Here is a 91,699-nt window from a genome sequence, read left to right as displayed (position 1 = left end):
CATCGATGTCGTCTGACCTATCGCCATCGCTGGCAAGCCAGCTCCCACAATGATTAGCAGTGTTCTCACCTCTTCCAATCAACCCCCAGCTCCCACAGGTTAATCAGTCATCCGAAGGATGGGGAGGCACAAAAAAAACCGGAGTCATGGCTCCGGTTTTTTTATTGTCAGTGGGTCCTCATCCCCGCTGCATACATCGCCAGTTTCAGTACACTCGCCACCACGGCGAGTGACACGACACTGCCGAACCAGATCAGCAACAACCAGCCCAGGCGCTTGTACCAGCGGCTGGATCTGACCTCACGCGAATCAATGGTAGCCATCGCCAATCCTCACTTTGCCGCGGAATACGTAGTAGCTCCAGAAGGTGTACATCAGGATCACCGGCAGGATGAACAGTGCGCCGATCAAGGCGAACAACTGGCTCGAAGGCGGAGACGCCGCCGCCCACAGGCTCACCGAGGGCGGGATGATGTTTGGCCAGATGCTCAGCGCCAGGCCGATGTAACCGAGCAGCATCAACACCAAAGTGAACACGAACGGCCAGTGGGTGTGACGCTGACGCAAGGTGCGCAGCAGCCCGAACAACGCCAGCAGCGCCAGCACCACCAACCCGGCGAACACCATCAGGTGTCCGCTGGTCGACCAGCGAGTGGCCAGTTCCGGCTGCAACTTAAGTGTCCACGCACCAATCACCACCACCATCGCCGTCAGCAACCACGCCAGCGGCCGGGTGAACAGACGCATCCGCGACTCGAGCATGCCTTCGGTCTTGACCAGCAACCAGGTGCTGCCCAGCAGCGCATACGCCACCACCAGACCGACGCCGCACACCAGCGGAAACGGCGCCAGCCAGTCCAGGCCGCCACCGGCAAACTGCCGATTCACCACGGGAATGCCCGACACGTAGGCGCCGATCGCCACACCCTGGGAGAACGTCGCCAGCAGCGAACCGCCGATGAACGCCTTGTCCCACCAGTGACGCTTTTGCGCTGACGACTTGAAGCGAAACTCGAACGCCACGCCACGGAAAATCAGCCCGCAGAGCATCAGGATCAGCGGCAGGTACAGCGCCTCCAGAATCACTCCGTAGGCCAGTGGAAAGGCGCCATACAACGCCGCACCACCGAGCACCAGCCAGGTTTCGTTGCCGTCCCACACCGGGGCGACAGTATTCATCATCACGTCGCGCTCCTGCTCATCCGGGATCAGCGGAAACAGGATCCCCAGGCCCAGATCGAAGCCGTCCATGATCACGTACATCATCACCCCGAAGGCGATGATCACACCCCAGATCAACGAGAGATCGATACCTTGAATACCCATGACTCAGTGCTCCTTCATCGGCGCGGTAGCCGCCGAAATAGGCCGGCGCGGGGTTTGCAACTGATCGCCCTCCGGCGGATGTTCGTGATGGGGCTGCGGGCCCTTGCGCACCAGTTTCATCATGTAGCCGATGCCCACGGTGAATACCGAGCAGTAGATCACCACGAACAGCAACAGCGAGGTGCTCATCTGCGCCACCGAGTGGTGCGACGCGGCGTCATGGGTGCGCATCAAGCCGTAAACCACCCACGGCTGACGCCCGACTTCGGTAGTGATCCAGCCGGCCAGCAACGCGATCAACCCGCTCGGCCCCATCAGCAATACCAGACGCTGGAAGCCGCGATGCTGATAGAGCTTGCCGCCACGGCGCAGCGCCAGACCGAGCACACCGACAAGGATCATCAACATGCCCAGCCCAGCCATGACGCGGAAGCTCCAGAAGATGATGGTCGAGTTCGGCCGGTCCTCTTTCGGGAAGCTCTTGAGCGCCGGGATCTGCTTGTCGAGGCTGTGAGTCAGGATCAGGCTGCCGAGGTACGGGATTTCCAGCGCATATTTGGTCTTCTCCGCCTGCATGTCGGGGATGCCGAACAGCACCAGCGGCGTCGGGCCGTTGTCGGCGTTTTCCCAGTGACCTTCGATGGCAGCGATTTTTGCCGGTTGATGCTCCAGGGTGTTCAAACCATGGGCGTCACCGACCACTGCCTGAATCGGCGCCACGATCAGCGCCATCCACAACGCCATGGAAAACATCCTGCGCACCGGCGCGGTATTGTTGCCGCGCAGCAAATGCCAGGCCGCCGACGCGCCCACGAAGAAGGCCGTGGCGACGAACGCGGCGATCGCCATGTGCGCCAGACGGAACGGAAACGACGGGTTGAACACGATCGCCAGCCAGTCCAGCGGCATCACCCGCCCATCGACGATTTCAAAGCCCTGCGGCGTCTGCATCCAGCTGTTGGAGGCGAGAATCCAGAACGTTGAAATCAGCGTGCCAATGGCAACCATCACCGTGGCAAAGAAGTGCAAGCCTCGGCCGACGCGGTTCCAGCCGAACAGCATGACCCCGAGGAAACCGGCCTCAAGGAAGAACGCCGTCAGCACCTCATAGGTCAGCAACGGCCCGGTGATGCTCCCGGCGAAGTCGGAAAAGCCGCTCCAGTTGGTGCCGAACTGGTACGCCATGACCAGCCCCGAGACCACGCCCATGCCGAAGTTGACGGCAAAGATCTTCGACCAGAAGTGGTAGAGATCGCGGTAGGTGTCGTCACGGGTTTTCAGCCACAGGCCTTCGAGTACCGCGAGGAAACTCGCCAGGCCGATGGTGATCGCCGGGAAGATAATGTGGAACGAAACCGTGAACGCGAATTGAATTCGCGCCAGGTCCAGTGCCTCCATGTTGAGCATGATGATGTCCTCATCCAGGCTGAAAAGCGGCAGCACGTCGCCGGGCCACCGCCAGGCGCGAACGCCTGCAGCCAGTCAAATTGCCAAGGTTTTTATAAGTAGCGGGTCAGGCCAGCGATGACGGGATCAGGTTGCTGACCTTGGCCGCTTCGAGGCGAATCGCGACGAATTTCGAGGTCGGCGTGTAGGTCCGGTCGCCGTAGCTTTCCAGCGGCACCAGCGGGTTGGTTTCCGGGTAGTACGCCGCCGCCTGACCGGGCGGAATGTCGTAGGCGATCAGGGTGAACCCGCTGACCCGGCGCTCGCGCTCGTCATCCCACAGCGCCACCAGATCGACCTTCTGCCCCGGTTCGAAACCGAGACGCTGGATATCCTGTTCGTTGGCGAAGATCACGTCGCGCATGCCATAGACCCCGCGATAACGGTCGTCGAGCCCGTACAGCGTGGTGTTGTACTGGTCGTGGGAGCGCATGGTCTGCAGGATCAGATCCGGCTTGACCGGCAGGTTGCGCACGCCTTCGCTGATCAGGTGTTCCGGCAGCACGCACGGGGTGAACTGGGCTTTGCCCGACTCGGTGTTCCAGACCCGATCCGAGGCGTCGTTGCCAAGGTGGAAGCCACCCGGGGTCAGCAGTTTTTCGTTGAAGTTTTCGAAGCCCGGAATCACGTCGCCGATCAGGTTGCGGATGCGTCCGTAATCGCCCACCGCCCACTCCCAGTCGATTGGATGCTTGCCCAAGGTCGCGGCGGCAATCCCGGCAATGATCGCCGGCTCGGACTTCAAGTGCGCCGACTTCGGTTTCAACTGACCGAACGACAAGTGCACCATGCTGAAGGTGTCTTCCACGGTCACGCCTTGCGGGCCTTCGGCCTGGATGTCGATGTCGGTGCGACCGAGGCACGGCAGGATCAATGCGTCGCGACCGGTGACCAGATGGCTGCGGTTGAGCTTGGTCGAAATGTGCACGGTCAGGTCGAGTTTGCGCATCGCTTCGTGGGTTCGCGGGGTGTCCGGCGTGGCTTGGGCAAAGTTGCCGCCCAGACCGATAAACACTTTGGCTTCGCCACGCTCCATCGCACCGATCGCCATCACCGTGTTGTGGCCGTGCATGCGCGGTACTTTGAAGTTGAAGCGTTTTTCCAGCGCGTCCATCAGCTCCTTCGGCGCCAGTTCGTTGATGCCCATGGTGCGGTCGCCCTGCACGTTACTGTGACCGCGCACCGGCGACAGGCCGGCGCCCGGACGGCCAACGTTGCCGCGCAGCAGTTGCAGGTTGATGACCTCCTGCAGGGTCGGCACCGAGTGCACGTGTTGGGTCAGGCCCATGGCCCAGCACATGATCACGCTCTTGGCGCGGCCATACATGCGCGCGGCCAGTTCGATGTCGTGCAACGGCACGCCGGACTGCTCGAGGATGTGCTCCCAGGTCGTGGCGTCGACTTCTGCCAGGTAGCTGTCCAGACCCGAGGTGTGCTCGGCGATAAACGCATGGTCGAACACCGGTTCGCCACCGCTGGCCTGGGCTTCACGTTCCCACTGCAGAAGGAATTTGACCATGCCGCGAATCATCGCCATGTCGCCACCCAGGGCCGGGCGGAAGTACGCGGTGTTGGTCGCTTCCCAGCCGTTGCTGAGCATCTCGATCGGGTTCTGCGGGTTCTGAAAACGCTCCAGGCCACGCTCTTTCAGCGGGTTGATGCACACCACCTGCGCGCCGCGTTTCACCGCTTCACGCAGTGGTTCGAGCATGCGTGGATGGTTGGTGCCGGGGTTCTGGCCGATGACGAAAATCGCGTCGGCGTGGTGCAGATCCTCATAGACCACGGTGCCCTTGCCCACGCCCAGCGTCTCGCCCATGCTCACCGCACTGGCTTCGTGGCACATGTTCGAGCAGTCGGGAAAATTGTTGGTGCCGAAGGCGCGGACGAACAACTGATAGAGAAACGCCGCTTCGTTGCTGGCCCGGCCCGAGGTGTAGAACTCGGCCTCGTGCGGCGATTTCAGACCCTTGAGGTGTTCGGCGATCAGCGCGAACGCGTCTTCCCAGGTGGTTTCCACATAGCGGTCGACCCGCGCGTCGTAACGCATCGGGTGGGTCAGACGGCCCTGATATTCCAGCCAGTAGTCGCTCTGCTCGGCCAGGCTCGATACCGTGTACTTGTTGAAGAACGCCGGATCGACCAAGCGCCCGGTGGCCTCCCAGTTCACCGCTTTGGCGCCGTTCTCGCAGAACTTGAGCATGCTCGCACCGGGTGCTTCACCCCAGGCACAGCCCGGGCAGTCGAAGCCGCCGTTCTGATTGGTCTTGAGCATGGCGCGGATGTTTTTCAGGGCGTTTTCACTGCCCAGCCAGCTTTTGGTCAGGCTGATCACAGCCCCCCAACCGGCAGCGGCACCCTTGTAAGGTTTGTAACGGTCGACTTGTGACATGGGACATCTCCATGACGATGCACACAGGTATGAACCTGATCTTGGTTAAACAGCGACGGCCGACTTTGCACAGCAATAAAGTGGTCGTTTCAGTTGCCGGAGCAAGGATATGAACCGTTACAAAACATTGTCTAATCGCTATTTATGACCACATTATCGAAACCCTCTATCACGGCGAAAAACCCTTTATTTACGGGGTGTTGCGAAACTAAAGCGGTAACTTTCGAGAAAAAATAATTGATCATCGACGCGCTCAATCAAGCGTTCACAAACAGTGATTGGACGCGGTCTGAAGTTGCCCATAACCTGCGGCAACCTGGTCCGTAAATGCGGACTTATCACTCCTGCGAGGCTGTCATGTCAGAGCGTGTCTTGATCGATGGTTACAACCGCCGCGTCGACTATCTGCGCATGTCGGTCACCGACCGCTGCGACTTCCGCTGCGTGTATTGCATGGCCGAGGACATGCAGTTTCTGCCGCGTCAGCAGGTGCTGACGCTGGAGGAGATTTATCAACTGGCGCAGAGCTTCGTGACGCTGGGCACGCGCAAGATTCGCCTGACCGGCGGCGAGCCGCTGATTCGTCCGGGCGTGGTCAAGCTGTGCGAGCAGATCGCCGCCCTGCCCGGCCTGCGTGAACTGTGCATGACCACCAATGGCTCGCAGCTGGGCAAACTCGCCGCGCCGTTGTTCGACGCCGGGGTCAAGCGGCTGAACATCAGCCTCGACAGCCTCGACCCGGATCGTTTCAAGCAAATGACCCGCACCGGTGATCTGGCACAGGTGATCAGCGGCATCGATGCGGCGCGCAAGGCCGGTTTCATCCGAACCAAACTCAACGTGGTGGTGATGCAGGGGCGCAACGATCAGGAGATCAACGATCTGGTGAGCTTTGCCATCGACCGCCAGCTCGACGTCTCCTTCATCGAGGAAATGCCGCTGGGGATCATCAGCGAACACAGCCGCGCCGAGTCGTTTTTCTCCAGCGCCCAGGTGCGCGAAAAAATCGCCGAGCGCTACACCCTGATCGACTCCGCCGAGTCGACCCAGGGCCCGTCGCGCTACTGGCGGCTGGCCGAGGCGCCAGACATTCGTCTGGGCTTTATCTCGCCGCACAGCCACAATTTCTGCGGTACTTGCAACCGGGTGCGGCTGACTGTCGAGGGGCGCCTGCTACTGTGTCTGGGTAACGAGCATTCGATGGATCTCAAAGCCGTGTTGCGCGCTCATCCGGGGCAACCAGAGCGGCTGGAGAAGGCCATCATCGAAGCGATGAAACTCAAGCCGTATCGGCACAATTTCGAAGTGAACGACGACGTTCAGGTCGTGCGCTTCATGAACATGACCGGCGGCTGAGCCGCCCTCACCCTGCGTAACCGGGATCACCCAGCATGATCATCAGACCCAAGGTCAACCAATTCGCCATCCTCTTCACCCTCAAGGGTTCGATCGCCAAACGTATCGCCCTGCGCACCCTGATGGTCACCCTGCTGGCTTCTGCCATCGTGCTGATTGAAATGCTCCATCCGAGCAACTTCACCAAGGTCAACGCCACGCCGTTCACCCTGCTCGGGCTGTCGCTGTCGATCTTCATGAATTTTCGCAACAACGCCTGCTACGACCGCTGGTATGAAGCGCGCAAGGCCTGGGGCGATGTGCTGGTGCACATCCGTTCGGTGATTCGCGAAACCCATGTCATCCGCGAATCGGCGCAGCGCAAGCCGTTGCTGCTCAACCTCTGCGGGTTTGCTCATGCGCTGAATGCGCGATTGCGCCGGGAAAGCGAAGCGGCGGCCAGCAGCAAGTGGATCACCCCGCAACACGATGCGCAGGTGCCGGACTACAGCGGACGGATTCTGCAGCAGGTCGGCCAGCAATGTTCGGATCTGCATCAAAGCGGTGAACTGAGCGAGTGGCGCTACATGCTGCTGGCCAATCACCTGACCAGCCTGACTCAGGCACAAGCGGTGTGCGAGCGGATCAAAAACACCCCGCTGCCCTTCCCCTACACCTTGCTGCTGCACCGCACGATCTACCTGTTCTGCGTCCTGCTGCCGTTCGCCATGGCCGAACCGCTGGGCTGGCTGACCCCGCTGTTCACGGCGATTGTCAGCTACACGTTCTTTGGTCTGGATGCGATTGCCGATGAACTGGAAGACCCGTTCGGCCGCGACGAAAACGATTTGGCGACTGACTCGCTGGTGCGCACCATCGAGCGTGACATTCTCAGCGAACTGGGCGAAACCGACCTGCCGCCGATGTTGCTGCCGGTGGACTATGTGCTGAGCTGAGCTCGCTCCCTCTGTAGGAGTGAGCCTGCTCGCGATAGCGGTCGCCCAGTCAGTAAAGATGTTGACTGTGCCGCCGTCATCGCGAGCAGGCTCACTCCTACAGGTTCCAGGTACACCCCGCAGAATGGCTGATCATCACACATCCAAATGTGGGAGCGAGCCTGCTCGCGAAGAGTGCCTGTCAGTCAACACTGATGTTGTATGACACGCCGCCTTCGCGAGCAGGCTCGCTCCCACAGTTCTGATTTGTGTTGGGGTCAGAACAGTTCGTTGAAGGGTATGAAACGCAGCGGATCGCCAATGCCGTGGGTGCTGTTTTCCGGCACTTCCACCAGCCCATCGGCCCAGGTCGCTCCGAGCAAAACGCCGGAACTCTGGTTCGGATACAACACCGCGCGCCCCGCCTCCAGCCGCACCCGCAAGTACTCTCGACGACTGCCAGCCTTGTTCCAGGCGAACCCGGCATTCACCGTGAAGCTCAACGGCATGACCTCTTCCACGCCCTGAATGCGCAGCAGGTACGGCCGCGCCAGCAGGCCGAAGGTCACCAGCGCCGAGGTCGGATTGCCCGGCAGGCCAATCACCGGCACCGTGCCGAAATGGCCCACGGTCAGCGGTTTGCCAGGCTTGATCGCCAGCTTCCACAGCAGCGGTTTGCCGTCCTCACGCAGCACCTGCCCGAGGCAATCGGCATCGCCGGCAGACACCCCGCCGGTGGTCAGGATCAGGTCAGCCGCCACTTGCAGTTGCTCAAGCTTGAGCCGCGTCTGCGCCGGGCGATCCGGGAGGATCCCGGCGTCGATCACCTCGCAGCCCAGTTCCTTCAGCCAGTGGCCGAGCAGCACACGATTGCTGTTGTAGATGCTGCCGGGACGCAGCGGCAGGCCCGGCTCGACCAGTTCGTCACCGGTGGACAGCAGCGCCACGCGCGGGCGCCGCACCACGTGCAACTGTGCCAGCCCTTGCCCGGCGGCGACCGCCAGTTCGAACGGCCCGAGGCGTTTGCCGGCACGCAGCAGGATGTCGCCGACGCGGTTTTCCTGACCCTGCGCGCGAATGTTCTGCCCCGCCTTCAAAGGCTGCAAAAAACGCACGCGACCGTCCTCCAGCACTTCGACGTTCTCCTGCATCTCGACGCAGGTAGCACCAGGTGGCAACGGTGCGCCGGTAAAGATCCGCGCGCAGGTGCCGGGCAATAGCGCGTCCGGTGCCAGACCGGCGTAGACCTTCTGCGACACCTTCAGCGGCTGACGATGCAGATCGGCCAGGTTCAAGGCATAACCGTCCATGGCGCTATTCGGCCATGGCGGCAAGTCGAGCGAGGCGACCAGATCACTGGCCAGCACCCGACCACGTGCCTCGTCGAGCGGCAGTATTTCGCTGTCGGCCAGACGTTGCTCATTGGCCATACCCAGCAATTGGTCGAGGGCGTCCTCGACCGGCATCAACCCTGCCTTGCTCATCCGCGCGGCCCACAGGCAGCGACTGATTTGAGGTGCGGCACAAAGTTGCACGGGCGGTGGCGGTTATCCAGTTGCTCGGCGAGGATACCTTCCCACGCTGTGCGACAGGCACCGGTCGAACCCGGCAGGCAGCACACCAGCGTGCCGTTGGACAGCCCGGCCAGCGCGCGGCTTTGCACGGTCGAGGTGCCGATGTCGAGAATCGAAATGGCGCGGAACAACTCGCCAAACCCGTCGATCTGCTTGTCGAGCAGACAGGCCACCGCTTCCGGCGTGCTGTCGCGCCCGGTGAAACCAGTGCCGCCGGTGATCAGCACCACCTGAATGCTGTCGTCGGCAATCCAGTGCGCGACCTGGGCGCGGATCTTGTACAGGTCATCCTTGAGCAGGTTGCGTTCGCTCAAGGTATGACCGGCCTCCAGCAAGCGGCTGACCAGCAATTGGCCGGACGTGTCGCTCGCATAATCGCGAGTATCGCTGACGGTCAGTACGGCTATGTTCAGGGGGACAAACAGGGCATCCGCTTTCGCACTCATGGGAATCTCCGGCAGTAGTCAATCAGATTGCCAAGCAGCCTAAGTGCCACTTATGAGTACTGTCTAATCACTCTGGCCAACCACATTATCGAGCTGCTCTATCGGCGCCGTTGACCTCGGCCGACGCCTTTGAAACCATGGGCGATAGAGCTAATCGATAGGCTTTTCAATTCTTCCGATTGGACGCAGATACAGGCAGGTGAGATCGTCACACCTCGCGTTTTTCGTGCGCTGCGCGCATCTGCGTCAATACTCAATCCAATTTCTCAACGAGCAGGTGCCTGCGTGGACATCAAACAACTCAAGTTCCTGATCGCACTGGACGAAACCCGACACTTCGGCCAGGCCGCCGCCCGCTGCCACATCACCCAGCCGACCCTGTCGATGCGTCTGCGCAATCTGGAAGATGAGCTGGATCTGGTGCTGGTCAATCGCGGTCAGCGCTTCGAGGGTTTCACCCAGGCCGGCGAACGGGTGCTGGCCTGGGCGCGCACGCTGCTGGCCGCGCATGACGGCCTGTTCGCCGAAGCGGCGGCGTGCCGCGGGCAACTGGTCGGTAGCTTGCGCCTGGGTCTGGTGCCGCTGAGCAATTTCAACCCGGTCAATTACATTCAGAGTTTGTCCGGGACCTATCCGGAGCTGAAATTCAGTCTGTCGTCGGGGAGTTCCGACGAGATCATCGCCGGCCTGGGCAACAACCAACTGGATCTGGGCGTGTGCTACCTCGACCACGTCAACCCGAACTATTTCGATTTTTTCGAGATCGGCGAAACTCGCGTCGGTCTGCTTTACGACAACCGTCACTACCATTTCGAAGGCTCGGAAATGAGCTGGGAAGACGCCGCCGAACTGCCGCTGGGGATGATCACCACCGGCATGCATTACCGCAAATCCATCGACCTGAGCTTCCGCAGTCGCGGGCTCAATCCGCAGCCGATCATGGAAAGTGATTCGACCTATCAACTGCTGCAGGCGATCCACCAAGGATTCTGCTGCTCGATCATGCCGCTGGACAGCGGGCTGGAAGAGCCGATCGAACACCTGTCGTTCATGCAACTGCCGGATGCCAGCGTGCTGGCGCCGCTGGGGCTGGTAATGCGCAAGACCGAGCCGCGTTCGGCGATAGCCGAGAAGTGTTTTGCCGAGGCGCGCAAGTTGTTCGGGGTTGAGTTGCCGGTTGCTTGAGTGATCTCTCCAGACATTGATGCTGGCTGTCAGACCGTCTTCGCGAGCAAGCCCGCTCCCACAGGTTGAATGCATTTCAATTGTGGGAGCGGGCTTGCTCGCGAAGAGGACCGCCCAGCGAATACACATTTCGGATATAACAGCGGTGATCGACCCACCCAATCACCAGATCAGAACAAGCGATTGGACGCACTTTCACCACCCCCGTAGCCTGAACCCACTTCAGCGCTTCGGGACTTTTCAAGATGCTCTGCCACGTCGAATCCAACACCGAACCCAACGCCCCCGCCCCGCAACCGTCACAGGTGGCGTTTCGCGAACACCTGCCGCACGCCCCGCTCTCGCACGCCGCCCTGGCTGCGGAAATTGCCTTGGCGATCACCTTCAATGGCCTGAGCCAGGCGGTGATGATGGTCTCGCCCGGCAACCTCGAAGACTTCATCCGGGGCTTCGCCCTGAGCAACGCGATCATCGAAAGCGTCGACGAGATTTACGACATTCGCCTGAGCCATTTCGATCAGGCCTGTCAGGCTGACGTGCAGATTTCCAGCCGGGCCTTCTGGGCGCTGAAAGATCATCGTCGGCAAATGGCCGGCACCAGCGGCTGCGGCATTTGTGGCGTCGAGGCGCTGGAGCAGGCGTTGCCGCAACTGCAGATTCTGCAACCCTGCGCCCTGCCGCCGGCCGCGCATCTCGACGGTATCCGCCAACGTATCGAACAGGCTCAGCAACTGGCCCGCAGCAGCGGCGCCCTGCACGCGGCGCTGTACTTCGATGCCAGCGGTGAAGCGCTGCTGTGCCGCGAAGACATCGGCCGGCACAACGCCCTCGACAAGCTGATCGGCGCGATGCAAATCGCTGACGTCGATGCGCGCCAGGGCTTCGTAGTGGTCACCAGCCGTTGCAGCCTGGAGCTGATCCACAAAGCCGTGCGCGCCCGACTTGGCACCCTTGTCAGCCTGTCCGCCCCCACCGCGTTGACGGTGCGTTGGGCGCTCAAGCATCGGCTCAATCTGATCCACGTACCGCACCGCAACGCCCCCCGAATCTACAGCCCGATCCAGGAGCTTTTGCCATGAGCAACACCCTCACCCACCTTGATGATCAGGGCCGCGCCAACATGGTCGACGTCAGCGACAAAGCCGCGACTCGCCGCGAAGCCACGGCGCAGGCCTGGGTGCAGATGCGCCCGGAAACGCTGCAGATGATCCAGGCCAACGGTCACCCCAAGGGCGACGTTTTCGCCGTGGCGCGCATCGCCGGAATCCAGGCGGCCAAACGCACCCACGAACTGATCCCGCTGTGCCATGCGCTGCTGCTCAGCTCGATTCACGTTGAACTCAAGGCCTGCGAACCGGACCGCGTGCAGATCACCAGCACCTGCCGCCTCACCGGCCAGACCGGCGTCGAACTTGAAGCCCTGACCGCCGCCAGCGTCGCGGCGCTGACCATTTACGACATGTGCAAAGCCGTGGACCGGGCCATGGTCATCGGCGACATCCGCCTGCTGAGCAAACAGGGCGGCCGCTCCGGACACTTTCAATGGGAGGACGCGCAATGATCCTGATCAACTACTTCGCCAGCTACCGTGATCGCCTCAATCTGGGCGGGGAAAAAATCCCCCTGAGCGACGATCTGACCTGTATCGAGGACGTGCGGCAGATGCTCATGGCCCGTGGTGAAGAATGGCGCGAAGTGCTTGGCGCCGGCAACCTGATGTGTGCGTTGAACCAAGAGCTGTGCCAACCGAGCGCGGCGATCGAAGACTTCGACGAGATCGCGTTTTTCCCACCGGTCACCGGGGGCTGAGCATGACGGTTCGAGTTCAGTACAAAAGCTTCGACGTCGGCCAGTTGACCGCCGACCTGCATGCGCGCAATCCACGGGTCGGCGCGGTGGTGAATTTCATCGGCTATGTGCGCGATCTGAACATTGGCCAGAGCGTGAACGAGCTGTTCCTCGAACACTATCCGGGCATGACCGAAAAAGCCCTCGAACGGATCGCCGACGAAGCGCGCGAGCGCTGGCCGCTGCTGGGTGTGGAGATTGTGCATCGGGTCGGCGCACTGGCGGTCAGCGAGCCGATCGTGTTTGTTGGCGTCAGCAGCAAGCACCGGCACATGGCGTTCGAAGCCTGCGCGTTTATCATGGACGTGCTCAAGACTCGTGCACCATTCTGGAAGCGTGAGAGCACGGCGCAGGGTTCGCACTGGGTCGAGGCGCGGGAGAGTGACCAGAATGCGGCGTTGCGCTGGAGTCTGGCGCATGCCTGAAGATCAAGAGCCCCTCACCCTAGCCCTCTCCCCGAGGGAGAGGGGACTGATTGGGGGATATTGAAGAAATTCACCGAACTGAAAGATTGGTTCTGAATCCATAATCGACTCGATCTCTCAGGTCGACGGATGACGCCAGACACCTCGGTCGGCCCCCTCTCCCTCTGGGAGAGGGCTGGGGTGAGGGTTGAAAGTCTGATTAGATAGCCACTCCGCCAGGATTAAACTCCGGAGTTTCGTTTGAGCACAGCGCCCAACAACCTGCCCCGCCCCGCTCCCGTCACCCTGCGCCAGGCCTGGCGCTTCTGGCTCAAGCTCGGCTGCATCGGTTTCGGCGGCCCGGCCGGGCAGATCGCGATCATGCATCAGGAACTGGTCGAGCGCCGGCGCTGGATCTCCGAGCAGCGCTTTCTGCATGCACTCAACTACTGCATGTTGCTGCCCGGCCCCGAGGCCCAGCAACTGGCAACCTACATTGGCTGGCTGTTGCATCGCACCTGGGGCGGGGTGATCGCCGGGGCGCTGTTCGTGCTGCCGTCGCTGTTCATCCTGATTGCGCTGTCGTGGCTGTACATCGCGTTCGGCGATGTACCGGTGGTGGCCGGAATTTTCTATGGAATCAAACCGGCGGTGACCGCGATCGTCTTGCACGCCGCGCACCGTATCGGTTCGCGGGCGCTGAAAAACAGTTGGTTGTGGGCGATCGCCGGGGCGTCATTCGTGGCGATTTTTGCCTTGAATATGCCGTTCCCGTTGATCGTCCTCGGTGCAGCGTTGCTCGGCTATTTTGGCGGACGCCTGGCGCCACAGCGCTTCAACAATGGCGGGCAGCGCAGCAGTGCCGAATCCTTCGGCCCGGCGCTGATCGATGACGACACACCGACACCTGAGCATGCGCGATTCAGCCTGCCGAAACTGTGGCGTCTGCTGCTGGTTGGCGCAGCGCTGTGGTGTTTACCGATGGGCCTGCTGACCGCGCTGTTCGGCTGGGACGGCACGTTCACGCAAATGGGCTGGTTCTTCACCAAGGCCGCATTGCTGACCTTCGGCGGCGCTTACGCGGTGTTGCCCTACGTCTATCAGGGCGCGGTCGGGCACTACGGCTGGCTGACGCCGACGCAGATGATCGACGGCCTCGCCCTCGGCGAAACCACGCCCGGGCCGTTGATCATGGTGGTGGCGTTTGTCGGTTTCATCGGCGGCTACGTGCAACCGGCGTTCGGCGCAGAACATGCGTTCGCCGCCGGTGCATTGGCGGCGACGCTGGTGACCTGGTTCACCTTCCTGCCCTCGTTTCTGTTCATCCTCGCTGGCGGGCCGTTGGTGGAATCAACGCACAACGAACTGAAGTTCACTGCACCGCTGACCGCGATCACTGCGGCAGTGGTCGGGGTGATTCTGAACCTGGCGTGTTTCTTCGCTTATCACGTGTTCTGGCCCAACGGATTTGCCGGGCACGCGGATCTGTTTTCGATCGGGCTGGCGCTGCTGGCCGCGTTGGCGCTGTTCATTTTCAAACGCGGGGTGATCGAAGTGTTGATCGTTTGCGCCCTTGCCGGGCTGGGCTTTCATCTGATGCGCTGAATCCTGGCCTGCGAATCTCCCGTTTACACGCCCGCGAATTCCCCCTTACTATCCGGGCACACCGGTCGGCGGGCCTGCCCCGCCACCGACGTTTTCCGCCAACGGAAACACGCGTTATGAGTACGTCACCACAACAACCAGAAAGGTTGAACGTCTCCGCTGTGTGCGCCCTCTGTCACAGGGGCCGCGCATGAATCGCATCGTCAATCTCCCCATGGCCCTGCGCCGTTCCAAGCTGCGTCACTCCGCACGCCCGCCGGATATCGCCTGCTGATTTCCATCAGTCAGAAAAGATCCATTGTGGTGAGGGGATTCATCCCCGATGGACTGCGCAGCAGTCCCTATCTTTTTGGCCCGCTACGCGCGCCGTCGGGGATAAATCCCCTCACCACAGGTTCAGTGTCACTTCCGACTGCCGGACATTAGCGAAATACTTTTTTCTTTTTGATATCCCTGCCAGGACACCACGCCTATTTACCGCGTCGTGTCCGGCCCGAATCTGCGCGCCCATGCGGCGCCATCGTGAGTGATTGACCATGAAATTCGCAGCCATCGAAGACGCACGCCTGTTCCTTGAACAGAACCCCGATATCGACATGATCGAGCTGTTCATCCTCGACGCCAACGGCGTGCCGCGTGGCAAGCTGTTGCACCGCGAGGAACTGCTCGCCGTATACGAAAGCGGTCGCCCGCTGCCCAGCACCATTCTCGGCCTGACCGTGCAGGGCGAGGACGTGGAAAACTCGGGTCTGGTGTGGGACGTCGGCGACATCGACTGCCGCGCCTACCCGCTCGAAGGCAGTCTGGTGCGCCTGCCGTGGCGGCAGATTCCGACGGCGGCGGTGCAGGTCAGCATGCACCCGAGCGAGGGAATGCCGGCGAGCATCGCCGACCCGCGTCATCTACTGATCAAGGTGATCGACGGCCTCAAGGCCGAGGGTTATCACCCGGTGATGGCGTGCGAGCTGGAGTTTTATCTGCTCGACGCCAAACGCGATCACAACGGCCGTCCGCAACCGGCGCTGGACGCCGACGGTGGCCGACCGCGACACACCCAGGTCTACGGCTTGCGTGAACTGGAGCAGATCGAACCGTTCCTCGCCGACCTCTACGGCGCCTGCAAACTGCACGGCATTCCGGCGCGCACGGCGATCTCGGAATATGCGCCAGGCCAGGTGGAAATCACCCTCGAACACGGCGACGCATTGCTCGCGATGGATCAGGCGGTGCGCTACAAACGTCTGGTCAAAGCGGTGGCGCACAAGCACGGCATGCAGGCGACGTTCATGGCCAAGCCGTTCGATGATCTGGCTGGCACCGGCATGCACATGCACGTCAGCCTTGCTGATGGCGAGGGGCGCAATCTGTTTGCCGCTGAGGATCCGGCCGGCACTCCGCTGCTGCGCACCGCGATTGGCGGCATGCTCGCCTCGCTGCTCGATACGCTGCTGCTGTTCTGCCCCAATGCCAACTCCTACCGCCGCTTTCAGGCCAACAGCTACGCGCCTTTGGCGCCGACCTGGGGCGTCGACAACCGCACCGTCAGCCTGCGCGTACCGGGCGGCCCGGCCAATACCCGGCACATCGAACACCGCATCTGCGGCGCCGACGCCAACCCGTATCTGGCGGCGGCAGCGATCCTCGCCGGTATCCATCGCGGAATTCGCGAAAATCTTGATCCGGGCGCGCCGGTCGAGGGCAACGGCTATGCGCAGGCCAAGGAATTGCTGCCGACCGACTGGCTGACGTCGCTGCAGGCGCTGGAAAATTCGGTGTGGGCACGGGATGCCCTGGGGCAGGAATTTCTCGGGGTGTACCTGGCGGTGAAGCGTGCCGAGTACCGGCAGTTCATGGCCGAGGTGGGTGAGCAGGATTGGCGTTGGTACCTGACCGAAGCCTGAAGCCTCACCACTAACCCCTGTAGGAGTGAGCCTGCTCGCGATAGCGGTGTGTCATTCAGCAATAATGTGTCTGACATGGCCTCATCGCGAGCAGGCTCACTCCTACAGGGGACCGCGTACAACCGAAGAATTTGTGTGGACACAGACATGACCCAACGCTGCAATTCCTACTACACCGTCACCCTCAACCAGGACACCGACTACCCGCCCCTGCAGGGCCGGCACCAGGTTGATGTGGTGATCATCGGCGGCGGTTTCACTGGCGTCGCCACCGCTGTCGAACTCGCCGAAAAAGGCCTGAAAGTCGCCATCGTCGAAAGCCACAAGATCGGCTGGGGTGCCACCGGGCGCAATGGCGGACAAGTCACCGGCAGCCTCTCCGGCGACGGTGCGATGCGCAAACAGATGCGCCCGAAACTCGGTGATGAAGTCGACGATTTCATCTGGCACCTGCGCTGGCGCGGGCATGAAATTATCCAGCAGCGGGTCGAGAAGTACGGCATCCAGTGCGACCTCAAACACGGCCATCTGCACGCCGCCTATAAGCCGAGCCACATGGACGGTTTGCGCAACGATTACGAGGAAGCCGTGCGTCGCGGCCTGGGCGATGAAGTCAGTCTGCTCGACCGCAGCCAGGTGCGCGACCTGCTGCAAAGCGACCTCTACCACGGCGCAATCAAGAACACCCGCAATATGCACCTGCACCCGCTCAACCTGTGCATCGGCGAAGCGCGGGCGGCGGAAAGTCTAGGTGCCTTGATCTTCGAGAACAGTGAGGTGCTGGAAATCATTCACGGCAAAACCCCAGGGGTGCGCACCGCCCATGGCCAGATCGACGCCAATCAGGTGATGCTCGCCGGCGACGTTTATCACAAGCTCGAACCGGGTCAGCTCAAGGGCAAGATTTTCCCGGCCATGGGCGGCATCGTCACCACCGCGCCGCTGGGTGATCTGGCGCGGCAGATCAATCCCGAAGACCTCGCGGTGTACGACTGCCGTTTCGTTCTCGACTACTACCGCCTCACGGCTGACGGTCGTCTGCTGTTCGGTGGCGGCGCCAACTACAGCGGCAAGGATTCACGGGACATCGCCGCCGAACTGCGCCCATGCATCGAGCAAACCTTCCCGGCCCTCAAAGGGGTGCAGATCGACTACCAGTGGAGCTGCGCGATGGGCATCGTGATCAACCGCATCCCGCAACTGGGCAAGCTCTCGGACAACGTCTGGTATTGCCAGGGTTATTCCGGACACGGCATCGCCACCACCCACATCATGGGCGAAATCATGAGCCGCGCGATCACCGGGCAGATGGAACAGTTCGAGACCTTTGCGCAGTGCCAACACATCCGGGTACCGATGGGGGATTGGCTGGGCAATCCGTTGCTGGCGGCGGGGATGTGGTATTACCAGATGCTCGAAAAGTTGCGTTGACCGCACCGGCCCCATCGCGAGCAGCCTCACTACAAATCTCAGTCCGGCAACTGCTCCACCACAATCCCTAATCGCCGATAATCCTCAACACTCCCCGACGCCAGGTGCCGCTCGGTAATCAGCGTATGCAGGCGCGTACACGCGGCCACCACAAACGGCTCCACCGCCCCCAGCTTGTCCGCGGTGGTCACCGCAATCACCCGCGCCGCGCTGTCGAGCAGCGCCTGTTTCACGGGTACTTCATCGAAATGCAGCGAGGTGATGCCCACCTCCGGGTGAATCGCACAGACCCCGGTAAACGCCAGATCCGCCTTGATCCCGGCCAGCATGCGCACCGCCTCGTGCCCGCTGGCCGACATCGTGCGCGGGTTCAGTTGCCCTCCGGCCAGAATCACCTTCACGCCCTTGTATTCGGACAAGGCAATCGCTGTCATCGGCGCGGCGGTCACCGCAGTGATCTGGATATCCGCGCGCAACGAGCGCGCCACCTGCAACGCGGTCGAACCGGAATCGAACAGCACAATCTGCCCGTCCTCGACCTTTTGCGCCGCCAACTGCGCCAGCCGCACTTTTACCTCATCGGTCTCTTCCAGCCGGGTGAAGTAATCCTTGCCGCTGTCCTTGGGCCTTGGCAGCGCCCCGCCATGCACGCGCTGCACCAGCCCGGCGTTGTCCAGTTCGGCGAGGTCGCGGCGGATAGTGTCTTCGGACACGGCGAAGTGCTGGCTCAACTCGGAGGCCATGACCTTGCCGTCGCGTTCGAGGATCAGGAGGATTTTCTGCCGGCGCAGGGATGGCAGTTCGGTGACCGAATGATCGTGCATGGTTTTGCCTGTTTATGCTTGTAGTTGCAGGTTTTGCCGAGACTAGCGAAAGCTTTGGGCAAACACAAACCGGCGGGTATCAATTGTTTCGATCATTGGAATCAACATGCCGAATTTTTTCTTTGCATTCAGCCTGTTCAGAATGGCCTCACTTTAAAAAGGCTCAGGATGAACAGCTGATGAATCTCAATTTTGCGTTTGCGTGCATGATCGTGGTGTCTTTTGCGATTGCGTTGGGCCACGCCTGATCCGTCACACCGACGCCGCCAGATGCTCACGCAACCATTTGTGTGCCGGGTCGCGATGCGCGCGCTCGCCCCAGAACATCGCCATTTCGTAGCCCGGCACCGGCAACGGCGCATCGACTACCTGCAACGCCGGGTTGTCGCGAACCAAGCGTGACGGCAGCATCGCCACCAGATCGGTACTCGCCAGCACCGACATCACCATCAGAAAATGCGGCACCGACAGCACCACTTTGCGCGCCAGGCCGACCTCGGCCAGCGCCTTGTCGGTCACCCCGAAAAAGCCCCCGCCCTCGCGCGACACCATCACGTGTTCCAGCGCGCAGAATTGTTCGCGAGTCGGCTTACGCTTCAACCCCGGATGCCCGACGCGACCGGCCAACACGTAATGCTCGGTGAACAGCACCCGTTGATGCAGATCCAGCGGCGCCTCTTCGGTGATGTGCAGCGCCAGGTCAAACACGCCCTGCTCCGCCTGCCTGGCCAACTGTGCCGGCATCAGATCGAGCACTGCCAACCGCGTGCCCGGCGCCTGAGTGCGCAAACCGCTGAGCGCTGGCAGCACCACCGTCGATTCGCCGTAATCCGTCGCCGCGACTTTCCAGATGTGGCGGGCCTGAGCCGGATCGAACGCGCTGGCCGGCGCCACCGCGCGTTCCAGTGCTTCCAGTGCCTCGCGCAACGGCTCGCGCAGTTCATCGGCCCGCGCCGTCGGCCGCATGCCCCGTGGCCCGGGCAGCAACAGCGGGTCGCCGAAGATCTCGCGCAGCTTGGCCAGGTGCACGCTCACTGACGGCTGCGACAGGCTCAACCGCTCTGCGGCGCGGGTTACGTTGTGTTCTGCCAACAACACGTCTAGGGTCAACAGCAAGTTGATATCCAGACGTCGTAAATTATTCATGACTATACCTGACATATCAGACATTCATTTCCAATATACCGATCAAGGATTGATCCTGCCTGCATTCAACCAAGGAGTTGCCACATGAATGTGCTACTGGTCTACGCCCACCCCGAACCCACTTCGCTCAACGGCTCGCTCAGGGACTTCACCGTCCAGCGCCTGCAAGCCGCCGGCCACACCGTGCAGGTCTCCGACCTGTATGCGATGAACTGGAAAACCACGATCGACGCCGATGATGCCCCCGGTCGCGATGAAAGCCGGCCATTCCATGCCTCGATTGATTCAAAACTGGCTTACCAACAGGGCCGGCAGTCGGCCGACATCGCCCGCGAGCAGGAAAAACTATTGTGGGCCGACGCGCTGATCCTGCAGTTCCCGCTGTGGTGGTTCACCATGCCGGCGATTCTCAAAGGCTGGGTCGAGCGCGTGTATGCCTACGGGTTTGCCTACGGTGTCGGCGAACACTCCGATGCGCGCTGGGGCGAGCGCTACGGCGAAGGCAAGATGAAAGGCAAACGTGCGATGCTGCTGGTCACCACCGGAGGCTGGGATTCGCACTACAGCCCACGCGGGATCAACGGGCCGATTGATGATTTGCTGTTTCCGATCCAGCACGGCGTGCTGTTCTACCCCGGTTTCGACGTGGTGCCGCCCTTCCTGGTGTACCGCGCCAGTCGCATGGATCAAGCGCGGTTTGCCGAGACCTGCGAGGCACTGGGCACGCGTCTGGATGAATTGTGGAGCACGCGGCCGATAGCGTATCGGCAGCAGAATGCCGGGGATTATGAGATCCCGGCGTTGACGCTCAAGGATGATATTGCCCCGGGTGAGGAAGGCTTCGCCGCCCACACTTTGTAAAGATCACTGAACCTTTGTGGCGAGGGAGCTTGCTCCCGCTCGGCGACGCAGTCGTCGCAAAACCTGCGATTTTGGTACACCTGAAACACCGCGGCATCGGGGTTTGGGGCCGCTGCGCAGCCCAGCGGGAGCAAGCTCCCTCGCCACAGGGGGATGTGCTTCAGACTTCCTCCCGCGCCCGCCGCACCTGCACCAACAACGCCGGCGCAAAGTGCAGCAGCACCATCCGCGCCAAGTGGTGAGTCAGGATAAACACCACATTCAGCCCGCCGGCAAACGCGACAATCGCAATCGTCTCGATCGCCCCCGGCATGTACGCCAGCCACAGCGACAGCGGATCACTGCCCACCCAGCGCGCCGCCACTTCGGCAAACGCCGCCGCGACCACGATCATCAAGCCGACCGACACCAGCGCCGTCCGCCCATGCCGGCCCAATTCCGCAAGACCGAGCCCCTGAAAACGCGAGCCGATCCGCACGCCGAGAATCAGCGCCGCCAGGTTCAGGCTCCAGTCCGGCATGTGAAAGCCGTGCAGCCATCCCGATTTCACAAACACGGCAGTGAGCAGAATCGCCGTCAACATGAATGGCGCAGGCACGCCGATCACCAGCAGCAAGCGCCCGAGCACCACGCTCAGGCCAATCAGAACGAATACGGTCAACGCCATACCCGTGCTCAACGGAGCGCTTTCAACCACTGTCAACGAGGCTTGCCCGGGAATCAAAAAGCTCACCAGCACCGTGATCAGCAACAAGCGCATCAGGTGCACGATGATGACCTTGCTCGAGGCCTTTTCCGACTCCAGCAAATCGAACACTGCCGCCAGTGCGCCGGGGTACACCGCGAGTAGCGCATCGGTGCGATTCCATCCCGCGCCGCGAGTCAGCCACCATCCGGCGAGGGCGATCTGTACAGTCAGGCATAGAAGCAGGACGCCGAGGCTTGGCAACATCGCCGAAGCCGTCGCACTGTCCCACGCTTCGAACATCAGCCCGGTGGCAATGCCCAGCGTGACCTGGATGTAGCCCAGACCATAAGGGGTGGCGGGGGCAAACCCGAACTTGGTGGCGACCAATGCGGTGACAAGAATCGCCCCCAGCAACAGGCCATGAGGAACACCGCTGACCTGCAACGCAGCGCCGACAGCGGCAGCGATCAACAAACACAGAATCGATTTCATATTCTTCGCCTTCCTGGCTATTCAACTGACCCGACATCAATCCCATGTAGGAGCTGCCGCAGGCTGCGATCTTTTGACTTTGATTTTTAGAAGCAAGATCAAAAGATCGCAGCCTTCGGCAGCTCCTACAGGGGGGTATTCCTTCTTACGTGCGCAACCGCCCAATCGCCCGCCGATACTTCTCGACCCGTTCCAGATCTTCCCAACTTGGCGAGGCAATCCGCGACAGGTCGCTGTTCTCTTCCAGATCCGCCAGCTTGACCACCCGACCGATCGGGTTCTGCGCCGCGCGGTCGACGAAATCCTCGTAGGACTCGCCCGGCACTTTGGTCACGGATTCAATAGCGCTCAGAATTTCTTCGCTGAAACCTTCCTTACGCAAATCATCGAGGCTGATGCCGCAATCCTCGACCACATCGTGCAGCACGGCGACGATGCGTTCTTCCAGCGTGGTCATGCGCAACATGACTTTCAGCGGATGCAAAATGTACGGCGCACCGCCCTTGTCGACCTGCCCGGTGTGGGCGGTGGCGGCGATGGCGATAGCGCGTTCGAGGGTTTGAGTCATGGAAGTCTCCGTGGTTTAAACGCCATAGCGGCCGCCAACGTGGATGTTGCGTTTGAGCCAATTGCGGATCGCTTCAAGCCGTCCGGTTGGCTTCGCTGGCCCGGAATGACGTTGAAGAATTAGCGAGACCACGGTTGACTGATCGGCTTTTGGATGGGCATCGATCAACTCGGCAACCCACGCACAATCAGCTTTTCTCAGGTGTTCACGCCACTCGCCCGGCCAAGCGTCCAGCTCATCCAGCGCCAACCACCGCGCACCGCCGTGTTCCATGTGTCCGCCAGACATCGACTGCTCGAAACAGAAAGGCGAATCTGGCTTTGCAGGGTCAATGTGAAACAGATAGATGTCGTGAAAGGGGTGTTGCGAGGGGAGCGCGTTATTGCGGCTGCCGATTTCGATCATGGGCAATGTTCCAATCCTTGGGCGCTTAATGTTTCCGATTGTTTCGCAGTGTACGCCACAGGAGCAAATCAAAAACCCGATGGAACCTCCCTCCTCCACGCCATCTCGAAACTATAAAGCGCCAAAAGCTTCGATCAGACCCGGCGCCCCTGAAGAGGAAACCCCGATGAACATTCGCTTCCTGCTTCTAATCGCCACGATCGCCGTCATCCCCACCTGCGTCATGGCCGAAGGCTGCGACGTTCAGACCCAATCCTCCAGCGCTTCGGTGCCAGCGGTGGAAACGCACAGCTGCTACGAATACGAAGGCATGCCCGTCAGCTCCATCGACTGGTCGTGCAGCAATGAAAGCAAAGACATGCTCAACAGTAAGAAAACCAAGGTCGAGCACTGTGCCGACCACTATCAGGCCACGTGTATCGCCACGATCACTCAGGAATCCCTGGCCAACCCTCACTCCACCAGCAAAGACAAAAATGCCAAGGCGCTGAATATCCCCGACAACGCCCAAGTGACCACGTATTACTATGACGTGGATCATTTGGCCCAGGCGCGAATTGATTGTGAGAATGGTGGTGGGCATTGGAAGGCGAAGTAAGCGTTTGATATCTGTGTTTGCGACAGGCAAAGAAAAGCCCGGCTCAAAAGACCGGGCTTTTTAATGCGCAATATCCGTTAACCACCGCCGTTACCCCCACTGCTGCTATCGGACGATTGACCCGCGGAGCTGGGCTTGGAGGCAGAAGGCACCGGCCCATTGTCGGTCTTGCCACCATCCCCACCTTCAGGCAGCGAATTGGCATCCGGATCGGCATGGGTGGCAGGGGACGCCGGGTCGCGAGTCTGGCTGTTGCCGTCGTTTGCCGTTGGGGTGGGCATATCGCCGGCCGCGATCGCATACAGCGAGCTGCCGGACAGCAACGCCGCGAGGGTAAACACCGCGATTTTATGGTTCAGCATGGTGGCTCTTCCTCTGCGTGGGGAGTTACAGCATTGGAAGAAGGTGTGTGGCGAAGGTGCGGTGTGTCGGACGAATGGTTGTCGCCCAGTCATTTCGCGCAGTTTTGATATCTGAAAACTTCGTAGGAAAACACTTCATGTGGCGAGGGAGCTTGCTCCCGCTGGGCTGCGAAGCGGCCCCAAAACCGGATGGTCCGTTTTGCTAGCGGTACCGTCGAGTCAGTAAACGTGAAGCGTTATAACTGATTAAAAGGCAGATTATTAGTTTTTCATTTAAAAACCTGTCAGTAATGACAGGTTAGAAAAAACGGCTACTGCGATAACCTATGTTTTCGGCAAGATCAATATTTATCGTTCAGGAGATTATCCATGAGTGCGTTATATGCCTACTACAATAAGTCCAACGAGTTTTCTGCCCATTGCATAATAAAAGTTGGACTCATGAGAGGGGCAGAGGCGATGCATTTTGAAGGTGAGAGCGTTTCATGCACGGAGGAAATAAAAGAGGGTTGGTATTACGATGAAAATAGTCAAAAGTTCATCACTGCGCAGGAATTTGAAATCAATCGCGAAAAATACCGGACTTCACCTGATCCCAAGACACTCCCCCCTATAAAAATAAAGTTGCCAGAATACCCCACTCCATCATGGTAACCTCCTGAAAGCAATATTAATGATCTTATCTGGAAAAAACCTAAGCACGAAAAGCAATAATTTCGAACTTACTGATCTATAAAAAACTGCTCTACACGCCTTAAAGAAGTACCGCTGTCTCTTTCGAGTTCAGCGGTACACTTTCAGCAAACATGCTCAAGCACAATTAATTAAATTGAATTTCAAAGTGAAACAAATCAAAAATTCGCCGGCGTATTAGCACTAATAATCTCCGCCTCATCCGCCCCGATATTCCGGAACTTATGCGGCAACGTCGTAGGAAAGTAATACCCATCCCCCGCATTCAAAACACTCACCTGCCCATCCACGGTCAACTCAACCGTTCCACGCGTCACCAGCCCACACTCCTCGCCTTCCGCATGCACGATCGGCTCTTCCCCGGAGCTCGCGCCCGGAGCGTACTGCTCACGCAGCAAGCGCATCTGGCGACTTGGCACCGAGGCGCCAATCAGCAGCAGGCGCAGGCCGTGGCGGCCGAGGTCGGGTTGTTCGTTGGCGCGGAACACGTATTGGTGTTCGCGCGGGGGCTGGTCGAAAGTGAAGAAGTCGGCCAGGGACATCGGGATGCCTTCGAGCAGCTTTTTCAGCGAGCTGACGGAAGGACTGACGCGATTCTGTTCGATCAGGGAGATGGTGGCATTGGTCACGCCGCTACGCCGGGCCAGCTCGCGCTGGGAGAGTTTGTAGCTTTCGCGTACTAGTTTGAGTCGAGAACCCGTATCCATGACAGCCTTATGTGAGTAGTACTTAAGGGTAATGGGGGTGGGTGGCGGGTGCCGCGCAAGGCGCGCGGATCACGTTGCTCCCGTGTCCCGGAACCGTGAAAGGCGGCTATTAAATCACGTTTGCCGGTGTTGCTCAGCAGGTTCGATGGACGGTGCGGTAAAAGTCCTTCTGGCCTTGGTAATACGGCAACTGTGGGAGCGGGCTTGCTCGCGAAAGCGGTGTGTCAGTCGACAACGATGTTGGTTGATTTGGCCTCTTCGCGAGCAGGCTCGCTCCCACAGTTGGATCACTTTTGTGTCAGTTGGCTTTGTGGCGGTTGTCAGGGAGTCATCGCTGGCAAGCCAGACTCCCACAGGGTTTGCAGTGTTTCTGTGGGAGTGATGGTGCCTGTACTGGCGCCATCGCGAGCAGGCTCACTCCTACAGTGGTCACCTTGGTGTTTCAGGTAAAAACCGGCGGGGTCCTGGGGGCCGCCGGGGAGGTAACTAGATGCCGAAACGGTCGCGCAGCGAGTAGTAGACGGCGCCGAGGGCGGTCAACGGGGCGGAGAAGGTGCGGCCGCCGATCATTGGCATGTGCGGGAGTGAGGCGAAGGCGTCGAAGCGTTCGGCATCGCCGCGGATCATTTCCGAGATCAGTTTGCCGGCCAGGTGCGAGCAGGTGACGCCGTGGCCGCTGTAGCCTTGCATGTAGTAGGCGTTTTTCTCGATGCGGCCGAATTGCGGCATGCGTGACATGGTCAGCAGGAAGTTGCCGGTCCAGCGGTAGTCGATTTTCACGTCCTTGAGCTGAGGGAAGGTCTTGAGGATCTTCGGCCGGATCAGTTGTTCGATGTCGTCCGGTTCCCGCGCGCCGTAGACCACACCGCCGCCGTACAGCAGACGGTTATCGGCCGTCAGGCGGTAGTAATCCAGCAGATAGTTGCAGTCTTCGACGCAGTAGTTGTTGGTGATCAGGCTGCGCGCCTGCTTCTCGGTCAGTGGCTCGGTGACGACGATCTGCGAGCCGCAGGGCATGCTTTTCGCGGTCACGCGATTGTCCAGACCTTGCGGCAGGTAGGCGTTGCCGGCGATCAGCAGATACTTGGCGCGCACCTGGCCTTTGGCGGTGCGCACGACGTTCGGCTCGCCGTATTTGATTTCCACGGCAGCCGACTGCTCGTAGATTTTGCCGCCCAGACGCACGATAGCCGCGGCTTCACCGAGAGCGAGGTTCAGCGGGTGAACGTGGCCGCCCTGCATGTCCAGCAGGCCGCCAACGTAGGCGTCGGAGCCGATTTCGCGACGGATGTCAGCGGCATCGAGCATCTTCAGGTTCTTGTTGCCGTAACGTTCCCAGCTGCGCTTCTGCTCGGCCAGGCCGTTGAGCTGTTTCTTGTTCATCGCTGCGAAAATGCCGCCCGGGCGGTAGTCGCATTGGATGTCGTATTCCTTGATGCGCGAACGGATGATGTCGGCGCCTTCGAAGATCATGCTGCCGAGGATTTCTGCGGTCTTGTCGCCGTAGCGTTCTTCGATCACATCGACGTCGCGGCTGTAGGAGTTGACCAGTTGCCCGCCGTTGCGACCGCTGGCGCCGTAGCCGACTTTCGCCGCTTCCAGCACCGTGACTTTATAACCGGCCTCGCTCAGAAACAGCGCCGAGGACAGGCCGGTGTAGCCGGCGCCGATGATGCAGACGTCGCACTCGACCGACTCTTCAAGGGTCGGGAAGTCGATGACTTCGTTGCGCGTGGCGGCGTAGTAGCTGTTGACGTGTTGTTGCTTCATTTTATTGTTCTCCGAGGATCGCTCATCAGAAGCGACCACCGCTGTAGAAAATCAGAGCTTGATCCAAGTCGCTTTCAGCTCGGTGTACTTGTCGAACGCGTGCAGCGATTTGTCGCGACCGTTGCCCGACTGTTTGAAACCACCGAACGGTGCGGTCATGTCGCCGCCGTCGTACTGGTTGACCCAGACGCTGCCGGCCCGCAGGCCACGGGCGAAGGTGTGCGCCTTGCTCAGGTTGCTGGTCCACACACCGGCGGCGAGGCCGAAGATACTGTCGTTGGCGATTTGCAGCGCTTCTTCAACGGTGTCGAAGGTGATCAGCGACAGCACCGGGCCAAAGATTTCTTCGCGGGCGATGGTCATCGCATTGGTCACGCCGTCGAAGATCGCCGGTTGCACATAGAGGCCACCGGTTTCTTCGAGGGTGCGCTGGCCGCCGGCAATCAGTTCGGCGCCCTGCTCGCGACCGATGCTGATGTAGCGCAGCACGTTTTCCAGTTGACGCTGATCCACAACGGCACCGACGGTGGTCGCCGGGTCGAGGGCGTGCCCCGATTTCCACGCTTGCAGCGCTTCCACCAGCAGCGGGATGAATTGCTCGCGGATCGAACGCTCGACCAACAGGCGCGAACCGGCAGTGCACACTTCGCCTTGGTTGAAGGCGATCGCACCGGCCGCAGCCTGGGCGGCCGCGCGCAAGTCCGGGGCGTCGGCGAACACCACGTTCGGGCTCTTGCCACCGGCTTCGAGCCAGACGCGTTTCATGTTGCTCTGGCCGGCATAAATCATCAGTTGTTTGGCAATCGCCGTGGAGCCGGTGAAGGCCAGCACATCGACGTCCATGTGCAGCGCCAGCGCCTTGCCGACGGTGTGGCCGAAGCCCGGCAGCACGTTGAACACGCCTTTCGGGATGCCGGCATCCAGTCCAAGCTGCGCGATGCGGATCGCGGTCAGTGGCGACTTTTCCGAAGGCTTGAGAATGAACGAGTTACCCGCCGCCAAAGCCGGGGCGAATTTCCAGCTGGCCATGATCAGCGGGAAGTTCCACGGCACGATCGCGGCGACTACGCCGGATGGCTCACGAGTCACCAGACCGAGTTGATCGTGTGGGGTGGCGGCGACTTCGTCGTAGATCTTGTCGATGGCTTCGGCGCTCCAGCGGATCGCATTGGCGGTCGCCGGGATGTCGATGCTCATCGAGTCGCTGATCGGTTTACCCATGTCGAGGGTTTCCAGCAGCGCCAGTTCTTCCTGGTGTTGCAGGATCAGATCAGCGAAGCGGATCAAAATGCGTTTGCGCTCGGCCGGGGCTTTGTTAGCCCACACGCCGCAGTTGAACGATTGGCGCGCGACTTCGACGGCGAGGTTGGCGTCGGCTTCATCGGTGCTGGCCACGGAGGCGAGAAAACGGCCGTCGACGGGGCTCAGGCATTCGAAGGTGGCGCCGCTGATCGCCGGGCGATATTCACCGTTGATGAACGCGCGGGATTCGATGGTCAGGGACTGGAAGCGTTGTTCCCAGTCGTTGCGTGTGGTGGTCATGGTTGTGGCTCGACAAGGGGGTGGATGACGGGCAAACACCCGTCAATCGAATTGGGTAACCGAATCCCCTGTGGGAGCGGGCTTGCTCGCGAAGACGTCGTGTCAGCCAACATTAACTTTGAATGACATACCGCATTCGCGAGCAAGCCCGCTCCCACATTGGATCGGTGTTGGTCTGCAAATCACACCGTATGCAGATACCAGTTGTACTCAAGGTCGGAGATCGAGTTCTCGAACTCGGCCAGTTCGCTTTCCTTGCACGCGACGAACACGTCGATGTACATCGGGTCGATGTACTTGGCCATGACTTCGCTGTCGTCCAGCTCGCGCAATGCGTCGCGCAGATTGTTCGGCAGGCTCTGTTCGTTCTGCTCGTAGCTGTTGCCTTCAACCGGCGCGCCCGGTTCGATCTGGTTGGTCAGGCCGTGGTGAATACCGGCCAGTACCGAAGCCATCAGCAAGTACGGGTTGGCGTCGGCGCCAGCCACGCGATGTTCGATGCGCACGGCGTCAGCCGAACCGGTCGGTACACGTACCGCAACGGTGCGGTTGTCGATGCCCCAGCTCGGCGAGTTCGGCACGTAGAACTGCGCGCCGAAGCGGCGGTACGAGTTGACGTTCGGGCACAGGAACGCCATTTGCGCAGGCAGGGTCTCCAGCACACCGCCGATCGCGTGGCGCAGCGCGGCGTTCTGCTCGGGATCCTCGCTGGCGAAGATGTTGTTGCCTTCTTTGTCCAGGATCGAAATGTGTACGTGCAGACCGTTGCCCGCCTGGCCCGGATACGGCTTGGCCATGAAGGTGGTGTCCATCTCGTGGTCATAGGCGATGTTCTTCACCAGACGCTTGAGCAACACCGCGTAGTCGCAGGCCTTGATCGGGTCGGAGACGTGATGCAGGTTGACTTCGAACTGCGCCGGGGCGCTTTCCTTGACGATCGCGTCAGCCGGAATGCCCTGCTCTTTCGCGCCTTCCAGAATGTCCTGGAGGCAGTCGACGTATTCGTCGAGATCGTCGATCAGATACACCTGAGTCGACACCGGACGCTTGCCGGAGACCGGCGACCGTGGCGACTGCGGACGGCCGTTCACGTTGTCCTGGTCGATCAGGTAGAACTCCAGTTCGAACGCGGCGCAGATGGTCAGGCCCAGTTCATCGAACTTGCGCACCACGTTGGCCAGCACTTCACGCGGATCGGCGAAGAACGGCTCGCCCTCGATCTCGTGCATGGTCATCAGCAACTGTGCGGTTGGGCGCTTCTGCCACGGCTCGATGCTCAGGGTGCCCGGGATCGGGTAGCAGATGCGGTCGGCGTCGCCGATGTCCAGGCCCAGGCCGGTGCTTTCCACCGTGGAGCCATTGATGTCGAGGGCGAAGAGCGAGGCCGGCAGGTTGATGCCTTTCTCGTAAACCTTGTGAAGACTGGTGCGCTCGATGCGCTTGCCGCGCACCACACCGTTCATGTCTGCAATCAGAAGGTCGACGTACAAAACCTCAGGATGTTTCTTAAGGAATGCGTTTGCTTCGTTGAGTTGAACGGCACGCAGAGGGACCGACATGATGCACCTATTTAGCTGTTAATTATTATGTTCACCGCTGTTTCGCCGAGCCAGTCAATCCGAAAGGCAAAGTGAAGTCAATAGCGAACACCTGGCCGCTCAGCGTTTATTTTTCGGGCTTTTTTTAACACTCACGTGCCAATGCAGGCGCCGCAAGGCCTGGAATCATGAAGATTGGATGAACGGCGTTTAGAATTTTTTACATGGCAGTTGTTAATTAAAATCAACGAGGCTAAGCTCCGGAAAAGCTCGTTCAAGTGTCAAACTTCGAGGTGAATAAAAATGGCATTCAAGCCATTGATCGGCGTTACTGCGTGCGTCAAACAGATTGGCCTGCACCCCTATCACATCAGCGGCGACAAATACGTTCGCGCTGTCAGCGTTGCGGCGCTGGGGTTGCCCGTCGTCATTCCTTCCCTTGGCAAACTGACTGAAATCGAAGACCTGCTCGGTCAACTCGACGGTCTGTTGCTGACCGGCTCACCCTCGAACGTGGAGCCCTTCCACTATCAAGGCCCGGCCAGCGAACCCGGCACGGATCACGATCCCGCGCGGGACGCCACCACCCTTCCTTTATTGCGTGCAGCCATTGCGGCGGGCGTTCCGGTGCTCGGCATTTGCCGTGGCTTCCAGGAAATGAACGTGGCCTTCGGCGGCAGCCTGCACCAGAAAGTGCATGAGCTGCCGGGCATGCTCGATCACCGTGAAGCCGACAGCCCGGACGTGGCCGTGCAATACGCACCGGCGCATGCCGTGAGCGTGCTGGCGGGCGGCGTGTTCGAAGCGCTGGCGTTGCCGGGCGAGTTCCAGGTCAACTCGATTCACAGTCAGGGCATCGACCGCCTCGCGCCCGGCCTGCGTGCCGAAGCGGTGGCGCCGGATGGCCTGATCGAGGCGATCTCGGTCGAGCACAGCCCGACCTTCGCCCTCGGCGTGCAATGGCACCCGGAATGGCAGGTGCTGGACAACCCGAACTACCTGAAGATTTTCCAGGCATTCGGCGCGGCCTGCCGGCAACGGGCAGCGCGACGCAACCAGCGCTGACTCAACCCAGGATTTCAAAACTGTTTACTGCCCCCACGGGGTCGGCGGTTGCGCGTGTGCGCATCCGTCATCCGTGAAAACAACAAACCGTAATAACAACAAGTACGACCCAGGCAGCCAGGACGGCGGCGCCGACCAAGCCCTCGGCAGCGCAAGGTCAGTCAGGCATGCGCAATTCCCCTGTAGGAGTGAGCCTGCTCGCGATAGCAGTAGACCAGTCAACAGAGATGTCGACTGAGATGGCCTCATCGCGAGCAGGCTCACTCCTACAGGGGGATATGTAATGACTGAAATTGCGCTTACAGGCTTGCAATCCACTTAAGCCCGGCCACGTTGGCCGAGCGAACGAAACCTGTTGGGAGTTTCACATGGCAAACGCCTCCAGCACTTACCGGAAGGCACTTGAAGGCCACCAGCAACCGAAAAAGGTTCTGGTGAAAGTCGATCGTGTCACCAAGAAGTTCGACGAAACCACGGCAGTGGACGATGTGTCCCTGGAGATCCATCAGGGCGAGATATTTGCCCTGCTCGGTGGCTCCGGCTCGGGCAAATCGACCCTGCTGCGCATGCTCGCCGGTTTCGAGCGCCCGACCGAAGGGCGGATTCTGCTCGACGGCGTGGACATCACCGACATGCCGCCCTACGAGCGGCCGATCAACATGATGTTCCAGTCCTACGCGCTGTTCCCGCACATGACTGTGGCGCAGAACATCGCCTTCGGCCTCAAGCAGGACCGTTTGCCGGCCGGCGAAATCGACGCCCGCGTCGAAGAGATGCTGCGCCTGGTGCACATGACCCAATACGCCAAACGCAAACCCCATCAGTTGTCCGGCGGTCAGCGCCAGCGCGTCGCCCTCGCCCGCTCGCTGGCGAAACGTCCGAAGCTGTTGCTGCTCGACGAACCGATGGGCGCGCTGGATAAAAAACTGCGTTCGCAGATGCAACTGGAACTGGTCGAGATCATCGAGCGCGTCGGCGTGACCTGCGTGATGGTGACCCACGACCAGGAAGAAGCCATGACCATGGCCGAGCGCATCGCGATCATGCACCTGGGCTGGATTGCCCAGATCGGCAGCCCGGTCGACATCTATGAAGCGCCGGTCAGCCGCATGGTCTGCGAATTCATCGGTAACGTGAACGCCTTCGACGGCACCGTGGTGGAAGACCTTGAAGGTCACGCGATCATCCACAGCCCGGACCTGCAGCAGAAGATCTACGTCGGCCACGGCGTCAGCACGTCGGTGCAGGACAAGTCGATCACCTACGCAATCCGCCCGGAAAAAATGCTCGTCAGCACCATCAAACCCGAAGTCCGCTACAACTGGTCCGAAGGCAAGGTGCATGACATCGCCTACCTCGGCGGCCACTCGGTGTTCTACGTCGAGCTGCCGGGCGGCAAAATCGTCCAGTCGTTCATGGCCAACGCCGAACGCCGTGGCGCGCGGCCGACCTGGGACGACAAGGTCTACGTCTGGTGGGAAGACGACAGCGGCGTGGTACTGCGCTCATGAGAACCTTCAATCAGCAATTCCTGCGCCTGGTGCCCAGCGGGCGAAAGTTCGTCATCGGCATCCCGTTCATCTGGCTGTTCCTGTTCTTCATGTTGCCGTTCTTCCTGGTGATGAAGATCAGCTTCTCGGAAGCCGCGCTGTCGATCCCGCCGTACTCGGAGATCTACACCTACGCCGAACAGAAATTCCAGCTGATGCTCAACATCGGCAACTACACCCTGCTCGGCGAAGACGAGCTGTACCTGTCGGCCTACCTCGGTTCGCTGAAGGTCGCGGCGCTGAGCACGCTGATGTGCCTGGTGATCGGTTTCCCGATGGCCTATGCGATCACCAAAGCGAGCAAGGAAGCGCAAAACGTCCTGCTGCTGTTGATCATGATGCCGACCTGGACCGCGATCCTGATCCGTGTTTACGCGTGGATGGGCATCCTCAGCAACAACGGTCTGCTCAACGCGTTTCTGATGTGGACCGGGCTGACCGATCACCCGATCGAGATCCTCAACACCAACACCGCGGTGTATATCGGCGTGGTGTATGCGTACCTGCCATTCATGGTGCTGCCGCTGTACGCCAACCTGGTGAAACACGATGGCAGCCTGTTGGAAGCCGCGTCAGATCTGGGTTCGAGCAACTTCAACAACTTCTGGAAAATCACCGTGCCGCTGGCCAAGAACGGCATCATTGCCGGCTGCATGCTGGTGTTCATTCCAGTGGTCGGCGAGTTCGTGATTCCGGAACTGTTGGGTGGCCCGGAGACGCTGATGATCGGTCGCGTGCTGTGGCAAGAGTTCTTCAATAACCGCGACTGGCCGGTGGCGTCTGCGCTGGCGGTGGTGATGCTGTTGATCCTGATTGTGCCGATTCTGCTGTTCAACCGCAGCCAGGCCAAAGAGATGGAGGCACGGGGATGAAACGCTTCGGTTTTTCCAAGTTCATGTTGATCTTCGGCCTGATGTTCATTTATCTGCCGATGCTGATTCTGGTGATCTACTCGTTCAACGCCTCAAAACTGGTGACAGTATGGGGAGGCTGGTCAGTGAAGTGGTACGTCGGCCTGCTCGACAACACGCAACTGATGGGCTCGGTGGTGCGCTCGCTGGAAATCGCCTGCTACACCGCGATTGCCGCCGTCGCACTGGGCACCCTCGCCGCCTTCGTCCTGACGCGAGTGACGCGCTTCAAGGGTCGCACGCTGTTTGGCGGTCTGGTGACGGCGCCACTGGTGATGCCTGAGGTGATCACCGGTCTGTCGCTGTTGCTGCTGTTCGTGGCGATGGCGCAGTTGATCGGCTGGCCGCAGGAGCGTGGCATCGTCACGATCTGGATCGCCCACACCACGTTTTGTGCCGCCTATGTGGCGGTGGTAGTCTCCGCCCGCCTGCGGGAGCTGGATCTGTCGATCGAAGAAGCCGCGATGGATCTGGGGGCCAAGCCGTTCAAGGTGTTTTTCCTGATCACCATTCCGATGATCGCGCCGTCGCTGGCAGCGGGCGGCATGATGTCGTTCGCCCTGTCGCTGGACGACCTGGTGCTGGCGAGCTTCGTCTCCGGCCCGGGTTCGACCACGCTGCCGATGGAAGTGTTCTCGGCAGTACGTCTGGGCGTGAAGCCTGAGATCAACGCCGTGGCCAGCCTGATTCTGCTGGCGGTGTCGCTGGTGACCTTCCTGGTCTGGTACTTCGGCCGCAAGGCAGAAGCCAACCGCAAGAAGGCGATTCAGGAAGCGATGGATCAGACGGCGAATGAGGCGTGGCAGCAGCCGCAACGCGCCGTCACTGCTTAAGCAACACCGATGAACAATTGTGGCGAGGGAGCTTGCTCCCGCTGGGCTGCGCAGCAGACCCAAAAGCTTATGAGCGCTGCGCACTCAAGCGGGAGCAAGCTCCCTCGCCACAGGTTTTATGTGCACCGATTTTTTATGTTGGGTTTTTGAATAAAAAAAATGGAGTTTCACCGATGAAAATGCTTGGCAGGACTCTGCTGACACTGTCCTTAATGGGCGCAATCGCCACGGGCGTCCAGGCCAACGACAAGGTGCTGCGTGTTTACAACTGGTCCGATTACATCGCGCCGGACACCGTCAAGAAGTTCGAAGACGAGACCGGCATCCAGGTGACCTACGACGTGTTCGACAGCAACGAGACCCTCGAGGCGCGTTTGCTGGCGGGCAAATCCGGTTACGACATTGTCGTGCCGTCCAACAGTTTCCTGGCCAAGCAGATCAAGGCCGGGGTCTATCAGCCGCTCGACAAATCCAAGCTGTCGAACTGGAAGAATCTCAACCCGGTGCTGCTGAAAAACGCCTCCGCCAGTGATCCGGACAACGCCCACGCGTTCCCGTACATGTGGGGCTCGATCGGCATCGGCTACAACCCGGACAAGGTCAAGGAAGTGCTCGGTGCCGAGGCTCCGACCAATTCCTGGGACTTGCTGTTCAAGCCGGAAAACGCTGAAAAGCTGAAAGCCTGCGGCATCAGCTTCCTCGATTCGCCGACCGAAATGATCCCGGCCGCCCTGCACTATCTGGGCTATCCGGTGAACGACAAGGACAAGGCGCACATTCTCGAAGCCGAAGCGCTGTTCATGAAGATCCGCCCGTACGTGGCGTACTTCCATTCCTCGAAGTACATCTCGGACCTGGCCAACGGCAATATCTGCGTGGCGGTCGGTTACTCCGGTGACGTGCTGCAGGCCAAGGCCCGCGCGGTGGAAGCCGGCAACAAAGTGCAGATCGACTACAGCATTCCGAAGGAAGGTGCCGGCAGTTTCTATGACATGGTCGCGATCCCGCGCGATGCGGCGAACGTCGAGAACGCCTACCTGTTCATGAACTTCCTGATGCGCCCGGACATCATCGCCGAGATCACCAACAGCAACGGCTACAGCAACGCCAACTCGGCGGCGACGCCACTGGTGGACGAAGCGATCCGCAACGATCCGGGTTCGTATCCGTCGCAGGCGGTAATGGCGACGTTGTATGCGGTGCCGGATCAGCCGATTGCCACGCAGCGGATCATGACCCGCGGCTGGACCCGGGTGAAGCTCGGTAAGTAATCCGGCTGATTGAAGATTGTGACAAGACTGGAAAACCTGTGGGAGCTGGCTTGCCAGCGATGGCGATGAGTCAGTCAACGACGATGTTGGATGTGCCGCCCCAATCGCTGGCAAGCCAGCTCCCACAGGGTTGAGCACTCACATTGAAGATTGTGCCGGACACCATTTTTCGTAAATGCAGAATTTACGGTTTCCCGTTCACGCAGCGCCTTACCACCGCTGCACCCTGTAATGAACGGCCTCACCTGGCTCCCTCGGCTCAGGTGAATTTCAGGCGCCCTCGGGCGCCTTTTTTTCTGCGCTCAATTCAGTGGCCAATCCTGAAGAATCCGGTAGCGACCCTTGTGCGATTCGAACAAGGCAAAGCGCTCGGCGCGCAGGAAAAACTCCGGCGGCGTAGTGGCCTCCGGCGCCTCTGTTCGATAGTCCCGAGCCAGGGTCAGGTGCGGGCGAAACTCGCGCGGTGATTCTTCGAAGCCGAACGGCAGCATCGCCTGCTCCAACGCATACACCAGACGCAACAACCCCGGCGGTGCCTGCTCCGGCGCCAAAGACAGAATCCCGGCCCGATGCCAGACCTGCAGCCGATCCAGCGCAATCCGCAACGGCTCACCCGGCGTGCGCACCTTGCCGGCGGCCTCGCAGACCTCATGGATTTGCGCCAGCGGCACGGCACCAAGGAACAGCAACGTCAGGTGAAAGTTATCCGCCGGCACCGCTTTGCCAGTGCGCAACCCCAACTCGCCGCGCCACTGAGCGATGGCCTTGCGTTGCGGTGGCGGGCAGTCGAGGGCAAAAAACAGTCGCTTGAACGGTTCATCCCTGCGCGCATCATCGGTCATGGGCCAACTCCTTCGCTCGTCGATCAGCCGATTCTACACAGGCTCCTCTGACGACTGGCGACGCCCGGCTATAGTTCAAGGATTGCCATCGAACCGGAGGTCGCCATGCGCGAGATCCTCAGCAAAGAACCGTGGTGGGCCCGGCCACCCAGCCCAGGGCAGGATGAAAGCGAGCTGGAATGGGGCTGGCTGGTGCATTACAGCGAAGGTGAACCGCGTTTCGAATTCGTCCGCGAACGGCCCACGGACGAGCAGATTCGCAACCGCAAAGGCTGCCGGACAACCCCCTCCCCAGAGTGATCACCCTCCCACACTGGATTTGTGGCGTGCCCATGATCGTCGCCATCCGCAAAACCCTGTGGGAGCGTGGCTTGCCCGCGAAGAGGCCGGCACATTTTGCAAACCCGCTGACTGACACACCGCCATCGCGAGCAGGCTCACTCCTACACGGAATCAGTTGAGTTTCAGGATTCAAGAATGTTCTTGAAGCCCCCAAAGATCATCCGCTGCCCATCAAACCCCATTGGGTTGACGTCCGGTTGCATGCGCGGGTCTTCCATCATTTTCGCCATGCCGGCATCGCGGGTGGCTTTGTCGGGCCAGATCAGCCAGCCGGACGACACCGTCTCGCCCTCCTTGAGTTTTACCGCCATCGGGAATGACGTGACTTTGCCTTCCGGCACGTCATCGCCCCAGCACTGAACCACCTCCTTCGCTCCGTATTCCTTGAACAGTTTCGCGGCGATCTCACAGTGTTTTTTGTACTGTTCGCGATTGGCATTCGGCACGGGTGCTACAAAAATATCGATGTAAGCCATGATCACTCTCCTTGCACGTTGGGTTCGATCTGCCGGGTAGTCGATTGCGGCGGCTGCCATTCGACACGATTCACGCCCTGCCCGACCGATGGTTGTTCGCCCCCGCCAAGGCTGCCCTCGACCTGCCCGGCGATATGCAGGGTTCCGGCCATGACCCCGGTGGTCGGGTTCTGCAGCAGTTTCGCCCAGGCCTTGTCGAACGTGCTGCCCAGGCTGCTGCGAATCAGCGCTTCGCTGTCGGGCCGGTCGTTGGCCTGGATGATCGCGCGGATGCCCGCCACGCCGATCGAGATCACCCCGCCGACCAACTTGCCCGCCGCAGCCGCCACCGCACTGGCCGCACCGCGCGGAGCCATTTCCGCCTCCATCCGCTGGCTGGCGCGTTTGGCCACGGGGGCCATGCCGGCGTCGGTCGAAGCGATGCCCTTGCTGCCGCCTTCGGTGTGGATCTTGTCGATCAACGCGGCATACGCCGGCAAGGTGTTCAGCGGCTCGGTGCTGATGACCTGATACAGCGAAGCATCCCGCGCCGGCGGCGGGCCGAGGGCAATCGCCGGGACCTTCTGCAGACGCCCGTTGAGCTGGGCCACCGGCACACCGTAACGCTGGGCGATGAGCGGCATCTGCCGGGCCATCAGTTGCGCGTAGAACGCCGTGGCCTGACCGAGGATCGCGTCCGGATCGATCTCCACCGCCACCGGTGCCAGCACCCTTTCCTGATATTGCTCAAGCAGATAGCTCGCCAGGCGCTTGGCTGACGCATCCTGTTCGCCGCCGGCACTGATGGTGTACCAACTGACTTTCATCGACAGCCATTCCTGGGTCCAGTAACTGCTGAACCACGGAATGAAATTTTCTTCAGTTTGCTGATAGACGCGAGTGCGCCAATGTTCCATCGAGCCACGGGCAAATACTTTGACTTGCTCGGTGGATTGCTGCGAGGCGCTGACGATGTCGCGATCGATCTGCTGCCAGGTCGCCGGCGATACCACCACCGCTCGCGGCGCCACCGGGGCCCGCGCCGAGGAGGCGCAGCCAGCCAGCAGACACAGTGCGGCGAGGCTCAGCGCACGCAGGTTCACGGTGGTGGAGTCCTTGAATGGAGGAAAACAGCATTGAGTATAGGTGTGTCAGTTTCCGAGGATGTTGGCTGTACCGACGCCATCGCTGGCAAGCCAGCTCCCACAGAGATCTTCAGTGGCCATGAATCCAATGAACATCCGAAAAACCTGTGGGAGCTGGCTTGCCAGCGATGAGGCCAGTAAATCCACCACACCTCTCAACCATCAACGCCATCGATATTCACCATCGCCACGATTGCCTTCCGCCCGCCGCCCGGCGAAGGCACGATTCACCCATCCGAGACGCAACGAGGAGTACCCATCATGATTCGCACCATCACCCTCTCCGTGAGCTTCCCGGTGTTCGGCAGCAACTACTACGACCAGCAGGTCGTCTCGCGCAAGACTCAAGCGCTGCTGTTCAACGAAGATTTCGATGATGTGCTGATGCCCGCCGCGAGCAATCATTTCAGCAATGAAGTGGTCGGCATCAACGATCAGTTCCGCTTTCTGAGCGACATACTCGCCACCCATTTGCTGGATCTCGAGGCCACCGCGCCTGCGCATTCCAGCGTCCGGGCGAGCGCTCATTTTTAATCGCCGAGGGCGTTCCCGTCGCGGGAACGCCCTTTTGATTTCTACTCAGTCATCGTCGCGATCACGATAGTAACGACGCCCGTCGCGACGACCATCGTCGCGGTCATCCCAACGCCGGTCATGGTCGTAATAGCGCCCGTGATCACGGTCGTAATGTCGTCCGTGGCGATGATCATCATCAAAGTCCGCCACACAGCCAGCCAGCAAAACAGCGGCGGATATCGTCAACAGCAAGGTTGTTGCACGCTTCATTCAAAACTTCCCTAACACCAAGGTCTTGACCACGGAACGGCTGTCACTGCCCGCGCCTTCAGGACGCAGTGCGCGCAGCCGCTGATACGACCGGACAAAAGGACTTTGATTCACTGCCCGACCACGACCGTTGATCGGCCCGCCGCCAGCATCCGGGCAGCGGCGAAATGCCACCTATACTGCTGCTTAGCGACTCCCACGCAACGGATCTGCGCCTCGATAACAACAAGCAGAGGTGGACCATGGTCTGGCAGCAAATTTACGATCCGTTCGGCAACCCGTTGATCTCCACGCTCATGGCTGCAGTGCCGGTGGTGGTGATGCTCGCGGCGCTGGCGTTCTTTCACGTCAAGGCGCATCTGGCCGCCCTGTTGGCGTTGGCGTCGGCCCTGCTCATCTCGATCTTCGCCTTCGGTATGCCGGCGAGCATGGCCGGCTCAGCCGCGCTGTTCGGCGCGGCCAATGGCTTGCTGCCGATCGGCTGGATCGTGCTCAACATCATCTTTCTGCACCGCCTGACCACCGAGAACGGCTCGTTCAAAGTGCTGCAGGATTCTCTGGCGCGAATCACCGATGACCGGCGTTTGCAGTTGCTGCTGATCGCCTTCTGCTTCGGCGCGTTTTTCGAAGGCGCGGCCGGGTTCGGCACGCCGGTTGCGGTGACCGGGGCGATTCTGATCGGCCTCGGTTTTTCGCCGTTGGCCGCCTCGGGGCTGGCGCTGATTGCCAACACCGCACCGGTGGCGTTCGGCGCCCTCGGCACGCCGATCATCACCTTGGCCAAGGTCACCGGGCTGGACGAGATGGAGCTGTCGATGATGGTCGGTCGGCAGCTGCCGTTTTTCTCGGTGCTGGTACCGTTCTGGCTGATCTGGGCGTTTGCCGGGTGGCGCAAGATGCTGGAGATCTGGCCGGCGATTCTGGTGGCCGGGGTCAGCTTCGCGGTGCCGCAATTCCTCGTGTCGAACTTCCACGGGCCGATGCTGGTGGACGTGATCGCCGCACTGATTTCCATGGCCTGCCTGACCCTGTTTCTGCGGGTCTGGAAACCGGCGACGGTGTACACCTCGGCCGCCCTGTCCGGGCGGGTCGACAACTCCCGGGTCGAGGAAGAAAAAGTCACCGCCAGCGCCGCCTTCCGCGATCAGGCGCGCCCGGCGGTGATGCGTGCGTGGATGCCGTGGATCATCCTCACGGTGTTCGTGTTTGCCTGGGGCACCCAGGGCTTCAAGAACATCTTCGACGTGCGCCCGGCGCTGGATCCGGTAACCCATTCGGTGAAACTTGATGCGCAAGGCAAACCGCTGAATGAGGCCAATCCGATTTTCTCGCCGGCGCTGACCTTTACCACCCTGCACCTGCAAGTGCAGAAAGTCCCGCCGGTGGTGCCGGCGCCGAAAGCCGAAGAGGCGATCTACAAGTTCACCTGGTTCACTGCCACCGGCAGCGGCATCCTGCTGGCGGCGATTGTCGGCGGGCTGCTGATGGGCTATTCGATCCCGCAACTGATCAAGCAATACCTGCGCACGTTGTGGGTGGTGCGCTTTTCGCTGATCACCATTGCGGCGATGCTGGCGCTGGGGTTCCTCACGCGTTATTCCGGACTGGACGCCACCATGGGTCTGGCGTTTGCCGCGACCGGGGTGTTCTACCCGATGTTCGGCACTCTGCTCGGCTGGCTCGGCGTCGCGTTGACCGGTTCGGATACGGCCTCGAACGTGCTGTTCGGCGGACTGCAACGGGTGACCTCGGAACAGCTCGGCATCAGCCCGGTGCTGATGGCAGCGGCCAACAGTTCCGGCGGGGTGATGGGCAAAATGGTCGATGCGCAATCGATCGTGGTCGCCTCCACCGCCACCCGCTGGTATGGGCACGAGGGCGAGATTCTGCGCTACGTGTTCTTCCACTCGATCGTGCTGGCCATCCTGGTGGGCGGGCTGGTGACATTGCAGGCGTATGTGGCGCCGTTTACGCACATGGTGGTTGGCGGGCATTGATCACAAACTCTGTGGGAGCGGGCTTGCCCGCGATGGCGGTGTGTCATTTAAGCGAAAGGCTGACTGACACGACCTCATCGCTGGCAAGCCAGCTCCCACAAGGTTAAGCATTGCCCAGCCAATTGATGAGCCATGCGCATAACTCTATAGCGTAAATCCGCAAAAACCTTTTCCCCTCCGCGCAGGTCATTCCAAGAACGAGACCGGTAAACATGCCGGCGCGCCCGTTTGGGCCCTTCAATCCCTGCCGTCCTGATTAAGCCAGAGAGGAATCGAAGCATGACGATTTCCCGACGAAGATTCCTGATCCTCGGCGCGGTGACCGCCACCGCGTTTGCAATGCCCCCCTTCATTAGCCTCAAGGCCTACGCGGCCAGTCTGGAGCAACCCGCCATGGCCAAACTGACGATCAACGTCAACGGTAAACCCCAAGCCCTTGAGGTGGACAACCGCACCACCCTGCTCGACGCCCTGCGCGAGCACCTGCACCTGACCGGCAGCAAAAAAGGCTGCGACCACGGCCAGTGCGGTGCCTGCACCGTCATCGCCGACGGCCGCCGGATCAACTCCTGCCTGACGCTTGCGGTGATGCATGTAGGCAGCGAGATCACCACCATCGAAGGCCTGGGCATGCCCGACAACCTGCACCCGATGCAGGCCGCGTTCATCAAGCACGATGGCTACCAGTGCGGCTATTGCACGCCGGGGCAGATCTGCTCGGCAGTGGCAGTGCTCAAGGAAATCCGCGAGGGCATTCCCAGCCACGTCAGCCCGAGCCTGACCGAAGCCCCGCAACTGATCGCCAGCGAATTCCAGGAACGCATGAGCGGCAACATCTGCCGCTGCGGCGCCTACTCGAACATCATCGAAGCCATCACTGAAGTCGCGCAGGTGCCAGCATGAGAGCGTTCAATTACAGCTGCGCCGACTCCCCCGCCGCAGCCGCAGCGCTGGCGGCACAGGTCGAAGGCGCGAAGTTCATCGCCGGTGGCACCAACCTGCTGGATCTGATGAAACTAGACATCGAAACCCCGCTGCACCTGATCGACATCAACCACTTGGGCCTCGATCAAATCGAAGACACGCCTGAAGGCGGATTGCGCATCGGCGCGCTGGTGCGCAACACCGATCTGGCCGCTGACAGCCGCGTGCGCAAGGATTACGCGTTGCTCTCCCGCGCCCTGCTCGCCGGGGCCTCGGGCCAGTTGCGCAACATGGCGAGCACCGCCGGCAACCTGCTGCAACGCACCCGCTGCCCGTACTTCTACGACGTCAATCAGGCCTGCAACAAACGCCAGCCCGGCAGCGGCTGCGCGGCGATTGGCGGGGTCAGTCGGCAATTGGGGCTGATCGGCGTCAGCGACGCCTGCATCGCGACCCACCCCAGTGACATGGCGATTGCCATGCGCGCCCTCGATGCGCAGGTTGAAACGGTGAAGCCGGACGGCAGCACACGCAGCATCGCCATCGCCGATTTCCATCAACTGCCAGGAAATACGCCGAACATCGAAACCAGCCTCACGCCCGGCGAATTCATCACTTCGGTAACCCTGCCGGCCCCGGTTGGCGGCACGCACATTTATCACAAGGTGCGCGATCGCTCGTCGTACGCCTTCGCGCTGGTGTCGGTCGGTCTGATCCTGCAAAAGGACGGCAGTGGCCGTGTGGCGGTCGGCGGTATTGCGCCGAAACCGTGGCGGGTGGAAGCCGCCGACGCGTTGCTGCCCAAAGGCGCAAAAGCCGTCAGCGAACGCTTGCTCGACGGTGCCACGCCAACCCACGACAACCAATTCAAACTGACCCTGGTCGAGCGCACGCTCGGCTCGGTGTTGGCGCAAGCGAGGGATGAAGCATGAAGTTCGACACGCCCGCCACCACCAACCCGATTGACCAGCTCAAGGTCGTCGGCAAACCCACCGACCGCATCGAAGGCCCGCTGAAAACCAGTGGCCAAGCGCCCTACGCTTACGAGCAACATCAGGCCGTGGCGAATCAGGCTTACGGTTTCATGGTCGGCTCGGCCATCGCCAAGGGCCGCATCAGCCACATCGATCTCGACGCTGCACAAGCCGCGCCCGGCGTGCTGGCGATCGTCACCGCCGCCAATGCCGGCAAGCTCGGCAAAGGCCAATACAACGCGGCGCCGCTGCTGGCCGGGCCCGAGGTGCAGCACTATCACCAGGCCGTGGCGCTGGTGGTCGCCGAGACCTTCGAACAGGCCCGCGCCGCAGCGCAACTGGTCAAGGTCGATTACGTCGCGGCCAAAGGCGAGTTCGAACTGGCCAACGTGCGCGACCAGGGTGTCGAAGACGACGAATTGCCCGACGTCACCCACGGCGATTTCGACAAGGCCTTCGCCGCCGCGCCGGTGCAGTTCGACCAGACCTACACCACTCCCGATCAGTCCCACGCGATGATGGAACCGCACGCGACCCTGGCCGCGTGGAAAGGTGATCATCTGACCTTGTGGACCTCCAACCAGATGATCGCCTGGAGCGTCGGCGACGTCGCCACGACCCTTGGCCTGCCCAAGGAAAACGTGCGCCTGATCTCGCCGTACATTGGCGGCGGCTTCGGCGGCAAACTGTTCATTCGTGCCGACGCAATCCTCGCCGCCCTCGGTGCGCGCCTGGCCAACCGCCCGGTGAAAGTCGCCCTCGCCCGCCCGCAAATGGCCAACAACACCACCCACCGCCCGGCCACGATCCAACGCATTCGGATGGGCGCGACGGCGGACGGCAAGCTCAGCGCCATCGCTCACGAAGGCTGGTCGGGCAACCTCAAGGACGGCAAAGTCGAGGTCGCCGCGCAACCGAGCCAGTTGCTTTATGCCGGGGAAAATCGCCGGGTGACCATGCGCCGGGCGCCGCTGGATCTGCCCGAAGGCAACTCCATGCGCGCGCCGGGTGAAGCGCCGGGGCTGATGGCGCTGGAGATCGCCATGGACGAAATGGCCGAGCAGCTCAAGCTCGACCCGGTGCAGTTCCGCATCCTCAATGACACCCAGGTCGACCCGGTGAAAACCGAGCGTCCGTTTTCCCAGCGACGCCTGATCGAATGCTTGCAGACCGGTGCCGAGAAATTCGGCTGGAACCAGCGCAATGCTACTCCCGGCAGCCGTCGCGAAGGACGCTGGCTGATCGGCATGGGCGTCGCCGCCGCGTTTCGCAACAACCTGCTGCTCAAATCCGGCGCGCGGGTGCGGCTGGAGCGCGACGGCAAGGTCACGGTGGAAACCGACATGACCGACATCGGCACCGGCAGCTACACCATCATCGCCCAGACCGCGGCCGAGATGATGGGCGTGGACCTGGCGGACGTCAGCGTGCATCTGGGGGATTCGACCTTCCCGGTGTCGTCCGGCTCCGGTGGCCAGTTCGGCGGCAACTGCTCGACTGCCGGGGTGTATGCCGCGTGCATGAAACTGCGCGAAGCGGTGGCGACGAAGCTGGGCATGAGCGGTAGTGACGTCGAGTTTGCTGACGGTCAGGTGCGCGCCGGGGGCAAGACCCTGCCGCTGCGTGATGCGGCAAAAGATGGCGTGGTCGAGGCCGAGGACAGCATCGAGTTCGCCGACCTCGCCAAGCAGTATCAGCAATCGACTTTCGGCGCGCATTTCGTGGAGGTTGCGGTGGATGCAGCGACCGGCGAAGTCCGCGTGCGGCGCATGCTCGCGGTGTGCGCGGCGGGACGGATTCTCAACCCGAAAGCCGCGCGCAGCCAGGTGATCGGCGCGATGACCATGGGCGTCGGAGCGGCGTTGATGGAAGAGCTGGCGGTGGACAAGCGGCTGGGCTTTTTCGTCAATCACGATCTTGCCGGATACGAGGTGCCGGTGCATGCCGACATCCCGCATCAGGAGGTGATTTTCCTCGATGAGACCGATCCGATTTCATCGCCGATGAAAGCCAAGGGTGTGGGGGAGCTGGGGATTTGCGGCGTGAGCGCAGCGGTAGCAAATGCGATCTACAACGCCACCGGGGCGCGGGTGCGTGAGTATCCGATTACGCTGGACAAGATTCTCTCTTCCTTGCCGCCGATGATCTAGTCATCTGCACATTCAAGCCCTCTCCCCAATCGATATGGGGTGAGGGCTTCGTTAGCGCACTAGCATGGGGTGCTAGGGATCGAGGATGCGGAAGTTACTCCGATCTTGGGTATTGTGTCGCACTCACCTGCTCCATCCACTCCACCACTTCACCGTCCAGCACTTCGGCAATCGCAATGTGCGTCATCGCCGTGGTCGGCGCGGCGCCATGCCAGTGCTTCACCTGCGGCGCGATCCACACCGTATCGCCGGGACGGATCTGTCGAACCGGCTGACCCCACTCTTGAACAAAACCTGAACCGGCGGTGACGATCAACGTCTGACCCAACGGATGGGTATGCCACGCCGTGCGTGCGCCGGGTTCGAAGGTCACCGTGGCGCCGCTGACACGCGCGGCATCGCTGCCCTTGAACGGCGCGTCAACACGCACAGTGCCAGTGAACCAGTCTGCCGGGCCTTGGGCCGAGGGTTGCGAGCCGTTGGGGGTGACAGTGACGCGCGGGGATTCGTTGGCCTGGGCCTCACCCGCCAGTAAGGACAGGGTCAGTGCAGAAGCGGCAATCGGGTTCATGGCGATGGTCTCCGGTGATCAATAGCCGCACTTTACCGAGCCGGACTATTCAGATAATCGACTAGAATTCGAAAAAACTTATGCAGGACACTCATCAATGCTTCGAGAAAACGCCAGTGACCTGCTCGCCTTCCTCGCCGTGGCCCGCGAGCGCAGCTTCACCAAAGCCGCGGCCAGACTCGGCGTCTCGCAATCGGCGCTCAGCCATACCATCCGCGCCCTTGAAGCGCGCCTGGGCCTGCGCCTGCTGACCCGCACCACGCGCAGCGTCTCACCGACCGAGGCCGGCGAACATTTACTGCAGACCATCGGCCCGCGCTTCGAAGAGATCGAACAGGAACTGGCGGCCCTGAGCAACCTGCGCGAAACCCCGGCCGGCCGGATCCGCATCAGCGCCACCGACCATTCGCTGAACTGGCTGCTGCGCCCGGTGCTCAAGGAATTCCTGCCCCAGTACCCGGACATCGCCGTCGAGGTGATCTGCGATTACGGTTTCGTCGACATCGCCGGACAAGGCTTCGACGCCGGCATTCGGCTGGGCGAAGACGTGGCCCAAGGCATGATCGCCACCCGCATCGGCCCGGACATGCGCATGGCGGTGGTCGGCTCGCCGGCCTATTTCGCCAACCGTACACACCCGCAAACACCAAGAGACTTGACTGACCACGCCTGCAACAACCTGCGTCTGCCCACCAACGGCGGGCTGTACACCTGGGAATTCGAGAAGGGTGACGAAAGCCTAAAGGTGCGGGTATCCGGGCAAGTCACACTGAACGGTGTCTACCCGCTACTCGACGCCGCAGTCGACGGTTTCGGCCTCAGCTACATTCCGGAAAATATCGTCGCGCCGTATCTGGCCGACAGGCGTCTGGTGCAAGTGCTGGCAGACTGGTGCCCGACGTTTGCCGGTTACCACCTGTACTACCCGAGCCGACGGCAGGCGGCGCCGGCGTTCGCGCTGTTGGTGGAGGCGTTGCGGTATCGCGGTTGACCGCCTACCCCAGCAGCGCAATCAACTGATGCCGCTGCGCATCGGTGAGCATCGGCCCGAATCCGGCGCCAGCGTTGTCGGCCATGTAGCGCGGATTGCCGGTGCCGGGAATCACGCAAGTCACCGCCGGGTGCGACAGCAGGAACTTCAACGCCAGTTGCGGCCAGCTGTTTACCTGCACGTCCGAGACCCAGGCCGGCAACGGCTTGACCTTGAGACGGGCGAGCAACCCGCCGCCGCCAAAAGGCCGATTGCAGATCACCGCCACCCCGCGTTCACGGCACAGCGGCAGAATGCGTTTCTCCACGCCACGGTCATCGAGGGCGTAGTTGATTTGCAAAAAATCCAGTTGTTCGGCCTTGAGCACTGCTTCGACTTCATCGTAGGCCGACGGCGTGTAATGGGTGATGCCGATGTAGCGAATGCGCCCCTGTTCTTTCCATTCGCGCAGGATTGGCAGATGGCTCTGCCAGTCCAGCAGATTGTGGATCTGCATCAGGTCGATGCGTTCGGTGCGCAGCAGACGGAAGGATTCCTCCATCTGCGCGATACCTTCCTTGCGCCCTCGGGTCCAGACCTTTGTCGCCAGAAACGCGGGTGAACGCGGTTCGTGAATCGATAGCAGCTCGCCAGTAGTTTGCTCGGCGCGGCCATACATCGGCGAGCTGTCGATCAACGTGCCACCCTTTTTGAACAGCTCGTCGAGCACTGCTGGCAATAGCTTATAAGCCGGATCGCCGGGGGCAACGTCAAAGCCGCGATAAGTGCCCACGCCCACTATGGGCAACAGCTCGGAGCTGGAAGGGATGGCGCGGGTCTGCATGGTCTGGTCTCCTGCCTGGCTCGGCGAAGTGGCAGTCGGCGTGATGGCAGTGGCCAACGCCCGGTCAAAGGTCAGGACCGCCGAAACCCCGGCAGCCAGCGTGAGCAAGCGGCGACGGGAGCAACCCTCAGTGTGGCTCATGCGGGTTCCCCTGCTGCGTGAATCTGTTGCACGTTGTGTGCGACGACGGCCAGCCGGATTCGCTGGACTACACTGCGACTGCGAACACCCGCGCCCCGTTAAAGTTAGTCGAATGTCCAGAAAACTGATGTCACTCGTCGCCTTGCTCATCGCCCTCTACCTGTTGCTGTGCGGGGCGCTGTTCATTTTTCAGCGCTCGCTGATCTATTTCCCCCAGCCTGACAACGCCGTGACTACGGAAGATTCGCGGCTGAAACTGGCGATGCCGGAGGCCGATGTGTGGGTGACCACGCGCGCGCATGCCGGGCCAAAAGCGCTGATCTACTTTGGCGGCAATGCCGAAGATGTGTCGCGCAATCTGCCGTCGTTCAGCGAGGCTTTTCCCGACTACGCGGTGTTTTTGCTGAACTACCGGGGCTTCGGTGGCAGCGGCGGCTCACCTTCGGAAGAAGCGATTGCCGAAGATGCGCTGGCGCTGTTTGATCAGGTGTACGCCAGCCATCCGCAGATTGCCGTGATCGGCCGCAGCCTGGGATCGGGGGTGGCGGTGCGGCTGGCGAGTCAGCGTCCGGCGACCAGATTGATTCTGGTGACGCCGTACAACAGCCTCGAAGAAATTGCCGTCCGCCAATACCCGTGGTTTCCGGTCAAATGGTTGCTCAAGGATCGCTTCGAGTCGGGCCGCTATGCCGCGCACATTCGCGTGCCGACGTTGCTGTTGGCGGCCAGCGATGACGAAGTGATTCCACGAGACAGTACGCAGCGGCTGCTGACGCATTTCCCCAAAGGCGTGGCGACGCTGCGGGTGGTGCCGGATTCGGGGCACAACTCGATTTCCGAGCGGGTGCAGTATCTGCAGTGGATGCAGGAAGTGCTTGATCGCTGATAGCCGATTATTGCGTTGGCTGAACTGGCCCCTTCGCGAGCAGGCTCGCTCCCACCTTGATAATGCAATCCCCTGTGGGAGCGGGCTTGCTCGCGAAGGCGCCAGTGCGAACAACACAAAATCCAAGGATCGCCCTCCCCTTCATCACCCACCAAAAAAGCCAGATGGCCAGCATGAACCAAGTGCAAAAAGCCCAGTCCTAGTGGCGCCGTATTCAGCGGCTACCCACTTCAGCACTGTCCTTTTCCCTGAGTCTGCCGTCCCATGCGCTATGTCGTTCGCTCATCACGCTTCGTTTCGCTGTGCCTGCTGATCCTTGCCCCACTGTTCACCGAGATCTCCCACGCCAGCGAAGAGCGGCAACTCGTGGCCGCGATCAACGACTATCGCGCCCATCCGCAACGCTGCGACCGCCGCCCGGCCCAGCGCCTGGCGCCACTGTCGCTGAAATCGAATCTGGCGCTGCCGATCGGCTATGGCTACGGCGGTGGCTTGCGAGAGAGATTGAAATCTTCGGGGTATTCGGCGGTGGCGGTACGCAGTATCCGCATTGTCGGTGCCGGGGATGCTGAGGAAGCCTTCGAACAGCTGCAAGACAGCCACTGCTCCGCCCTGCTTGACGCGCAGTACGCCGACATCGGCGTCAGCCGCTCCCGCGGTGAATGGCAAGTGGTACTGGCGCGACCGGTGCTCGACAGTCGTATCGGCGACAACCGCAGCGTCGGCAAGGCCTTGCTTGCGCAGGTCAACGCCGCACGGGCACGCCCACGGATGTGCGGGCGCCAACGCTTCGCCGCCGCCCGCCCCCTGAGCTGGAACGCCGCGCTGGGAGCCGCCGCACAAGGCCACAGCAAAGCCATGGCCTACGGCAACTACTTCGCCCATCGCGACCCGGACGGCGATATGCCGGCAGATCGCGCGCGGGCGGCGGGTTATCGGGGACGGCAGATCGGCGAAAACATCGCCGCCGGGCAGAGCTCACCGGGCAAGGCGATGGCCGGATGGCTGGCCAGCCCCGGCCATTGCGCCAACCTGATGAACCCGATGTTCACTCAGGTCGGTGCCGGGTTCGCCAGTGAGGCGCGCAGTGATGAGGGGGTTTACTGGACGATGGTGTTCGGCGCGCCTTGATTCGCTTGAGAGCTTTTCAGTGACGCTACTGGCCCCTTCGCGAGCAAGCCCGCTCCCACACTGGATCTGTGTTGTTCACAAATCCATGTGGAAGCGGGCTTGCTCGCGAAGAGGCCGGTACAGACACCTCAATCGCTTGCGCCGCCTCCCGGTTCAGTCCAGTTCGGTGTGATGCGAGAAGTTACAGCGCAGTAGAAACAGTTGCGCCCTTCGACAAAAAGGGCGCTGGAGTCTGGTGTAAAACGACCGGGGTTCAGACCGGAGAAATCGTCGCAAGCATTCCGATCAGAATGGTCAACGTCAGAAACCCACCGAGGAAAATCGCCATCTTGTTCATGCTGCTCTCCTTAATGTTGAGCTTGCGGTGCACCGGGCGCTTCGGGATGAAGGGCTGCCGCGGGTGACCGAATTGCCGGGCTATTCTGAGCGCCTGACTGAGCCGGTTACAGAGGCAGATCCAACAGAAAAATACGGATCAGATGCCAAACTGATCTGTTCCGGACATGGCGTGATATTCAGATCGGCACACAAAGATTGGGAGGCTCGCCGCTTTGAACTAGAGTGATTGCCGTCGCGCGAAGAACAACAACAATTCCAGGAGTGGTCAATGTCCGAACTGAACCTGCACCCCAACGCCGCCGAATCCCTAAAGCACTGGCACGAGATGATCCGCACCGGCAATCTCAAGGCCTTGCCCGAACTGCTCGATGCCAATGCCGTATTCCGCTCGCCCATGGCCCACTCGCCTTACCCCGGCGCGCAAGTGGTGACAATGATCCTCAGCACCGTATGCAACGTGTTTGAAGACTTCAAATACCACCGCGAACTGGCGACTGCCGATGGCTTGAATGTCGTTTTGGAGTTCAGCGCCAAGATCGGGACCAAGGAGTTGAAGGGGATAGACATGATTCGCTTTGATGAGAACGGGAAGATTGTCGAGTTCGAGGTGATGGTGCGGCCGTTGAGCGGGTTGCAGGCCCTCGGCGAAGAGATGGGGCGGCGGCTTGGTGCGTATCTGGCAAGCGCGAAACCAAAGTAGGATCAGGCGCCACAAAAAAAGCCCACTGACCGTTACCGGTTCAGTGGGCTTTTGCGTATGTGGCGTCTAGTTACAGCGCCATGTCACGTGCAGCATTTTCCTTCGGTGCTTCAGCTTTTTCAGCTGCAGGTGCAGCCGGGGCAGCAGCCTGACCGATCACCGGTGGAGTTGGCAGTTCGAGGATCTTGGCGGTGTACGCCCACTCTTGTGCCACTTTGGCCGGATCGCTGTTCAGCTGAGTGCCGTAGCTTGGAACGATCTGGTGCAGCTTGGCCTGCCACTCAGGGGTGGCGACTTTGTCTTTGAAGACTTTCTGCAGCACGCTCAGCATGATCGGTGCAGCGGTCGACGCGCCTGGCGATGCGCCCAGCAGGCCGGCGATGGAGCCGTCTTGTGCAGCAACGATTTCGGTGCCCAGTTTCAGCACGCCGCCAGCGGCTTCATCACGCTTGATGATTTGCACGCGCTGGCCGGCTTGCCACAGGCGCCAGTCTTCGGCCTTGGCGTTCGGGAAGTATTCCTTCAGCGCGTTCAGACGGTCTTCATCCGACAGCATCAGTTGACCGGCCAGGTACTCGACCAGCGGGTATTCCTTGATGCCGACCTTGGTCATTGGCCAGATGTTGTGGGTGGTGGTGCTGGTCAGCAGGTCCAGGTACGAGCCTTCTTTGAGGAACTTGGTGCTGAAGGTCGCGAATGGGCCAAACAGGATGACGCGCTTGCCGTCCAGAACACGGGTGTCCAGGTGCGGAACCGACATCGGCGGTGCGCCAACCGAAGCTTTACCGTAGGCCTTGGCCAGGTGCTGCTCGGCGATGGCCGGGTTATCGGTCACCAGGAACGAGCCGCCGACCGGGAAGCCAGCGTATTCCTTGGCTTCAGGAATGCCCGACTTCTGCAGCAGGTGCAGAGCGCCGCCACCAGCGCCGATGAACACGAACTTGGCGTCGGTTTCGGTCTTGGTGCCGTCTTTCAGGTTTTTGTAGCTGACGCGCCAGGTGCCGTCGGCGTTCTTGGTGATGTCTTCGACTTCACTCGACAGCTTCAGGTCGAAGTTAGGCTTGGTCTGCAGGTAACCGGCGAACTGGCGGGTGATTTCGCCGAAGTTCATGTCGGTACCCAGCGGGCTCCAGGTGGCCGCGATTTTCTGGTTCGGGTCACGCCCTTCCATCATCAGCGGGACCCACTTCTTGATCACAGCCGGGTCTTCGGAGTACTGCATGCCGGCGAACAGCGGGCTCGCTTGCAGGGCTTCGTAGCGCTTTTTCAGGAACTTGATGTTGTCATCGCCCCACACGAAGCTCATGTGCGGCGTGGTGTTGATGAACGAGCGAGGGTTCTTCAGAACGCCTTGCTGAACCTGCCAGGCCCAAAACTGACGGGACACCTGGAACGCTTCGTTGATCTCGACCGCTTTCGGGATCGTCACGTTGCCTTTGTCGTCTTCCGGGGTGTAGTTCAGCTCAGCCAGGGCGGAGTGACCGGTACCGGCGTTGTTCCAGCCATTGGAGCTTTCCAGGGCGACGCCATCGAGGCGCTCGACCATTTCCATCGACCAGCTTGGCTCCAGCTCATTGATCCACACACCCAGGGTGGTGCTCATGATGCCGCCGCCGATCAGCAGAACGTCGACTTTCTTTGCTTCTGCAGCATTGGCGGACGACATCCCCATCGCCAAAGCCAGCCCGAGCAAGGCTGTGTTCACTTTCTTAAACATCCGTTGCACCTATGATAAAACGCCTTCCGCCCGCCGCTGTTATCTGTATGCGATCCGCTTTGATGACGCTCAGGCTCGCGTCGCAGATTCCGGCACACTTCAATTTTGACGGGTGGGCACACAAGGCCGACGTACCGCATCGACCTCAGTTAATGTCCCTTCTGAACTGACTTCTTATCATTATTGGCTTCAGCTACTTGAGCGACAGGGATTCCGTCAGCCCGCCCCAAAGGCAGGCAAACCGAATAAGGTCAAACCAAGTTGGCGCGAAGAATATCACGTCAGGGCAAACCCGCGCGTCTGTTCCCGACTTGAGAGTCTTTTTCCGCTGTGGGCGTTATCGGCCGGTATGGGCTGAACATGATCCCGAAACCTGTGGTGGCTGGGCTGGCCCCATCGCGAGCAGGCTCGCTCCTACAAGGAATGGGCTGCTCGCGATGGCGGCGTTACAACCGAAACCGATCCACCGACAACGCCAACGCCCCCGCCAGACTCGACAGTTCATCGGTGGTATTGGCCGTCTGCCCGATCACTTTACTGTTGCCCTCGGACATCCCGGCGATCATTTCCACCTGATGGGCGATTTCGTTGCTGGCATGACTTTGCTCGCCGATGGTGCGGGTGATGTCATTGACCAGTTGCGTGGTGCTGAGGGTGGCGTCGAGGATTTCGCGAATCGCCCGTTCGACTTCAGCCGTGACCGCCATGCCCTTGTCGACCTGGGCCACGCCGGCCTCCATGCTGCTGACCGCCTCGCGGGTGCTGTGCTGGATGCGTGCGACCATCGCAGCGATTTCCTGGGTTGAGGCACTGGTGCGTGCCGCCAGGCTGCGCACTTCGTCGGCAACCACGGCAAAGCCCCTGCCCTGCTCGCCGGCCCGCGCTGCCTCGATGGCGGCGTTGAGTGCCAGCAGGTTGGTCTGGTCGGCGATGCTCTTGATCACCTGAATGATGTTGAAGATGCCTTCGGATTCCTGATCCAGCGTACGGATCACCTGCGCCGACTGTTGCGCCGAGCGAGCGATGTCGTCCATGTCGCTGACCACCTGATGGATCACCTGCCCGCCGCTCTTGGCCAGCGACTCGGCCTGATTGGCCATGCCCAGCGCGCGTTCGGCATGACGAGTGATTTCCTCGATGCTGGCGGTCATCTGGCTCGCGGCGGCGGCCATGGTGCCGGCCGCGGCGCTTTGCTGTTGACTGCTGTCAGCGACCTGATGGCAGCCGTGGCTCAACTGCTCGCTCATGCCGCTGACGCCATGGGCGTTGCGCCGAACGACGTCGATCATGTTGCGCAGGTCGCGCTGCATGGTCGCCAGACTGCGGATCAGCGTACTGGCCTCGTCCTTGCCGGTCGGCTCGCTGATCGGTTCGCTGAGGTTGCCGTGGGCAATGCTCTGCGCGATCTGGTTAGCGGATTTCAGCGGCCCCATGATGCTGCGGGTCACCCAACGCCCTTGCCCCAATAACAGCAACAGACTGGCGAGCAACACCACACCGAGGGCGATATTGGCGTTGCGAATAGCGCTTTCGGTGGCCTGGCTGGTGTCACGGGTGTTGCTTTCGATCAGTTCGCTAAGGGCCGCCATCTGCCCTTCAAGCTGACTGAAGGCGCTGTTGAACGTGCCCAGCTCCCGTTGCGCGCTGTCCGTGTTGTCCAATGCCAGGCCGACAATGCGCTCGGCCGCTGCAATGTAGGTGTCCAGGCTGGGTTTTATGTGTTCCAGCGCAGAATTGATCGTCGGGTTGACCGGCAATTTGAGGTTTTCATCCAGCACTTCGCGAAAATGCGTGGCGTGCTCGTTGATCGAGTCCCGCACCTCTGCGGCCGTGCCGGTACTTTTGCCCAGGCCGACCAGCATCGCCGAGTACACGTCGGCCCGCAGCGCGTCGTGCATCATGTCGGCTTCCATATGATTGCGCAGCGCGGTCATGCTCACCGCGTTGTCGCTCACCGCTGCGGACATGCGCGTATTCCCCACATAGCTGACCAGACTCACGATCAGCGCCGTCAACAGACTGGTGGCAATCAGCAGCAGCAAACGCAATTTGATCGACACGGTGGGTTCCTCCCCTGAGGCGCGCCGGAATGCGCCTTTCAGGATTTCAGTTAAGCTTATTTGTGCAGATGTGCCGCTTCAGAGCGTTTCAGCAAGTATCCACACGTTCGAATGGAACTCCGGCAAAGGTCGCACCTCTGAGATTATGTAGTCCTTCCTTTTTGCTTCGCGCTTGTGGAGGAACATCGTCATGCGCAAGTTAGTGCTCATTTCTTCTCTCCTGCTCTGCCTCCCTGTCGGCTCGGCTCTGGCCCGTGTCGACGCCGGCGATGTCGCCACCTCGGCGGGCGTTTCCGCGTCCCTGTACTCGACCTTCAAGGATCACAAAATGGTGATCCCGGCGCGCGACGACCTGTCAGCGTTCGTCGCCAGCGGCGGGGCCATCCGTGGGGTTTATCTGGAGTCGGTACTGCAACAGGTGCGGCACGACAACCCCGGCCTCAATGCCAGCGATGAAGACCTCGCCAACGCGATTCTGGTGCATTACGAAGGCCTGAATCAGTAGTTGCCAGGGACGCAGCGGCCGATGGACGGCAGCTAAGGGCGCATAGGCAAAACCGTCTGACGGCCTCTATGATGGAGGCCATGACGACTCTTGCGCCTCCTGCGCCTTTGCGCTCACCCTGCCCGCCCGGCGCCTGCGATTGCGGGCGCGACGCGTTGCTGGAAACGCCGGGCACGGATCTGCGCATTCTGCGCCTGACCCGCGAGCAGGAAAAAATCCTCCTCTCCCGGCTGGAACAACTTAAAGACCTTGCGGACTTGCGGCATCTGCAACAGCGCATGCACGAACAGTTGGGCCTGCGGGTGGAAATCTCCCCGGGCTTTCATGAAGTGCGCAGCATGCTCGGCATCGAGATTCAGATCAAGGCGCTGCCGGGACTGTGCCGCAAGACCCGCAAGTCAATTCCGGCGGCGATTCGTCGGGGCTTGAGCAACCACCCCGAAATCGCCTTCGAACTGCTCAACGCTCACGACTTGCTGCGCGACACCTGATCATTTTTTCATGCCAACCCGTTTGCGCATCTCGGCAGTGATGCTCTGGCGGGTTTTCTTCAGGTCGGCCCACGGCTCATCGCCGACTTCGTTCAGACGCTCATGGACATTGCTGATGTTCCAATGATTGCCGCCCTTGATCTCCCCCACTTCTTCGCGAAACAGCGGTACCGACACCGGCAGTCCCTCGCGGGTTCGCGCGGCGTAGGCACAAATGGTGGTGGCGCCCAGACCGTTGCGCAGGTAGTCGATGAAGATCCGACCGACACGATTTTTCGGCCCGGACACCGCTGAAAAGCGTTCCGGCAACAAATTCGCCATGTGGCTGACGATCGCATGGCTGAAATCTTTGACTTCATCCCAGCCATGTTTGCGGGTCAACGGCACCACCAGGTGAATGCCCTTGCCGCCGCTGGTCTTGAGAAACGCCTTGAGCCCCAGTTCATCCAGCACGGTGAGGGTCAGCGCAGTGGCTTCGACCATGCTTTTCCACGGCAGTGCGGGATCCGGATCGAGGTCGAGGACGAAGCGATCAGGCTTGTCCAGATCGACGGTGGTGGCGTTCCAGGTGTGCAGCTCGACCGTGCTCATCTGCACCGCGCCGATCAGTGCTTCGGCATTGTTGATCAGCATCACCGGTTGCCCGGTGACGTCCTTGTCCAGTGTGGTGATGCCGGGAATCGCCAGGCGCTCGGCGTTTTTCTGAAAGAACAGTTCGCCGGCAATGCCGTCCGGCGCCCGCACCAGCGCAACCGGGCGATCCTTGAGCTGCGGCAGAATCCACTCGGCGACGCTGGCGTAATACTCGGCCAGTTGCATCTTGGTGGTGCCGCTGACCGCATCGATCACCCGATCGGGGTGAGTGATGCGCACTTTGCCGCTGGCCAGCCCCAGCTGGGACGGCGCCGGTTCGGCTTTCTTCGGCTCAGCAGCTTTCTTTGATTCTGCAGCTTTCTTCGACGAGGCAGTTTTTTTCGACGGGGTGGCTTTCGCTGAAGTCTTCACGGGTTTCGCGCGCTCCTCGGTAATCGACCTGGCCGGTTTGTCATTGCGCAGACCATGGAACACGGCGTGGCGTACCGAGCCATCCTTGGTCATTTCGGCGAACGCCACTTCTGCCAACAGATTCGGTTTGAGCCAGTGCACGCCTTTGGCCTCGAAGCCGCTTGGCGGGTTGACCACGGCAGCCTTTTTCACCTGCAACGGCTTGAGCTGGGCGAGGATGCTTTTCAACGTGGTCTCGTTGAACCCGGTGCCGACCTTGCCGGCGTAGCGCAACTCGCCGCTGTCGCGATCATGCAGGCCCAGCAGCAAAGCGCCGAAGGCATTGCGCGCACCTTTCGGATCGGTATAGCCGACGACCACGAATTCCTGCCGATGCTTGCACTTGAGCTTGATCCAGTCACTGCTGCGCCGCGACACGTAGGGCGAGCCGAGGCGTTTGCCGATCAGCCCCTCCATCTGCATCTGGCAGGCGCTGTTGAGCAGTGCGTCCGCCGTTTCATCGAAGGCTTCGGAGAAGCGCAGCAACGGCTGCTCATGCCCGCCGAGTACCGTGGACAACGCCGCGCGGCGCTCCTCGACCGGCACTTCGCGCAGGTCGACGCCGTTGAGGTACGGCATGTCGAACAGGTAGTACATGATGCTGCCGCTGCGCCCGGCTTCGAAGGCGTTTTGCAACGCCTGAAAATCCGGCACACCCTGCTCGTTGGTGACCACCACTTCGCCGTCCAGCCATGCCGATTCCAGCCCCAGCGCAGCCAAGGCTTGCGCCTGTTGCGGCAGCTTGTGCGTCCAGTCGTGGCCGTTACGGGTGAACAGTTGCACCTGGTCGTGATCGATGCGCGCCATGATCCGGTAGCCGTCGAACTTGATCTCGTAGCTCCACTGCCCTTCGGGTGCGCTGTCGACCAGGGTCGCCAGTTCCGGTTTGAGCTGCGCCGGCAGTTTGGCCTTGCGCGCACCCGTGAGCGTCCCGGACGCCGCTTTACGCGGTTTCGCCGGGGACTTCTTCACTGGCTTGGCTTGCTCGGCGGCGAGCTTGGGTTTGCTGATCAGGGTGCGTTCGCTGAGCACGCTGTCCGGCTCGGCGCTGAGCACATCGTAGTCGTCCTGCGGGCGCGCGGCGCTGTCCTGATGTTTGATCAGAAACCAGTTTTCCTTCTTGCCCGGCATGTGCGTGCGCACCAGATTCCAGATCCCGGACAGCTTCTCGCCCTGCAGCTCGAACTTGAGTTTGCCCTTGGCGTAAGCCTTGGCCGGATCCTCCTGCGGAATCCACACGCCACGATCCCAGACAATCACATCGCCGGCACCGTAATGCCCCTCGGGAATGCTGCCCTCGAACGTCGCGTAGTCCAGCGGATGGTCTTCGACGTGCACCGCCAGACGCTTGACCTTGGGGTCGAGCGACGGCCCCTTGGGCACCGCCCAGCTCTTCAGTGCGCCATCGAGTTCGAGGCGAAAGTCGTAATGCAGGTGCGAAGCGTCGTGCTTCTGGATGCAGAACTGCAGCGCATGCTCAGTGGCCTTGCTGCGGCCACGACGCTTGACGGCAGCGGGCTCCGAGGTCGCGGAAAAGTCGCGCATGCGATTGTAGTCGTCAAGGTTCCTGGTCATGGCGCACCTGCCTTGTGTCAGCCAATGCGGGTCACGGTCAGCGCGACCACGGCGATCCGGTCCACGCGCTGGTAACCGGGGTTCAACAACTCTTCACCGAACACGTCAGGATCCAGTTCGCGATAGGTCCAGCCGAATCGCGTCGAATCCAGGCGCTGCACCACAGTGTCGAAAAACGGATCGCGGCCATCGACCATCGCCACGCCGGTGTACAGCAACAAGGAGCCACCGGGGGCCAGCCGATTGAGCGCCTGCTCGACGATGCGTAGCGACAGGCCGGCGCCGAGCGAGCCACCGCCATGCCGATAAGCACGCCCGGCCGGATCGGCCATGTACGGCGGGTTGGCGACAATCAGGTCGAAATTGCCTTCGGTGCCCTGCAGCACATCACTGGCCTGCACCTCGACATTCGCGACTTCGGCCAATGCCGCGTTGATCGCGGTCAAGCGCAGCGCTGCGGGGTTGATGTCCACCGCCAGCACCTGCGCTTCACGCCGTGCGCGGGCAATCAGGATGGCGCCGACGCCGGCGCCGCAGCCAATGTCCACCGCACGCTGAATCGGCGCAAAGCTCTGTTGCAGATGCGCGTGAATCAGCTGCGCAAAACGGTAGGTGTCCGGGCCGAAAAACACCGAATCGGCGGCATCGGTGGGAAAGCCGGAATGCACGAACAACAAATCATCCAAACTCGACCAGCGCACCCGGCTTTTCAAGCGGCCGTCGTAGACGTCAATCACTTGTGCCTCCTGCAATTGCCGCTGTTCGTCAGCGGACAACAGCCCCGATTCGAACGGCCGCGACCAGCCGAAGACGTCGCGCAGGGTATCGGCGATCTGCCCTTCGTCGCGCTGATTGACCCGCTGATGAGTCAAGGGCGTCGGCGTGACGAAACGGTAGCCGTCGGCCTGCAAGCGCCGGCCGAGTTGCAGCAGCGTCAGGTCGTTGGCGGACAGTTGTTCTTCCTGATTCATGGAGATTTCCTTAGCGCAGACTGGATTTGAGTTCGATGAAGCGACGTGTCGCCAGCAGCCCCGCCGGGTGGGCATGGCGGGCCGGTGACAACCATGGGATCAGCGTGGCCATTTGCGCGTGACCGTCCTGACCTTGCAGTGCGGCCGTCAGGCGCTGCACATCGGGATCGTGTTCGGGCACGGCGGCGTCCGGGGTGGCGACCTGACGGCTGCGTCGTGGCGCTTTGCGTTGTTCAGATGGCGTCCAGTCACCGGCAATCCAGTCGTGCAGCAGTTGCTTTTCATACGGACTGAATACGCCGAACATCGCCGCACCGTCGCCATCGATCAACTGCCAGAAACGGCTGGCTTGCGGATCTTCGTTGCGTTTGATCCAGCCTTTGTCCTGCATCGCCTGAAGAAATCCGGGCAGTTGCTCGGACGTGGCCAGCCATTGATTGACGGTTTTGCCTTCGAAACGGCAGTAGTCGGAATGCATGTGCTGACCGAACGGGCGCTTGCGCTCTAGCATCGCCAGCACTTCCTGCTCCAGGTCAAAACCTTCGATGATCGCGCGGCTGCCCTGCCCCAGGTCGTTGAGTCGATAGCCTAGCGATACCCGGCGCAGGAATTCGCCGCGATCGGCTTCCAGTGGTAGCAGGTCGAGCACCGACTGCACGGCTTTTTGCGCATGGCCGGTGCTGGCGTTATCGATGGTCACATGCAGGGTGAAGTAGTACGGATCAATGCCCAACTCGCTGAGTTCATAGGCACTGATCAGCAAGTGCAGCGGCAGTTGTTCGTAGCCGAGGTTGTAACCGATCACCTCCGGCAGAAAGCTTTCGCCACAGGCACCGAGTGCCAGTTGCAGCGCACCTTGCAGGTAGCGTTCATCGGCGATGGCGCTGGCGTCCTGCAAACCGTGCTCAGCGAGCAGTTTGCGGTAGATCACTACGTGGTTTTGCGCCGGATTGCCGTCGCCCAGTTCTTCCAGATAGGTACACAGCAACCCGTCGAAACGCGGGTCGCGCCACTGCGGCAACAAACCGTACAGCCACGCGCCATCCACCAGTTTGGTCGGCGCCACGGCTTGCAGAAAGTACAACGCGTGAGCCTTGTTGCTGAAGAACTGACGCGGTCCGCCGGCCTGGCGTTGTTGCAGGTAATCGGCGTACTGGCGGGCAACTTCTGTGCAGTGCTCGGCGACCCAGCCCTGCCACGCCGACGGATCCTGCGGAAGTTCTTCGGGCAACAGCGCGGCGCGCTGCAACTGCTCGGCGAGAAAATCCTGCGCGAGGGTTTCAGGCGCATCCTCAAGCAGCAGTGCCTCATAAATACGCCGCAGATCGCCGTCGGCAATGATGGGCTGTTGCTGCGCGCTCGGCGCCTGCAGAGGGGTCAGGGCAGTCATGTCAGTGTTCTCGTTCGGTTGGCCGGTCAGGGCGTTGTTTCACGCCTCTACATCAGCAGAGCAACCGCTACGGAGAAAAATTCAATCGACATGAAAATTGCCCTGACGGACGGAGCATCGCGGTCCCGGCAAGGGCTGCCCGAGACCGCGATTTTTGACGGTGCTTCAGGCCTGACCTTTGGCCTGAGCCTCCAGGTGCACCTGCAATTGCGGGTCGATCTGCAGCGCGGCAGCCAGTTCATCCAGGTAGTTGCGTTCGGCGTCTTGCTGATCGTCCACCAGGATCACGCTGACCAGGTACATTTCGGCGGCCGTCGCCGGGTCGTCGTTGGCCGCCTGCGCGACTTCGTTCGCATCCAGCGGTTTGGCAACTTCAGCGTTAAACCATTGCTGCAATTCTGGATCGTCGGTGTGTTTGCCAATCTCTTCATCAATCATCTGCCGTTCCCGGTCATCGATCTCACCATCAGCCTTGGCTGCCGCGATCAGCGCCCGCAGCACCGCGTGGCTGTGTTCCTCGATCTCGGGGCCGGCCAGCAGATTGGCCGTTTGCGGGATCTGTTGTGGCGCCGCCGACGCCTGACTGCGCTGCCAGGCCTGATACGCCTGGAACGCCATCATTCCCAATGAGGCCAGCGCCGCATAATTGGTGCCGCCGGAACGACTTTGTGTTCCGCCGCCACCGAGTGCCCCACCCAGCGCGCCGCCCAAGCCACCACCGCTACCGCCGCCAAGCAAACCACCCAGCAATCCACCCAAACCGCCCAGCCCACCGGACTGCGCGCCACTGGCGCCTGTACTCGCGCCGCCGCCCAACAGGCCACCGAGCAAGCCGCCCAGTCCGCCCAGACCTGCGCCGGCCGAGGCGCCACTTGGTTGTCCCGCCGAGGCCTGGCCCCGCAGCAGTTGTTCGAGCAAATCACTGGTGTTCATGATCTCGTCCTCAGCCATTGGCAATAAATGCGTCAGGCAACAATAGACCGCCGACGCCGGCGCGCCAGCACCGTCTGGCTGACGCCGGCTGCCACCTGCAGATTTCGCCGAGGTATTTTTTGTGCGGGCAGCTAAGATTCAAAGGTGGTGAACCTTAACCCGGCCAAACCTGTCGATAGCTGCAACCCCGACCCGGTTTGCCGGCGCCCTTTGCCCAAGGGTGATACCCGGCATGCTTCATTTTTCTGGAGAACGCCCCTGTGATATCGACCGTACACATCGCCAGGCTCAAAGCATGGGGCGCCCATGGTTTTACCGCGACCGGCGTGGTCACAGCCTTTCTGGCGACCCTCGCCCTGCTGGAGAACCAACCGACCCATTGCCTGATGTGGCTGGGCGTGGCATTGATCGTCGACGGTCTCGACGGGGCATTGGCGCGCAAGGTCAATGTGCAGTCGGTGCTGCCGAGCTTCGACGGCTCGATCCTCGATCTGGTGATCGACTACCTGACCTACGTGTTCATTCCGGCGCTGTTCATCTATCGCTACATTCCCCTGCCCGACTACACCCTGCTGCTGAGCGTATCGCTGATTCTGGTGTCGTCGCTGTTCTGTTTCTGCAACGTCAACATGAAGAGCAAGGACAACTATTTCGTCGGTTTCCCCGCCGCGTGGAACGTGGTTGCCCTGTGCCTGTACATCATCGATCCAGGGCCGTGGATCACCTTTCTGACCATCATCGGTCTGGCGCTGCTGACCGTGACCCGCATGAAGTTCCTGCACCCGTTCCGGGTACGCCGGTTCATGCCGATCAACATCGCGGTGACGGCCATCTGGCTGCTGTGCAGCCTGTCGCTGGTGCTTAATCACCCGGTGATCAATCCGCTGGTGATGGGTTTGTGGTTGCTGGCGTCGGCGTACTTTCTGGGGATCTGCATCTGGCGTACGGCGCTGGAGTGGTTTGATCGGCCGCACCTGAAATAGCACCAGACCTGCCAATCACGAATACCTGTGGGAGCTGGCTTGCCAGCGATTTCGTACTGTCAGTGACATCGTTTTGACAGGACGGCCGCCATCGCTGGCAAGCCAGCTCCCACAGGGATTGGCATTGTTCCGCCATTCAGCGCTTGGTAATGACCACCTCCAGATACTCGCTCGGCACCACCAGCGACTTCTCTCCCACGCGGTTCGAGCGGTTCAGCAGATCCGCCAGATCACTCTCCAGCGCCTGCCCGCTTTCCGGCGGCAATGCCGCAAAGGCCTTGTGCACCGGCCCGTACCAGTGACGGAAAATGTCGATGAAATGCGCCGCCGAGCGATAGCGGAAATTGAAGGTGCGACGGGTGACCTGCAGCAGAAATTCGCGCTCATTGAAGTGGCTGTGCAACCACGCTTCAGTGCCCCAGTTCGACGGCGGCTGGGCCACGGCGGGGGGTGGCACGTGGCGACCGAGAACCTTGAACATCTGGCCGACGAAACCTTCCGGCGTCCAGTTCGCCAGACCGATGCGCCCGCCCCTTCGGCAGACCCGCGCCAGTTCCGCTGCGGCAGTCGCCTGATCCGGGGCGAACATCACGCCGAAGGTCGACAGCACCGCGTCGTAACTCTCGTCGGCGAACGGCAACGCTTCGGCATCGGCGACCTGAAAAATCACATCCAGATGCTCGGCCCGTGCCCGATCCTGTCCCCGCTCCAGCAGCGCCGCGACATAGTCGGTCGAGGTCACCTGACAACCACGTCGCGCCGCCGCCAGAGTCGCATTACCGTTACCGGCGGCGACATCCAGCACTTCCTCATCGCAGTGCAGGTCGCAGGCCTCGGCGAGGTTTTCGCCGACGATCTGCAAGGTGGTACCGATCACCGCGTAATCACCGCTGGCCCAGGCGACTTTCTGGCGCTCTTTCAGACCCGTCAGATCAATGGGAGTACTCATCAATCGTGCTCCGCAGCAGGTAGAAGGACTTCATTCGGCCGTGGTCGGGTCGATGACCGTCATCACCCGCGCCACGCTGTTGGCCGGGAATCCACCCAGCCTGGCGTGCTCGCGCACCTGCTCTTCGTCAGGGGCGATGTAGACGCAATAGATTTTGTCGGCGGTGACGTAACTCTGCAGCCACTGCACCTGTGGCCCGAGTTCACGCAACACCTGGCAGGAGGTTTGCGATACGGCTTGGAGTTCTTGCGGCGACAGCTTTCCGGCCCCTGGAATCTCGCGTTCAATCACGAATTTCGGCATGGCAACCTCGCGTTCTTTTTATCAGTGACAGGGCCGACAGTGGCCCTGCTCGTCCACTATCGCGCCGAGGGTCGATGGCGTCCCTGCCAATCGTCCGAAGAGCCGGCAAAACAACGGCCGGGCCGATGAGTGGCGGTTTTTTGTAAAGGCCTCGAGACACTCCGAGATTGCCATTGCATGGGGCAATCGGCTTTTATGCCTTCCCGTCTTCCGTGAATGGATTCCATCATGTCCCTGCGTCTTGAATGGCTCGTCGATCACCCGCAGCACAGCGACACTTACGCCGCGTGGATTCACCGCCAGTTCGCCTACGAATACGCCGAGCAACCCTTGACCGAATGGCAACGCGAGTTCGCTGCCGGCCAGAACAATGGCGACTGGTCATGCCTGATTGCGCTGGACGGCGAGCGTCTGCTCGGCGGTGCGGCGCTGGCCCGGGCGGATCTGGCCCTGCGTCCGGATCTCGGCCCGTGGCTGGCGTGCGTGTTTGTCAGCCCGCAAGCTCGTGGCCAGGGGCTGGCAGAGCGGTTGATCGATGGCATCAGCCAGACGGCGAAACAGCGCGGTTTCGCACGTTTCTATCTGCACACACAGAACAAGCAGGACTACTACGCCAAACGCGGCTGGACAGTGCTGGAGCGCTTTCGCGCGTGGGACAACGAACAATGGCTCATGGTGCGCGACCTGTGAGCCATTGATATGCGCGGCGGTGACTGTCGATGCATCTGAGCACTCAGTTCTGGTTGTTACAGCCATCGGCAAATTTGCGGTAATCCAGCACCTGGGTTTTTCCGGCCGAATCCAGGTACGTCATGCGCGCATCGATAATGCCGCAGGTCACCGCGTTGTCCTCGGTCATCGACAGCACTTTCTGGATGTCCAGGTGCGTGCCGTAGGTGTAGGTGTGCGGGCTGACATCGGCTTCGGCCCGGGCCGCCAGGGTGCAGATGTTCAGGGCGGCGAACAGGCAGGCGGCGACAACGGTTTTGTGCGTCATGGTGGTTTCCTCAAGGCTTGTATGGGTTGAGCCGAGGCAAACTGTGTGGGCCTCGATGGAGCCTATTTGAGGCGCGTGAGGTATCGCGTCTGTGTCAGGAAACGGCCGCTATCAATCACTGTGTATCCCCACCGCCCGGAGATACACAGCGATACAAAACCCTGAAAAAATCGCGTTTTTGCATGTGTGTGTATCCGCCATTACGCCAGATACACTGCAATACAAACCCGGGCAGGCAAGCCGGCGCAGGCTCGATAGACTGCATGGCATTGCCCTTTGATAGAGGTTCTGCACCGATGGAACATGTCGATCACATTCTCATCGTCGACGACGACCGCGAGATCCGCGAGCTGGTCGGCAATTACCTGAAGAAGAACGGACTGCGCACCACCGTGGTCGCCGATGGTCGGCAGATGCGCAGTTTTCTCGAAGCCAACACCGTCGACCTGATTGTGCTCGACATCATGATGCCCGGCGACGATGGCCTGCAGCTGTGCCGCGAATTGCGCGTGGGCAAGCACAAGGCCACGCCGGTGCTGATGCTCACGGCGCGCAACGATGAAACCGACCGCATCATCGGCCTGGAAATGGGCGCCGACGATTACCTGACCAAGCCGTTCGCCGCCCGCGAACTGCTGGCGCGGATCAACGCGGTGCTGCGGCGCACGCGCATGCTGCCGCCGAATCTGGTGGTCACCGAAAGCGGTCGCCTGCTGGCCTTCGGCCGTTGGCAACTGGACACCTCGGCCCGGCATCTGCTGGACAATGACGGCACACTGGTCGCCCTCAGTGGTGCCGAATACCGTTTGCTGCGGGTGTTCCTCGATCATCCACAACGGGTGCTCAGCCGTGATCAGTTACTCAACCTGACCCAGGGCCGCGAAGCCGATCTGTTTGATCGCTCGATTGATCTGCTGGTCAGCCGTTTGCGCCAGCGCCTGCTTGATGATGCGCGTGAGCCGGCCTACATCAAAACCGTGCGCAGCGAGGGTTATGTTTTTTCGCTACCGGTGGAAATCCTCGGGGCCTCGGCATGAGCCTCAAGCTGCATTGGCCACGCACCCTGGCTTCGCGGTTGTCGCTGATCTTTCTGATCGGGCTGATCCTGGCCCAGGCCCTGTCGTTTGGCGCGCAGTATTACGAGCGTTTCCAAAGCGCCAGAAGCACCATGCTCAGCAATATGCAAAACGACGTTTCGACGTCGGTTGCCATCCTCGACCGCCTGCCCGCGCAGGAACGCCCCGCCTGGCTGCCACGACTGGCTCGCACCAACTACGATTATCGGTTGAACGACGGCGATCCCGGCGCCCCGCTCGACGCCGAGGAGGTACCGGTGGCCGCGACCTCGATCAGCGGTGCGATCGGCGGCGCCCATCCGCTGTCCTTCAGCCGATTTTCCGCAGAGAAAAAACACTTCCAGGCCCATTTGCGCCTCAGCGACGGCAGCCCGTTGACCATCGATGTGCGTCCGGCCATGCCGCCGCTGTCGCCGTGGCTGCCGGGGGTATTGCTCGGGCAACTGGCGCTGCTGATCGCCTGCACCTGGCTGGCGGTGCGCATTGCCATACGCCCCCTCGCCCGCCTCGCCAATGCCGTGGAATCCCTCGACCCCAACGCGCACCCGGTGATGCTCGACGAACACGGCCCGACCGAAGTGGCCTACGCCGCACGGGCCTTCAACGCGATGCAGGCGCGGATCGCTGCGTATCTGAAGGAGCGCATGCAACTGCTGGCGGCGATTTCCCATGACCTGCAAACCCCGATCACCCGCATGAAATTGCGCGCAGAGTTCATGGACGACTCGGTCGAGAAAGACAAACTGTGGAACGACCTCGGCGAGATGGAGCATCTGGTGCGCGAAGGCGTGGCGTACGCTCGCAGCATCCACGGCTCGACCGAGGAAAGCCGGCGCACCGATCTCGACTCGTTCCTCGACAGCCTGGTGTTCGACTATCAGGACATGGGCCAGGACGTGCAGCTGAGCGGCAAGAGCGCGGCGGTGATCGATACCCGTCCCCAGGCCCTGCGCCGGGTGCTGGTGAACCTGACCGACAACGCACTGAAATTCGCCGGTGCCGCGCAGTTGCAGGTCGATATCGACGACGGTCTTTGCATCAAAATCCTCGATCGCGGGCCAGGCATTGCCGAAGCCGAGTTGCAACAGGTCATGCAGCCGTTCTACCGGGTGGAAAACTCGCGCAACCGCAGCACCGGCGGCACCGGCCTGGGCCTGGCCATCGCCCAGCAACTGGCCATGGCCCTCGGCGGATCACTGACCCTGAGCAACCGCGAGGGCGGAGGCCTGTGCGCGGAGTTGAAATTGCCCCTGCGCTGATCCCCACACAAATCTCCTGTGGGAGCGGGCTTGCTCGCGAAAGCGGTGTGTCAGCCCCTGATGCATCGACTGACACACCGCTTTCGCGAGCAAGTCAAATCTTCGTACCGCCGCTCCCACATTGAAATTTGCACGGGGCACAAACACTGCATCTTGCCCCAGCCCGGCTAGACTGATTCATTACCCAGTCGAGGGGGATTGCAGGACGACGTCAGCTGTGCCCTGCCCACTTCTGTGACCACCGCCCAGCGGCCCATGCCTCGACAACGTTTTGCCACCGGACGGTGATCCTGTATCAGGAGCACTCGTGATGGACGAAACACGACTCAACGCCTTCATGGGCAAACTGGTCAACGACATGGGCGGCGCCGCGATGCTGGCGAACGTCATCGTTGGCGAAGAACTCGGGCTGTACCGAGCGATGGCCGACAGTCAACCGGTCACCCCGCAAGCCCTCGCCGAAAAAACCACCTGCAACCCGCGTCTGGTACGCGAATGGCTCAGCGCGCATGTCGCGTCCGGCTATATGGAGCATCACGATGGCCAGTTTCGGTTGCCGGAAGAGCAGGCGCTGGCACTGGCCGTGGAAGACTCGCCGGTGTACGTCGCCGGCGGACTTGGTGTGGTGGCCTCGTTTTTCCACGACAAGGACAAACTGGTCAAAGCCATGCGCGGCAATGGCGCCCTGCCCTGGGGCGATCACCATCCGTGCATGTTCAGCGGCACCGAACGCTTCTTTCGCCCCGGCTACAAAGGTCACTTGATCGCTGAATGGCTGCCGGCGCTGGACGGCGTGGTCGCCAAACTCGAAAAAGGCGCCAAAGTCGCCGACATCGGCTGCGGCCACGGCGCCTCGACGGTGATCATGGCCCAGGCGTATCCCAACTCGCGCTTCGTCGGTTTCGATTATCACGCGCCGTCGATCACCGTCGCCACCCAGCGCGCCGAAGAAGGAGGGGTCAGCAGCCGGGCGAAGTTCTTCCAGAACAACGCCAAAAACTACCCCGGCGACGACTATGACCTGATCTGCTACTTCGACTGTCTGCACGACATGGGCGACCCGGTCGGCGCGGCCCGGCATGCATTCAAATCATTGAAGAAGGACGGCACGGTGCTGCTGGTCGAGCCGTTTGCCAATGATGCGCTGGACGACAACATCAACCCGGTCGGACGCCTGTTTTACGCGGCCTCGACCTTTATCTGCACGCCGAATTCGCTGTCCCAGGAAGTTGGCCTGGGGCTGGGTGCGCAGGCCGGTGAAGTGCGCTTGCGCAAGGTGTTTACCGAGGCCGGGTTCAAGCATTTCCGCCGGGCGACGCAGACGCCGTTCAATCTGATACTGGAGGCGCGCAAATAAATCACCGCTATCACCGGTGGCGACGGAGCTTGCTCCCGTCGGATTGCAAAGCAAGCCGAAAAACAGGCCTGCTGTGCAGTCCAGCGGGAGCAAGCTCTCTCGCCACACGGTTAATGCTAACCTGCGGGCATCGTCCTCCCCGGAGTGCTGACCATGCTCGACAGCCCGACCCGCGAACACCTCGACATCCTGCACCAGGCCATGGCCGATGGCGATTTCCTGGTGCTGACAGGCGCCGGTATCAGCACGCCGTCGGGCATCCCTGATTACCGCGACAGCGAAGGTGTGCGCCGTGGCCGGCAGCCGATGATGTATCAGGAATTTCTCGCCGCTCCGGAATCCCGTCGTCGCTATTGGGCACGGGCCATGCTCGGTTGGCCACGGGTGCGCCAGGCGCGGCCCAATGCGGCGCATACAGCACTGGCCGAGTTGCAGCGCCAGGGGCGAATCAGCGCCTTGATCACGCAGAACGTCGACACCCTGCACGATCAGGCTGGCAGTCAGGACGTGATCGAACTGCATGGCAGCCTGCACCGTGTGTTGTGCCTGGATTGCGGCCAGCGCAGCGCGCGTGACGACATTCAGCAGCGGATGGTCGAGCAGAATCCCTATCTGGCCGGGGTCGATGCGGTGCAGGCGCCGGACGGCGATACCCTGCTCGATCCGGCCTTCGAAGCACGTTTTCAGACGCCACAATGCCCGTATTGCGCCGGTGAACGGATGAAGCCGGACGTGGTGTTTTTCGGCGAGAACGTAGCGCAACCGACAGCGGCGCGAGCCATGGCGGCGGCAGAGAATGCTGCGGGATTGCTGGTGGTGGGTTCGTCGCTGATGGCGTATTCGGCGTTTCGTCTGTGCCGGGTGATTGCTGATCGGGGCAAGCCGTTGCTGGCGATCAATCTGGGCAAGACCCGCGCCGATGATCTGCTGGATCTGAAGATCGAGGCGTCATGCGAACAGCTGCTGCCGTTGCTGGTGCAACGCCTGACCACCTGAACCGATGATTCCCCTGTAGGAGCTAGCCTGCTCGCGAAAGCGTCCTTTCAGCCAAGACTTTCCTCGACTGATACCCCGCCTTCGCGAGCAAGCCCGCTCCCACAGGATCAATGTTCGGCTTTGAGAATATCGAACAGTGCCTGCGCCGCTGCCGACAGCTCATTGCCCGGCTCCGTGAGCACACCAATCGCCCGCTCCACTGAATCATTCAAGGTCAGGCAATGCGCGCCCAGCTCCAGCATCTGCTCGGCGCACAACGCTGGCACCGCACTGACTCCCAGCCCGCTGGCAACCATGCGCCCGACCGTTGCCAGTTGATGACTTTCGAATTCCACCGGCAGCTTCAGACCCCGGGCCTGCAAGTGTTCTTCGAGCATCACCCGCACTGTCGACGGCCGTTGCAGGGTGATGAACGGTTCCTGCAGCAAGGTCTGCCAGTCGATTTCGCCAAGCCCGGCCAGCGCTGAATCCTGTGGCACCACGGCGACAAAGCGGTCGATGTACAACGGAGTGAAGGTCAGGGAGGTGTTCTGCATCGGTTCGAACGCGACACCCAGCTCAACGTGGCGGTCGCGAACCATTTCCAGCACTTGCTCGTTGATCACGTCGTTGACCGTGACATTGACGTTCGGATAGCGCGCGCGAAAGGTCTTGAGGATCGGCGGCAGCAGGTTGCCGGCAAACGACGGCATCGCCGCCAGCGTCACCCGCCCGCGTTGCAGGCTGAAGCGCTGACGCATTTCGTCTTCGGCGTTGTCCCAGTCGGCAATCAGACGCCGGGCCAGCGGCAGCAGCGATTCGCCCTCGGCGGTCAGCGCCACATTGCGCGTGTTGCGACTGAACAACCGCCCGCCCAGCCCCTCTTCCAGCGCCTTGATGGTCAGGCTCAGGGCCGATTGCGACAAGTGCAGACGCTCGCAGGCCACGGCGAAGCTCAGGCTCTGAGCCACAGCGAGGAAAGCACGGATCTGTTTGATGGTCATGAGCGCTATGCTTCCGTATCTGCAATCAGCCAATTGTTTAACTTTATCAATCAATCAACCTTAAAAATCAACTTAACAAATATATTCTCCAGCGAGACACTCCAGTCATTCGGCTAGCCAGCCGCCCGACAAACAATAAAAGAGGTGCATATGGCAGGTTTCGACAAGCGCGTGAGTTCCTACGAGGAAGCTCTGGCCGGTCTTGAAGACGGCATGACCGTGATCGCCGGCGGCTTCGGCCTGTGCGGCATCCCGGAAAACCTGATCGCCGAGATCAAACGCAAGGGCACGCGCGACCTCACTGTGGTCTCCAACAACTGCGGCGTCGACGGTTTCGGTCTCGGTGTACTGTTGACCGACCGCCAGATCAGCAAGGTGATCGCCTCTTACGTCGGCGAAAACAAACTGTTCGAAGAGCAATTGCTCAAGGGCGACATCGAAGTCATCCTGACCCCGCAAGGCACCCTCGCCGAGAAAATGCGTGCAGGCGGCGCCGGCATCCCGGCCTTCTTCACCGCCACCGGCGTCGGCACCCCGGTCGCCGAAGGCAAGGAAGTGCGTGAATTCAAAGGGCGCAAGTACCTGATGGAAGAGTCCATCACCGGCGACTTCGCCATCGTCAAAGGCTGGAAAGCCGACCATTTCGGTAACGTCGTCTACCGTCACACCGCGCAGAACTTCAACCCGCTGGCGGCCACCGCCGGCAAGATCACCGTGGTCGAAGTCGAAGAAATCGTCGAGCCCGGCGAGCTGGATCCGTCGCAGATCCACACCCCCGGCATCTACGTCGACCGGGTCATTTGCGGCACGTTCGAAAAGCGCATCGAACAGCGCACCATCCGCAAATAATCCAGGCTGACGGAGAATAAAAACATGGCACTTACCCGCGAACAAATGGCTCAGCGCGTCGCCCGCGAAATGCAGGACGGCTACTACGTGAACCTCGGCATCGGCATTCCGACCCTGGTCGCCAACTACATTCCCGACGGCATGGAAGTCATGCTGCAATCGGAAAACGGCCTGCTCGGCATGGGCCCGTTTCCGACGGAAGACACCATCGATGCCGACATGATCAACGCCGGCAAACAGACCGTGACCGCGCGCATCGGCGCATCGATTTTCAACTCCGCCGAATCCTTCGCGATGATCCGCGGCGGGCATGTCGACCTGACCGTGCTGGGCGCGTTCGAAGTCGACGTCGAAGGCAACATCGCCTCGTGGATGATTCCCGGCAAACTGGTCAAGGGCATGGGCGGCGCGATGGATCTGGTGGCCGGTGCCGACAACATCATCGTGATCATGACCCACGCCTCCAAGGACGGTGAGTCCAAACTGTTGGCCAAGTGCAGCCTGCCGCTGACCGGCGCCGGCTGCATCAAGCGCGTGCTGACCGACCTCGCCTACCTGGAAATCGAAAATGGCGCTTTTGTCCTCAAGGAACGCGCACCTGGCGTCAGCGTCGAGGAAATCGTCGCCAAAACCGCTGGTAAACTGATCGTCCCGGATCACGTACCGGAAATGCAGTTCGCTGCCCAGTGAGGAATTCGAAAATGCAAGAAGTCGTAATTGTTGCCGCCACCCGCACCGCGATCGGCAGTTTCCAGGGTTCGCTGGCCAGCGTGTCCGCCGTGGATCTGGGCGCTGCGGTGATTCGCCAGTTGCTCGAACAGACCGGTCTGGACGGTGCGCAGGTCGATGAAGTGATCATGGGCCAGGTGCTGACGGCCGGCGCCGGCCAGAACCCGGCGCGTCAGGCGGCGATCAAGGCCGGCCTGCCCCACGCCGTGCCGGCCATGACCCTGAACAAGGTCTGCGGCTCGGGCCTGAAAGCCCTGCACCTGGGCGCGCAAGCGATCCGTTGCGGCGACGCCGAGGTGATCATCGCCGGTGGTCAGGAGAACATGAGCCTGTCCAACTACGTGATGCCGGGCGCACGCACCGGTCTGCGCATGGGTCATGCGCAAATCGTCGACACCATGATCAGCGATGGCCTGTGGGATGCGTTCAACGATTACCACATGGGCATCACTGCCGAGAATCTGGTCGATCAATATGAGATCAGCCGCGAACAGCAGGACGCCTTCGCCGCTGCCTCGCAACGCAAAGCCGCTGCGGCCATTGAAGCCGGACGCTTTGTCGATGAGATCACCCCGATCCTGATCCCGCAGCGCAAAGGTGACCCGGTGGCGTTCAAGGTTGATGAGCAACCGCGTGGCGACACCACCGCCGAATCGCTGGCGAAACTGCGTCCGGCATTCAAGAAGGACGGCAGTGTCACCGCCGGTAATGCTTCGTCGCTGAACGATGGCGCCGCTGCAGTCATCCTGATGAGCGCCGAAAAGGCCAAGGCCCTGGGCCTGCCGGTGCTGGCAAAAATCGCCGCATATGCCAATGCGGGTGTGGACCCGGCGATCATGGGCATCGGCCCGGTCTCGGCCACCCGTCGCTGCCTGGACAAGGCGGGCTGGAACATCGGCCAACTGGACCTGATCGAGGCCAACGAAGCCTTCGCTGCACAATCGCTGGCAGTGGCCAAGGATCTGCAATGGGATCTGGACAAGGTCAACGTCAACGGCGGCGCCATCGCCCTCGGTCACCCGATCGGTGCGTCGGGCTGCCGCGTGCTGGTGACGCTGCTGCACGAAATGATCAAGCGTGATGCGAAGAAAGGTCTGGCGACCCTGTGCATCGGCGGCGGTCAGGGTGTGGCGCTGGCGCTGGAACGCGCTTAACCCAAAGGAGCAATACAGGCGGCGGACGGATCCACGACATCCGCTCGCTGCCTGGTTTCATCGCTTTTGTGGCGAGGGGATTTATCCCCGATGGGATGCGCAGCAGCCCCAGTTTTTATTGCCTCGACACACATCTTTGCCAGCGCTTCGCACTGGATCGGGGATAAATCCCCTCGCCACAGGGTGCTTTGAAAATCACACCACCATCTGCAGAATCAACCAGGCATTCGCCCCACTGATCACCGCAAACAAGCCCCACGCCAGCACCCGGGTCGGCAGCCGGTTCACAAACGGCCCCATCAGTTGCTTGTCGCTGGTCATGCGAATCAGCGGGTACAGCGCAAACGGCAGCTGCAGGCTCAACACCACCTGACTCAGCACCAGCAATTTGCCCACCGCGTTATCGCCCATGAGCCACACGCCGATGAACGCCGGGATCAGTGCCAGTCCGCGAGTGATCAACCGCCGCTGCCAGCAGGGAATCCGCAGGTTCAGATAACCCTCCATGATCACCTGTCCGGCGATGGTCCCGGTGAACGTCGAGCTCTGCCCCGACGCCAGCAACGCCACGCCGAACAGCACACTGGCCAGCGCGCCACCGACCAGCGGGTCGAGCAGGTGGTAGGCGTCCTGAATGTCGACCACGTCGGTATGCCCGGACTGGTGAAACGCAGCCGCCGCCAGAATCAGGATCGCCGCGTTGACCAGCAGCGCCAGGGCCAGCGAACCGATGGTGTCGATGCGCGCCAGGTTGACCGCGTCCTGCTTGCTGGCCAGGTCCTTGCCGATCATCCGCGTCTGCACGATCGAAGTGTGCAGGTAGAGGTTATGCGGCATCACCGTCGCGCCGAGAATACCGATCGCCAGATACAGCGGTGCGGCATCGCTGATCGCCGAGAGCGACGGTTTGAAACCGGCGAACACATCCGGCCAGTAGGGTTTGATCAGCACCAGTTCAACGAAGAAACACACGCCGATGGTCGCCACCAGCACCAGCATGATCGCCTCTAGCCGACGGAAGCCACGGTTCTGCAAGGCCAGCACCAGCAGCGTGTCGAAGGCGGTCAGGGCAATGCCGAAGGTCAGCGAACAACCCAGCAATAAATGGAAGGCCAAGGCACAGCCGAGCACTTCGGCCAGATCGGTGGCGATGATCGAGATTTCCGCCAGCACCCATTGCAGGCGAGCAGTCGGGGTGCTGTAGCGCTCGCGGGACAATTGCGCCAGATCGCGACCGGTGGCGATGCCCAAACGCGAGCACAGGCACTGCACGACCATTCCCGCCAGACTTGCGAGCAACACCACGAACAGCAGGCTGTAACCAAAACGCGAACCGGCCTCGATCGCGGTCGCCCAGTTGCCCGGGTCCATGTAGCCGATCGACACCAGCAAGCCAGGCCCGGCAAAACGCAACACGCGTTTGAAGAACGAAGCGCTCGGATCCACCGCGACGCTGCCGGCCACTTCCGGCGGGCAGAACGGCGCGGTGGCTATTTTGGGTAAGCTGAATTTCACGCACACATCCAGAAACAAGTTCGAAAGACGCAGCTTAGAGGTTTCAGTCAGCGCCTTGAAGAACAAAAACTCTATCGGCTCATGCCCAACAGTTGCTCACGCAGTTCGGGATTGCGCGTACGCGGATCCAGCCAGATATCGAAAAACGCCCGGGCAAATTGCGGATCATCGATTTCATGCTGCAACTGCTGACCGACAAAAAACCGCGCGCCCTGCCCCGGCAGATACACGCCCGTAATCCGCGTGCCGGCCTGCACATCGACGAACGATTGCTGCATTTGCCCTTGCCACCTGGCCAGTTGCGCGGGACTGACGCCCGAGCCTGCCAGCCGTTTGATTTCATCGACACTGGCCTGCACCAGATCGTCACGGGAGATCTTGCGCCGATAGATCAGCTCCAGAGCGAAGGGCTGCTCGGTGGACAACGGGCGTGCCGCGCTCCACAACCGGGCGTTGTAGACGTCAAAGCCGAACACACTGAAATCACCGGTGCCGATGATTTGCGCGCCGGGCACGGCGTCCTGCCAATTGGCCCAGGTCGGCGTCAGCAACAACGCCCACAAGCCGATGCCACAGCACCCACGCAGCAACTTCGATGGTTTGCTCATCGCGGCATCGACTCCGTTAAAACCTGATCTTCAGAGCATAGCGGATATCACTCGCAGACTTTGTATACAAAAATTGTCGATCAATGCAGCAATCGGTTACCTTGGCCGTTCCATCCCCGGAGGCCTCCCGCGTGCTGATCCTCAAATTACTGCTGATCCCCGCTTTTCTGCTGCTGATTTCTCTCGCCGGCAAGCGCTGGGGACCGAGCGTGGCCGGGTGGCTGTCGGGGCTGCCGGTGGTGGTCGGGCCGATTCTGTTTTTCCTCGCCATCGAACAGGGGCCGCAGTTTGCCGCGCAATCGGCGGTGGCGGCGCTGTCAGCGATGTTCGCCATGATCGCCTTCTGCATCACCTACGCGCAGGTGGCGCAGCGGGCGAACTGGCCGTTGGCGCTGACGGCGTCACTGTCGGTGTGGGCGGTACTGGCGCTGGTGTTGTCGTTGATTCCGTCGTCACTGACGTTCTCGGTCGCTGCGGCGGCGATTGCCCTGCTCGCCGCGCCGTACCTGTTTCCCGACGTGCAGCCGGTGCTGAACGGCCCGGCGCCGAAGTCGGACAAACTGCTCTGGCGGATGATTGCCGGCGCGGCGCTGACGCTGCTGGTGACCATGCTTGCGAGTACCGTGGGCGAGCGCTGGAGCGGCTTGCTCGCGGTGTTCCCGGTGCTCGGCAGTGTGATGGCGGTATTCTCTCAGCAGACTCGTGGCCCAGCGTTTACCGCGGCATTGCTGCGGGCGACGGCGACCGGCATGTACTCGTTCTCGGCATTTTGCCTGGTGACGGCGCTGACTCTGCCGAGTCTCGGCCTCAGCGGATTCATCGCCGGTGTCGCGGTGTCGGTGGCGATGCTCGGGGTCACCCGCAAGTTGCTGGCCCGACCGACTCCCGCCAAAAGCCCACAACCTCAAGGCTGACGCAAACGCCTGACAAACCGCGCTGGAATGCCAGGCATGCTCCGTGGGATCATCGCCGCCCTGGCGCGACCATCCCTCGGAGATTCACATGTCATTGCTCAGCAAGAAAGCCGTCGTCCTGTTGCTGGCGGCGGTCGCCGGCCTCGGCGCCCTCAACGCCCAGGCAGCCAAGCCCAAGGAAAAGGCCTCGACCAACAACGTGTCGATGCTCGACGGCAAGTTCACCTTCGTCCTGCCCAAAGGCTTCACCGCCGACCCGCTGCCGGCCGGGCCAACCGGTGCCAAGGGCACGATGTACACCAATCAGGCGACCAAGACCGTGGTCATCGCCGCGGAAAACCAGATCGCCGGCGGCGCCAGCGTCAAGGACAACGACAACGAATTTCTCGATGGCAGCCTGGCGAGTTTCATTGATGATCAACGCAAGGCTCTGCCGGATTTCAATAAGCTCAGTGAAAAAAGCCTGACCCAGAAAAGCAGCGGCCTCGGGGTGCGTCAGGTCGACAGCACCGCCACTCAGGGCGGCGGCCAGACCCTCAATACCACCCTGCTCGCCGCCTCCGGCAAGCGCATGGCGCTGGTTCAGGTGATTTCCCGGGCCAGCGACAAGAGCGGTCACGATGCGCTGGTGAAAACCATCCTCAAGGACAAGTGATCCTTACGGATTGAGTTGCTGCAGCCAAGCATTCAAGTCCCGCAGCTCGGCAGAACTGATGCTGTGGCCGACACCGGGATAAGCGTGAAACTCGGGTTTGTAGGCAAGTTTTTGCAGCAGCGCATTGGCTTCGGTGCCGTCGCGGTATGGCACCCGATCATCGGCAGTGCCATGGCCGATGAAGATCTTCAGCGGCAACGGTTGTTGCTGCGCCTGGAGCTCGGTTTTCAATACCGGCAACAGCCGTCCGCTCAACGCCGCGATGCCACCGACCGCCACGGGCGGACGCAAGCCCACCTCGTACGTCATCATCGCGCCCTGGCTGAAGCCGATCAGGTACACCTTGTCCGGGCTGGCGTGATATTTCTTCGCCGCCTGGGCGACAAACTCCCGCAGTTTCTGACCGCTGGCCTTCAGATCATCGGTCTCACCGTTGTAGGCGCCTTCGCCTTTTTTGCGAAACCACTGGAAACGCCCTTCGCCCAACGCCAGCGGCGCCTGCACCGAAAGGTAGTTGTACTGCGCCGGCAGCTGAAACTTCATACCGATCAGATCGGCTTCGTTACTGCCGTAACCGTGCAGAAAAATCACCAGCGGCCGAGTGTTCGCGTCCGGGTGAACCTGTTCGATGTATTTCAGTGGCAAATCGCTTTGCAGCGTGGTTTGCGCGTGGACGGCGCTGGACGCCAGCAGGGTTAACAGGGCAAACGCCTTCAACATAGAGCCTTCCTTCGCGGAGTGTCGGGTTCGGAGGCAGCCTAACATTGTCTGAAAGGTGTGGTGTCGCGGATGCCGCCATCGCTGGCAAGCCAGCTCCCACAGTGAGCGGTGGTGCTCACAAAACCTGTGGGAGCTGGCTTGTCAGCGATGAGGCCAGCAGAAACACCGAAGATCTGTCAGTCGTTGATCAGCTTGCCCACCCGAATCGGCTCACGCCCCGCCACCTTGGCCTGCCAGATCCCCGGCTGGGTGTAGCGCCCGCGATCAATCGCAAACAGCACGCCGCTGGTGCCGGCGCGGACGGTGGTCAGCCGGTCATTCAACGGATCCACCACTTCGAACAGCGCATCCCCCTGCTCGACCCACTCCCCGGCATTGCGCAGGAAACTGACCACGCCATGGTGCGGCGCGAACAGGTATTCGGTGCCTTCGAACGGCATGCCTTCGCAGCATTCGCTCGGCGCCGCCGGCCATTCGCCGCTAATGAAACCCTGCTCGGCGAGAAAGCCGAGAATCGCTTCACAATTGGCCTGCGCCTGATCGACCCGCGTGTCGCCCATGCTGCCCAGTTCAAGGGTGGTGGCGAGGTTCGCCGGAGGAATCGCCGCACTCGGAAACGCTCGGGCCAGACGCAGCCACGGCGATGAGCACGACTCATCGAACGAACTGCCACCGGAGTCTTCGCACAACAAGGCCACGCCGGCCTTCAGTCGCGCCGCCAGCGATTGCCAGCGCGGCCAGTGTTGCGGCAATGCGTAAATGTGAATCGCCGCGTCGAAATCGCAATGCAGATCGAGGGTGATGTCGGCGTCGCAGGCATGGCGCAGCAGCAAGCGGTGCAGCGCTTCCAGTTGCGAGGCCGGAGCTGGCAACTCATCGAGCACCTGGCCCATGGTCTGGCGGATCAGCGCGATGTTGGCCTCGGCGTCGCTGCCCAGTTGCTCACCGATTCGCGCCGCCACCGGCGCACTGAGTTCAACAAACGCGCGGTTGAAATTCTTCCCGCTGCCCAACTCGAAGCGCCCCATGTGGCTGCCTTGCAGATGCTGGTCGAGGCCAATCGGGTTGGCCACCGGTACCAGCTCGATCACGCCTTGCAGACGGCCCTGCTGTTCCAGAGCATTGAGGCGTTGCTTGAGTTCCCACGCGGTGCGCATCCCCGGCAGTTCGTCGGCGTGCAGGCTGGCCTGGATGTACACCTTGCGGCTGCCCGCGCCGTAACGGAAGACGCTGAGGGAACGTTCGCTGCCCAGATGGCTCCAGGGCAGGACATGGTCGATGCGTTGCATGGGTAACTCCTGAAAATTGAATCGGCGAAAATCCCCTGTGGGAGCGGGCTTGCTCGCTCCCACAGGGGATCTTTGTCTCAGAAAGAGAGCATAAAAAAAGTGGCCACCGCGCAAACGGGACCACTTTTTTCTACAGCGTATTAATGGCCGTACACGTCAAAGTCGAAGTACTTGTCCTGGACTTTCTTGTACTCGCCATTGGCGCGGATTTCGGTGATGGCCTTGTTGAATTTCTCGGCCAGCTCGGTATCGCCCTTGCGCACCGCGATGCCCGCGCCGCCGCCGAAGTACTTGGCGTCTTCGTAGGTCGGGCCGACGAATTCGAAGCCTTTGCCGGCGTCGGTCTTCAGGAAACCGTCGCTGAGGTTGACCGAGTCGGCGAGCATCGCGTCGAGACGACCGGATTTCATGTCGAGGTTGGCTTCCTGTTGCGAGCCGTAGCGCACCACTTCAAACCCGGCGTCCTTGGCCATGTCGGTGGCATAGCGGTCGTGAGTACTGGCGCGCAGCACGCCGACTTTCTTGCCCTTGAGCTCGGTCAGCGGGTCTTTGACACCGGAGCCTTCCTTCATCACGAAGCGCGCCGGGGTGTGGTAGTACTTGATGGTGAAATCGACGTTTTTCTTGCGGTCATCCGTAATGGTCATCGAGGACAGGATTGCGTCGATCTTCTTCACTTTGAGTGCCGGGATCAGGCCGTCGAATTCCTGCTCGACCCACACGCATTTGACATCCATCTGTTTGCACAGGGCATCGCCGATATCGACGTCGAACCCGGTGAGTTTGCCATCAGCGGTTTTCATCGAGAATGGCGGGTAAGCGGCTTCGATCCCCAGACGAATCGGTTTGGCGTCTTCGGCCACTGCGGTCAGGGACAACATCGACAGTGCCAGGGCACCGAACATCACTAGCTTCTTCATTTATTACTCCTGTGTGCGGAGGCTTTTATTGGCAGCTTTCGATTGGCGTTCGGTCATGGCCATTGAGCAGCAAAAACCGACGTGGCCGGCAGTCTATGGCGGCGCGCACAGGGCAAATTGTGTTTAGGCGACAAATACTTACAGAAAATCGGCGCACGAATTGACCGGGATCAACGGTGCGCCGACATGGTGCAAAGGCTGTAGGACAAACTCCGATTCTGCTCAGGAAATGGCTGAAAAAACTGTCAGCATTCGCAGGCAATGACAACTCGGGCAGGCTGTTCGACACTCAGCGAAAAACCCTCATCCAGCCAGCCGGTCACGCCGCCAATCATCTCCTTGACCGGGTAACCCAACGCCGCCAGTTTCACCGCAGCCTTGTTGGCGCCGTTGCAGTGCGGGCCGGCGCAATAGACCACGAACAACGTGCTCGTCGAATACTCCGCCAGGCCTTCGGCGGTCAGCAAGCGGGTCGGAATGTTGATCGCGCCCGGCACGTGACCGCGCTCGAACGCCAAAGGCCCGCGCACATCGACCAGGACAAAATCGACTTCACCGGCCTCCTGGCTGCTGTACACGTCAGAACAATCGGTTTCAAACGTCAGACGGTTGCTGAAATGCATCAGGGCAATGGCCGACGGTGCGGCAGGAATTTCGCGAACCAGGCTGGTCATGTTGTGTGGCTCCTTCATCTGTTGGGGTGTGAGCAGACTTTATCGGGCCGGCACTTGGCGCTACAGTGGCGCGCAAGACACTCACCGGGAATTTTCCGCCAAATGCCTGACTCACCTGGATTGGTCGCGATTCTGGCCTACGATGGCCTCTGTACCTTCGAGTTCGGCATTGCCGTGGAGATTTTCGGCCTGCCCCGGCCGGAGTTCGATTTCCCGTGGTACGAGCACCGCATCGTCGCCGTCGATCAAGGGCCGATGCGCGCCATGGGCGGGATTCACGTATTGGCCGACGGCGGCCTGGAGCTGCTGGCGCAGGCGCGCACCATCATCATTCCCGGTTGGCGCGACCGCGAGGCCCCGGTGCCGCCGGCGCTGATTGACGCCTTGCGACAGGCCCACGCCCAGGGTGCGCGGTTGCTGTCAATTTGCTCAGGGGTGTTTGTGCTGGCCGCCAGTGGCTTGCTCGACGGCCACGGTGCGACCACCCACTGGCGCTACACCGATGAACTGGCGCGACGCTACCCGGCGATCGCGGTCAATCCGGATGTGCTTTACGTCGACTCCGGACAGTTGATCACCTCGGCGGGCAGCGCCGCCGGGATCGATGCCTGCCTGCATCTGCTGGCACGGGACTTCGGCACCCAGGTCGCCAATTCAGTGGCCCGGCGTCTGGTGATGTCGCCGCAACGCACTGGCGGTCAGGCACAGTTCATCCCGACGCCGGTCAGCGCGACGCCGCGCAACGACTTGTCGCGGGTGATGCAGTGGGCCCGCGAGCGCTTGCACCAACCGCTGGAAGTGCGCGATCTGGCCAGCGAAGCGGCGATGAGCGAGCGCACCTTTCTGCGCCGTTTCACCGAGGCCAGCGGGCAATCGCCCAAAGCGTGGCTGCAACACGAGCGACTGGCTCGGGCGCGGGAGTTACTGGAGAGCAGCGTGTACAACACCGAGCAGATCGCCCAGCGCTGCGGTTATCGCTCGGTGGAAAGTTTTCGCGTGGCGTTTCGCAGCGTGGTCGGGGTGCCGCCGTCGGTGTATCGGGAGCGGTTTGGGCGTGGGGTCAAGGCCATTTCCTGAGGTGAATTTCCGGACGCCATCGCTGGCAAGCCAGCTCCCACAGGTTTTGCGTCGTACACACCACCTTATTTCAACTCAGAAACCTGTGGGAGCCGGGCTTGCCCGCGATGAGGCCTGCACCGACAGCCTACAAATCAAGGCTTGCGCAACAGATAGGTATCCATGATCCACCCATGCTCGGCCCGCGCCGCTTTGCGCGTGCGCTCGATCTCGTCTGCCACATCTTTGAGCTTGCCGCTGATCAGAATCTCATCCGGCGTGCCCAGGTAGGCGCCCCAGTAAATCTCTGTCTGCTGATCCGCCACATGGTGGTAGGAATTTTCCGCATCGAGCATCACCACCAGGCTATCCGTGTCACTCACCTGCCCCGCCGCCAGACGCCGGCCAGTGGTGATTTCGATTGACCGGCCAATGCTGTTCAACGGCACCTTATGCTGCGCCGCCAACGCCTGAACGCTGGTTATCCCGGGGATCACTTCAAACTCGAAAGCACAGCGACCTGACACCAGAATCGCCTGCAGGATACGAATCGTGCTGTCGTACAACGCCGGGTCGCCCCACACGAGGAATCCGCCGCACTGCTCGTCAGCCAATTCTTCATTGATCAGTTGTTCGAAGGTTTCTTGCTTGGCGCGATTCAGATCATCGACCGCGCGGGTGTAGTCCACTTCGCCGCGCTCGCGCTCCGGGCTGTGGGCTTCGACGAAGCGATACCCAGGGTCGGTGATGTAGCGCGCACAGATGTCGCGCCGCAGATCGATCAGTTTGTCCTTGCTCGGGCCTTTGTCCATCAGAAAGAACACGTCGACCTGATTCAGCGCCTTTACCGCCTGCATGGTGATGTAGTCGGGATTTCCGGCGCCGATGCCAATCACTAGCAGTCGTTTCATCACAGTGCTCCCGCAAGATCGATACTCGCCAAGCGTAGCCGCCAGATGCCGTTGAACCGCAGTTCAACCATGGACAACGGTTCAACATCAATGGCGTTGAACGCCGCGCCCTGTAACACCTGCATCAGTGCCGCACGCACCACAAACGGATGGGTGACGGCGACGATGTGCCCCGATACGCCTTGCAGACTGGTCAGCCATGCCGCCACGCGTTCGCTCAACTGCATTACCGACTCGCCACCATGCGGTGCCGCCTGCGGATCATTGATCCACGCCTGCAAGGCCTCGGCCTCGCGCACTTGCAGATCCTTGATCGCTTGCCCGTGCCAGCGCCCCAAATCGCAATCGCGCAGCGCTTCGTCCACTTGCGGCGCCGCACCGAACCACTCGGCAGTCTGGCGCGTACGCAATTCCGGCCCGCACAACAAACGACTGGCGCTGGCGAACTTCGCGGCCAACGCGCCGATCGCGAATGGCGAATTTTCAACAGGCTCGTTCGTAGGAAAGCGCGACAATTTCTGTGCGACGGTTCGCGCGTGGCAAATCAAAGTCAAACGGGTGGACTGCACAGGATTTCACTCGATGAACATCAGCTGAATCGGCGGTAAATCGCCGGTCTTGTGGCAATTGTGCCGTAACCCGGTCGCTTCAGGGGATCTCGTGAACCTCCAGCCCAGTACTCTGAAGTAGAAAAAGCGGCAATGTCTGACACGCTTGGAGGCAATGGACTACAAGAGGCACAGACTCAGGTGTAGCCCTTGTTACTCAGGGTTGTGAGCTTATTTAAACGTCGAATCGCCAACGCTAAAAATTCACTAGACATGTAACCTGAGTTACATAAATACTGTTTTAACGGATTGTGAAACGAATTCAACACCCCCCCCTTCATCCAGCAGGAGCCCGGATGCCCCCTCTCAGAGACTTGATCACCGACCCCGGCCTGGAACTGACGCCGTCGGAGCGCAAAGTGATTCGCGCCCTGCTCGACCAGTATCCACGCAACGGCCTGGGTCCGATGGCGCGTCTGGCCGAACACGCCGGCGTCAGCGATCCGACCATCGTGCGGCTGGTGAAGAAGCTCGGATTTGGCGGTTATGCCGAGTTTCAGGACGCCCTGCTCAGCGACATGGACCACCGCCTGCGTTCGCCGCGCACCCTGTTGCAGCCACGCTCGCACCTCAATAAAGACGATGCCTGGGGCCATTATCTGGCTGACAGCCAACGCCTGCTGGTGGAAACCCAGGTTCTGACGCAACCCGAAGACGTGCGCATTCTGCTCGACTGGCTGCTCGATACCCGGCACCAGATCTACTGCTTCGGCGGGCGCTTCAGCAGCCTGATGGCCAACTACCTGCTCAACCACTTGCGCCTGCTGCGACCCGGCTGCTTTGCGCTGGAAGACAACGCGCAACTGCCCGACCGCCTGTTCGATCTGCAACGCCAGGACGTGGTGCTGCTGTTCGACTACCGCCGCTACCAGTCCCAGGCCCTGCGGGTGGCCTCGGCGGCGAAGAACAACAACGCGCGGGTGGTGCTGTTCACCGACATCTATGCCTCGCCACTGCGTGAACTGGCTGACCTGATCATCAGTGCTCCGGTGGAATCGGCCTCGCCGTTCGACACCATGGTGCCGGCGCTGGCCCAGGTCGAGGCGCTGATTGCCTGCCTGACCCTGCGCAGCCCCGATCTGGCCGATCGCCTGGAAGGCATCGACGCCCTGCGCAACGACTTCAACACCCACCTGCTGGAGGATAAATAAGGATGTTCAGTCTTCCCCACCGCTCGCCGCGGGATTTGCCGTTCGTCACCGGTCACACCGCTCTGTTGCTGGTGGACATGCAGCGTGCCTGGCTCGAACCGCAGTTCGACCCGCACCTGAACGGCCCGGATGCCGAGTATTTCCTGACCCGCGCGCACATGCAGGTGGTGCCCAACCAGCGCCGCTTGCTCAGTGCCTTTCGCGAAGCGCGGCAGAATGTGCTGCACACGATTATCGAAAGCTTGACCGTCGACGGTCGCGACCGCTCGCTGGATCACAAACTGTCGGACATGCACTTGCCCAAGGGCAGCACCCAGGCGCGGATCATCGACGACCTGACCCCGGTGGAAAACGAAATCGTGTTGCCGAAAACCTCGTCCGGGGTGTTCAACTCGACCAACATCGATTACGTCCTGCGTAACCTCGAAACCCGCCACCTGATCATTGCCGGCATCGTCACCGACCAGTGCGTCGACATGGCCGTGCGCGATGCCGCCGACCGTGGCTATCTGGTGACGCTGGTCGAAGACGCCTGCGCCACCTACACCCCGGCGCGGCATGACGCCTGCCTGAACGCGATCAAGGGTTACTGCTGGATCACTGACACACAAACCGTGCTCGGCCGCTTGCAGGAGATGCGTCCATGAGTGAGCGCCTGACGCCGTTGCCGATGACCACCATCGTCACCACCGACCTGATCGGCATCACCCGTGGCCGCTCGTTTCCCACCGATCAGCTGGAACATTATCAAGCGGCCGGGTGCGGCTGGGTGCCAGCCAACAGCGCACTGACGCCTCAGGACATCATCGCCTCGACCAACCCATGGGGCGCTTATGGTGATTTGCGGTTGATTCCCGATCTGGCCAGTCGCGTGACGGTCGGTAATGGCCCGGACGCCGCAGCACCGGCGCTGGACTTCATCCATGGCGACATCCGCGAGACCGATGGCCGGCCGTGGAGCGCTTGCCCGCGCACGTTGTTGCGCGATGAAATCGAGCGCTATCGCGACGACCTCGGTTTGCAGGTCAACGCGGCGTTCGAACACGAATTCAACCTGCATGCCGGTTTTGCCGAGCATCTGGCGTTTTCCCTTGAAGCCCAGCGGCAGGGGGCCGAGTTCGGCGGCTGGCTGCTCAGCGCGCTGCGCGCGGGTGGCGTTGAGCCGGAAATGTTCCTGCCCGAATACGGCAAGCACCAATACGAAATCACCTGCCGGCCGACCCTCGGCGTGGCGGCGGCGGATCGTGCGGTCAACGTGCGCGAGATCACCCGCGAAATCGCCCGACAAATGGGCGTCGACGTCAGTTTCGCGCCGAAAACCAAGGCTGACGCGGTGTGCAACGGCGTGCACCTGCACATCAGCCTGCTCGACCTGCAAGGTCTGCCACTGCTCTACGACGCCGGCACCAGCAACGGTCTGTCGACCCTCGGCCAGCATTGGGCCGCAGGGATCCTGCATTACCTGCCGGCGCTGTGTGCGTTCACCGCGCCGACACCGGTGTCGTACGAGCGTTTGCAGCCACACCACTGGAGCGCGTCCTATGCGTGTCTGGGGCAGCAGAACCGTGAAGCGGCGCTGCGCATTTGTCCGACCGTGAGCCTGGGCGGCAAATCCGTGGCGGCGCAGTACAACCTGGAATTCCGCGCCATGGACGCCACCGCCTCGCCGCATCTGGCAATGGCCGCGCTGCTGATTGCCGGCCGGCTGGGCATCGAACAGCGTCTGGCGCTGAACGCGATCACCGATGAAATTCCCGATTCACTCAACGACGAGCAACGCAAGGCCCGGGGCATTGTGGCCCTGCCCGCCTCGCTGGCCCAGGCGCTGGATTGCCTGCGTGACAGTGCAGCCTTCAATCAATGGCTGCCCAAGCCGTTGCTCGACACGTACCACGCCCTTAAAACCGAGGAACTGGCGCTGACGGAACAGCTCTCGCCCGCTGACCTGTGTGAGCACTATGCACGCCTGTACTGAATCCGCCGAGCTGGGGTTGTACACCCGCCCGGTCTACAACCTGAGCCGCGAAGATTCATCGCATCCGTTGATCCTCGTGTGCGAGCACGCCAGCCGCTACATCCCCGAGGCCCTGAACAATCTGGGCCTGGACGATGCAGCCGCGCGCGAGCACATCGCCTGGGACATCGGCGCATTGCAACTGGCCGAAAAGCTCTCGGAGACACTCGGCGCGACACTGTTGAGCGCCAACTATTCACGGCTGCTGATCGACCTCAATCGGCCCCGGCATGCCCCCGACAGCATTCCGGGGCAGAGCGAGATTTATCAGGTGCCCGGTAACCGCGAGCTGGACGAAGCCACGCGCGAATACCGGCGCCAGACCCTGTTCAAACCGTTTCACGCCCGGCTTCAGACCCTGATCGACCAGCGCGTTGCACAAGGCCAAGCAGTACGGGTAGTGGGGATTCACAGTTTTACCCCGGTGTATTACGGCCAGCCGCGCTCACTGGAAGTCGGCGTGCTGTTCGGTCAGGCCGGCGCCTATGCGCAACGGGTGATCGATGGCCTCGGCCAGCACCCGCTGAACGTCGCGGGCAACCAGCCGTACCGGGTTGATCCGCTGGGCGACATGACCGTGCCGGTGCATGGCGATGCCCGGGGGCTGGAATCGGTGTTGATCGAAGTGCGCAACGATCTGCTGCGCAGCCCCGAAGCGGTATCGTTGTGGGCCGAGCGCCTGGCGCCGCTGCTGTAAAGAATGCTGCAAGACTGCTGACGCTGTAACGATGGATCGACATAACAACTAAAAACGCTGGATAGGCTGACAAGGAGTTGCGCTTCATGGAAATAGAAGAGTTCGGCTACAAACAGGAGTTGAAACGTAGCCTGACACTGACCGACCTGGTGGTGTACGGGATGATCTTCATGATCCCCATCGCCCCCTTCGGCGTGTATGGCTACGTGAATGCCGAGGCGCCCGGGATGGTGCCGCTGGCCTACATCATCGGCATGGTCGCGATGCTGTTCACCGCGCTGAGCTACGGCAGCATGGCCAAGGCGTTTCCGGTCGCCGGTTCGGTGTATTCCTACGCGCAACGCGGCCTCAATCAACACGTCGGCTTCATCGCCGGCTGGCTGATGCTGCTCGACTACCTGCTGATTCCACCGCTGCTGTACGTCTACGCGGCGATGGCCCTGAACCATCTGTACCCGGACATTCCGAAGGTCGGCTTCATTCTGGCGTTTCTGGTCAGTGCAACCTTCGTCAACCTGCGCGGCATCACCTTTACCGCACGGATGAACATCATCTTCCTGCTGGCACAGCTGGTGGTGCTGGGGATTTTCCTGTTCTACGCCTGGAACGCCCTGCACAATGGCGGCGGCAACGGCGAGCTGACCCTGGCGCCGCTGTATCACCCGGAAACGTTCAATTTCGCCCTGCTGATGCAAGCGGTGTCGATTGCCGTGCTGTCGTTCCTTGGCTTCGATGCGATCTCGACCCTCGCCGAAGAAATCAAAGGCGATCCGGGCCGCAGCGTCGGCCGCGCAGCGTTGATCACGCTGGTGGTGATGGGCGTGATTTTCGTCGTACAGACCTGGATCGCCACCGATCTGGCCGCCGGCATGGGCTTCAAGTCCGCCGACACCGCGTTCTATGAAATCGCCGAAATCGCCGCTGGCAGCTGGCTGGCCACCCTGACCGGTGTCGCCACGGCGCTGGCCTGGGGCGTCGCGGTGGCGATCACCTCGCAAGCGGCAGTGTCGCGCCTGCTGTTCGGCATGGCCCGCGATGGCAAGTTGCCAAAAGTCCTGGCCAAGGTGCACCCGAAGCACAACACCCCGTACCTGAGCATTTATCTGGTGGCAGTGCTGTCGCTGGTGATTTGCTACCTGTTCATCAATTCGGTCGACACCCTGACTTCGCTGGTCAACTTCGGTGCCCTCAGCGGTTTCATGCTGCTGCACCTGACAGTGATCAACTACTACTGGCGTCGGCAGAAGTCCGGTCAGGTCGTACGCCATCTGATCTGTCCGGTGATCGGCTTCATCATCGTCGCCGCCATCATGTACAACATGGGCGTCGATGCGCAGAAACTCGGCCTGATCTGGATTGCGCTGGGTCTGGTGTACCTGTTCTTCCTGAACAAGCTCGGCGCCAGCACAGCGCTGCCTGACCCGAGCAATGGCTGACAAGAAAAAGAGCGGCGTCTGACATCAAATCAGGCGACCGCCGCTTTAAAGCGTGGCAACCGACAGTGATAGTCAGGTTCGGTGGGATCACCGGACCCTTTGATACAGGAGTGCATCCATGCTGGTCTTACGCCCAGTCGAGACAACCGACCTGCCGCAATTGCAGCAGCTGGCCCGCGACAGCCTGGTCGGCGTCACGTCGCTGCCTGACGACGTCGAACGCCTGCGCGAAAAAATCGCCGGCTCCTGTGCCTCGTTCGACAACGACATTCAGGCGCAAGGCCCGGAGAACTACTTCTTCGTGCTGGAAGACCTCGACACTCAACGGCTGGTCGGTTGCTCGGAGATCCTCGCCACGGCCGGTTTCAACGAACCGTTCTACAGCTTGCGCAATCGCCACTTCACCAGTGCTTCGCGGGAACTGAACATCGAGCACGGGGTGCCGGCGTTGTCACTGTGTCACGACCTCAGTGGACACACGCTATTGCGCGGGTTTCACATCGACAACGCACTGGTGCGCAGCGCCTTTTCCGAATTGCTGTCGCGGGCACGGCTGCTGTTCATCGCCGCTCACGCACAACGTTTCGCCGATGCGGTGATCACCGAGATCGTCGGCTATAGCGATGAGAACGGTCATTCGCCGTTCTGGGACGCACTGGGCAAGCACTTCTTCGACCTGCCCTACGTCGAGGCCGAGCGCCTGTGCGGTCTGCAAAGCCGCACGTTTCTCGCCGAACTGATGCCGCAATACCCGATTTACGTACCGATGCTGCCTCCGGCAGCACAGGAGTGCATCGGCCGGATTCACCCGGACGGTCAGGAAGCCTTCGACATCCTCGAACGCGAAGGCTTTGAAACCAACAGCTACATCGATCTGTTCGACGCCGGTCCGACCCTGTATGCGCGCACCGCGAACATCCGATCGATCGCCCGTAGCCAGACCGCCAGCGTGCGCGAGCAGGCGCAGATCGACGCCCGTGGCCGTTACCTGTTGAGCAACGACGCGCTGCACGGTTTCCGGGCCATCGTCGCCGAATTGGATTACCAGCCCGATCAACCGCTGTCGCTGACGCCGGCCCTGTGCGCGGCGCTGAAGGTCACCGATGGCTGCACGATCAGGCTGACCGCCCTGTGAACCGCGCCCGGTTGCATACCCAACGACAGTGCCCGAACCGGCGCGTACAAGGAGTTACCGCATGATCGTCCGTCCGGTCAAAGTCAGCGACCTGCCAGCACTGATGACTCTGGTGCAACAGGCCGGCCCGGGGTTCACCACCCTCCCGGCCAATGAGGATCGCCTCGCCCACCGGGTGCGTTGGGCCCAGCGCGCGTTTTCCGGACAAGTGGAACGGGCCGACGCCGATTATCTGTTCGTGCTTGAAGATGACGACCTGCGGGTGGTCGGCGTCAGCGCCCTGACCGGCGCGGTAGGCCTGCGCGAGCCTTGGTACAACTACCGAGTCGGCCTGACCGTGAGTTCGGCACCGGATCTGGGCATTTCGCGGCAGATCCCCACACTGTTTCTCAATAACGAGCTGACCGGCCAGTCGGAACTGTGTTCTCTGTTCCTTCAGCATGAGCAACGCCATGGCAACAATGGCCGGCTGCTGTCGCTCGGGCGGCTCCTGTTCGTAGCCGAGTTTCCGCAACTGTTTGGCGAGAAGATGATCGCCGAACTGCGCGGCAGTGCCGATGAACTCGGCTGCTCGCCGTTCTGGGACAGTCTGGGCCGGCATTTCTTCCAGATGGACTTCAGCCATGCTGACCACTTATCGGGTCTGGGCAACAAGTCGTTCATCGCCGAACTGATGCCGCGCCAGCCGTTGTACACCTGCATGCTCACCGAACAGGCACAGGCGGCCATCGGCCAGGCGCATCCCAATACCGAGCCCGCGCTGAAGATCCTGCGCGAAGAAGGATTTGTGCATAAGGGCTACATCGACATCTTCGACGGTGGCCCGGTGATCGAAGCACCGATCGGCAACATTCGTACCGTGCGCGACAGCCTGGCGCTGACCCTGAGTCTCGGCACGCCGGACGATCAGGCACCGTTGTGGCTGATCCACAACCGGCGCCTGGAGAACTGCCGCATCACCGTGGCCCCCGGTCGTCTGGTCGGCAATACCCTGGTGGTCGATCGCCTCACCGCCAAGCGCCTGCAACTGCAACCGGGCAATTCGGTGCGCGCCGTGCTGCTGCCCAGGCAACAGCAACAGGCGGTAGCGGCCTGATCTGCGGTTTAGCCAGTGAAAATCCGCTGACTGCCGATGAAACCTTTCAGCCGCTGGATCCTTCATCAACGCCTCACTCGCAAATTCGTCATGAACCTTGACCCATTCGCGTGATAGCCTTTTCATTCTTCGGCGTTGACACCTTTGCTCAAGCCGTTCCATTCCTTTGTATTGGTGGAACTCGTATGACCAGGCTTTCCCATCAAGATTTGCGCCGTAACTTCCGTCAATTGCTGGCTTCCGACACCTGCTACCACACCGCCTCGGTGTTCGACCCGATGTCCGCGCGCATTGCCGCAGACCTGGGTTTTGAAGTGGGGATCCTCGGCGGCTCCGTGGCCTCGCTGCAGGTGCTGGGCGCCCCCGACTTTGCCCTGATCACCCTCAGCGAATTCGCCGAACAGGCCACCCGCATCGGCCGCGTTGCCCAGTTGCCAGTGATCGCCGACGCCGACCACGGTTACGGCAACGCCCTCAACGTGATGCGCACCATCGTCGAACTGGAACGCGCCGGCGTCGCCGCCCTGACCATCGAAGACACCCTGCTGCCGGCGCAATTCGGCCGTAAGTCCACCGACCTGATCTCGGTCGCCGAAGGCGTCGGCAAGATCCGCGCGGCGCTGGAAGCCCGGGTCGATTCGGAAATGGCAATCATCGCCCGCACCAATGCCGGGATTCTGCCGAATCAGGAAATCATCAGCCGCACCAAGCAGTATCAGGCCGCCGGTGCCGACGGCATCTGCATGGTCGGGGTGCAGGACTTCGATCAGCTCGAGCAAATCGCCGAACACCTGACGGTCCCGCTGATGCTGGTGACCTACGGCAACCCGGCGCTGCGCGACGACAAGCGCCTGGCCGAACTCGGGGTGCGCGTGACCATCGACGGCCACGGCGCCTACTTCGCCGCGATCAAGGCGACCTACGACAGCCTGCGCGAACAACGCCAGATCTTCACCCAGGCCTCGGACCTGAGCGCCACCGAGCTGACGCACACCTACACCCAGCCTGAGGATTACATTCTGTGGGCGAAGGAATACATGAGCGTCAAGGAATAAGCTGCGGTCAGGACTGGCCTCTTCGCGAGCAAGCTCGCTCCCACAGTGGATCTTCAGTGAACACAGCATTGGTGT

At 61.2% G+C, this 91,699-nt stretch carries 90 protein-coding genes and 1 pseudogene; 50 read left to right on the top strand and 41 right to left on the bottom strand.

The genetic code is table 11. The features are described from left to right. Window positions 1-167: 167 nt before the first annotated feature. From QRN61_RS24870 to QRN61_RS24855, 4 genes are all read right to left on the bottom strand, one after another. Window positions 168-323, bottom strand: coding sequence for a DUF2474 family protein (locus QRN61_RS24870; RefSeq protein WP_285375962.1), 156 nt, complete (start codon window positions 321-323; stop codon window positions 168-170). After that, window positions 310-1,326 carry a cytochrome d ubiquinol oxidase subunit II gene (gene cydB, locus QRN61_RS24865; protein ID WP_285375960.1) on the bottom strand — a complete coding sequence of 339 codons (1,017 nt, stop codon included), beginning with the start codon at window positions 1,324-1,326 and terminating at the stop codon, window positions 310-312. The genes QRN61_RS24870 and cydB overlap by 14 nt, the downstream gene beginning before the upstream one ends. Window positions 1,327-1,329: 3 nt before the next feature. Next, a complete protein-coding gene (locus QRN61_RS24860; protein ID WP_285375964.1) occupies window positions 1,330-2,733 on the bottom strand; it encodes a cytochrome ubiquinol oxidase subunit I in 1,404 nt (467 codons plus the stop codon). 106 nt (window positions 2,734-2,839) lie between these two features. Then, window positions 2,840-5,164, bottom strand: a complete 2,325-nt coding sequence (locus tag QRN61_RS24855) for an FdhF/YdeP family oxidoreductase (protein ID WP_285375958.1) — start codon at window positions 5,162-5,164, stop codon at window positions 2,840-2,842. 357 nt (window positions 5,165-5,521) lie between these two features. On the opposite strand from QRN61_RS24855, the gene moaA reads away from it, so the two are divergent. Together moaA and QRN61_RS24845 are read left to right on the top strand one after the other, a co-directional pair. Beyond that, the gene (moaA, locus tag QRN61_RS24850; RefSeq protein ID WP_027611712.1) at window positions 5,522-6,520 is read left to right on the top strand and encodes a GTP 3',8-cyclase MoaA; all 999 of its coding nucleotides are present in this window, start codon (window positions 5,522-5,524) and stop codon (window positions 6,518-6,520) included. Between the two features lie 35 nt (window positions 6,521-6,555). Then, window positions 6,556-7,455, top strand: coding sequence for a bestrophin family protein (locus QRN61_RS24845; protein ID WP_183780640.1), 900 nt, complete (start codon window positions 6,556-6,558; stop codon window positions 7,453-7,455). Window positions 7,456-7,712: 257 nt separating this feature from the next. On the opposite strand, the gene QRN61_RS24840 is transcribed toward QRN61_RS24845, so the two are convergent. Continuing rightward, on the bottom strand, window positions 7,713-8,918 hold the full coding sequence (locus QRN61_RS24840; RefSeq protein ID WP_285375956.1) for a molybdopterin molybdotransferase MoeA: 1,206 nt from the start codon (window positions 8,916-8,918) through the stop codon (window positions 7,713-7,715). Beyond that, entirely contained in the window at window positions 8,915-9,454 is a 540-nt protein-coding gene (gene moaB, locus QRN61_RS24835) for a molybdenum cofactor biosynthesis protein B (RefSeq protein WP_027611709.1), read from the bottom strand. Before moaB ends, QRN61_RS24840 begins: the two co-directional genes overlap by 4 nt. Window positions 9,455-9,739: 285 nt before the next feature. Here moaB and QRN61_RS24830 point away from each other — a divergent pair, with 285 nt between their 5' ends. From QRN61_RS24830 to QRN61_RS24795, 8 genes are all read left to right on the top strand, one after another. Further along, the gene (locus tag QRN61_RS24830) at window positions 9,740-10,639 is read left to right on the top strand and encodes a LysR family transcriptional regulator (protein ID WP_027611708.1); all 900 of its coding nucleotides are present in this window, start codon (window positions 9,740-9,742) and stop codon (window positions 10,637-10,639) included. 245 nt (window positions 10,640-10,884) lie between these two features. Beyond that, the gene (gene fdhD, locus QRN61_RS24825) at window positions 10,885-11,718 is read left to right on the top strand and encodes a formate dehydrogenase accessory sulfurtransferase FdhD (RefSeq protein ID WP_285375954.1); all 834 of its coding nucleotides are present in this window, start codon (window positions 10,885-10,887) and stop codon (window positions 11,716-11,718) included. Further along, entirely contained in the window at window positions 11,715-12,200 is a 486-nt protein-coding gene (gene moaC / locus QRN61_RS24820) for a cyclic pyranopterin monophosphate synthase MoaC (RefSeq protein ID WP_027611706.1), read from the top strand. Before fdhD ends, moaC begins: the two co-directional genes overlap by 4 nt. Further along, on the top strand, window positions 12,197-12,448 hold the full coding sequence (locus tag QRN61_RS24815) for a MoaD/ThiS family protein (RefSeq protein ID WP_095136553.1): 252 nt from the start codon (window positions 12,197-12,199) through the stop codon (window positions 12,446-12,448). Before moaC ends, QRN61_RS24815 begins: the two co-directional genes overlap by 4 nt. Before the next feature lie 2 nt (window positions 12,449-12,450). Continuing rightward, entirely contained in the window at window positions 12,451-12,912 is a 462-nt protein-coding gene (gene moaE, locus QRN61_RS24810) for a molybdopterin synthase catalytic subunit MoaE (protein WP_098964456.1), read from the top strand. A 240-nt stretch (window positions 12,913-13,152) separates the two neighbouring features. Further along, window positions 13,153-14,496, top strand: coding sequence for a chromate efflux transporter (chrA, locus tag QRN61_RS24805; protein WP_285375951.1), 1,344 nt, complete (start codon window positions 13,153-13,155; stop codon window positions 14,494-14,496). Window positions 14,497-15,032: 536 nt separating this feature from the next. After that, entirely contained in the window at window positions 15,033-16,397 is a 1,365-nt protein-coding gene (locus QRN61_RS24800; protein ID WP_285375949.1) for a glutamine synthetase family protein, read from the top strand. A gap of 147 nt (window positions 16,398-16,544) precedes the next feature. Further along, entirely contained in the window at window positions 16,545-17,828 is a 1,284-nt protein-coding gene (locus QRN61_RS24795; RefSeq protein WP_285375948.1) for an NAD(P)/FAD-dependent oxidoreductase, read from the top strand. A 38-nt stretch (window positions 17,829-17,866) separates the two neighbouring features. On the opposite strand, the gene QRN61_RS24790 is transcribed toward QRN61_RS24795, so the two are convergent. Beyond that, entirely contained in the window at window positions 17,867-18,652 is a 786-nt protein-coding gene (locus QRN61_RS24790; RefSeq protein ID WP_096796457.1) for a DeoR/GlpR family DNA-binding transcription regulator, read from the bottom strand. A 252-nt stretch (window positions 18,653-18,904) separates the two neighbouring features. Continuing rightward, entirely contained in the window at window positions 18,905-19,798 is an 894-nt protein-coding gene (locus tag QRN61_RS24785) for a LysR family transcriptional regulator (RefSeq protein WP_177408963.1), read from the bottom strand. A gap of 84 nt (window positions 19,799-19,882) precedes the next feature. Between QRN61_RS24785 and QRN61_RS24780 the strand changes: the two genes are divergently transcribed. Further along, on the top strand, window positions 19,883-20,659 hold the full coding sequence (locus QRN61_RS24780) for an NAD(P)H-dependent oxidoreductase (protein ID WP_096796459.1): 777 nt from the start codon (window positions 19,883-19,885) through the stop codon (window positions 20,657-20,659). A 160-nt stretch (window positions 20,660-20,819) separates the two neighbouring features. On the opposite strand, the gene QRN61_RS24775 is transcribed toward QRN61_RS24780, so the two are convergent. The 3 genes from QRN61_RS24775 to QRN61_RS24765 all read right to left on the bottom strand — a co-directional run bounded on the left by QRN61_RS24775 (window position 20,820) and on the right by QRN61_RS24765 (window position 22,812). Beyond that, the gene (locus tag QRN61_RS24775; protein ID WP_285375945.1) at window positions 20,820-21,839 is read right to left on the bottom strand and encodes an AbrB family transcriptional regulator; all 1,020 of its coding nucleotides are present in this window, start codon (window positions 21,837-21,839) and stop codon (window positions 20,820-20,822) included. A 145-nt stretch (window positions 21,840-21,984) separates the two neighbouring features. Then, window positions 21,985-22,407, bottom strand: coding sequence for an HD domain-containing protein (locus QRN61_RS24770; RefSeq protein ID WP_285375944.1), 423 nt, complete (start codon window positions 22,405-22,407; stop codon window positions 21,985-21,987). Window positions 22,408-22,422: 15 nt separating this feature from the next. After that, window positions 22,423-22,812 carry a hypothetical protein gene (locus QRN61_RS24765; RefSeq protein ID WP_027611695.1) on the bottom strand — a complete coding sequence of 130 codons (390 nt, stop codon included), beginning with the start codon at window positions 22,810-22,812 and terminating at the stop codon, window positions 22,423-22,425. A 166-nt stretch (window positions 22,813-22,978) separates the two neighbouring features. On the opposite strand from QRN61_RS24765, the gene QRN61_RS24760 reads away from it, so the two are divergent. Further along, on the top strand, window positions 22,979-23,410 hold the full coding sequence (locus QRN61_RS24760) for a hypothetical protein (RefSeq protein WP_096796461.1): 432 nt from the start codon (window positions 22,979-22,981) through the stop codon (window positions 23,408-23,410). Between the two features lie 77 nt (window positions 23,411-23,487). On the opposite strand, the gene QRN61_RS24755 is transcribed toward QRN61_RS24760, so the two are convergent. Beyond that, a complete protein-coding gene (locus QRN61_RS24755; RefSeq protein ID WP_096796462.1) occupies window positions 23,488-23,772 on the bottom strand; it encodes a hypothetical protein in 285 nt (94 codons plus the stop codon). Window positions 23,773-24,141: 369 nt separating this feature from the next. Here QRN61_RS24755 and QRN61_RS24750 point away from each other — a divergent pair, with 369 nt between their 5' ends. Next, a complete protein-coding gene (locus QRN61_RS24750; RefSeq protein ID WP_096796463.1) occupies window positions 24,142-24,426 on the top strand; it encodes a hypothetical protein in 285 nt (94 codons plus the stop codon). A 197-nt stretch (window positions 24,427-24,623) separates the two neighbouring features. Here the strand turns inward: QRN61_RS24750 and QRN61_RS24745 are convergent, their stop codons facing one another. The 4 genes from QRN61_RS24745 to QRN61_RS24725 all read right to left on the bottom strand — a co-directional run bounded on the left by QRN61_RS24745 (window position 24,624) and on the right by QRN61_RS24725 (window position 30,043). Continuing rightward, window positions 24,624-25,172 (bottom strand): cupin domain-containing protein, encoded by a 549-nt coding sequence (locus QRN61_RS24745; RefSeq protein ID WP_003226097.1) that lies wholly within the window; start codon window positions 25,170-25,172, stop codon window positions 24,624-24,626. Between the two features lie 486 nt (window positions 25,173-25,658). Further along, entirely contained in the window at window positions 25,659-26,942 is a 1,284-nt protein-coding gene (locus tag QRN61_RS24740) for an NAD(P)/FAD-dependent oxidoreductase (protein WP_285375941.1), read from the bottom strand. 51 nt (window positions 26,943-26,993) lie between these two features. Next, complete coding sequence (locus tag QRN61_RS24735) at window positions 26,994-28,484, bottom strand: aldehyde dehydrogenase (protein ID WP_285375940.1); 1,491 nt, start codon at window positions 28,482-28,484, stop codon at window positions 26,994-26,996. 182 nt (window positions 28,485-28,666) lie between these two features. After that, window positions 28,667-30,043: a glutamine synthetase family protein gene (locus QRN61_RS24725; protein WP_027611689.1), complete on the bottom strand. Its 1,377-nt coding sequence runs from the start codon at window positions 30,041-30,043 to the stop codon at window positions 28,667-28,669. Between the two features lie 282 nt (window positions 30,044-30,325). Here QRN61_RS24725 and QRN61_RS24720 point away from each other — a divergent pair, with 282 nt between their 5' ends. The 5 genes from QRN61_RS24720 (at window position 30,326) to QRN61_RS24700 (ending at window position 35,652) form a co-directional block, all read left to right on the top strand. Further along, a complete protein-coding gene (locus QRN61_RS24720; protein ID WP_285375938.1) occupies window positions 30,326-31,087 on the top strand; it encodes a gamma-glutamyl-gamma-aminobutyrate hydrolase family protein in 762 nt (253 codons plus the stop codon). A gap of 368 nt (window positions 31,088-31,455) precedes the next feature. Then, entirely contained in the window at window positions 31,456-32,598 is a 1,143-nt protein-coding gene (gene potA / locus QRN61_RS24715) for a polyamine ABC transporter ATP-binding protein (protein ID WP_285375936.1), read from the top strand. A 29-nt stretch (window positions 32,599-32,627) separates the two neighbouring features. Next, window positions 32,628-33,509 (top strand): ABC transporter permease subunit, encoded by an 882-nt coding sequence (locus QRN61_RS24710; protein ID WP_371917807.1) that lies wholly within the window; start codon window positions 32,628-32,630, stop codon window positions 33,507-33,509. Then, a complete protein-coding gene (locus QRN61_RS24705; RefSeq protein WP_285375934.1) occupies window positions 33,506-34,381 on the top strand; it encodes an ABC transporter permease subunit in 876 nt (291 codons plus the stop codon). The genes QRN61_RS24710 and QRN61_RS24705 overlap by 4 nt, the downstream gene beginning before the upstream one ends. A gap of 173 nt (window positions 34,382-34,554) precedes the next feature. Then, entirely contained in the window at window positions 34,555-35,652 is a 1,098-nt protein-coding gene (locus tag QRN61_RS24700) for a polyamine ABC transporter substrate-binding protein (protein WP_285375933.1), read from the top strand. 302 nt (window positions 35,653-35,954) lie between these two features. Here QRN61_RS24700 and thpR read toward each other — a convergent pair whose 3' ends face one another. Continuing rightward, a complete protein-coding gene (gene thpR, locus QRN61_RS24695; RefSeq protein ID WP_135296114.1) occupies window positions 35,955-36,494 on the bottom strand; it encodes an RNA 2',3'-cyclic phosphodiesterase in 540 nt (179 codons plus the stop codon). 105 nt (window positions 36,495-36,599) lie between these two features. Here thpR and QRN61_RS24690 point away from each other — a divergent pair, with 105 nt between their 5' ends. Further along, window positions 36,600-36,794 (top strand): hypothetical protein, encoded by a 195-nt coding sequence (locus QRN61_RS24690; protein WP_285375931.1) that lies wholly within the window; start codon window positions 36,600-36,602, stop codon window positions 36,792-36,794. Window positions 36,795-36,958: 164 nt separating this feature from the next. On the opposite strand, the gene QRN61_RS24685 is transcribed toward QRN61_RS24690, so the two are convergent. Both QRN61_RS24685 and QRN61_RS24680 read right to left on the bottom strand, forming a co-directional pair. After that, on the bottom strand, window positions 36,959-37,312 hold the full coding sequence (locus tag QRN61_RS24685) for a DUF1428 domain-containing protein (protein ID WP_285375929.1): 354 nt from the start codon (window positions 37,310-37,312) through the stop codon (window positions 36,959-36,961). A 2-nt stretch (window positions 37,313-37,314) separates the two neighbouring features. Then, the gene (locus tag QRN61_RS24680) at window positions 37,315-38,394 is read right to left on the bottom strand and encodes a hypothetical protein (RefSeq protein WP_285375928.1); all 1,080 of its coding nucleotides are present in this window, start codon (window positions 38,392-38,394) and stop codon (window positions 37,315-37,317) included. A 303-nt stretch (window positions 38,395-38,697) separates the two neighbouring features. Between QRN61_RS24680 and QRN61_RS24675 the strand changes: the two genes are divergently transcribed. Further along, window positions 38,698-38,970, top strand: a complete 273-nt coding sequence (locus QRN61_RS24675; protein ID WP_003226119.1) for a hypothetical protein — start codon at window positions 38,698-38,700, stop codon at window positions 38,968-38,970. A 45-nt stretch (window positions 38,971-39,015) separates the two neighbouring features. On the opposite strand, the gene QRN61_RS24670 is transcribed toward QRN61_RS24675, so the two are convergent. Then, window positions 39,016-39,222, bottom strand: coding sequence for a hypothetical protein (locus QRN61_RS24670; protein ID WP_096796473.1), 207 nt, complete (start codon window positions 39,220-39,222; stop codon window positions 39,016-39,018). Window positions 39,223-39,464: 242 nt separating this feature from the next. Here QRN61_RS24670 and QRN61_RS24665 point away from each other — a divergent pair, with 242 nt between their 5' ends. From QRN61_RS24665 to paoC, 4 genes are all read left to right on the top strand, one after another. Further along, complete coding sequence (locus QRN61_RS24665) at window positions 39,465-41,219, top strand: L-lactate permease (protein ID WP_285375926.1); 1,755 nt, start codon at window positions 39,465-39,467, stop codon at window positions 41,217-41,219. Between the two features lie 279 nt (window positions 41,220-41,498). Next, window positions 41,499-42,122 (top strand): aldehyde dehydrogenase iron-sulfur subunit PaoA, encoded by a 624-nt coding sequence (paoA, locus tag QRN61_RS24660; RefSeq protein ID WP_096796475.1) that lies wholly within the window; start codon window positions 41,499-41,501, stop codon window positions 42,120-42,122. Then, entirely contained in the window at window positions 42,119-43,075 is a 957-nt protein-coding gene (locus QRN61_RS24655) for an FAD binding domain-containing protein (protein ID WP_285375925.1), read from the top strand. Before paoA ends, QRN61_RS24655 begins: the two co-directional genes overlap by 4 nt. Beyond that, window positions 43,072-45,267, top strand: coding sequence for an aldehyde oxidoreductase molybdenum-binding subunit PaoC (gene paoC / locus QRN61_RS24650; RefSeq protein ID WP_285375924.1), 2,196 nt, complete (start codon window positions 43,072-43,074; stop codon window positions 45,265-45,267). Before QRN61_RS24655 ends, paoC begins: the two co-directional genes overlap by 4 nt. Window positions 45,268-45,361: 94 nt before the next feature. Here the strand turns inward: paoC and QRN61_RS24645 are convergent, their stop codons facing one another. Beyond that, window positions 45,362-45,838 (bottom strand): (R)-mandelonitrile lyase, encoded by a 477-nt coding sequence (locus QRN61_RS24645; protein ID WP_285375923.1) that lies wholly within the window; start codon window positions 45,836-45,838, stop codon window positions 45,362-45,364. Window positions 45,839-45,935: 97 nt separating this feature from the next. Between QRN61_RS24645 and QRN61_RS24640 the strand changes: the two genes are divergently transcribed. Further along, window positions 45,936-46,829, top strand: coding sequence for a LysR family transcriptional regulator (locus QRN61_RS24640; RefSeq protein WP_285375922.1), 894 nt, complete (start codon window positions 45,936-45,938; stop codon window positions 46,827-46,829). 4 nt (window positions 46,830-46,833) lie between these two features. Here the strand turns inward: QRN61_RS24640 and QRN61_RS24635 are convergent, their stop codons facing one another. Further along, a complete protein-coding gene (locus tag QRN61_RS24635) occupies window positions 46,834-47,793 on the bottom strand; it encodes an aldo/keto reductase (protein ID WP_190953435.1) in 960 nt (319 codons plus the stop codon). A gap of 112 nt (window positions 47,794-47,905) precedes the next feature. On the opposite strand from QRN61_RS24635, the gene QRN61_RS24630 reads away from it, so the two are divergent. From QRN61_RS24630 to QRN61_RS24620, 3 genes are all read left to right on the top strand, one after another. Continuing rightward, window positions 47,906-48,679, top strand: a complete 774-nt coding sequence (locus tag QRN61_RS24630) for an alpha/beta hydrolase (protein ID WP_103367699.1) — start codon at window positions 47,906-47,908, stop codon at window positions 48,677-48,679. Between the two features lie 264 nt (window positions 48,680-48,943). Continuing rightward, the gene (locus QRN61_RS24625; RefSeq protein WP_285375921.1) at window positions 48,944-49,810 is read left to right on the top strand and encodes a CAP domain-containing protein; all 867 of its coding nucleotides are present in this window, start codon (window positions 48,944-48,946) and stop codon (window positions 49,808-49,810) included. Window positions 49,811-50,417: 607 nt separating this feature from the next. Beyond that, window positions 50,418-50,849 carry a nuclear transport factor 2 family protein gene (locus QRN61_RS24620; RefSeq protein WP_285375919.1) on the top strand — a complete coding sequence of 144 codons (432 nt, stop codon included), beginning with the start codon at window positions 50,418-50,420 and terminating at the stop codon, window positions 50,847-50,849. Between the two features lie 70 nt (window positions 50,850-50,919). Here the strand turns inward: QRN61_RS24620 and mqo are convergent, their stop codons facing one another. The 3 genes and pseudogenes from mqo to QRN61_RS27825 form a co-directional block, all read right to left on the bottom strand. Continuing rightward, entirely contained in the window at window positions 50,920-52,566 is a 1,647-nt protein-coding gene (mqo, locus tag QRN61_RS24615; RefSeq protein WP_027611669.1) for a malate dehydrogenase (quinone), read from the bottom strand. A gap of 446 nt (window positions 52,567-53,012) precedes the next feature. Then, window positions 53,013-53,738, bottom strand: a complete 726-nt coding sequence (locus QRN61_RS27830; protein WP_400762408.1) for a methyl-accepting chemotaxis protein — start codon at window positions 53,736-53,738, stop codon at window positions 53,013-53,015. Between the two features lie 132 nt (window positions 53,739-53,870). Further along, a pseudogene (locus tag QRN61_RS27825) lies at window positions 53,871-54,626 on the bottom strand (HAMP domain-containing protein); the annotation flags it as partial. Between the two features lie 190 nt (window positions 54,627-54,816). Between QRN61_RS27825 and QRN61_RS24605 the strand changes: the two are divergent. Together QRN61_RS24605 and QRN61_RS24600 are read left to right on the top strand one after the other, a co-directional pair. After that, window positions 54,817-55,131 (top strand): DUF2388 domain-containing protein, encoded by a 315-nt coding sequence (locus QRN61_RS24605; RefSeq protein ID WP_007962425.1) that lies wholly within the window; start codon window positions 54,817-54,819, stop codon window positions 55,129-55,131. 68 nt (window positions 55,132-55,199) lie between these two features. Further along, window positions 55,200-55,622, top strand: coding sequence for a hypothetical protein (locus tag QRN61_RS24600; protein WP_502942653.1), 423 nt, complete (start codon window positions 55,200-55,202; stop codon window positions 55,620-55,622). On the opposite strand, the gene ligD is transcribed toward QRN61_RS24600, so the two are convergent. From ligD to QRN61_RS24580, 4 genes are all read right to left on the bottom strand, one after another. Continuing rightward, on the bottom strand, window positions 55,623-58,241 hold the full coding sequence (gene ligD, locus QRN61_RS24595; protein WP_285375913.1) for a DNA ligase D: 2,619 nt from the start codon (window positions 58,239-58,241) through the stop codon (window positions 55,623-55,625). Window positions 58,242-58,258: 17 nt separating this feature from the next. Continuing rightward, window positions 58,259-59,212 (bottom strand): methyltransferase, encoded by a 954-nt coding sequence (locus tag QRN61_RS24590; protein WP_285375912.1) that lies wholly within the window; start codon window positions 59,210-59,212, stop codon window positions 58,259-58,261. A 10-nt stretch (window positions 59,213-59,222) separates the two neighbouring features. Then, window positions 59,223-60,602 (bottom strand): iron-containing redox enzyme family protein, encoded by a 1,380-nt coding sequence (locus QRN61_RS24585; RefSeq protein ID WP_285375911.1) that lies wholly within the window; start codon window positions 60,600-60,602, stop codon window positions 59,223-59,225. A gap of 165 nt (window positions 60,603-60,767) precedes the next feature. Next, a complete protein-coding gene (locus QRN61_RS24580) occupies window positions 60,768-61,535 on the bottom strand; it encodes a tellurite resistance TerB family protein (RefSeq protein WP_285375909.1) in 768 nt (255 codons plus the stop codon). Between the two features lie 260 nt (window positions 61,536-61,795). Here QRN61_RS24580 and pcsA point away from each other — a divergent pair, with 260 nt between their 5' ends. Then, window positions 61,796-62,518, top strand: a complete 723-nt coding sequence (gene pcsA / locus QRN61_RS24575) for a phosphatidylcholine synthase (RefSeq protein ID WP_027611662.1) — start codon at window positions 61,796-61,798, stop codon at window positions 62,516-62,518. A gap of 136 nt (window positions 62,519-62,654) precedes the next feature. Here the strand turns inward: pcsA and QRN61_RS24570 are convergent, their stop codons facing one another. Both QRN61_RS24570 and QRN61_RS24565 read right to left on the bottom strand, forming a co-directional pair. After that, window positions 62,655-63,467 carry a class I SAM-dependent methyltransferase gene (locus QRN61_RS24570; RefSeq protein WP_097088834.1) on the bottom strand — a complete coding sequence of 271 codons (813 nt, stop codon included), beginning with the start codon at window positions 63,465-63,467 and terminating at the stop codon, window positions 62,655-62,657. Window positions 63,468-63,497: 30 nt separating this feature from the next. Then, the gene (locus tag QRN61_RS24565; protein ID WP_007962415.1) at window positions 63,498-63,770 is read right to left on the bottom strand and encodes a DUF4242 domain-containing protein; all 273 of its coding nucleotides are present in this window, start codon (window positions 63,768-63,770) and stop codon (window positions 63,498-63,500) included. 228 nt (window positions 63,771-63,998) lie between these two features. On the opposite strand from QRN61_RS24565, the gene QRN61_RS24560 reads away from it, so the two are divergent. After that, the gene (locus QRN61_RS24560) at window positions 63,999-64,460 is read left to right on the top strand and encodes a GNAT family N-acetyltransferase (RefSeq protein ID WP_285375906.1); all 462 of its coding nucleotides are present in this window, start codon (window positions 63,999-64,001) and stop codon (window positions 64,458-64,460) included. Between the two features lie 43 nt (window positions 64,461-64,503). Here QRN61_RS24560 and QRN61_RS24555 read toward each other — a convergent pair whose 3' ends face one another. After that, window positions 64,504-64,767: a DUF2790 domain-containing protein gene (locus tag QRN61_RS24555; RefSeq protein WP_285375904.1), complete on the bottom strand. Its 264-nt coding sequence runs from the start codon at window positions 64,765-64,767 to the stop codon at window positions 64,504-64,506. Between the two features lie 296 nt (window positions 64,768-65,063). On the opposite strand from QRN61_RS24555, the gene QRN61_RS24550 reads away from it, so the two are divergent. From QRN61_RS24550 to QRN61_RS24535, 4 genes are all read left to right on the top strand, one after another. Continuing rightward, window positions 65,064-65,804, top strand: a complete 741-nt coding sequence (locus QRN61_RS24550) for a response regulator (RefSeq protein ID WP_027611658.1) — start codon at window positions 65,064-65,066, stop codon at window positions 65,802-65,804. Next, a complete protein-coding gene (locus QRN61_RS24545; RefSeq protein WP_096796493.1) occupies window positions 65,801-67,102 on the top strand; it encodes an ATP-binding protein in 1,302 nt (433 codons plus the stop codon). Before QRN61_RS24550 ends, QRN61_RS24545 begins: the two co-directional genes overlap by 4 nt. A gap of 310 nt (window positions 67,103-67,412) precedes the next feature. Then, window positions 67,413-68,459, top strand: coding sequence for a class I SAM-dependent methyltransferase (locus QRN61_RS24540; RefSeq protein WP_096796494.1), 1,047 nt, complete (start codon window positions 67,413-67,415; stop codon window positions 68,457-68,459). A 153-nt stretch (window positions 68,460-68,612) separates the two neighbouring features. Next, window positions 68,613-69,455: an NAD-dependent protein deacetylase gene (locus QRN61_RS24535; RefSeq protein ID WP_285375885.1), complete on the top strand. Its 843-nt coding sequence runs from the start codon at window positions 68,613-68,615 to the stop codon at window positions 69,453-69,455. Between the two features lie 107 nt (window positions 69,456-69,562). Here the strand turns inward: QRN61_RS24535 and QRN61_RS24530 are convergent, their stop codons facing one another. Beyond that, window positions 69,563-70,438 (bottom strand): LysR family transcriptional regulator, encoded by an 876-nt coding sequence (locus tag QRN61_RS24530; protein ID WP_097088825.1) that lies wholly within the window; start codon window positions 70,436-70,438, stop codon window positions 69,563-69,565. Between the two features lie 150 nt (window positions 70,439-70,588). Between QRN61_RS24530 and QRN61_RS24525 the strand changes: the two genes are divergently transcribed. Genes QRN61_RS24525 through QRN61_RS24515 form a run of 3 tightly spaced genes read left to right on the top strand, consistent with a single transcriptional unit; the run spans window position 70,589 to window position 73,170 of the window. Further along, window positions 70,589-71,287 (top strand): CoA transferase subunit A, encoded by a 699-nt coding sequence (locus QRN61_RS24525; RefSeq protein WP_007919568.1) that lies wholly within the window; start codon window positions 70,589-70,591, stop codon window positions 71,285-71,287. A gap of 24 nt (window positions 71,288-71,311) precedes the next feature. Continuing rightward, complete coding sequence (locus QRN61_RS24520; RefSeq protein ID WP_096796497.1) at window positions 71,312-71,977, top strand: CoA transferase subunit B; 666 nt, start codon at window positions 71,312-71,314, stop codon at window positions 71,975-71,977. A gap of 11 nt (window positions 71,978-71,988) precedes the next feature. After that, window positions 71,989-73,170 carry an acetyl-CoA C-acetyltransferase gene (locus QRN61_RS24515; RefSeq protein ID WP_285375883.1) on the top strand — a complete coding sequence of 394 codons (1,182 nt, stop codon included), beginning with the start codon at window positions 71,989-71,991 and terminating at the stop codon, window positions 73,168-73,170. 195 nt (window positions 73,171-73,365) lie between these two features. Here QRN61_RS24515 and QRN61_RS24510 read toward each other — a convergent pair whose 3' ends face one another. After that, window positions 73,366-74,685, bottom strand: coding sequence for an Nramp family divalent metal transporter (locus tag QRN61_RS24510; RefSeq protein ID WP_027611651.1), 1,320 nt, complete (start codon window positions 74,683-74,685; stop codon window positions 73,366-73,368). Between the two features lie 71 nt (window positions 74,686-74,756). After that, entirely contained in the window at window positions 74,757-75,293 is a 537-nt protein-coding gene (locus tag QRN61_RS24505) for a chalcone isomerase family protein (protein ID WP_096796498.1), read from the bottom strand. A 131-nt stretch (window positions 75,294-75,424) separates the two neighbouring features. Between QRN61_RS24505 and QRN61_RS24500 the strand changes: the two genes are divergently transcribed. Together QRN61_RS24500 and QRN61_RS24495 are read left to right on the top strand one after the other, a co-directional pair. Next, window positions 75,425-76,207: a hypothetical protein gene (locus QRN61_RS24500; RefSeq protein WP_285375882.1), complete on the top strand. Its 783-nt coding sequence runs from the start codon at window positions 75,425-75,427 to the stop codon at window positions 76,205-76,207. Window positions 76,208-76,295: 88 nt separating this feature from the next. After that, window positions 76,296-76,862, top strand: a complete 567-nt coding sequence (locus QRN61_RS24495; RefSeq protein ID WP_086792572.1) for a DcrB/PsbP domain-containing protein — start codon at window positions 76,296-76,298, stop codon at window positions 76,860-76,862. A gap of 3 nt (window positions 76,863-76,865) precedes the next feature. Here the strand turns inward: QRN61_RS24495 and QRN61_RS24490 are convergent, their stop codons facing one another. The 4 genes from QRN61_RS24490 to QRN61_RS24475 all read right to left on the bottom strand — a co-directional run bounded on the left by QRN61_RS24490 (window position 76,866) and on the right by QRN61_RS24475 (window position 80,465). After that, window positions 76,866-77,582 carry an alpha/beta hydrolase gene (locus QRN61_RS24490; protein ID WP_225135552.1) on the bottom strand — a complete coding sequence of 239 codons (717 nt, stop codon included), beginning with the start codon at window positions 77,580-77,582 and terminating at the stop codon, window positions 76,866-76,868. Between the two features lie 176 nt (window positions 77,583-77,758). Continuing rightward, window positions 77,759-78,871 carry a M14 family metallopeptidase gene (locus QRN61_RS24485; RefSeq protein WP_115989444.1) on the bottom strand — a complete coding sequence of 371 codons (1,113 nt, stop codon included), beginning with the start codon at window positions 78,869-78,871 and terminating at the stop codon, window positions 77,759-77,761. Window positions 78,872-79,011: 140 nt separating this feature from the next. Beyond that, complete coding sequence (aotJ, locus tag QRN61_RS24480; RefSeq protein ID WP_003226194.1) at window positions 79,012-79,791, bottom strand: L-arginine-binding protein AotJ; 780 nt, start codon at window positions 79,789-79,791, stop codon at window positions 79,012-79,014. Between the two features lie 245 nt (window positions 79,792-80,036). Beyond that, window positions 80,037-80,465 carry a rhodanese-like domain-containing protein gene (locus QRN61_RS24475; protein WP_103367682.1) on the bottom strand — a complete coding sequence of 143 codons (429 nt, stop codon included), beginning with the start codon at window positions 80,463-80,465 and terminating at the stop codon, window positions 80,037-80,039. Window positions 80,466-80,567: 102 nt separating this feature from the next. Between QRN61_RS24475 and ftrA the strand changes: the two genes are divergently transcribed. Continuing rightward, entirely contained in the window at window positions 80,568-81,542 is a 975-nt protein-coding gene (gene ftrA, locus QRN61_RS24470; RefSeq protein WP_285375881.1) for a transcriptional regulator FtrA, read from the top strand. Window positions 81,543-81,676: 134 nt separating this feature from the next. Here ftrA and cobF read toward each other — a convergent pair whose 3' ends face one another. Both cobF and QRN61_RS24460 read right to left on the bottom strand, forming a co-directional pair. Next, window positions 81,677-82,432, bottom strand: coding sequence for a precorrin-6A synthase (deacetylating) (cobF, locus tag QRN61_RS24465; RefSeq protein ID WP_285375880.1), 756 nt, complete (start codon window positions 82,430-82,432; stop codon window positions 81,677-81,679). Continuing rightward, window positions 82,432-82,890 (bottom strand): histidine phosphatase family protein, encoded by a 459-nt coding sequence (locus tag QRN61_RS24460; RefSeq protein WP_346651438.1) that lies wholly within the window; start codon window positions 82,888-82,890, stop codon window positions 82,432-82,434. The genes cobF and QRN61_RS24460 overlap by 1 nt, the downstream gene beginning before the upstream one ends. A 446-nt stretch (window positions 82,891-83,336) precedes the next feature. On the opposite strand from QRN61_RS24460, the gene QRN61_RS24455 reads away from it, so the two are divergent. The 8 genes from QRN61_RS24455 (at window position 83,337) to QRN61_RS24420 (ending at window position 91,624) form a co-directional block, all read left to right on the top strand. Next, window positions 83,337-84,191, top strand: a complete 855-nt coding sequence (locus QRN61_RS24455) for a MurR/RpiR family transcriptional regulator (protein WP_027611641.1) — start codon at window positions 83,337-83,339, stop codon at window positions 84,189-84,191. Window positions 84,192-84,193: 2 nt separating this feature from the next. Next, window positions 84,194-84,838 carry a cysteine hydrolase family protein gene (locus QRN61_RS24450; protein ID WP_285375879.1) on the top strand — a complete coding sequence of 215 codons (645 nt, stop codon included), beginning with the start codon at window positions 84,194-84,196 and terminating at the stop codon, window positions 84,836-84,838. Further along, complete coding sequence (locus tag QRN61_RS24445) at window positions 84,835-86,166, top strand: type I glutamate--ammonia ligase (RefSeq protein ID WP_096796505.1); 1,332 nt, start codon at window positions 84,835-84,837, stop codon at window positions 86,164-86,166. Before QRN61_RS24450 ends, QRN61_RS24445 begins: the two co-directional genes overlap by 4 nt. Beyond that, complete coding sequence (locus QRN61_RS24440; protein ID WP_096796506.1) at window positions 86,150-86,902, top strand: N-formylglutamate amidohydrolase; 753 nt, start codon at window positions 86,150-86,152, stop codon at window positions 86,900-86,902. The genes QRN61_RS24445 and QRN61_RS24440 overlap by 17 nt, the downstream gene beginning before the upstream one ends. 86 nt (window positions 86,903-86,988) lie before the next feature. Then, on the top strand, window positions 86,989-88,338 hold the full coding sequence (locus tag QRN61_RS24435; RefSeq protein ID WP_027611637.1) for an APC family permease: 1,350 nt from the start codon (window positions 86,989-86,991) through the stop codon (window positions 88,336-88,338). A 118-nt stretch (window positions 88,339-88,456) separates the two neighbouring features. Then, entirely contained in the window at window positions 88,457-89,473 is a 1,017-nt protein-coding gene (locus QRN61_RS24430) for an arginine N-succinyltransferase (protein ID WP_285375877.1), read from the top strand. Window positions 89,474-89,534: 61 nt separating this feature from the next. After that, window positions 89,535-90,569: an arginine N-succinyltransferase gene (astA, locus tag QRN61_RS24425; protein WP_027611635.1), complete on the top strand. Its 1,035-nt coding sequence runs from the start codon at window positions 89,535-89,537 to the stop codon at window positions 90,567-90,569. A gap of 185 nt (window positions 90,570-90,754) precedes the next feature. Further along, window positions 90,755-91,624: an oxaloacetate decarboxylase gene (locus QRN61_RS24420; protein WP_007968750.1), complete on the top strand. Its 870-nt coding sequence runs from the start codon at window positions 90,755-90,757 to the stop codon at window positions 91,622-91,624. Window positions 91,625-91,699 lie beyond the last annotated feature (75 nt).

Origin of the sequence: Pseudomonas sp. lyk4-TYG-107 (genome assembly GCF_030209055.1) — a bacterium.
Lineage (GTDB): Bacteria > Pseudomonadota > Gammaproteobacteria > Pseudomonadales > Pseudomonadaceae > Aquipseudomonas > Aquipseudomonas putida_A.
The sequence above is the reverse complement of the archived record's forward strand: the minus strand, read 5'-3'. Positions and strand labels throughout refer to the sequence as shown.

Coding starts and splice junctions, on each gene's coding strand:
- aotJ (WP_003226194.1), bottom strand. CDS start 79,791: ATGAAGAAGCTAGTGATGTTCGGTGCCCTGGCACTGTCGATGTTGTCC.
- QRN61_RS24770 (WP_285375944.1), bottom strand. CDS start 22,407: ATGACTCAAACCCTCGAACGCGCTATCGCCATCGCCGCCACCGCCCAC.
- QRN61_RS24625 (WP_285375921.1), top strand. CDS start 48,944: ATGCGCTATGTCGTTCGCTCATCACGCTTCGTTTCGCTGTGCCTGCTG.
- QRN61_RS24590 (WP_285375912.1), bottom strand. CDS start 59,212: ATGAATCAGGAAGAACAACTGTCCGCCAACGACCTGACGCTGCTGCAA.
- QRN61_RS24685 (WP_285375929.1), bottom strand. CDS start 37,312: ATGGCTTACATCGATATTTTTGTAGCACCCGTGCCGAATGCCAATCGC.
- QRN61_RS24490 (WP_225135552.1), bottom strand. CDS start 77,582: ATGTTGAAGGCGTTTGCCCTGTTAACCCTGCTGGCGTCCAGCGCCGTC.
- QRN61_RS24670 (WP_096796473.1), bottom strand. CDS start 39,222: ATGAAGCGTGCAACAACCTTGCTGTTGACGATATCCGCCGCTGTTTTG.
- QRN61_RS24780 (WP_096796459.1), top strand. CDS start 19,883: ATGAATGTGCTACTGGTCTACGCCCACCCCGAACCCACTTCGCTCAAC.
- potA (WP_285375936.1), top strand. CDS start 31,456: ATGGCAAACGCCTCCAGCACTTACCGGAAGGCACTTGAAGGCCACCAG.
- QRN61_RS24645 (WP_285375923.1), bottom strand. CDS start 45,838: ATGAACCCGATTGCCGCTTCTGCACTGACCCTGTCCTTACTGGCGGGT.
- thpR (WP_135296114.1), bottom strand. CDS start 36,494: ATGACCGATGATGCGCGCAGGGATGAACCGTTCAAGCGACTGTTTTTT.
- QRN61_RS24845 (WP_183780640.1), top strand. CDS start 6,556: ATGATCATCAGACCCAAGGTCAACCAATTCGCCATCCTCTTCACCCTC.
- QRN61_RS24570 (WP_097088834.1), bottom strand. CDS start 63,467: ATGAGTACTCCCATTGATCTGACGGGTCTGAAAGAGCGCCAGAAAGTC.
- QRN61_RS24430 (WP_285375877.1), top strand. CDS start 88,457: ATGCTGGTCTTACGCCCAGTCGAGACAACCGACCTGCCGCAATTGCAG.
- QRN61_RS24760 (WP_096796461.1), top strand. CDS start 22,979: ATGAACATTCGCTTCCTGCTTCTAATCGCCACGATCGCCGTCATCCCC.
- QRN61_RS24565 (WP_007962415.1), bottom strand. CDS start 63,770: ATGCCGAAATTCGTGATTGAACGCGAGATTCCAGGGGCCGGAAAGCTG.
- QRN61_RS24785 (WP_177408963.1), bottom strand. CDS start 19,798: ATGAATAATTTACGACGTCTGGATATCAACTTGCTGTTGACCCTAGAC.
- QRN61_RS24705 (WP_285375934.1), top strand. CDS start 33,506: ATGAAACGCTTCGGTTTTTCCAAGTTCATGTTGATCTTCGGCCTGATG.
- cobF (WP_285375880.1), bottom strand. CDS start 82,432: ATGAAACGACTGCTAGTGATTGGCATCGGCGCCGGAAATCCCGACTAC.
- moaB (WP_027611709.1), bottom strand. CDS start 9,454: ATGAGTGCGAAAGCGGATGCCCTGTTTGTCCCCCTGAACATAGCCGTA.
- QRN61_RS24445 (WP_096796505.1), top strand. CDS start 84,835: ATGAGTGAGCGCCTGACGCCGTTGCCGATGACCACCATCGTCACCACC.
- QRN61_RS24765 (WP_027611695.1), bottom strand. CDS start 22,812: ATGATCGAAATCGGCAGCCGCAATAACGCGCTCCCCTCGCAACACCCC.
- QRN61_RS24630 (WP_103367699.1), top strand. CDS start 47,906: ATGTCCAGAAAACTGATGTCACTCGTCGCCTTGCTCATCGCCCTCTAC.
- QRN61_RS24555 (WP_285375904.1), bottom strand. CDS start 64,767: ATGACGCACAAAACCGTTGTCGCCGCCTGCCTGTTCGCCGCCCTGAAC.
- QRN61_RS24620 (WP_285375919.1), top strand. CDS start 50,418: ATGTCCGAACTGAACCTGCACCCCAACGCCGCCGAATCCCTAAAGCAC.
- QRN61_RS24450 (WP_285375879.1), top strand. CDS start 84,194: ATGTTCAGTCTTCCCCACCGCTCGCCGCGGGATTTGCCGTTCGTCACC.
- QRN61_RS24540 (WP_096796494.1), top strand. CDS start 67,413: ATGGACGAAACACGACTCAACGCCTTCATGGGCAAACTGGTCAACGAC.
- QRN61_RS24750 (WP_096796463.1), top strand. CDS start 24,142: ATGAGTGCGTTATATGCCTACTACAATAAGTCCAACGAGTTTTCTGCC.
- QRN61_RS24420 (WP_007968750.1), top strand. CDS start 90,755: ATGACCAGGCTTTCCCATCAAGATTTGCGCCGTAACTTCCGTCAATTG.
- QRN61_RS24740 (WP_285375941.1), bottom strand. CDS start 26,942: ATGAAGCAACAACACGTCAACAGCTACTACGCCGCCACGCGCAACGAA.
- QRN61_RS24690 (WP_285375931.1), top strand. CDS start 36,600: ATGCGCGAGATCCTCAGCAAAGAACCGTGGTGGGCCCGGCCACCCAGC.
- QRN61_RS24725 (WP_027611689.1), bottom strand. CDS start 30,043: ATGTCGGTCCCTCTGCGTGCCGTTCAACTCAACGAAGCAAACGCATTC.
- QRN61_RS24600 (WP_502942653.1), top strand. CDS start 55,200: ATGATGGAGGCCATGACGACTCTTGCGCCTCCTGCGCCTTTGCGCTCA.
- QRN61_RS24790 (WP_096796457.1), bottom strand. CDS start 18,652: ATGCACGATCATTCGGTCACCGAACTGCCATCCCTGCGCCGGCAGAAA.
- QRN61_RS24440 (WP_096796506.1), top strand. CDS start 86,150: ATGCACGCCTGTACTGAATCCGCCGAGCTGGGGTTGTACACCCGCCCG.
- astA (WP_027611635.1), top strand. CDS start 89,535: ATGATCGTCCGTCCGGTCAAAGTCAGCGACCTGCCAGCACTGATGACT.
- ligD (WP_285375913.1), bottom strand. CDS start 58,241: ATGACCAGGAACCTTGACGACTACAATCGCATGCGCGACTTTTCCGCG.
- moaE (WP_098964456.1), top strand. CDS start 12,451: ATGACGGTTCGAGTTCAGTACAAAAGCTTCGACGTCGGCCAGTTGACC.
- QRN61_RS27830 (WP_400762408.1), bottom strand. CDS start 53,738: ATGGCCGCCGCCGCGAGCCAGATGACCGCCAGCATCGAGGAAATCACT.
- QRN61_RS24720 (WP_285375938.1), top strand. CDS start 30,326: ATGGCATTCAAGCCATTGATCGGCGTTACTGCGTGCGTCAAACAGATT.
- QRN61_RS24700 (WP_285375933.1), top strand. CDS start 34,555: ATGAAAATGCTTGGCAGGACTCTGCTGACACTGTCCTTAATGGGCGCA.
- QRN61_RS24860 (WP_285375964.1), bottom strand. CDS start 2,733: ATGCTCAACATGGAGGCACTGGACCTGGCGCGAATTCAATTCGCGTTC.
- fdhD (WP_285375954.1), top strand. CDS start 10,885: ATGCTCTGCCACGTCGAATCCAACACCGAACCCAACGCCCCCGCCCCG.
- moaC (WP_027611706.1), top strand. CDS start 11,715: ATGAGCAACACCCTCACCCACCTTGATGATCAGGGCCGCGCCAACATG.
- QRN61_RS24665 (WP_285375926.1), top strand. CDS start 39,465: ATGGTCTGGCAGCAAATTTACGATCCGTTCGGCAACCCGTTGATCTCC.
- QRN61_RS24550 (WP_027611658.1), top strand. CDS start 65,064: ATGGAACATGTCGATCACATTCTCATCGTCGACGACGACCGCGAGATC.
- QRN61_RS24535 (WP_285375885.1), top strand. CDS start 68,613: ATGCTCGACAGCCCGACCCGCGAACACCTCGACATCCTGCACCAGGCC.
- QRN61_RS24525 (WP_007919568.1), top strand. CDS start 70,589: ATGGCAGGTTTCGACAAGCGCGTGAGTTCCTACGAGGAAGCTCTGGCC.
- QRN61_RS24775 (WP_285375945.1), bottom strand. CDS start 21,839: ATGAAATCGATTCTGTGTTTGTTGATCGCTGCCGCTGTCGGCGCTGCG.
- QRN61_RS24475 (WP_103367682.1), bottom strand. CDS start 80,465: ATGACCAGCCTGGTTCGCGAAATTCCTGCCGCACCGTCGGCCATTGCC.
- QRN61_RS24520 (WP_096796497.1), top strand. CDS start 71,312: ATGGCACTTACCCGCGAACAAATGGCTCAGCGCGTCGCCCGCGAAATG.
- QRN61_RS24675 (WP_003226119.1), top strand. CDS start 38,698: ATGATTCGCACCATCACCCTCTCCGTGAGCTTCCCGGTGTTCGGCAGC.
- QRN61_RS24815 (WP_095136553.1), top strand. CDS start 12,197: ATGATCCTGATCAACTACTTCGCCAGCTACCGTGATCGCCTCAATCTG.
- QRN61_RS24755 (WP_096796462.1), bottom strand. CDS start 23,772: ATGCTGAACCATAAAATCGCGGTGTTTACCCTCGCGGCGTTGCTGTCC.
- QRN61_RS24505 (WP_096796498.1), bottom strand. CDS start 75,293: ATGAGCAAACCATCGAAGTTGCTGCGTGGGTGCTGTGGCATCGGCTTG.
- QRN61_RS24800 (WP_285375949.1), top strand. CDS start 15,033: ATGAAATTCGCAGCCATCGAAGACGCACGCCTGTTCCTTGAACAGAAC.
- QRN61_RS24655 (WP_285375925.1), top strand. CDS start 42,119: ATGAGAGCGTTCAATTACAGCTGCGCCGACTCCCCCGCCGCAGCCGCA.
- QRN61_RS24485 (WP_115989444.1), bottom strand. CDS start 78,871: ATGCAACGCATCGACCATGTCCTGCCCTGGAGCCATCTGGGCAGCGAA.
- QRN61_RS24515 (WP_285375883.1), top strand. CDS start 71,989: ATGCAAGAAGTCGTAATTGTTGCCGCCACCCGCACCGCGATCGGCAGT.
- QRN61_RS24635 (WP_190953435.1), bottom strand. CDS start 47,793: ATGAGCCACACTGAGGGTTGCTCCCGTCGCCGCTTGCTCACGCTGGCT.
- QRN61_RS24640 (WP_285375922.1), top strand. CDS start 45,936: ATGCTTCGAGAAAACGCCAGTGACCTGCTCGCCTTCCTCGCCGTGGCC.
- paoA (WP_096796475.1), top strand. CDS start 41,499: ATGACGATTTCCCGACGAAGATTCCTGATCCTCGGCGCGGTGACCGCC.
- QRN61_RS24735 (WP_285375940.1), bottom strand. CDS start 28,484: ATGACCACCACACGCAACGACTGGGAACAACGCTTCCAGTCCCTGACC.
- QRN61_RS24455 (WP_027611641.1), top strand. CDS start 83,337: ATGCCCCCTCTCAGAGACTTGATCACCGACCCCGGCCTGGAACTGACG.
- QRN61_RS24605 (WP_007962425.1), top strand. CDS start 54,817: ATGCGCAAGTTAGTGCTCATTTCTTCTCTCCTGCTCTGCCTCCCTGTC.
- QRN61_RS24585 (WP_285375911.1), bottom strand. CDS start 60,602: ATGACTGCCCTGACCCCTCTGCAGGCGCCGAGCGCGCAGCAACAGCCC.
- QRN61_RS24855 (WP_285375958.1), bottom strand. CDS start 5,164: ATGTCACAAGTCGACCGTTACAAACCTTACAAGGGTGCCGCTGCCGGT.
- QRN61_RS24560 (WP_285375906.1), top strand. CDS start 63,999: ATGTCCCTGCGTCTTGAATGGCTCGTCGATCACCCGCAGCACAGCGAC.
- QRN61_RS24840 (WP_285375956.1), bottom strand. CDS start 8,918: ATGAGCAAGGCAGGGTTGATGCCGGTCGAGGACGCCCTCGACCAATTG.
- paoC (WP_285375924.1), top strand. CDS start 43,072: ATGAAGTTCGACACGCCCGCCACCACCAACCCGATTGACCAGCTCAAG.
- QRN61_RS24530 (WP_097088825.1), bottom strand. CDS start 70,438: ATGACCATCAAACAGATCCGTGCTTTCCTCGCTGTGGCTCAGAGCCTG.
- QRN61_RS24795 (WP_285375948.1), top strand. CDS start 16,545: ATGACCCAACGCTGCAATTCCTACTACACCGTCACCCTCAACCAGGAC.
- QRN61_RS24580 (WP_285375909.1), bottom strand. CDS start 61,535: ATGAACACCAGTGATTTGCTCGAACAACTGCTGCGGGGCCAGGCCTCG.
- QRN61_RS24435 (WP_027611637.1), top strand. CDS start 86,989: ATGGAAATAGAAGAGTTCGGCTACAAACAGGAGTTGAAACGTAGCCTG.
- QRN61_RS24870 (WP_285375962.1), bottom strand. CDS start 323: ATGGCTACCATTGATTCGCGTGAGGTCAGATCCAGCCGCTGGTACAAG.
- mqo (WP_027611669.1), bottom strand. CDS start 52,566: ATGTTTAAGAAAGTGAACACAGCCTTGCTCGGGCTGGCTTTGGCGATG.
- ftrA (WP_285375881.1), top strand. CDS start 80,568: ATGCCTGACTCACCTGGATTGGTCGCGATTCTGGCCTACGATGGCCTC.
- moaA (WP_027611712.1), top strand. CDS start 5,522: ATGTCAGAGCGTGTCTTGATCGATGGTTACAACCGCCGCGTCGACTAT.
- QRN61_RS24495 (WP_086792572.1), top strand. CDS start 76,296: ATGTCATTGCTCAGCAAGAAAGCCGTCGTCCTGTTGCTGGCGGCGGTC.
- cydB (WP_285375960.1), bottom strand. CDS start 1,326: ATGGGTATTCAAGGTATCGATCTCTCGTTGATCTGGGGTGTGATCATC.
- QRN61_RS24545 (WP_096796493.1), top strand. CDS start 65,801: ATGAGCCTCAAGCTGCATTGGCCACGCACCCTGGCTTCGCGGTTGTCG.
- QRN61_RS24745 (WP_003226097.1), bottom strand. CDS start 25,172: ATGGATACGGGTTCTCGACTCAAACTAGTACGCGAAAGCTACAAACTC.